The organism is Streptococcus oralis (assembly GCF_016127915.1).
Taxonomy (GTDB): Bacteria; Bacillota; Bacilli; order Lactobacillales; family Streptococcaceae; genus Streptococcus; species Streptococcus oralis_BO.
Map to the genome: position 1 here is coordinate 1,296,029 of NZ_CP066059.1, position 115,343 is coordinate 1,411,371.

At 41.5% G+C, this 115,343-nt stretch carries 106 protein-coding genes and 1 pseudogene (2 of these 107 running past the window's edge); 89 read left to right on the top strand and 18 right to left on the bottom strand.

Features of this window, described 5'->3' with window-relative positions; genetic code table 11:
- The 5 genes from I6H78_RS06330 to I6H78_RS06350 form a co-directional block, all read left to right on the top strand.
- Positions 1–315: the 3' portion of a DNA-directed RNA polymerase subunit alpha gene (locus I6H78_RS06330; RefSeq protein WP_000568993.1), read on the top strand. Its footprint begins 621 nt before the window's first position; only the last 315 of its 936 coding nucleotides appear in the window; its start codon lies off the left edge, out of view; it ends in the stop codon at positions 313–315.
- Between the two features lie 11 nt (positions 316–326).
- On the top strand, positions 327–713 hold the full coding sequence (gene rplQ, locus I6H78_RS06335) for a 50S ribosomal protein L17 (protein ID WP_000331493.1): 387 nt from the start codon (positions 327–329) through the stop codon (positions 711–713).
- A gap of 264 nt (positions 714–977) precedes the next feature.
- Positions 978–1,244: an ACT domain-containing protein gene (locus tag I6H78_RS06340; RefSeq protein ID WP_000644111.1), complete on the top strand. Its 267-nt coding sequence runs from the start codon at positions 978–980 to the stop codon at positions 1,242–1,244.
- A 9-nt stretch (positions 1,245–1,253) separates the two neighbouring features.
- Positions 1,254–2,591: a PFL family protein gene (locus I6H78_RS06345; RefSeq protein WP_198459138.1), complete on the top strand. Its 1,338-nt coding sequence runs from the start codon at positions 1,254–1,256 to the stop codon at positions 2,589–2,591.
- 236 nt (positions 2,592–2,827) lie between these two features.
- On the top strand, positions 2,828–3,520 hold the full coding sequence (locus tag I6H78_RS06350; RefSeq protein ID WP_198459139.1) for a histidine phosphatase family protein: 693 nt from the start codon (positions 2,828–2,830) through the stop codon (positions 3,518–3,520).
- Positions 3,521–3,799: 279 nt separating this feature from the next.
- On the opposite strand, the gene I6H78_RS06355 is transcribed toward I6H78_RS06350, so the two are convergent.
- Positions 3,800–4,363, bottom strand: a complete 564-nt coding sequence (locus I6H78_RS06355; RefSeq protein WP_198459140.1) for a methyltransferase family protein — start codon at positions 4,361–4,363, stop codon at positions 3,800–3,802.
- A gap of 168 nt (positions 4,364–4,531) precedes the next feature.
- Between I6H78_RS06355 and leuS the strand changes: the two genes are divergently transcribed.
- The 11 genes from leuS to I6H78_RS06410 all read left to right on the top strand — a co-directional run bounded on the left by leuS (position 4,532) and on the right by I6H78_RS06410 (position 15,497).
- Positions 4,532–7,033, top strand: a complete 2,502-nt coding sequence (gene leuS / locus I6H78_RS06360; RefSeq protein WP_198459141.1) for a leucine--tRNA ligase — start codon at positions 4,532–4,534, stop codon at positions 7,031–7,033.
- 261 nt (positions 7,034–7,294) lie between these two features.
- Positions 7,295–7,750, top strand: coding sequence for a MarR family winged helix-turn-helix transcriptional regulator (locus tag I6H78_RS06365; RefSeq protein ID WP_198459142.1), 456 nt, complete (start codon positions 7,295–7,297; stop codon positions 7,748–7,750).
- A gap of 55 nt (positions 7,751–7,805) precedes the next feature.
- Positions 7,806–9,038 carry an acyl-CoA thioesterase/BAAT N-terminal domain-containing protein gene (locus I6H78_RS06370; RefSeq protein WP_198459143.1) on the top strand — a complete coding sequence of 411 codons (1,233 nt, stop codon included), beginning with the start codon at positions 7,806–7,808 and terminating at the stop codon, positions 9,036–9,038.
- Between the two features lie 139 nt (positions 9,039–9,177).
- The gene (locus I6H78_RS06375) at positions 9,178–9,591 is read left to right on the top strand and encodes a YjdF family protein (protein ID WP_198459144.1); all 414 of its coding nucleotides are present in this window, start codon (positions 9,178–9,180) and stop codon (positions 9,589–9,591) included.
- Positions 9,592–10,083: 492 nt separating this feature from the next.
- Positions 10,084–10,950 carry an ABC transporter ATP-binding protein gene (locus tag I6H78_RS06380; RefSeq protein WP_198459145.1) on the top strand — a complete coding sequence of 289 codons (867 nt, stop codon included), beginning with the start codon at positions 10,084–10,086 and terminating at the stop codon, positions 10,948–10,950.
- Entirely contained in the window at positions 10,950–11,792 is an 843-nt protein-coding gene (locus I6H78_RS06385) for an ABC transporter permease (protein ID WP_198459146.1), read from the top strand. The genes I6H78_RS06380 and I6H78_RS06385 overlap by 1 nt, the downstream gene beginning before the upstream one ends.
- An 18-nt stretch (positions 11,793–11,810) precedes the next feature.
- Positions 11,811–12,266, top strand: coding sequence for a LytTR family DNA-binding domain-containing protein (locus tag I6H78_RS06390; RefSeq protein ID WP_000701941.1), 456 nt, complete (start codon positions 11,811–11,813; stop codon positions 12,264–12,266).
- 9 nt (positions 12,267–12,275) lie between these two features.
- Positions 12,276–12,695 carry a DUF3021 domain-containing protein gene (locus I6H78_RS06395; RefSeq protein WP_198459147.1) on the top strand — a complete coding sequence of 140 codons (420 nt, stop codon included), beginning with the start codon at positions 12,276–12,278 and terminating at the stop codon, positions 12,693–12,695.
- A 93-nt stretch (positions 12,696–12,788) separates the two neighbouring features.
- Positions 12,789–13,484: a GNAT family N-acetyltransferase gene (locus tag I6H78_RS06400; RefSeq protein ID WP_198459148.1), complete on the top strand. Its 696-nt coding sequence runs from the start codon at positions 12,789–12,791 to the stop codon at positions 13,482–13,484.
- Between the two features lie 11 nt (positions 13,485–13,495).
- Entirely contained in the window at positions 13,496–13,912 is a 417-nt protein-coding gene (locus tag I6H78_RS06405; protein ID WP_198459149.1) for a GNAT family N-acetyltransferase, read from the top strand.
- A 688-nt stretch (positions 13,913–14,600) separates the two neighbouring features.
- Positions 14,601–15,497, top strand: a complete 897-nt coding sequence (locus I6H78_RS06410) for a DUF7916 family protein (protein WP_198459150.1) — start codon at positions 14,601–14,603, stop codon at positions 15,495–15,497.
- Between the two features lie 35 nt (positions 15,498–15,532).
- Here I6H78_RS06410 and I6H78_RS06415 read toward each other — a convergent pair whose 3' ends face one another.
- Positions 15,533–16,723, bottom strand: a complete 1,191-nt coding sequence (locus I6H78_RS06415) for an ROK family transcriptional regulator (RefSeq protein WP_198459151.1) — start codon at positions 16,721–16,723, stop codon at positions 15,533–15,535.
- Positions 16,724–16,930: 207 nt separating this feature from the next.
- Here I6H78_RS06415 and I6H78_RS06420 point away from each other — a divergent pair, with 207 nt between their 5' ends.
- From I6H78_RS06420 to I6H78_RS06475, 12 genes are all read left to right on the top strand, one after another.
- Positions 16,931–17,242: a PTS sugar transporter subunit IIB gene (locus tag I6H78_RS06420; protein WP_198459152.1), complete on the top strand. Its 312-nt coding sequence runs from the start codon at positions 16,931–16,933 to the stop codon at positions 17,240–17,242.
- Between the two features lie 8 nt (positions 17,243–17,250).
- On the top strand, positions 17,251–17,589 hold the full coding sequence (locus I6H78_RS06425) for a PTS lactose/cellobiose transporter subunit IIA (RefSeq protein ID WP_198459153.1): 339 nt from the start codon (positions 17,251–17,253) through the stop codon (positions 17,587–17,589).
- Positions 17,582–18,934: a PTS sugar transporter subunit IIC gene (locus I6H78_RS06430; protein WP_198459154.1), complete on the top strand. Its 1,353-nt coding sequence runs from the start codon at positions 17,582–17,584 to the stop codon at positions 18,932–18,934. Before I6H78_RS06425 ends, I6H78_RS06430 begins: the two co-directional genes overlap by 8 nt.
- Position 18,935: 1 nt before the next feature.
- A complete protein-coding gene (locus tag I6H78_RS06435) occupies positions 18,936–20,723 on the top strand; it encodes a glycoside hydrolase family 35 protein (protein WP_198459155.1) in 1,788 nt (595 codons plus the stop codon).
- Between the two features lie 5 nt (positions 20,724–20,728).
- Positions 20,729–21,658 carry an aldo/keto reductase gene (locus I6H78_RS06440; protein ID WP_198459156.1) on the top strand — a complete coding sequence of 310 codons (930 nt, stop codon included), beginning with the start codon at positions 20,729–20,731 and terminating at the stop codon, positions 21,656–21,658.
- 357 nt (positions 21,659–22,015) lie between these two features.
- Positions 22,016–23,014: a Holliday junction branch migration DNA helicase RuvB gene (ruvB, locus tag I6H78_RS06445; RefSeq protein ID WP_332836290.1), complete on the top strand. Its 999-nt coding sequence runs from the start codon at positions 22,016–22,018 to the stop codon at positions 23,012–23,014.
- Positions 22,995–23,579 (top strand): nucleotidyltransferase family protein, encoded by a 585-nt coding sequence (locus I6H78_RS06450; RefSeq protein WP_198459157.1) that lies wholly within the window; start codon positions 22,995–22,997, stop codon positions 23,577–23,579. The genes ruvB and I6H78_RS06450 overlap by 20 nt, the downstream gene beginning before the upstream one ends.
- 206 nt (positions 23,580–23,785) lie before the next feature.
- Entirely contained in the window at positions 23,786–24,544 is a 759-nt protein-coding gene (locus I6H78_RS06455) for an isoprenyl transferase (RefSeq protein ID WP_198459158.1), read from the top strand.
- Between the two features lie 8 nt (positions 24,545–24,552).
- Positions 24,553–25,356 (top strand): phosphatidate cytidylyltransferase, encoded by an 804-nt coding sequence (locus tag I6H78_RS06460; RefSeq protein WP_198459159.1) that lies wholly within the window; start codon positions 24,553–24,555, stop codon positions 25,354–25,356.
- Positions 25,357–25,371: 15 nt separating this feature from the next.
- On the top strand, positions 25,372–26,628 hold the full coding sequence (gene rseP / locus I6H78_RS06465) for an RIP metalloprotease RseP (RefSeq protein ID WP_198459160.1): 1,257 nt from the start codon (positions 25,372–25,374) through the stop codon (positions 26,626–26,628).
- Positions 26,629–26,644: 16 nt separating this feature from the next.
- Complete coding sequence (locus I6H78_RS06470; protein WP_198459161.1) at positions 26,645–28,498, top strand: proline--tRNA ligase; 1,854 nt, start codon at positions 26,645–26,647, stop codon at positions 28,496–28,498.
- A gap of 98 nt (positions 28,499–28,596) precedes the next feature.
- Entirely contained in the window at positions 28,597–29,976 is a 1,380-nt protein-coding gene (locus I6H78_RS06475) for a glycoside hydrolase family 1 protein (protein ID WP_198459162.1), read from the top strand.
- Positions 29,977–30,014: 38 nt separating this feature from the next.
- Here the strand turns inward: I6H78_RS06475 and I6H78_RS06480 are convergent, their stop codons facing one another.
- A complete protein-coding gene (locus I6H78_RS06480) occupies positions 30,015–30,428 on the bottom strand; it encodes an EamA family transporter (RefSeq protein ID WP_125328275.1) in 414 nt (137 codons plus the stop codon).
- 215 nt (positions 30,429–30,643) lie between these two features.
- Here I6H78_RS06480 and glmS point away from each other — a divergent pair, with 215 nt between their 5' ends.
- Positions 30,644–32,452, top strand: a complete 1,809-nt coding sequence (glmS, locus tag I6H78_RS06485) for a glutamine--fructose-6-phosphate transaminase (isomerizing) (protein ID WP_198460236.1) — start codon at positions 30,644–30,646, stop codon at positions 32,450–32,452.
- A gap of 376 nt (positions 32,453–32,828) precedes the next feature.
- On the top strand, positions 32,829–33,614 hold the full coding sequence (locus I6H78_RS06490) for a hypothetical protein (protein ID WP_198459163.1): 786 nt from the start codon (positions 32,829–32,831) through the stop codon (positions 33,612–33,614).
- 68 nt (positions 33,615–33,682) lie between these two features.
- On the opposite strand, the gene I6H78_RS06495 is transcribed toward I6H78_RS06490, so the two are convergent.
- Positions 33,683–34,474, bottom strand: coding sequence for a hypothetical protein (locus tag I6H78_RS06495; RefSeq protein WP_198460237.1), 792 nt, complete (start codon positions 34,472–34,474; stop codon positions 33,683–33,685).
- A gap of 515 nt (positions 34,475–34,989) precedes the next feature.
- On the opposite strand from I6H78_RS06495, the gene I6H78_RS09410 reads away from it, so the two are divergent.
- The 6 genes from I6H78_RS09410 (at position 34,990) to I6H78_RS06525 (ending at position 37,743) form a co-directional block, all read left to right on the top strand.
- Positions 34,990–35,334 carry a hypothetical protein gene (locus I6H78_RS09410; RefSeq protein ID WP_232619930.1) on the top strand — a complete coding sequence of 115 codons (345 nt, stop codon included), beginning with the start codon at positions 34,990–34,992 and terminating at the stop codon, positions 35,332–35,334.
- Between the two features lie 341 nt (positions 35,335–35,675).
- A complete protein-coding gene (locus I6H78_RS06505) occupies positions 35,676–36,173 on the top strand; it encodes a hypothetical protein (RefSeq protein WP_198459164.1) in 498 nt (165 codons plus the stop codon).
- 46 nt (positions 36,174–36,219) lie between these two features.
- Positions 36,220–36,672, top strand: a complete 453-nt coding sequence (locus I6H78_RS06510) for a hypothetical protein (RefSeq protein WP_198459165.1) — start codon at positions 36,220–36,222, stop codon at positions 36,670–36,672.
- Positions 36,673–36,675: 3 nt separating this feature from the next.
- Entirely contained in the window at positions 36,676–37,299 is a 624-nt protein-coding gene (locus tag I6H78_RS06515; RefSeq protein ID WP_198459166.1) for a hypothetical protein, read from the top strand.
- A gap of 55 nt (positions 37,300–37,354) precedes the next feature.
- Positions 37,355–37,498 carry a hypothetical protein gene (locus tag I6H78_RS06520; protein WP_198459167.1) on the top strand — a complete coding sequence of 48 codons (144 nt, stop codon included), beginning with the start codon at positions 37,355–37,357 and terminating at the stop codon, positions 37,496–37,498.
- A gap of 50 nt (positions 37,499–37,548) precedes the next feature.
- On the top strand, positions 37,549–37,743 hold the full coding sequence (locus I6H78_RS06525; RefSeq protein ID WP_198459168.1) for a DUF1643 domain-containing protein: 195 nt from the start codon (positions 37,549–37,551) through the stop codon (positions 37,741–37,743).
- Here the strand turns inward: I6H78_RS06525 and I6H78_RS06530 are convergent.
- Positions 37,736–37,903 carry a hypothetical protein gene (locus I6H78_RS06530; RefSeq protein ID WP_157090878.1) on the bottom strand — a complete coding sequence of 56 codons (168 nt, stop codon included), beginning with the start codon at positions 37,901–37,903 and terminating at the stop codon, positions 37,736–37,738. The genes I6H78_RS06525 and I6H78_RS06530 overlap by 8 nt on opposite strands.
- A gap of 272 nt (positions 37,904–38,175) precedes the next feature.
- Positions 38,176–39,033 (bottom strand): 5'-nucleotidase, lipoprotein e(P4) family, encoded by an 858-nt coding sequence (locus tag I6H78_RS06535; RefSeq protein WP_038805822.1) that lies wholly within the window; start codon positions 39,031–39,033, stop codon positions 38,176–38,178.
- A gap of 367 nt (positions 39,034–39,400) precedes the next feature.
- Between I6H78_RS06535 and I6H78_RS06540 the strand changes: the two genes are divergently transcribed.
- From I6H78_RS06540 to I6H78_RS06570, 7 genes are read left to right on the top strand one after another with little or no spacing between them, the layout of a single operon-like run.
- The gene (locus tag I6H78_RS06540; RefSeq protein WP_198459169.1) at positions 39,401–40,405 is read left to right on the top strand and encodes a uroporphyrinogen decarboxylase family protein; all 1,005 of its coding nucleotides are present in this window, start codon (positions 39,401–39,403) and stop codon (positions 40,403–40,405) included.
- An 11-nt stretch (positions 40,406–40,416) separates the two neighbouring features.
- Positions 40,417–40,620, top strand: coding sequence for a hypothetical protein (locus tag I6H78_RS06545; RefSeq protein WP_000837735.1), 204 nt, complete (start codon positions 40,417–40,419; stop codon positions 40,618–40,620).
- Between the two features lie 2 nt (positions 40,621–40,622).
- Positions 40,623–41,621, top strand: coding sequence for a uroporphyrinogen decarboxylase family protein (locus I6H78_RS06550; RefSeq protein WP_198459170.1), 999 nt, complete (start codon positions 40,623–40,625; stop codon positions 41,619–41,621).
- An 11-nt stretch (positions 41,622–41,632) separates the two neighbouring features.
- A complete protein-coding gene (locus tag I6H78_RS06555) occupies positions 41,633–42,511 on the top strand; it encodes a transporter substrate-binding domain-containing protein (RefSeq protein WP_049520823.1) in 879 nt (292 codons plus the stop codon).
- Between the two features lie 32 nt (positions 42,512–42,543).
- On the top strand, positions 42,544–43,236 hold the full coding sequence (locus tag I6H78_RS06560) for an amino acid ABC transporter permease (RefSeq protein WP_198459171.1): 693 nt from the start codon (positions 42,544–42,546) through the stop codon (positions 43,234–43,236).
- A 3-nt stretch (positions 43,237–43,239) separates the two neighbouring features.
- The gene (locus I6H78_RS06565) at positions 43,240–43,962 is read left to right on the top strand and encodes an amino acid ABC transporter permease (RefSeq protein ID WP_198459172.1); all 723 of its coding nucleotides are present in this window, start codon (positions 43,240–43,242) and stop codon (positions 43,960–43,962) included.
- Between the two features lie 9 nt (positions 43,963–43,971).
- Entirely contained in the window at positions 43,972–44,736 is a 765-nt protein-coding gene (locus I6H78_RS06570) for an amino acid ABC transporter ATP-binding protein (RefSeq protein WP_198459173.1), read from the top strand.
- 84 nt (positions 44,737–44,820) lie between these two features.
- Here the strand turns inward: I6H78_RS06570 and I6H78_RS06575 are convergent, their stop codons facing one another.
- Positions 44,821–48,537, bottom strand: coding sequence for a pullulanase (locus tag I6H78_RS06575; RefSeq protein WP_198459174.1), 3,717 nt, complete (start codon positions 48,535–48,537; stop codon positions 44,821–44,823).
- Positions 48,538–48,978: 441 nt separating this feature from the next.
- On the opposite strand from I6H78_RS06575, the gene rpoB reads away from it, so the two are divergent.
- From rpoB to I6H78_RS06625, 10 genes are all read left to right on the top strand, one after another.
- Positions 48,979–52,590 carry a DNA-directed RNA polymerase subunit beta gene (rpoB, locus tag I6H78_RS06580; protein ID WP_198459175.1) on the top strand — a complete coding sequence of 1,204 codons (3,612 nt, stop codon included), beginning with the start codon at positions 48,979–48,981 and terminating at the stop codon, positions 52,588–52,590.
- Between the two features lie 32 nt (positions 52,591–52,622).
- The gene (rpoC, locus tag I6H78_RS06585) at positions 52,623–56,288 is read left to right on the top strand and encodes a DNA-directed RNA polymerase subunit beta' (RefSeq protein ID WP_198459176.1); all 3,666 of its coding nucleotides are present in this window, start codon (positions 52,623–52,625) and stop codon (positions 56,286–56,288) included.
- 110 nt (positions 56,289–56,398) lie between these two features.
- Complete coding sequence (gene ndk / locus I6H78_RS06590) at positions 56,399–56,818, top strand: nucleoside-diphosphate kinase (protein ID WP_198459177.1); 420 nt, start codon at positions 56,399–56,401, stop codon at positions 56,816–56,818.
- A 134-nt stretch (positions 56,819–56,952) separates the two neighbouring features.
- Positions 56,953–57,576, top strand: coding sequence for a hypothetical protein (locus I6H78_RS06595; RefSeq protein WP_096408900.1), 624 nt, complete (start codon positions 56,953–56,955; stop codon positions 57,574–57,576).
- Between the two features lie 83 nt (positions 57,577–57,659).
- Positions 57,660–58,103 (top strand): tRNA (adenosine(37)-N6)-threonylcarbamoyltransferase complex ATPase subunit type 1 TsaE, encoded by a 444-nt coding sequence (gene tsaE, locus I6H78_RS06600; protein WP_198459178.1) that lies wholly within the window; start codon positions 57,660–57,662, stop codon positions 58,101–58,103.
- On the top strand, positions 58,093–58,614 hold the full coding sequence (locus I6H78_RS06605; RefSeq protein WP_198459179.1) for a GNAT family N-acetyltransferase: 522 nt from the start codon (positions 58,093–58,095) through the stop codon (positions 58,612–58,614). Before tsaE ends, I6H78_RS06605 begins: the two co-directional genes overlap by 11 nt.
- Positions 58,615–58,618: 4 nt before the next feature.
- Positions 58,619–59,659, top strand: a complete 1,041-nt coding sequence (gene lytR / locus I6H78_RS06610; protein ID WP_000592174.1) for a glycopolymer--peptidoglycan transferase LytR — start codon at positions 58,619–58,621, stop codon at positions 59,657–59,659.
- A 72-nt stretch (positions 59,660–59,731) separates the two neighbouring features.
- Positions 59,732–60,988: a competence/damage-inducible protein A gene (locus I6H78_RS06615; protein ID WP_198459180.1), complete on the top strand. Its 1,257-nt coding sequence runs from the start codon at positions 59,732–59,734 to the stop codon at positions 60,986–60,988.
- A gap of 54 nt (positions 60,989–61,042) precedes the next feature.
- On the top strand, positions 61,043–62,194 hold the full coding sequence (gene recA / locus I6H78_RS06620) for a recombinase RecA (protein WP_001085520.1): 1,152 nt from the start codon (positions 61,043–61,045) through the stop codon (positions 62,192–62,194).
- A gap of 127 nt (positions 62,195–62,321) precedes the next feature.
- Positions 62,322–62,516 carry a PspC domain-containing protein gene (locus I6H78_RS06625; RefSeq protein WP_198459181.1) on the top strand — a complete coding sequence of 65 codons (195 nt, stop codon included), beginning with the start codon at positions 62,322–62,324 and terminating at the stop codon, positions 62,514–62,516.
- Between the two features lie 131 nt (positions 62,517–62,647).
- Here the strand turns inward: I6H78_RS06625 and I6H78_RS06630 are convergent, their stop codons facing one another.
- Positions 62,648–63,202 carry a GNAT family N-acetyltransferase gene (locus I6H78_RS06630; protein WP_198459182.1) on the bottom strand — a complete coding sequence of 185 codons (555 nt, stop codon included), beginning with the start codon at positions 63,200–63,202 and terminating at the stop codon, positions 62,648–62,650.
- Between the two features lie 109 nt (positions 63,203–63,311).
- On the opposite strand from I6H78_RS06630, the gene I6H78_RS06635 reads away from it, so the two are divergent.
- Both I6H78_RS06635 and I6H78_RS06640 read left to right on the top strand, forming a co-directional pair.
- A complete protein-coding gene (locus I6H78_RS06635) occupies positions 63,312–64,682 on the top strand; it encodes an MATE family efflux transporter (RefSeq protein ID WP_198459183.1) in 1,371 nt (456 codons plus the stop codon).
- 96 nt (positions 64,683–64,778) lie between these two features.
- Positions 64,779–65,495: a YebC/PmpR family DNA-binding transcriptional regulator gene (locus tag I6H78_RS06640; RefSeq protein WP_049524687.1), complete on the top strand. Its 717-nt coding sequence runs from the start codon at positions 64,779–64,781 to the stop codon at positions 65,493–65,495.
- Between the two features lie 49 nt (positions 65,496–65,544).
- On the opposite strand, the gene I6H78_RS06645 is transcribed toward I6H78_RS06640, so the two are convergent.
- On the bottom strand, positions 65,545–66,249 hold the full coding sequence (locus I6H78_RS06645) for a CD20-like domain-containing protein (protein ID WP_198459184.1): 705 nt from the start codon (positions 66,247–66,249) through the stop codon (positions 65,545–65,547).
- Positions 66,250–66,442: 193 nt separating this feature from the next.
- Here I6H78_RS06645 and I6H78_RS06650 point away from each other — a divergent pair, with 193 nt between their 5' ends.
- From I6H78_RS06650 to I6H78_RS06770, 25 genes are all read left to right on the top strand, one after another.
- Positions 66,443–66,904: a MarR family winged helix-turn-helix transcriptional regulator gene (locus tag I6H78_RS06650; RefSeq protein WP_198459185.1), complete on the top strand. Its 462-nt coding sequence runs from the start codon at positions 66,443–66,445 to the stop codon at positions 66,902–66,904.
- Positions 66,888–68,657, top strand: a complete 1,770-nt coding sequence (locus tag I6H78_RS06655) for an ABC transporter ATP-binding protein (RefSeq protein WP_198459186.1) — start codon at positions 66,888–66,890, stop codon at positions 68,655–68,657. Before I6H78_RS06650 ends, I6H78_RS06655 begins: the two co-directional genes overlap by 17 nt.
- Positions 68,647–70,407, top strand: coding sequence for an ABC transporter ATP-binding protein (locus I6H78_RS06660; RefSeq protein ID WP_198459187.1), 1,761 nt, complete (start codon positions 68,647–68,649; stop codon positions 70,405–70,407). Before I6H78_RS06655 ends, I6H78_RS06660 begins: the two co-directional genes overlap by 11 nt.
- A 96-nt stretch (positions 70,408–70,503) precedes the next feature.
- The gene (locus tag I6H78_RS06665) at positions 70,504–71,007 is read left to right on the top strand and encodes a phosphatase PAP2 family protein (RefSeq protein ID WP_198459188.1); all 504 of its coding nucleotides are present in this window, start codon (positions 70,504–70,506) and stop codon (positions 71,005–71,007) included.
- A gap of 113 nt (positions 71,008–71,120) precedes the next feature.
- Positions 71,121–71,567 (top strand): LytTR family DNA-binding domain-containing protein, encoded by a 447-nt coding sequence (locus I6H78_RS06670; protein ID WP_198459189.1) that lies wholly within the window; start codon positions 71,121–71,123, stop codon positions 71,565–71,567.
- Between the two features lie 6 nt (positions 71,568–71,573).
- Positions 71,574–72,248, top strand: a complete 675-nt coding sequence (locus tag I6H78_RS06675; protein WP_198459190.1) for a LiaF transmembrane domain-containing protein — start codon at positions 71,574–71,576, stop codon at positions 72,246–72,248.
- A 104-nt stretch (positions 72,249–72,352) separates the two neighbouring features.
- Positions 72,353–72,541 carry a 50S ribosomal protein L28 gene (rpmB, locus tag I6H78_RS06680; RefSeq protein WP_001140948.1) on the top strand — a complete coding sequence of 63 codons (189 nt, stop codon included), beginning with the start codon at positions 72,353–72,355 and terminating at the stop codon, positions 72,539–72,541.
- 258 nt (positions 72,542–72,799) lie between these two features.
- Entirely contained in the window at positions 72,800–73,165 is a 366-nt protein-coding gene (locus I6H78_RS06685; protein WP_000216434.1) for an Asp23/Gls24 family envelope stress response protein, read from the top strand.
- A 2-nt stretch (positions 73,166–73,167) separates the two neighbouring features.
- Positions 73,168–74,835: a DAK2 domain-containing protein gene (locus I6H78_RS06690; RefSeq protein ID WP_198459191.1), complete on the top strand. Its 1,668-nt coding sequence runs from the start codon at positions 73,168–73,170 to the stop codon at positions 74,833–74,835.
- A gap of 176 nt (positions 74,836–75,011) precedes the next feature.
- Complete coding sequence (locus I6H78_RS06695) at positions 75,012–81,038, top strand: YSIRK-type signal peptide-containing protein (RefSeq protein WP_198459192.1); 6,027 nt, start codon at positions 75,012–75,014, stop codon at positions 81,036–81,038.
- A 110-nt stretch (positions 81,039–81,148) separates the two neighbouring features.
- A complete protein-coding gene (locus tag I6H78_RS06700) occupies positions 81,149–81,355 on the top strand; it encodes a hypothetical protein (RefSeq protein WP_000390701.1) in 207 nt (68 codons plus the stop codon).
- Entirely contained in the window at positions 81,352–81,546 is a 195-nt protein-coding gene (locus I6H78_RS06705) for a hypothetical protein (RefSeq protein ID WP_000709167.1), read from the top strand. The genes I6H78_RS06700 and I6H78_RS06705 overlap by 4 nt, the downstream gene beginning before the upstream one ends.
- Positions 81,533–82,408: an ABC transporter ATP-binding protein gene (locus I6H78_RS06710; protein WP_000216047.1), complete on the top strand. Its 876-nt coding sequence runs from the start codon at positions 81,533–81,535 to the stop codon at positions 82,406–82,408. The genes I6H78_RS06705 and I6H78_RS06710 overlap by 14 nt, the downstream gene beginning before the upstream one ends.
- Before the next feature lie 12 nt (positions 82,409–82,420).
- Positions 82,421–83,155, top strand: a complete 735-nt coding sequence (locus I6H78_RS06715; RefSeq protein WP_045593074.1) for an ABC transporter permease — start codon at positions 82,421–82,423, stop codon at positions 83,153–83,155.
- A 4-nt stretch (positions 83,156–83,159) separates the two neighbouring features.
- Positions 83,160–84,257, top strand: coding sequence for a sensor histidine kinase (locus I6H78_RS06720; RefSeq protein ID WP_198459193.1), 1,098 nt, complete (start codon positions 83,160–83,162; stop codon positions 84,255–84,257).
- A 1-nt stretch (position 84,258) separates the two neighbouring features.
- Positions 84,259–84,858, top strand: coding sequence for a response regulator transcription factor (locus I6H78_RS06725; protein WP_198459194.1), 600 nt, complete (start codon positions 84,259–84,261; stop codon positions 84,856–84,858).
- Between the two features lie 318 nt (positions 84,859–85,176).
- Complete coding sequence (gene rpsL / locus I6H78_RS06730) at positions 85,177–85,590, top strand: 30S ribosomal protein S12 (RefSeq protein WP_001142332.1); 414 nt, start codon at positions 85,177–85,179, stop codon at positions 85,588–85,590.
- Positions 85,591–85,609: 19 nt separating this feature from the next.
- A complete protein-coding gene (gene rpsG / locus I6H78_RS06735; protein ID WP_000087873.1) occupies positions 85,610–86,080 on the top strand; it encodes a 30S ribosomal protein S7 in 471 nt (156 codons plus the stop codon).
- Between the two features lie 319 nt (positions 86,081–86,399).
- Positions 86,400–88,481 carry an elongation factor G gene (gene fusA / locus I6H78_RS06740; RefSeq protein ID WP_198459195.1) on the top strand — a complete coding sequence of 694 codons (2,082 nt, stop codon included), beginning with the start codon at positions 86,400–86,402 and terminating at the stop codon, positions 88,479–88,481.
- 322 nt (positions 88,482–88,803) lie between these two features.
- The gene (locus tag I6H78_RS06745; RefSeq protein WP_000411744.1) at positions 88,804–90,504 is read left to right on the top strand and encodes an acetolactate synthase large subunit; all 1,701 of its coding nucleotides are present in this window, start codon (positions 88,804–88,806) and stop codon (positions 90,502–90,504) included.
- Positions 90,497–90,973 (top strand): acetolactate synthase small subunit, encoded by a 477-nt coding sequence (gene ilvN / locus I6H78_RS06750; protein WP_001253813.1) that lies wholly within the window; start codon positions 90,497–90,499, stop codon positions 90,971–90,973. The genes I6H78_RS06745 and ilvN overlap by 8 nt, the downstream gene beginning before the upstream one ends.
- An 89-nt stretch (positions 90,974–91,062) precedes the next feature.
- Positions 91,063–92,085: a ketol-acid reductoisomerase gene (gene ilvC, locus I6H78_RS06755; protein WP_000290683.1), complete on the top strand. Its 1,023-nt coding sequence runs from the start codon at positions 91,063–91,065 to the stop codon at positions 92,083–92,085.
- Positions 92,086–92,164: 79 nt separating this feature from the next.
- A complete protein-coding gene (gene ilvA, locus I6H78_RS06760) occupies positions 92,165–93,415 on the top strand; it encodes a threonine ammonia-lyase IlvA (protein WP_198459196.1) in 1,251 nt (416 codons plus the stop codon).
- 82 nt (positions 93,416–93,497) lie between these two features.
- Positions 93,498–94,394: an SPFH domain-containing protein gene (locus I6H78_RS06765; protein WP_061407987.1), complete on the top strand. Its 897-nt coding sequence runs from the start codon at positions 93,498–93,500 to the stop codon at positions 94,392–94,394.
- 106 nt (positions 94,395–94,500) lie between these two features.
- Positions 94,501–94,716: a capsule biosynthesis transcriptional regulator gene (locus I6H78_RS06770; protein WP_001130031.1), complete on the top strand. Its 216-nt coding sequence runs from the start codon at positions 94,501–94,503 to the stop codon at positions 94,714–94,716.
- A 92-nt stretch (positions 94,717–94,808) separates the two neighbouring features.
- On the opposite strand, the gene I6H78_RS06775 is transcribed toward I6H78_RS06770, so the two are convergent.
- Positions 94,809–95,549 carry an amino acid ABC transporter ATP-binding protein gene (locus I6H78_RS06775; protein WP_000193352.1) on the bottom strand — a complete coding sequence of 247 codons (741 nt, stop codon included), beginning with the start codon at positions 95,547–95,549 and terminating at the stop codon, positions 94,809–94,811.
- A complete protein-coding gene (locus I6H78_RS06780) occupies positions 95,546–97,111 on the bottom strand; it encodes an ABC transporter substrate-binding protein/permease (RefSeq protein WP_049520836.1) in 1,566 nt (521 codons plus the stop codon). Before I6H78_RS06780 ends, I6H78_RS06775 begins: the two co-directional genes overlap by 4 nt.
- A 129-nt stretch (positions 97,112–97,240) precedes the next feature.
- On the opposite strand from I6H78_RS06780, the gene I6H78_RS06785 reads away from it, so the two are divergent.
- Both I6H78_RS06785 and I6H78_RS06790 read left to right on the top strand, forming a co-directional pair.
- The gene (locus I6H78_RS06785) at positions 97,241–99,136 is read left to right on the top strand and encodes a DUF2207 domain-containing protein (protein ID WP_198459197.1); all 1,896 of its coding nucleotides are present in this window, start codon (positions 97,241–97,243) and stop codon (positions 99,134–99,136) included.
- A gap of 59 nt (positions 99,137–99,195) precedes the next feature.
- A complete protein-coding gene (locus I6H78_RS06790; protein WP_000273567.1) occupies positions 99,196–100,041 on the top strand; it encodes an undecaprenyl-diphosphate phosphatase in 846 nt (281 codons plus the stop codon).
- Positions 100,042–100,193: 152 nt separating this feature from the next.
- Here the strand turns inward: I6H78_RS06790 and I6H78_RS06795 are convergent, their stop codons facing one another.
- The 5 genes and pseudogenes from I6H78_RS06795 to dinB all read right to left on the bottom strand — a co-directional run bounded on the left by I6H78_RS06795 (position 100,194) and on the right by dinB (position 104,350).
- Positions 100,194–100,826: a TetR/AcrR family transcriptional regulator gene (locus tag I6H78_RS06795; RefSeq protein WP_000079021.1), complete on the bottom strand. Its 633-nt coding sequence runs from the start codon at positions 100,824–100,826 to the stop codon at positions 100,194–100,196.
- Positions 100,827–100,901: 75 nt separating this feature from the next.
- Positions 100,902–101,657, bottom strand: coding sequence for a CPBP family intramembrane glutamic endopeptidase (locus I6H78_RS06800; protein ID WP_198459198.1), 756 nt, complete (start codon positions 101,655–101,657; stop codon positions 100,902–100,904).
- Positions 101,647–102,429, bottom strand: a pseudogene (locus tag I6H78_RS06805) (lysostaphin resistance A-like protein). Before I6H78_RS06805 ends, I6H78_RS06800 begins: the two are co-directional and overlap by 11 nt.
- A 318-nt stretch (positions 102,430–102,747) precedes the next feature.
- Positions 102,748–103,074 carry a hypothetical protein gene (locus I6H78_RS06810; protein ID WP_198459199.1) on the bottom strand — a complete coding sequence of 109 codons (327 nt, stop codon included), beginning with the start codon at positions 103,072–103,074 and terminating at the stop codon, positions 102,748–102,750.
- A 211-nt stretch (positions 103,075–103,285) separates the two neighbouring features.
- Positions 103,286–104,350 (bottom strand): DNA polymerase IV, encoded by a 1,065-nt coding sequence (gene dinB, locus I6H78_RS06815; RefSeq protein WP_198459200.1) that lies wholly within the window; start codon positions 104,348–104,350, stop codon positions 103,286–103,288.
- 232 nt (positions 104,351–104,582) lie between these two features.
- Here dinB and pflB point away from each other — a divergent pair, with 232 nt between their 5' ends.
- Both pflB and I6H78_RS06825 read left to right on the top strand, forming a co-directional pair.
- Entirely contained in the window at positions 104,583–106,898 is a 2,316-nt protein-coding gene (pflB, locus tag I6H78_RS06820) for a formate C-acetyltransferase (RefSeq protein WP_198459201.1), read from the top strand.
- Between the two features lie 418 nt (positions 106,899–107,316).
- Entirely contained in the window at positions 107,317–109,419 is a 2,103-nt protein-coding gene (locus I6H78_RS06825) for an ATP-dependent Clp protease ATP-binding subunit (protein WP_198459202.1), read from the top strand.
- A gap of 55 nt (positions 109,420–109,474) precedes the next feature.
- On the opposite strand, the gene I6H78_RS06830 is transcribed toward I6H78_RS06825, so the two are convergent.
- Positions 109,475–109,957, bottom strand: coding sequence for an S-ribosylhomocysteine lyase (locus I6H78_RS06830; RefSeq protein ID WP_000032557.1), 483 nt, complete (start codon positions 109,955–109,957; stop codon positions 109,475–109,477).
- Positions 109,958–110,234: 277 nt separating this feature from the next.
- Here I6H78_RS06830 and I6H78_RS06835 point away from each other — a divergent pair, with 277 nt between their 5' ends.
- Genes I6H78_RS06835 through I6H78_RS06855 form a run of 5 tightly spaced genes read left to right on the top strand, consistent with a single transcriptional unit; the run spans position 110,235 to position 114,163 of the window.
- Positions 110,235–110,942, top strand: a complete 708-nt coding sequence (locus I6H78_RS06835; RefSeq protein WP_198459203.1) for an ABC transporter ATP-binding protein — start codon at positions 110,235–110,237, stop codon at positions 110,940–110,942.
- 1 nt (position 110,943) lies between these two features.
- A complete protein-coding gene (locus I6H78_RS06840; RefSeq protein ID WP_198459204.1) occupies positions 110,944–111,732 on the top strand; it encodes an ABC transporter permease in 789 nt (262 codons plus the stop codon).
- Positions 111,732–112,454: a lantibiotic ABC transporter permease gene (locus I6H78_RS06845; RefSeq protein ID WP_198459205.1), complete on the top strand. Its 723-nt coding sequence runs from the start codon at positions 111,732–111,734 to the stop codon at positions 112,452–112,454. Before I6H78_RS06840 ends, I6H78_RS06845 begins: the two co-directional genes overlap by 1 nt.
- 12 nt (positions 112,455–112,466) lie before the next feature.
- Positions 112,467–113,165: a response regulator transcription factor gene (locus tag I6H78_RS06850; RefSeq protein WP_198459206.1), complete on the top strand. Its 699-nt coding sequence runs from the start codon at positions 112,467–112,469 to the stop codon at positions 113,163–113,165.
- A complete protein-coding gene (locus I6H78_RS06855) occupies positions 113,132–114,163 on the top strand; it encodes a sensor histidine kinase (protein ID WP_198459207.1) in 1,032 nt (343 codons plus the stop codon). The genes I6H78_RS06850 and I6H78_RS06855 overlap by 34 nt, the downstream gene beginning before the upstream one ends.
- A gap of 134 nt (positions 114,164–114,297) precedes the next feature.
- On the opposite strand, the gene I6H78_RS06860 is transcribed toward I6H78_RS06855, so the two are convergent.
- Positions 114,298–115,343, bottom strand: partial view of a DUF1846 domain-containing protein gene (locus tag I6H78_RS06860; RefSeq protein WP_198459208.1) — the 3' portion only. It continues 439 nt past the right edge of the window; 1,046 of the gene's 1,485 nt are visible here — the last part of the coding sequence; the start codon falls outside the window, past its right edge; it ends in the stop codon at positions 114,298–114,300.

A 115,343-nucleotide genomic window follows, 5' to 3' on the forward strand; every position in this document is an offset into this window, starting at 1 on the left:
TTAGGGCTTTCAGCACGTATCTTGACAGAACATCTTGATTTGTTTACAAATCTTACTGAGATTGCTAAGTCAACTGAAGTGATGAAAGAAGCTGATACTGAATCTGACGACCGAATTTTGGATCGTACGATTGAGGAACTGGACTTGTCTGTGCGTTCATACAACTGTTTGAAACGTGCCGGTATCAATACTGTGCATGATTTGACAGAAAAATCTGAAGCAGAGATGATGAAAGTACGAAATCTTGGACGCAAGAGTTTGGAAGAAGTGAAACTCAAACTCATTGACTTGGGTCTTGGATTAAAAGATAAATAAAGGAGGAATACATGGCTTACCGTAAACTAGGACGCACTAGCTCACAACGTAAAGCAATGCTTCGCGATTTGACAACTGACCTTTTGATCAACGAATCAATCGTGACAACTGAAGCTCGTGCTAAAGAAATCCGTAAAACTGTTGAAAAAATGATTACTCTAGGTAAACGTGGTGATTTGCATGCACGTCGTCAAGCAGCTGCTTTCGTACGTAATGAAATCGCATCTGAAAACTATGATGAAGCAACTGATAAGTACACTTCTACTACAGCACTTCAAAAATTGTTCTCAGAAATCGCACCTCGTTATGCTGAACGTAACGGTGGATACACTCGTATCCTTAAAACTGAACCACGTCGTGGTGATGCTGCGCCAATGGCGATCATCGAATTAGTATAAAATCATCAATTTTGTTGAGTGTTATGATGATGGAGTCTTGTGCTCTTAGTCTAGCTCTGGTCTACCGCTGGGACTTCGGTCCTAGCGGGAACACTCATCATCATTTGATAGGGTAGACGCTTGTTTACGAAATTGTTTTTTTGTTTAAGAACAACTTCGTAAGCAGGCGTTTTTTAGTATTTTCTATGGAAATATGCTATACTAGGAAAAAAGAAAATCAAAAACGTTCAGGTTTTCTAAAAATCGTAGAAATGGGGTATAAGGATGAAGGCTATTATTACAGTGGTTGGTAAGGACAAGGCTGGGATCGTTGCAGGCGTGTCTACTAAGATTGCAGAGTTGGGTTTGAATATTGACGATATTTCTCAGACGGTGTTGGATGAATACTTTACTATGATGGCAGTCGTTTCTAGTGACGAAAAACAGGATTTCACTTATCTGCGAAATGAGTTTGAAACTTTCGGCCAGACCTTGAATGTCAAAATCAATATTCAAAGTGCGGCGATTTTTGACGCTATGTATAATATCTAGGAGGTGGCTATGGATATTAGACAAGTTACAGAAACCATTGCCATGATCGAGGAGCAGAACTTCGATATCAGAACCATCACCATGGGGATTTCTCTTTTGGACTGTATTGATCCAGATATCAATCGTGCTGCTGAAAAGATTTACCAAAAAATCACCACTAAAGCTGCAAATCTAGTAGCTGTAGGAGATGAAATTGCTGCGGAACTAGGGATTCCTATTGTTAATAAACGGGTATCGGTGACTCCGATTTCTTTAATTGGTGCTGCGACTGATGCGACAGACTATGTTGTTTTGGCAAAAGCACTTGACAAGGCTGCCAAGGAGATTGGTGTTGACTTTATTGGTGGATTCTCAGCTTTGGTACAAAAAGGCTACCAAAAAGGAGATGAAATTCTCATCAATTCTATCCCCCGCGCTCTAGCTGAGACAGATAAGGTCTGTTCGTCCGTTAATATTGGCTCAACTAAATCAGGTATCAACATGACTGCGGTCGCTGATATGGGACGTATCATCAAGGAAACAGCTATGTTGTCAGATATGGGTGCGGCCAAGTTGGTCGTATTTGCTAATGCTGTTGAGGACAATCCTTTTATGGCAGGGGCCTTTCATGGTGTTGGCGAAGCAGATGTTATCATCAATGTCGGGGTTTCGGGTCCTGGTGTGGTCAAGCGTGCCTTGGAAAAAGTTCGTGGACAGAGCTTTGATGTAGTAGCGGAAACAGTCAAGAAAACGGCCTTCAAGATTACTCGTATCGGTCAATTAGTTGGTCAGATGGCCAGCGAGAGACTGGGTGTTGACTTTGGAATTGTCGACCTAAGCTTGGCGCCCACTCCTGCGGTTGGTGATTCTGTGGCTCGTGTCCTTGAGGAAATGGGCCTAGAAACAGTTGGTACACATGGGACGACGGCTGCCCTTGCTCTTTTGAATGACCAAGTTAAGAAGGGCGGAGTGATGGCTTGTAACCAAGTCGGTGGCTTGTCAGGTGCTTTTATCCCCGTTTCTGAAGATGAGGGGATGATTGCTGCGGTGCAAGATGGTTCTCTGAATTTAGAGAAACTAGAAGCCATGACGGCTATCTGTTCAGTTGGACTGGATATGATTGCCATTCCGGAAGATACGCCTGCTGAAACCATTGCAGCTATGATTGCGGATGAGGCGGCAATCGGTGTTATTAACATGAAAACAACGGCTGTCCGTATTATTCCAAAGGGCAAAGAAGGCGATATGATTGAGTTTGGTGGTTTGCTAGGGACAGCTCCAGTTATGAAGGTCAACGGGGCTTCGTCTGTTGATTTCATCTCTCGCGGTGGGCAAATCCCAGCTCCAATCCATAGTTTTAAAAATTAATAAAAAAGCGAGAGGATTTAAGTTGAGTTTAAGGATGACTGTGTATACTATAATCATTAAATAAAGACCTCCTAACTTTATTTAATAGAAATCCTAAACTTTTTCATAATAATCTCCTAGGGAAGCTACCATGAGGGTAGCTTTTCTTTTGGGTAATTTACAAATGTTGGCTTTGCTTTTGAAAGCCGAATATTTCTTTGATCCATGATATAATAGAAGAAAATGGAGGATAGAAAATGTCTAAAGTAAGATTGTACTTGGTCCGTCATGGGAAAACGATGTTTAACACGATTGGACGTGCTCAAGGATGGAGTGATACACCTCTGACTGTAGAAGGTGAGTTGGGAATCCATGAACTGGGAATTGGCTTGAGAGAGTCTGGCTTGCAGTTTGACCGCGCTTATTCCAGCGATTCAGGGCGTACTATTCAAACCATGGGAATTATCCTAGAAGAACTTGGCCTGCAGGGGAAAATCCCTTACCGAATGGACAAGCGCATCAGAGAGTGGTGCTTTGGTAGTTTTGATGGGGCCTATGATGGGGACCTCTTTATGGGGTTGATTCCGAGAATTTTCAATGTAGACCATGTTCATCAGTTGTCCTATGCAGAGCTAGCAGAAGGTCTAGTTGAGGTCGATACTGCAGGATGGGCTGAAGGTTGGGAAAAACTCAGTGGCCGAATCAAGGAAGGCTTTGAAGCGATTGCCAAAGAAATGGAAGAACAAGGTGGGGGCAATGCCCTCGTTGTGAGCCATGGAATGACGATTGGTACCATTGTTTATCTGATCAATGGCATGCATCCGCATGGTCTAGATAATGGTAGCGTGACGATTCTTGAATATGAGAACGGCCAGTTTACGGTCCAAGTTGTTGGTGACCGTAGCTATCGAGAGCTCGGACGTGAGAAGATGGAAGAGACAAATAGTTAATAGAAGTTAGCTCCGATTAGGAGCTAATTTTGAGTTAAAGGATATGATTTAAATCAATAGTTCCGAAAAAGTAAAAATTTTTGGGGGATGTGATGTTATGAAAGGAAGGCTAGAATCATTTTGGAGAATAATACCATAAAGGAGATATAGACAGAATGAAATTAAACTAAAAGGATTGAATCTTGCATAACGCAAAACTCAATCCTTCATTAAAAAAATATTTATCATGTTTAGCAATCAGTCAAACCTAGTTGAAAGATATGTTATATTTGAATGAAATTACCAAATATAAGGGAAAATTCGATAGCGAACCTTTTGACAGTATGTTTCATATGCTCTTCCAAAATGATTGTATAAGGCTTTTTCTTCTACTTTTAATCGAATACTGTAACCAACTACCAATAGAATGAGACAAATAATAATTGTGAGAGGATTTAATGAAACAATTGACAAGCCAAGTATGGATACGATGCTACCAGTATAGGCAGGATTTCTTACTATAGAATAGGGCCCTGCTTCTACCAACTGCTGACTATCTGTTGTTTGAACCGCAAGTGTAAAATTCTTCCCAAGATAATTAACTGCATAGATACGTAATACAAAGCCGGCTAGAGAAAGGAGAATTCCAATATAGATCAAAAAATGTGGCAATTGAGCTATAGAAGGTAGAAGTTGTTCATTCATTAATAGGAGACAACAAACAACACTACCAATAATGATGTAACGACTTCCTTTGTCTTCAGAGTTATTTTCATTGTTTGATTTTGTTTTCCTTTTAATCCACGTTTCTGTGATGATGAAAATGAGAATGAACCCATATGCAAAAATAGTTTGTAAATCCATGATTATTTCCTCCAGCTAGCATTATACAACTTTCAATTTTGGTGGTCAATTAAAAGGAAATAGTTAGAGTATGTTTTGTAATAGGTATCAATGGAAACTTCATGATTTCATCTGTAAAAATCTCTTGAAAATGGTATAATAGTAACATCATAAAATTGGAGAGAGACCATGAGTTTTTACAATCATAAGGAAATTGAGCCTAAGTGGCAGGGCTACTGGGCGAAACATCATACATTTAAGACAGGAACAGATGCCTCAAAACCGAAGTTTTATGCGCTTGACATGTTCCCTTACCCGTCTGGAGCAGGTCTGCACGTAGGACACCCAGAAGGCTACACAGCGACTGATATCCTTAGCCGTTACAAACGTGCCCAAGGTTACAATGTCCTTCACCCAATGGGGTGGGATGCCTTTGGTTTGCCAGCTGAGCAGTACGCTATGGATACGGGGAATGACCCAGCAGAATTTACAGCGGAAAATATTGCCAACTTCAAACGCCAAATCAATGCGCTTGGCTTCTCTTACGACTGGGACCGTGAAGTCAATACAACAGATCCAAACTACTACAAGTGGACTCAGTGGATTTTCACCAAGCTTTACGAAAAAGGCTTGGCCTATGAAGCCGAAGTACCAGTAAACTGGGTGGAAGAATTGGGAACGGCCATTGCCAACGAAGAAGTCCTTCCTGACGGAACTTCTGAGCGTGGAGGCTATCCAGTTGTCCGCAAACCAATGCGCCAATGGATGCTTAAAATCACGGCTTATGCAGAGCGCTTACTCAATGATTTAGATGAACTTGATTGGCCTGAGTCCATCAAGGATATGCAACGCAATTGGATTGGGAAATCAACTGGTGCCAATGTAACCTTTAAAGTAAAGGGAACAGACAAGGAATTCACTGTCTTTACCACTCGTCCGGATACCCTTTTCGGTGCGACCTTTACCGTTCTTGCACCTGAGCATGATTTGGTAGATGCTATCGTCAGTCCAGAACAAGCTGAGGCAGTAGCTGCCTACAAACACCAAGCCAGTCTCAAGTCTGACTTGGCTCGTACCGACCTTGCTAAGGAAAAAACAGGGGTTTGGACGGGTGCTTATGCCATCAACCCTGTCAATGGCAAGGAAATTCCAATCTGGATCGCTGACTATGTTCTTGCTAGTTATGGAACAGGTGCTGTCATGGCTGTGCCTGCCCATGACCAACGTGACTGGGAATTTGCCAAACAATTTGACCTTCCAATCGTAGAAGTGCTAGAAGGTGGAAATGTAGCGGAAGCTGCCTATACTGAAGATGGTCTTCATGTCAATTCAGACTTCCTAGATGGCCTTAACAAAGAAGACGCTATTGCTAAGATTGTGGCTTGGTTGGAAGAGAAAGGTTGTGGACAAGAGAAGGTTACCTACCGTCTCCGCGACTGGCTTTTTAGTCGTCAACGTTACTGGGGTGAGCCAATCCCAATCATTCATTGGGAAGATGGGACTTCAACAGCTGTTCCTGAAAATGAATTGCCACTTGTCTTGCCAGTCACCAAGGATATCCGCCCTTCAGGTACTGGGGAAAGTCCACTAGCTAACTTGACAGACTGGCTTGAAGTGACTCGTGAAGATGGTGTCAAAGGTCGTCGTGAAACCAACACCATGCCACAGTGGGCTGGTTCAAGCTGGTACTACCTCCGCTATATCGACCCACACAATACTGAGAAATTGGCTGATGAGGACCTTCTCAAACAATGGTTGCCAGTGGATATCTACGTGGGTGGTGCAGAGCATGCCGTTCTTCACTTGCTCTACGCTCGTTTCTGGCACAAATTCCTCTATGACCTCGGTGTGGTTCCAACCAAAGAACCATTCCAAAAACTCTTTAACCAAGGAATGATTTTGGGGACAAGCTACCGTGACCACCGTGGGGCTCTTGTAGCGACTGACAAGGTTGAAAAACGTGACGGTTCCTTCTTCCATGTGGAAACAGGAGAAGAGTTGGAGCAAGCACCAGCCAAGATGTCTAAATCGCTCAAAAACGTTGTCAATCCAGACGACGTAGTGGAACAATACGGTGCTGACACCCTTCGTGTCTATGAAATGTTTATGGGGCCACTTGATGCTTCAATCGCTTGGTCTGAAGAAGGTCTGGAAGGAAGCCGTAAGTTCCTTGACCGTGTTTACCGTCTGATTACAAGTAAAGAAATTGTTGCGGAAAACAATGGCGCTCTTGACAAGGTTTATAACGAAACCGTTAAATCTGTTACTGAGCAAATCGAGTCCATGAAATTCAACACAGCCATTGCTCAACTCATGGTCTTTGTCAATGCGGCTAACAAGGAAGACAAACTCTATGTGGGCTATGCCAAAGGCTTTATCCAATTGATTGCCCCATTTGCACCTCACTTGGCAGAAGAACTCTGGCAAACAGTTACAGCAACAGGTGAGTCCATCTCTTACGTGGCTTGGCCAACATGGGACGAAAGTAAATTGGTTGAAGACGAAATCGAAATCGTCGTTCAAATCAAAGGAAAAGTCCGTGCCAAACTCATGGTTGCCAAAGACCTCTCACGCGAAGAATTGCAAGAAATTGCTCTAGCGGACGAAAAAGTCAAAGCGGAGATTGACGGTAAGGAAATCATAAAAGTGATTGCGGTACCTAACAAACTCGTTAATATCGTTGTTAAATAACGAGTTTATTAGCTTTATCTGCCACCTTCAATAGTCCACTGGACTATTGAAGCCAACTAAATTGGTTAATATTGTTGTGAAATAACCAATTTAGTTACTGATTTCCAACCTCAAACAGTTCCCCAAACTGTTTGAGCCAACTAAACTCGTTAATATCGTTGTGAAATAAGATAGGAATCCTTCAGAGTAGAATCTGGAGGATTTTTTATTTGACAGGAAGTTTTTATTTTGTTAATATGATTAACAAAGAAAAGAGAGATTATGGATAAAAAAGAATTTATTACATTTAATAATCGTTTCAATAGATTTATTTTAGCGTTTGACCAGTTAAAAAAAAATCAACATAAAAGTGGTGTTGACAAATCCATTACTTTGAATGAGGTACATTTGATTGTTGTGATTGGGAAAAATCAGCCCTTAAATCTAGTAAAATTATCTGAATTATTAGAAGTTTCGAGAAGTGCAATAACTCAAAGTGTTAGGAGATTAATTCAAAAAAATTTAGTTGTTTTTGATTTTGCTCCGAATAATGGGAAAAATAAATATTTGAGATTATCTGACAAAGGCATCGAAGTTTTTAAAATCCATAAGGAGCAACAAGCATATATTGAAAAATCGGTCTTTTCAGTTTTAAACAACTATAGCGAGGAGGAGCTTCAAACAGTTGTGAAATTGATGGATGATATTGAAAAGGTATGGGAAGAATTACCGTGGTAAAAGTCACGGTAAATTTTAAATTTAGTTGTTAAGTATATTAACAAAAGGAGAAGATATGACTGTAAACATTGAACTGATTTCACAAACTGATTTAGCAGATGAATCTTTTTATATTACTATCAATGGTTTAGAACCAAGGACAAGGTATTGTGTAGAAATGTACCTGTCTGATTATTACTGTATAAATGCTCCCTTACTTTTAGATCATGATGTCGTGTGGAAATCAACCGCAATTTTTTTATCTGATCAGGGCGGTATGATTGATACCTCTCAGACAGCATCTATTTCGGGATCTTATAAAGGGGTTTCAGAAATGGGCTTATTCTTTAATGTGAAGCCGCTGAAGAATAGGAAAAGGAGATTACCCAGTTCTCTTGATAGAATTCCTTTACGAGATTGTTTTGGTGTTGAAATTAAAATCAGGCTGGGGAAAGATGTGGTCGCGGAGCAAAGTTTTGTAAGGCGTTATATGAATTTGGGAATAAGGTATCGAGATATTTATGATAAGCATTTTCAAGGTCGATTATTTTATGATGAAAAGTTAAGAAAGGCGCCAGCCGTGATTATTGTTAGTGGTAGTGAGGGAAGAATTGAAAAAGCTCAGAACATTGCCCAACTTTTATCTTCTAGAGGCTACATTTGTCTTGCGATAGCTTATTTTGGTTTAGAGGGATTACCCCAAAACTTAGAACGAATTCCGATAGAATGTCTGGAGGAAGCGAAAGATTTTCTATGTCATCATCCTCAAGTTGATAATACAAAAATAGGAATATATGGTCGTTCTAAAGGAGCAGAGCTTGTTCTGGCTGGACAAAGTATTTTGGATGATGTGCAATGTTTGGTACTCAATTCCCCCTCAAATGTAATATTTGAGGGAATAAAGGGAAAACTCAACTCTCATTCATCTTCTTGGACATATTTGCAAAAAGAACTTCCGTATCAAAAATTTCAACTAGGAAATTATTTTTTAAACAAGTTTTTTGGAAAACATATTTCTGAAGATAGTAGGGCTCAGATTGATATGAGTAAAATTGCCTCTCCTTTATTATTACTAGGAAGCGATGTCGATGAAATATGGGATGCGTCATCCGCGATAGATGATATTATTTCACATTATAAAGGGAAATCCATTTTGTTTAAAAAATATCATGAAACGGGGCATATGTTAACGGTTGCTTATCAACCGAATCATCGTTATCGAAAAGATTGGCGCTTATTAATGAAAGAAAGTGTAGACTCTTGGTTTGCTACGATAAATTTTTTTGATACGCATTTGAAAAATTTGTAGATAGTGCTGAACCGTGCTATAATAGTCCCAACTAAGATAAAAACACAGTTCTGGTTGGTAGTCCAGACGTAGGCAAACCTATCAGTAACCTTCCTCCTTGGTTGTCCATTCTTAGGGATAGATTTAAGGAGGTGCTGTCGTGGAAATCGTTTCAATTGGCTTGACAGTTTATTTTGAAGATGGATTTTGGCATGGATTGTTTGAACAAGAGTATGAGGAAACTTATCAAGTTTGTCGAGTGACATTTGGTCAGGAACCAAAAGAGGATGAAATTTTGAAACTTTTACAGACTCAGTTTGCTCGGTTATCTTTTAGTCCAGAGGCAACAGTTAAACAGCATGTGAAGATTAAGAATCCGAAGCGTCTGCAGCGAGCTGTAAAGAAACAGGTGAAGCAGAAAGTTTCTTCTAAGTCACAAGAGCTTTTACAGTTGCAGCATGAGGAACAAAAAAAGCATTCAAAACAACAGTCTAGTCTCCAAAAGCAATTGCTCAAGCAAGAGAAATTTGAACGCAAACAGCAAAAACGTAAAGAGAAGCACAAGGGGCACTAGTGATTCTCTTTCATAAAATAGAACAGCTCTTCTTGGATAACAAGAGCTGTTTTTGCTTGTATTGAAGATTTCTTTCCTATTAGATAGACTTATCGTTAATGGCCGTTTCAAATTCAGGACCATACTTGCTTACTTCAAATTCAATCCTGCCCCATTCAGCATTTTCATTTTACTAGAAGGGGGTGTGTGCCATGATTTCTGATTCATTTTTTATTGTTTGGTTTAGCGAGAACAATATTACCGACTCTTGGATTTTTCTGCCGGATGCTATAAAATGCCTCTTTTATAGCGCATGTTTAAAAATATAATGTATGGTTGTAAGTGGTTTTAAACTTCCTCTAGTGATTCGATAGGAGAAAAACGAGCCTGCTCTACTTTAATTTAACCCCCATTATTTTACCACTTAGCCTTTCATTTTAACTGCTTATCTCAAAAGTCGATTTTTCTTTCATTCTTTTTGTTAAACTAGTGTGGTTAAGAGGAGGAAAAAATATGATTTTACAAGCTAAACATTTGACTAAACGGTACGGCAATCATATGGCTGTCGATGATATTCAGTTAGAGTTTGAAAAAGGAAGTTTCAATGCTATTTTGGGACCCAATGGTGCAGGGAAATCAACCACTATTTCCATGTTAATCGGTTTGAAAAAGCCGACACAAGGTCAGATTAGATATGCGCCAAATACGAAAATCGGAGTTGTTTTTCAAGCTAGTGTACTGGATGAGATGTTGACGGTTAGGGAAAATCTCACGATTCGTGCTCAACAGTATAAGGAGATTGCGGCAAGTCGTGTGGATGATTTGATTCATCAACTGGGTTTGACGGCTTTCCAGAAACAACTCTATGGAACCTTGTCAGGTGGACAAAAACGTCGGGTTGATATTGCGCGTGCTCTTCTTTCGCGACCAGATATTCTTTTCTTGGATGAACCAACGACAGGTCTTGATATTCAGACTCGCAAATCCATCTGGGATCTACTGTATCGACTACAAAAGGATGAAGGGATGACTATTATCTTAACGACTCATTATCTGGATGAAGCAGATGAAGCGGATCAGATCTATATCGTTGATCATGGGAAAGTGATTGCGCAAGGTTCTGCGACTTCTATTAAAAGTCAGTATGCATCTAATATTCTAAAAATTCGTTTTAAGGAAATGAAGGATTTAGAAAAGCTGCTACAGACTGGAATGACAGTAGAGGAAGAAAATGAGTTGGAATATCTTTTTTATCCAAGGACGTCACAGGAAGCCATTGAATATTTGGCAAAAGTTCGAGAAGAAATTGATTCTTTTGAGTTTCGTTCGGGTACTATGGATGATGCCTTTATTGCACTTACAGGAAGAGAGGTTCGCTAATGTTAGCTTTATTGAAACGGAATTTTATCTTATATTTTCGTAATCGTTCGGGAGTATTTTTCTCTTTATTGGGGGCATTGATTTCCTTCCTCCTTTATATCATTTTTTTGCAGAAGAATTTGACGGATTCTTGGTCCCAACTCCCCAATAGTACGAACCTTTTAAATAACTGGCTGATGGGTGGGACGTTGGCTGTGACTGGGATGACAACCAGTTTTACAGCTCTTAAACAAATGGTTCAGGACCGCGAAAATCAAGTGGATCAAGATCTATACTTGACTGATTTAGGTAACTGGGGCTTACAGGCCTCCTATCTAATCAGTAGTATTGTCATTTCTTTTGTTATGCAGATGTTTATGTATGCTGTTATGAGTTTTTATTTTAAAGAGAGCCCAGTTATCAGTCATTTACCGGAAATCGCTTTGATTATGTTGTTAAGCAGTCTGCTTTCAAGTTTGGTAAATGTTCTCTTGATTTACCGTTTTCAATCTGTAGATAGCCTTGGTAAACTGGCAACGATAGTGGGAACTGCTTCTGGATTTTTAGTAGGAACTTATATCCCCATTGGAGTATTACCTGATTCTGCACAGCTTTTCATGAAATGTACCCCTGCAACTTATATTGCTTCTCTCTATCGACAAGTCTTGATGAAAGAGCGGTTAGAGACCGCATTTTCAGGAAATAGCGGTCTGTTACAGGAATTTCAAGAAAAAATGGGAATCCAAATCAACTGGCAAGAACTATTGACAAAGGAAGAAACATACTTTATAGTGGTTATTATCAGTCTCGTCGCTATTCTTCTTTGGATGTTATTTGTTAAAGTGTTTAGCAAGAGAAAATAAAGATGTATTGGAGAGAAAATGAAGATTCGTTTTGAAATGAAGACAGAGTTTTCAGAAAAAGACCCACACATTTTAATTCAGGCAGCTCAGTTAACCGATCAAGCAAGAGAAGTCATGGAGTATTTAGAACAATTTTCAACGACTAATCAGGTGGTCATTCCTATTCGAACGGATGATCATCTGGTTATGGTGAAAATTGAGGATCTTATTCTAGCAGATATCGATAAGAATTTGTTGACCATTTATACGGTAGATGGGATTTATAAAACTAAGGAAACATTGACAAACTTTCAGAATCGGGTTAACCGGCGTAATTTCATACAGATATCACGTCATTCAGTTATAAACATTGACCATTTAGAGTCATTATCGGATAGCTTTTCAGGGAACATGATGGCTAAGATGACTCGGGGTCTCAAATCGAGTGTGAGTCGGAAATACGTTAAGTCCTTAATGGATTATCTAGGTTTATAGGAGAAAATCATGAAGCGATTGATTGCTTATTTTGTATCGGGAATGCGTACGGCCTCCTTTGTTTATTTGAGTTTGGTGTTATTGGCTCAGTTTTATTCAGGTATTACCTATCCCGCACCAACGACAAAAAATATTCTAGCTTTGTTTTTGATGAGTGGAATTATGGGGGTACTGACTTTAATCCTTGAAAGACTAGAGTTTCTTGCTTATAGTATGCGTGTAGGAGTTCATTTGTTAGCGACAGCTACTATTTTAGTATTAACCTACTTATTTTTTGGCTGGGGTTCAGCATTGTTGAGTCCCTTGCTTTGGTTCTTTTTTTTGTTGATTTATGGACTGATATGGTTGTACCAGATCTGGCAAACTCACAAGCTCACCCAACGAATTAATCAAGCCTTAGAAGATAAAAGAAAGAAAAAGAATCACTAATGTAGTGTTGAGGATGAGGTTTGAGGAGAGTGCTAGTTTCCATATAGAGCAAATTATGATATAGTATTTTCAGCGTAAAACAAGGAGAAAACAATGCCAGTAAATGAATATGGTCAGATAATTGGTGAGTCAATGGAAGGTTATACATCTGGTGAATTGCCTTCTATTGATTTCTTAGAAGGGCGCTACGCTCGGATAGAGGCTCTTTCGGTGGAAAAGCATGCGGAGGATTTATTAGCTGTTTATGGTCCAGGTACTCCTCGGGAGATGTGGACCTACCTCTTTCAGGAACCAGTGGCAGATATGGAGGAACTGGTTACCGTCTTAAATCAGATGTTGGCTCGTAAGGACCGTTTTTACTACGTGATTATAGACAAGGCAACTGGTAAGGCCTTGGGAACTTTTTCTCTCATGCGCATTGACCAGAATAACCGAGTAATAGAAGTGGGTGCCGTCACTTTTTCGCCTGCTCTTAAGGGGACGAGGATAGGAACAGAAGCTCAGTATCTCTTGGCACGCTATGTTTTTGAGGAGCTTAACTATCGTCGCTATGAGTGGAAATGCGATGCTCTAAATTTTCCATCCAGACGAGCTGCGGAGCGTTTGGGCTTTGTTTATGAAGGAACCTTCCGTCAGGCAGTCGTTTATAAGGGACGTACACGGGATACGGATTGGCTCTCTATGATTGATAAGGACTGGCCTCAAGTTAAAGCTCGTTTGGAAGCATGGCTGACTCCTGAAAATTTTGATAAAAATGGACGGCAGTACAAGAGCTTAAGAGAATTCTGAGAGGTATTAGGATGATGACTATTAGAAGGCAAGAAATCGTCAAGCTAGAGGATGTTTTGCATCTCTATCAGGCAGTTGGATGGACAAATTATACACATCAACCTCAGATGTTGGAGAGAGCCTTGTCTCACTCATTAGCGATTTATCTGGCACTTGATGGCGATGCCGTGGTGGGCTTGGTCCGTTTGGTCGGAGATGGTTTCTCATCGATTTTTGTCCAGGATTTGATCGTTTTGCCTAGCTATCAGCGCCAAGGGATTGGTAGCGACTTGATGAAAGAGGCTTTAGGTGACTTCAAAGATGCCTATCAAGTCCAACTAGTGACCGAACAGACAGAAAAAACCTTGGGATTCTATCGATCTCTGGGATTTGAAACTTTATCTACTTATGACTGTGCAGGAATGATTTGGGTGGATCGAAAAAGATAAAAAAATTATTTTTTATTAAGTAAAGTTTAAGTCTCCTCGTGTATTATATAGTTATTAGATAAAGACCTCCTAATACTCTTCGAAAATCTCACCAGCCTTCGTTAGAGTAGACTTAGCTAACTATCGTTATGCTTGCGTCTATCTGCCTAGTCTGATTTCGATTTTCATTGAGTACCCTTTATTTAATGAAATCCCAAACTTTTCTTTTTCATCATAATCTCCTAAGGAAGCCACCCAATCAGGTGGCTTTTTTGTTGTTTGAGAAAAAATTCCATTTGGAGAAAATTTTTAAAAAATGATAAATCATAGAAAAAGTTAAGTTAGCTTTAAGATTCATCTTGTATCATATAATCATTAAATAAAGACCTCCTAACTTTATTTAATGAAATCCTAAACTTTTCTTTTTCATAATAATCTCCCTAAAGAAGTCACCCAATCAGGTGGCTTTTTTGTTGTTTGAGAAAGGAAATCCCATTTGGAAAAATTAACAAAAAAAAATTTTAGAAATTAGAAAAAACTTTGCTACTTCTGTATCAGCTTTTTTTAGTTTCTAAAAATAAAGCGTTTACATTTCGATATAAAAGTGTTATACTTAATTGGTAATAAAATATAAATAAAAAAGCTGTAAAATAAAAATTAAATCGCAATAATTAACAAATTATAAACAAAATCAAAAAGAGGTAGAAATATGGTCAAACGATTTATTAGCTCTAATGCATCAGAGATTTTAAGTATGACAGCTAGTGAGCTGAAACAAAGCATCAAAGCTAGCGAGGGACGGATCATCTTATCAGAAAATGTGGCTTTTAAGGAATCTTATATCGGTGATATTACGAATTCTGAGATGGCTAGAGCTTTTGGTGCAGACCTTATTTTGCTAAATGGTATTGATCTCTTCAATCCTTATGTGGATGGTTTGACTGGGAAAGGAAATTTTGTAGAGGAGCTACATCACTTAGTTGGACGTCCTATCGGAGTCAATTTAGAACCGATTGATACGCAGGCGCAAATGGCCGAAGATCGTCAAGAGATTAACGAAGGTAGGCAAGCTAGTGCTGCAACCATTCAGGCAGCAGAACAATATGGTGTTGATTTTATTTGCTTGACAGGAAATCCAGGAACAGGGGTAACCAATCAGGCAATTATCGATACGATTCGAGTAGTGAAAGAGCATTTTTCAGGTTTGCTCATTGCTGGAAAAATGCATGGTGCAGGAGTAGATGAGCCAGTAGCGGACTTGGAGGCTATCGATCAATTTATTGAAGCGGGAGCAGATATTATCCTAGCTCCAGCGGTGGGAAGTGTTCCAGGATTTGATGATGCAGATTTGAAACAAATCGTTCAGTTGGCACATAAAAAAGGGGCTCTCGTAATGAGCGCTATTGGAACGAGTCAAGAGAGTTCGGATACAGATATTGTTAAGCAAATGGCAATCCGCAATAAAATCTGTGGTGTAGACATTCAGCATATTGGAGATTCAGGATATGGTTGTCTTGCCCCAGTGGAGAACATCTTTGCAATGAGCAAAGCGCTTCGTGGCCAGCGCCATACGGTTTCGATGATTGCTCGTTCGATCAATCGTTAAAATATATATATAAAAATTGAGAACCATGTAGGTTCTCAATTTTTTTTATGAAGAAAAGCTTCGTTAATACATAGGCTGATTGCAGCTCTAGCAACATTCAAATGAGAATACGGTTTGATGGTAATCTCGGGTTGTTTTTGATGTGGGAACAGTTGTACCATGTGATGTAAGCGAGAGAGGATCTGCTCTGCAATTATAGGATAAGAGAAGATTTCGCCATCTAAGTAAATGCGTTCTGTGTCAATAAGTTGGCATAGATTGGAAATCGAAATCGTCAAATATTTACAGGCGGTATTGATTAACTCAATACTACCAAGATCTCCCAATTGGTAAGCTGTAAGAAGTGTATTGAGGCTGATATCACCAGAATCGGCCACTAAGGTTCGAAGTAAAGAGACACGGGAAGAGCGATAGAGCAAGCTTGCTTTGTCAATCAGGGCGCTCTCACTGGCATAGACTTGCAGGCAACCATTTTTACCGCAAGGACACCGTTCGCCTTCAGGATTGATGACAGTGTGTCCGACTTCTCCGATCAGGAAATTTTCTTGACTATAGATACTTCCGTTATACATATATGAACAATGAATACCTCTTGCAACATGATAAACGATGAAATTACTATCTGTAGAATGATAGTTAAAGAGTCGCTCTGCCAAGGTGAGGCAGTGAGATTTATTACCAAAGTAAACGGGAACAGCAAAAGCATCCTGTATTGTTTTTAAGTTTATATTTTCCCAAAGTGGGTTTTTAGAGATGATTTGCGGGCTTTCGTCTAATTTAACGTGTCCTGGCAATCCAATCCCAATTGCTGAAATAGAAAAATTCTTATTTTTTTGTAAAAAATGTTGGATAAGTTGAATGATTTCAATATCATTAGGACCGCCTTGATGTTCTAGATGATGTGTATGCCATTCGCTAGCCAAAATATCACCTATATTATCAGCAATCACTAAAGCAAGATACTTTTCAGAAATCTCAAACCCCAAATAAAAGTGTTGGCGAGCAGTGATGTCTAGTAAAGTTTTTTTACGTCCGACACTATCGTCTTCTAATTCTCCTAGTTCGTGCACCAATCCTTCTTTAATGAGTTCGTTGATGATATTGCCTGTCGTAGCAGGAGTGATATGTGTTTCTTTTGAAATATCGATACGAGAAATCGGGCGTTTTGCATAGAGTTGATCTAGAATTGTTGCCCTGATTTCAGCTTGTTTTCGAGTTAATGTCATAATTTTTACCTCAGCTGATATATTATCAAAAAATAATTAAAAACTCAACATGAAAGCGTTGACATTTTCAAAAATTCAGTATATAATATTTATAGAAAATTAACAATAAACTTAAATAAACAAAAAAACAGCTTTTTTATTTACATATTACAAATAATAAGTTTGTTTTAATTTTTAAAATACCAAATTATTTAGGAGGGGAAACATATGGCTACAAAAGAAATCATGCTAGTCTGTGCTGCAGGTATGAGTACAAGTCTCATGGTAACAAGAATGCAAAAAGCAGCAAAAGAAAAAGAGATGCAAGCAAACATTTTTGCAGTTCCAGTTCCAGAAGCAGAAAGCTATCTAGCCGAACACCAAGTTGATGTTGTCTTATTAGGCCCTCAGGTACGCTATCTATTGGATGATTTTAGAGAAAAGTTAGCAACTACTCCAGTAGATGTCATTCCTATGACGGATTACGGCATGATGAAGGGGGACAAAGTGCTAGAGCTAGCTGAGTCTTTGATGCAATAGGAGGATGTATGGACAGACAATCATCTATAGAAGTTGCAATGCAGTTAATTATGTATGGCGGAGAAGCAAAATCTTGTGCTTTAGAGGCCATTGCAGCAGCTAAAAATCAGAAATTTGATGATGCTACAGAAAAACTCTCCCAAGCTCAGGCGGCACTTTTAGAGGCACACCATGCTCAGACAGATATGCTGACTAGAGAGGCGCAAGGAGAAAAAAACGAAATTAATTTATTTATGATTCATGGTCAAGATCACTTAATGACGAGCATCGCTTTTGTTGACTTGGCTAAGGAAATCATTGCTCTCTATCAAAAAATAGAAAAAAAAGGAGAAGACTATTATGAGTAATTTTGTCGATAAATGGCAAGCGCGCCTGATGCCGATTGCCAATAAAATAGGAAATCAAAAGTTCCTCGTTGCTCTTCGTGATTCCTTTATTGGAACCATGCCAGTCATTATGACAGGTTCATTTGCTTTAATGCTGAATGCTTTTCTGTCTGACCTTCCAGGTCAATTTGGTTGGACTTGGATCACAAGTGCTTTCCAGTGGTTGATTGACATCAACTGGTTAGTCTTCAAGGGAAGTATTCCAATTGTTGTTCTTTTGTTCTTATTTACCTTCGGTGTAAACATTGCTCGAATCTACAAAACAGATAAGGTGTCAGCTGGACTGGTAGCGGTCGCTTCTTATGTTATTACGATTGGTGGTTCTATCACAAAGACATTTGAATTGGCTTCAAATAGCCAAGCGGTTGGTAAGGCAGTTGAGAAACTACCAGAGTTTAAATTAACTGGTAATAGCCTTGCAGTAACACTTAATAGTGTGATTCCGGGCGACCAAATTAGTGCTCGTGGCTATTTTACAGCAATTTTAATTGGTTTTGTCTCTGTTATCATTTTTTGTAAAGTCATGAATCGTAACTGGACAATCAAGCTTCCAGATTCTGTTCCACCTGCAATCATGAAGCCATTCTTGTCTATCATTCCAGCTGCGATTGCTATGTATGTCATCGGTATTGCGACTTATATCTTCAATACTGTGACTGGTGAATTAATGATTAACTGGATCTATAAAGTCCTTCAAGCACCACTTCTTAGCATGTCACAAAGTTTCTGGGCTGTTTTGTTAATTGTATTTTTGAATAAGATTTTCTGGTTCTTTGGACTTCATGGTGGTAATGTCTTAGCACCGGTCATGGCTAGTCTATTTGGTGTTACCATGCTTGCAAACTTAGAAGCTTTCCAAGCAGGGCAAGCTATTCCATATATGTGGACAGATAACTCATTTGGTGCTTTTGTTTGGTTTGATGCGATTGGTGTCGCAATTGCAATTCTTTGGCAAGCTAAAAATAAACATTATCGCGAAGTAGCAAAATTGGGTATTTACCCAATGATCTTCAATATCGGTGAGCCTGTGATGTACGGTCTGCCAATTGTACTGAATCCAATTATGTTCATTCCGTATGTAGTGACGCCACTTCTGATGGTGACTGTCTCGTACTGGGCAACTGCATGGGGACTTGTTGCACCTGTTACTCAGAACGTAACGTGGGTGATGCCTCCTGTCTTGTACGGATTCTTTGCGACAGCCTTTGACTGGAGAGCGATCGTTCTATCACTCATTAATATCGCTATCTCTACCTTTGTTTACTTGCCATTTGTCAAGATGGCTGACAAACAACAGGAGCAATAATATGATAAATTTTGAAATACGTGATGAATTTTATCTTGATGGGAAGCCTTTTAAAATTTTATCAGGAGCCATTCAATATTTTCGCCTTCATCCTGATCAATGGCGAGAAACACTCCACAACTTAAAAGCACTAGGTTACAACACTGTTGAGACTTATATTCCCTGGAGTTTGCACGAACCTCAAGAAGGGCAATTTGTAAGAGACGGCCTACTTGATTTTGAAGCTTACTTTGATCTTGTACAGGAAATGGGCCTTCATTTGATTGTTCGTCCGACCCCTTATATCTGTGCTGAGTTTGATTTTGGTGGAATGCCACCATGGTTACTCAATTATCCTGGCATGCGTTTCCGCGTAAATGATGCTTTGTTTTTAGAAAAGGTTAGTCGTTTTTATGATTGGCTCTTTCCAAAGCTCTTGCCTTATCAGTTTACAGAGGGCGGTCCTATTCTCATGATGCAAGTGGAGAATGAGTATGGTTCTTATGCGGAAGACAAGGAATATATGCGCAACATTGCGAAAATGATGCGAGATCGTGGAGTCAGTGTTCCACTCTTTACATCAGATGGAACTTGGATCGAAGCTTTGGAATCAGGTACCTTGATTGAAGATGATATCTTTGTAACAGGAAATTTTGGATCGCAAGCGAAGGAAAATACAGATAATTTACGTGCTTTTATGGAGCGCCATGGTAAAAAATGGCCGCTTATGTGTACAGAGTTCTGGGATGGTTGGTTTAGCCGTTGGGGCGAAGAAATTGTCCGCCGAGATGCTGAAGACCTCGCACAGGATGTAAAAGAAATGATGCAGATCGGTAGTATGAATCTCTTCTTGCTACGTGGAGGAACAAACTTTGGATTTATCAGTGGCTGTTCTGCTCGGAAAACAAGAGATTTACCACAAATTACATCCTATGATTTCGATGCACCGGTTACAGAATGGGGTGTGCCAACAGAGAAGTATTATGCTGTCCAACGTGTGACGCATGAACTTTTCCCAGAATTGGAACAAATGGATCCAATTATTCGTAAGGCCAGAACTTATGGAAGCTTTCCTGTTGAAGGAACTGCAGATCTTTTGGATGTAGCTCCACAGATCACAGAGGAAATTATACACGATTATCCACAGTCAATGGAGCGTATTGGGCAGAATCATGGCTACATCCTTTATCGTTCAGATATTAAGAATCAATATCACGAAGAGCGACTGAAAGCATTAGAAACTCACGATCGTTGTCATTTCTATATCAATCAAGAGCACTTAGCTACTCAGTATAGAGAAGAGCTGGGAGATGAAATGCTATTCTCTGCTGATACAGAGCGTATTCAAATTGATGTGTTGGTAGAAAATATGGGACGTGTCAACTATGGGTATAAATTGAATGCTCCTAGCCAGTCTAAAGGTGTAAAAGGTGGTATCATGATCAACCACCAATTCCGTAAAGGTTGGAAACACTATGCCTTGAAGTTTGATGAGGCCATGTTGTCTAAGCTAGAATGTACAAATCCTGTGCCAGATAAGATTGTATCACCCGTTTTTTACAAATTTAATGTAAAATTAGATGAGATAGCAGATACTTTTATCGACTGTTCGCAGTATGGTAAAGGCTGTATCAGTGTCAACGGCTTTAATCTAGGACGCTATTGGAGTCAAGGTCCGATTCAATATCTGTATATTCCGTCAGGATTTCTGAAGGAAGAAAATGAGTTTATCGTCTTTGAGACGGAAAATGTAAAAGTTGAAGAACTGTCCTTGATTGATCAGCCGGTATTTAAAGAAATGGGGTTGTAAAAACAATGAAATATATCCGTGTTGGGAATGAATTGGAACAAGCTAGTCAATTGGTCTTGGGCTGTATGCGGATGGCTGAAAAGTCTTCAGATGAGATTGTAACTGTGTTGAAGACCGCTCAGGAAATCGGTATTAACTTCTACGATCACTCCGATGTTTATGCAGGTGGCGAGTCAGAGGCTAAGTTTGCTAAAGGCTTGCAAGATGCGGGAATTTTACGTGATCAAGTGATCATTCAGTCAAAATGTGGCTTGCGAGATGTGCATACGAATTATCATTTTGATTTTTCAAAAGAATATATCATTGACTCAGTAGAAGCCAGTTTGAAACGCCTACAGACCGATTATATGGATGTCTTGCTTTTGCATCGTCCAGATGCTCTGGTCGAGCCAGATGAAGTAGCAGAAGCATTTGATCGCTTGTATCAAGCGGGGAAAGTGCGTTACTTTGGAGTTAGCAATCAAAATCCTTACCAAATCGAACTTTTGCAAAAGAGCGTCAAGCAGCCACTGATTGTCAATCAGTTGCAGTTTGGCCCAGCTCATACGCCTATGATTGATCAAGGTCTGAATGCTAATATGCACAATTCTTTTGCCATCAATCGTGATGGAGGCGTCTTGGATTATTGCCGATTGAAGGATATTACTATCCAGCCATGGTCGCCATTCCAAGTTGATTTGGCACAGGGATTGTTTATGGATCATCCTAAATATGTAGAATTGACAAAGACACTTAAACAGTTTGCAGAGCAGCATCAAGTTTCCTTTGAAGCGATTGTCCTTGCTTGGATCTTACGGCATCCAGCGAATATGCAACCAATCATCGGAAGTATGAATCCAGAGCGAATCCGCTCAAGTGCAGAAGCATTTAAAGTAGATTTGCCACGTTCTGAATGGTATAAAATTTATAAAAGCGCAGGAAATGCTTTGCCGTAAATATCTATGCCTCCCTATTTCAAGAGGTAAATTGTGAAAACAATTTGCTTCTTTTGTTAAAAAAATAATCAATCATAGAAAAAGTTAAGTTAGCTTTAAGATTCATCTTGTATTATATAATCATTAAATAAAGACCTCCTAATACTCTTCGAAAATCTCACCATACTTCGTCAGAGTCGACTTAGCTAACTACAGTTATGCTTGCGTCTATCTGCCTAGTCTGATTTCGATTTTCATTGAGTACCCTTTATTTAATGAAATCCTAAACTTTTCTTTTTCATAATAATCTCCCTAAAGAAGCCACCCAATCAGGTGGCTTTTTTTGTTTGTAGGCTGGATTTTTGCTATAATAGGAACATGAGTAGAATTTTAGATAATGAAATCATGGGTGATGAGGAGTTGGTAGAACGTACCCTCCGTCCCCAATATTTACGTGAATATATCGGTCAGGACAAGGTCAAGGATCAGCTACAAATATTTATCGAAGCCGCAAAAATGCGTGATGAGGCGCTGGATCATGTTCTTTTGTTTGGTCCTCCAGGTCTCGGGAAAACGACCATGGCCTTTGTCATTGCCAATGAATTGGGAGTCAATCTCAAGCAGACGTCTGGTCCCGTTATCGAAAAAGCAGGTGATTTGGTAGCAATTTTGAATGACTTGGAGCCAGGAGATGTTCTTTTTATTGACGAGATTCATCGCTTGCCCATGGCTGTTGAGGAAGTTTTATATAGTGCCATGGAAGATTTTTACATCGATATTATGATCGGTGCTGGTGAAACTAGTCGCAGTGTTCATCTGGACTTGCCACCTTTTACCTTGATTGGTGCGACGACCCGTGCGGGTATGCTCTCAAATCCTCTGCGAGCACGTTTCGGGATCACAGGCCATATGGAATACTATGCCCACGCTGACTTGACAGAGGTTGTTGAGCGGACGGCAGATATCTTTGAGATGGAAATCACTCATGAAGCTGCATCTGAGTTAGCTTTACGTAGTCGAGGAACTCCTCGTATTGCCAATCGTCTCCTCAAGCGCGTGCGCGACTTTGCCCAGATTATGGGGAATGGGGTTATCGATGATGTGATTACCGATAAGGCTTTGACCATGCTGGATGTAGACCGTGAAGGTTTGGACTATGTAGACCAAAAAATCCTTCGCACCATGATTGAGATGTACGGTGGTGGTCCTGTCGGTTTAGGAACTCTTTCTGTTAATATTGCCGAGGAGCGTGAGACAGTCGAAGATATGTACGAACCTTACCTCATCCAAAAAGGTTTTATCATGCGGACAAGGTCTGGACGGGTGGCGACTGCTAAGGCATATGAACATTTAGGTTATGAATACAGTGAAAAATGAGCAAGAAATTCTAGATGCTTTCAGAGAAACTCCAGATATGATGACCATTCTGACCATCATTCGTGACCTTGGTCTGAAAGATTCGTGGTTGGCGGCAGGTTCTGTCAGGAATTTCATTTGGAATCTCTTGTCTGATAAATCGCCTTTTGATCATGAAACGGACGTGGATGTGATTTTCTTTGATCCAGATATTTCTTATGAGGAAACAGTATCCCTAGAGAAAAAGCTGAGAGAAGATTTCCCTCAGTATCAGTGGGAGTTGAAAAATCAGGTCTATATGCATCTGCACAGTCCCCACACAGCGCCTTACACGAGTTCTCGTGATGCCATGAGTAAGTATCCTGAGCGCTGTACGGCGATAGGCCTTCGCTTGCATGCCGATGCAACTTTAGAGCCCTTTGCGCCCTATGGTCTAGAGGATATTTTAAAGTTTCAAGTTTCCCCAACTCCTCATTTTTTAGAGAATGAGGACCGAATGAAGCGCTATCAAGAACGCTTGTCCAAGAAAAATTGGCAAGAAAAATGGAAAAATCTCACTTTTTCAAAAAACTTAAGAAAAATTTAAGTTAGTGACGGTATACTAGGTTCATAAGTTAAGAGGAACTTAACTTAAACTCCTAAAACTTTTTCATAATAATCTCCCTATAAAATTAAGTCGCCCAATCAGGCGGCTTATTTTTTGTCTGTAAGGAGAGCTAATAACTTAGCAATAGAAGAAAATAGGGAAATATGGTATAATGAAACGATAGATTTTTGAATAGGAATAAGAACATGTTTGGATTTTTTAAGAAAGATAAAGCTATAGAAGTTGAGGTTCCAACACAGGTTCCTGCTCATATTGGCATCATCATGGATGGGAATGGTCGTTGGGCTAAAAAACGGATGCAACCGCGGGTCTTCGGACACAAGGCGGGGATGGAAGCCCTTCAAAAGGTGACCAAGGCAGCTAACAAGATGGGAGTCAAGGTCATCACGGTTTATGCCTTTTCAACGGAAAACTGGACACGCCCAGATCAAGAGGTCAAGTTTATCATGAACTTGCCAGTCGAATTTTATGATAACTATGTCCCTGAATTGCACGCAAATAACGTTAAGATTCAGATGATTGGAGAGACAGACCGTTTGCCTAAGCCGACTTTTGAAGCTTTGAAAAAAGCAGAGGAGTTGACCAAGAACAATACGGGCTTGATTCTCAATTTTGCGCTTAACTATGGTGGCCGTGCTGAAATTACGCAGGCTCTTAAGGGCTTGGCTCAAGATGTTCTAGATGCTAAAATCAACCCTGGTGACATCACAGAAGATATGATTGGGGACTATCTTTTTACGCAACACCTGCCAAAGGATTTGCGGGATCCTGATTTGATTATCCGTACGAGTGGTGAGTTGCGTTTGAGTAATTTCTTGCCATGGCAGGCAGCCTATAGTGAGCTTTACTTTACGGATACCTTGTGGCCTGATTTTGATGAAGCCGCCTTGCAGGCAGCTATTGCTGCTTTTAACCATCGCAATCGCCGTTTTGGAGGAGTTTAGGAGAAGATATGACCAAGGATTTACAAAAGAGAACATTGTTTGCGGTATTGGCCCTGGCAATTTTCCTTCCAGTCTTGTTTGTGGGAGGGCTCCTGTTGCAGATAGGGATTGGCTTGTTAGCAATGCTAGGCGTCCATGAACTCTTGCACATGAAGGGACTAAAGACTATGACCATTGAGGGCGCTTTGACTCTTTTTGCGACCTTCGCTCTCACAGTCCCTTTAGAAAATTACCTAACTTTTTTGCCTGTTGATGGGAATGTGGTTGCTTACAGTGTTTTGATTACCATAATGCTAGGGACGACCGTTTTCAGTAAAAGTTATACGATTGAAGATGCCGCTTTTCCAATTGCTGTGAGTTTTTATGTTGGTTTTGGCTTCAATGCCTTACTAGATGCTCGGGTGGCAGGTTTTGACAAGGTGCTTTTGGCCCTTTTTATCGTTTGGGCGACAGATAGCGCAGCTTACCTGACAGGGATGAATTTTGGTAGGCATAAATTGGCTCCGAGAGTTTCTCCTAATAAGAGTATTGAGGGATTTGTCGGGGGCATTCTAGGTGCGGTACTGATAACAGTGATTTTCATGTTAGTGGACAGCACAGTTGCTCTTCCTTATGGGATTTATAGAATGAGTCTCTTTGCTGCCTTCTTCAGTGTGGCAGGTCAGTTTGGTGACTTGATTGAGAGTGCCATGAAACGCCATTTCGGTGTTAAGGATTCTGGGAAATTTATCCCGGGACATGGCGGTGTGTTGGATCGCTTTGATAGCATGCTGATTGTATTTCCAATGATGCACTTATTTGGCCTGTTTTAAAGAAAGGAATATTGAATGATTGGATTGCTAACCTTTATCCTGGTTTTTGGGATTATTGTGGTGGTGCATGAGTTTGGACATTTTTATTTTGCCAAGAAATCAGGCATTCTAGTTCGTGAATTTGCCATTGGTATGGGGCCCAAGATTTTTTCCCATATCGGTAAGGATGGCACTGCTTATACCATTCGGATCCTTCCTCTAGGAGGCTATGTTCGTATGGCAGGCTGGGGTGATGATGCGACAGAGATCAAGACGGGAACTCCGGTCAGTTTAACACTTGCTGATGATGGTAAGGTCAAACGGATCAACCTCTCAGGGAAGAAACTGGATCAAACGGCTCTTCCTATGCAGGTAACTCAGTTTGACTTTGAAGACAAGCTCTTTATCAAGGGTTTGGTCCTGGAAGAAGAAAAGACTTTTGCAGTGGATCATGATGCAACGGTTGTTGAAGAAGACGGAACCGAAGTGCGCATCGCTCCTCTGGATGTACAGTATCAAAATGCTTCTATCTGGGGCAAGCTCATCACCAACTTTGCAGGTCCTATGAATAACTTTATCTTAGGTGTTGTTGTTTTTTGGATCTTGATCTTTTTGCAAGGCGGTGTTAGAGATACTCAGACCAATCTCTTTCATGTCATGCCAGAGGGAGCTTTGGCTAAGGCGGGCGTAGCTGAGACCGCTCAAATTACCAAGGTCGGCTCGCACGAGGTTAAGAATTGGCAAGACTTGACCCAGGCTGTGGAAGCAGATACCAAGGACAAGACTGCCCCGACCTTGGATGTGACTATTTCTGAAAATGGTAGCGAAAAACAAGTCACGGTGACTCCAGAAGAGAATCAAGGACGTTACATTCTCGGGGTTCAACCAGGGGTCAAGTCAGACTTTCTATCCATGTTTGTTGGTGGATTTACAACTGCTGCCGACTCAGGGCTCCGTATCCTTTCGGCTCTGAAAAACTTGATTTTCCATCCAGATTTGAACAAACTCGGTGGTCCCGTTGCTATTTTTAAGGCAAGTAGCGATGCTGCTAAAAATGGAATTGAGAACGTCCTCTACTTCCTAGCTATGATTTCTATTAATATCGGGATTTTTAACTTGATTCCTATCCCGGCTTTGGATGGTGGAAAGATTGTGCTCAATATCCTAGAGGCAATTCGCCGGAAACCCCTTAAACAAGAAATTGAAACCTATGTCACCATGGCTGGTGTAGTTATCATGGTTGTCTTGATGCTAGCTGTGACCTGGAATGACATTATGCGACTCTTCTTTTAGATAATCGAGGAATATTATGAAACAAAGTAAAATGCTAATCCCTACGCTTCGCGAAATGCCAAGCGATGCTCAAGTTATCAGCCATGCCCTTATGTTGCGTGCTGGTTATGTTCGTCAAGTTTCTGCCGGTGTCTACTCTTACCTGCCACTTGCTAACCGTGTAATCGAAAAAGCCAAGAACATCATGCGCCAAGAATTTGATAAGATTGGTGCGGTGGAGATGTTGGCTCCTGCCCTTCTCAGTGCCGATCTTTGGCGTGAATCAGGTCGTTATGAAACTTATGGTGAAGACCTTTATAAACTGAAAAACCGTGAAAAGTCAGACTTTATTCTAGGTCCGACCCACGAAGAGACTTTTACAGCTATTGTCCGTGATTCTGTTAAGTCTTACAAGCAATTGCCACTCAATCTCTACCAAATTCAACCGAAATACCGTGATGAAAAACGTCCACGTAACGGGCTTCTCCGTACGCGTGAATTTATCATGAAAGACGGCTATAGTTTCCATGCTAATTACGATAGTTTGGATGTGACTTATGACGAGTACAAAGTGGCCTATGAACGTATCTTTACTCGTAGTGGCTTGGACTTTAAAGCCATCATCGGTGACGGTGGAGCTATGGGTGGTAAGGACAGCCAAGAATTTATGGCCATCACACCAGCTCGTACAGACCTCGACCGCTGGGTTGTCTTAGATAAGTCAGTTGCCTCATTTGATGAAATTCCTGCAGAAGTGCAAGAAGAAATCAAGGCAGAATTACTTAAATGGATGGTTTCTGGTGAAGATACCATCGCCTACTCAAGTGAGTCTAGTTATGCGGCTAACTTAGAAATGGCAACAAACGAGTACAAACCAAGCAACCGTGTCGTTGCGGAAGAAGAAGTGACTCGTGTCGCAACACCAGATGTTAAATCAATTGATGAAGTGGCAGCCTTCCTAAACGTGCCAGAAGAGCAAACGATCAAAACCCTCTTCTACATGGCAGATGGAGAGCTTGTTGCAGCCCTTCTAGTTGGAAATGACCAACTCAATGAAGTCAAGTTGAAAAACCACTTGGGTGCAGATTTCTTTGATGTTGCGAGCGAAGAAGAAGTGGCAAGTGTTATCCCAGCTGGCTTTGGTTCACTTGGTCCAGTTGGTTTGCCAGAAAATGTGAAAATCATTGCAGATCGTAAGGTACAAGATGTTCGCAATGCTGTTGTGGGGGCTAACGAAGATGGCTACCACTTGACAGGTGTGAACCCAGGTCGTGATTTCACTGCAGAATACGTGGATATTCGTGAAGTTCGTGAGGGTGAAATTTCACCAGATGGACAAGGTGTTCTTAACTTTGCCCGTGGTATCGAGATTGGTCACATCTTTAAGCTCGGAACTCGTTATTCAGCAAGTATGGGTGCAGATGTTTTGGATGAAAATGGCCGTGCTGTGCCAATCATCATGGGATGTTACGGTATCGGTGTTAGCCGTCTTCTCTCCGCAGTTATGGAACAACACGCTCGCCTCTTTGTCAACAAAACGCCTAAAGGTGAATACCGTTACGCTTGGGGAGTTAACTTCCCTAAAGAATTGGCACCATTTGATGTGCACTTGATTACTGTCAATGTCAAAGACGAAGAAGCACAAACTCTGACAGAGAAACTTGAAGCGAGCTTGATGGGAGCTGGTTACGAAGTCTTGACAGACGACCGTAACGAACGTGTCGGTGTTAAATTCAGCGATAGCGACTTGATTGGATTGCCAATCCGTATCACTGTTGGGAAGAAAGCAGCCGATGGCATCGTAGAAGTTAAGATTAAGGCGACTGGTGACACCATCGAAGTTCATGCAGACAACTTGCTTGAAACGCTTGAAATCCTCAGCAAGAAATAAAAACTATAATCAGAAGAAAAACAAGGCAAAAATGTAACTAGTTTTTACCTTGTTTTTTCTATATAATGGGAAAAATGAGTAAACGAAGAGGTAAAGCTATGCTAAAATTTCCAAAGGATTTTGTTTGGGGTTCCTCCACTTCTGGACCACAAACAGAAGGACGAGTGCTTGGTGATGGTAAAGGAGATAATCTCTGGGATTATTGGTATCAGGTGGAACCCAATCGCTACTACAATGGGATTGGACCTGACAAAACATCGACTTTCTATGAAAACTGGGAAAAGGATATTGAGCTTCTGGTAGAGACTGGGCATACAGCCTTCCGAACTTCTATCCAGTGGTCTCGCATTTTCCCACAAGGCCGTGGAGAGGTCAATCCGCAAGGGGTGGCTTTCTACCGTCAGGTCTTTGAAGCCATTAAGGCCAAGGGAATTCGTCTCTTAGTTAATCTCTATCACTTTGACCTGCCATTTGCTCTACAAGAAGATGGGGATGGCTGGGAAAATAAGGCGACTGTCTCAGCCTATGAAGACTATGCTCGTTTTTGTTTTGAGACTTACGGTGACTTGGTGGACCAATGGATTACCTTTAACGAGCCCATCGTCCCTGTAGAATTTGGTTATTTTTACGATGCCCATTACCCTCACAAGGTGGATGCCAAAGCAGCGGTTAAGGTTGCCTATCATACGCAACTGGCTAGTAGTCTTGCGGTTAAGGCCTGTCATGAGATTCTGCCTGGCTCTAAGATTGGGATTGTACTTAACTTGACACCAGCCTATCCACGTAGCCAGCATCCTGCGGATGTCAAGGCTGCGCGCATTGCCGACCTCTTCCAAGCTCAATCTTTCCTAGATCCGTCTGTCTTGGGAGCTTATCCAGAGGAATTGGTGGAAATTTTAGCTGAACATGATTTGCTGCCAGAGTACACTGTTGAAGAGTTAGAACTCATTCGTGAGAATACAGTTGATTTCCTAGGAGTCAACTACTACCAACCTTTGCGCGTTATGGCGCCACGTTTTGCTAAACATCCAGACAGTCCCCTCTTGCCAGAACATTTTTACGAGCCTTATATCATGCCGGGCCGTAAAATCAATTCTCACCGCGGTTGGGAAATCTACGAGCAGGGGATTTATGATATCGCTCAGAATATCAAGAAAAACTATGGCAATATCGAGTGGATGCTGACAGAGAATGGCATGGGTGTTGAAGGTGAAGATAAATTCCGTGTGAATGGCATGATTCAGGACGACTATCGTATCGACTTTGTCAAAGGGCATCTTCGTGAACTCCATCGTGCGATTGAAGACGGAGCCAATTGTAAGGGCTACTTGATTTGGACCTTTATCGACTGTTGGTCATGGCTCAATAGCTATAAAAACCGCTATGGTTTGGTTGAATTAGACTTGGAAACACAAGAACGCCGTCTGAAGAAATCAGGGCACTGGTTCAAGGAACTCAGCGACCATAATGGATTTTAAGAATAAAAAGAGTGAGATGGCGTTCATCTCACTTTTTATTACAATATCATCACCAAGGTCCCAATCGTAATCAGGATACAGCCAATAATTGTTTTAAACGTCAGGACATCCTGTAGGAAGAAAAAGGCTAGAACGAGGGTAATGACGAGACTGAATTTATCGACAGCAGATACCTCAGTCGCATTGCCCATCTGTAGTGCCTTGTAGTAGCAGAGCCAGGAGGCGCCAGTGGCTAAGCCTGATAAGATGAGAAAGAGCCAACTTTTTCTACTGATGTTGACAATTTCGGTCTGACTATTGGTAAAGAAAACCATGGCCCAGGCCATAAGAATGACGACGACTGTACGAATAGCAGTTGCTAGATTGGATGGAACTCCCTCAATCCCAATCTTGGCTAAAATTGACGTTAAGGCTGCAAAGATAGCTGATAAAAGTGCGAAGAAAAACCACATGGCAAATACCTCCTCTTTTTATTATAAGTAATTGATGCTGACTTGTCAGGTATCAAGTGAAATCTTGATAAAATACCAGATGGAAAAACTATACCAATTTTTATTCTTGACAAGTGAGAAAAACAAGTATATACTGTTTTTGCTGATTCCGTAAAGTGAGAATTAGACTATACCAATTTAAGGAGAAAGCACAGCTGGTCTGTGTCGTATATACTATGTGTGGAATTGTTGGTGTTGTTGGAAACACAAATGCAACTGATATTTTGATTCAAGGGCTTGAAAAGCTCGAATACCGCGGTTATGATTCTGCGGGGATTTTTGTCCTAGGTGGTGCTGAAAATCACCTGGTTAAGGCTGTCGGTCGTATCGCAGAATTGTCTGCCAAGACAGCAGGTGTTGAGGGGACAACTGGTATCGGACATACTCGTTGGGCGACTCACGGGAAACCAACGGAAGACAATGCTCACCCACACCGCTCTGAGACAGGACGTTTTGTCTTGGTGCACAATGGGGTGATTGAAAACTACCTTGAAATCAAGGAAGAATACCTTGCAGGTCACCACTTCAAGGGGCAAACCGATACGGAAATCGCTGTTCACTTGATTGGGAAATTTGCAGAAGAAGAAGGTCTCTCAGTTCTTGAAGCCTTCAAAAAAGCTCTTCACATCATCCGTGGTTCTTATGCCTTTGCCTTGATTGACTCTGAAAATCCAGATGTCATCTATGTCGCTAAGAACAAATCACCGCTCTTGATTGGTCTTGGAGAAGGCTACAACATGGTCTGCTCAGATGCTATGGCTATGATTCGAGAGACCAACCAATACATGGAAATTCATGACCAAGAGTTGGTAATCGTCAAGGCTGATAGCGTCGAAGTTCAAGACTATGATGGTAACAGTCGTGAGCGTGCTAGCTATACTGCTGAGCTAGACTTGTCAGATATCGGTAAGGGGACTTACCCTTACTACATGCTCAAGGAAATCGACGAGCAACCAACGGTCATGCGCAAACTCATCCAAGCCTACACAGATGAGGCTGGTCAAGTTGTTGTAGATCCAGCTATCATCAAGGCTGTTCAAGATGCAGACCGCATTTACATCCTTGCAGCTGGAACATCGTACCACGCAGGATTTGCTTCTAAGAAGATGCTGGAAGAGTTGACGGATACACCTGTTGAACTTGGAATTTCATCTGAGTGGGGCTATGGTATGCCACTTCTCAGCAAAAAACTACTCTTCATCTTTATCAGCCAGTCTGGTGAAACAGCTGATAGCCGTCAGGTTTTGGTTAAGGCCAATGAAATGGGAATCCCAAGCTTGACAGTGACAAACGTTCCAGGCTCAACTCTTTCACGTGAAGCCAACCATACCATGCTCCTTCATGCAGGTCCTGAAATTGCCGTAGCATCAACAAAGGCTTATACTGCGCAAATCGCAGCTCTTGCCTTCCTAGCAAAAGCAGTCGGAGAAGCAAACGGTAATGCCAAAGCTCAAGCCTTTGACTTGGTTCATGAGTTGTCAATCGTAGCTCAGTCTATCGAATCAACTCTTTCTGAGAAAGAAACCATTGATGCAAAAGTTCGTGACCTTCTCGAAACAACTCGCAACGCCTTTTACATCGGACGTGGTCAAGACTACTATGTAGCCATGGAAGCCAGTCTTAAGCTAAAAGAGATTTCTTACATCCAGTGTGAAGGTTTTGCGGCAGGGGAACTCAAGCATGGAACCATTGCCTTGATTGAAGAAGGAACGCCTGTCTTGGCCCTCTTATCAGATCCAGTCCTTGCCAACCATACTCGTGGAAATATCCAAGAGGTCGCAGCCCGTGGTGCCAAGGTTCTCACTATTGCAGAAGAGAATGTTGCTAAAGAGACAGACGATATCGTCCTTACGACCGTCCACCCTTACCTCTCACCAATCTCAATGGTCGTACCAACGCAATTGGTCGCTTATTTTGCAACACTCCACCGTGGCCTTGATGTGGACAAACCACGTAACCTTGCTAAGTCAGTAACAGTAGAATAAGCAAAGAAAGTCTAGTTCATCTAGGCTTTTTTGCTCTCTCTTGGTATGCTTGAGTGGGGAGTCACTGTATTAATAACTAAGTTATTTATCCTGAAAAGAAGTAAAATAGAGGGTCATTATGTTTCAATAGAAACGAAAAAACCTTGATGTAAGGCGATTCTTGAATTTTCAAATTTCAATGTATTGCAATAAAAATCAACCGAATGACTACATTTTTGTGAAATAAATTAGATGTTCGGATATATAGAAAACGCTCTAGTGATATTGTCTAGAGCGTTTTTGTGTTGTTTAAGAGAAATAGATGGTGGTTTTAGATAACTACATATTTCAGTTTTTTAAAATAAGATTTAATCGATGATAATTAGAAAGGAGCATTATGTTTACAAAAAATAAATTTCAATATTGTATTTACAATCATGAGAGATTAGAACTTCATGATCTGCAAAAGGAATATCAAAATGATAAAGCTGGGACAAAACTTAAGTATGAAAACCAATTATTTTGTCCAGGTTGTTACAAAGTGGACTTAGTGATAAATGAGAAAAAAGGGAAAGTCTATCTATCGAGCCATCCTAAATCACCTCATGGTGACGGATGTGAATATTCTTTGGAATCTGCTTCGAAAATAGAACTGAAAGAATACTATGAGAAAATTGATGCAGACTTTGCTGAGCAACTTTTAAATCGTATTTGGGAAGAAAAGGTCACTAGAGAAAAGCTGTTAGGAAACGTCAACGCTCCGCAAGATAAGAACGAAATTTCTGATGTAAAAATTGTTTTAGAAAATAAGGATGGAATCAGAAAATATTTACCTCGCAGATCCCTTCTCCTAAATGAATTAGAAGAATCTGCCCACCTGACTATGTACTATGGAGAATGTAAGGTGTTTATAGGAAAGACTGATAAGAAGTACTACTTACGAATGTTTCGAAACAATGATCATGCGAAGTATATCTGTAATTTAGTAATTCCTGAAAGAGTGTATAGATATTTGGAGGATGAATTAAGATTTATCCCACAATCAGAAGAATTGAGTTTTAAACATTCAAGAGCCAATGCAGTTCCTGTAAAGTTGGCCTTTGTTTCTACCATGAAGAAAAAACAAGAATATTTAAATGGATACTTGAGTTTTTCAAAATTACTTAAGGTGAAGCGTATTTAGATTGTATTAACTCCTAAAATTAGCTTTTTCTATTTAACTTTTAGGATAAAGTACAAAAATCATAGTATTCATTTCCTTATGAATCGAACAACATATTCTTGTAGGTTTCTATAGTAATTTTCGCTCCAATCCCTATCATATTTATCGAGGTGAGCTGAAATCACTTTTCCGTTTCCTCGTTCAATATCATAAACATCGTAATTATCATTTACAAAAATCCCTTCTATGCCGTACCAATCAACTAAATTTTTGAAAGTTCCCAGTTTTTCTAACCATATTTTTGTCTTTGGTAATTTATATGTAGAAATTAACTTACACTGGTTTCGTTCTTCTTCCGTTTTTGCATCTAGATATAACTTAATATCATATAGTGTATAGTCAATTCTATCACCGAAAACAGAATGGCGCCTACTGTTAATTCCATTCAGTTCTCGAGGGAAAAAGAATATTGGTTTTTTACGATACATATCGTATTCTTCAACAGTTAGGTTGTCAATCCCATTTTTTTTGTATATTCTACAGATAGAAAATAGACCATCTGCTGTACATTGAATTCCATTCAGTTCTCGCAATCCCTTTGAATCTGGATCAATATAAAACGCATGAATCATTTTCCAGAATAGTTCTATATCATTGAAATCTACTTCCTTGGCAAATCCATTTAATAAATCTCGTAAAACATCAGTAGATAATCTATGTACATCTTCATAACTCATTTTACTTAGTCCGTAATATCTATGTATGGTAATCTTGCATTTAAGAGCATCTCTTAAAATAATATCAGAAAAATATGTATCTTTATATTTTTTATAAAATGAACTTGATTTATACAGACTAATCACTTCATTAACATCACTCATTGGCTCTGCCTGCACTTTCTATTTCTTATATATGTTTAATTTTGATATATTTAGCATATCATATAGAGCAAGAGTTTTCAATTAATACTTTACTGAATCTGAAATTTTGTAAATGGTTTATCATAAAAAAGAGTAAGACATACAATCTACGAATGTTTTGTAATGATGCTTCTGCAAATATTTCGTAATTTAATTATGTCATAGAATGTTTATAACTGTTTAGAGGATAAATTAAGATTTATACCTCAATCAGAAGATTTAAGTTTTAAACATTCGAGAGCCAATGCAGTTCCTGTAAAGTTGGCCTTTGTTTCAACTATGAAGAAACAACAAGAATATTATAATGGATACTTGAGTTTTTCAAAATTACTTAAGGTGAAGCGTATTTAAATTATTTTTCGTATTAAGATTTAAAGTTTAAAAGAGCCCAAAATTCTATCGTAGTACCAAGTTTGTTGCGAGGAAAAGAAAAATTATGTAAAATTTAAATATACGAATAACAAGGAGAAGAAATTATGGTATATGTTCATAGATTTTTAGGACAATGGTTAGACAAAAACAACTCTTCAGATAAAGCCTCGATTATCCAAAAAGCATTGACTATCGGTAGTGGAGTTGACGAATACTTAAAGCAGTTGGAAGTGCGTAGACGGTTCACGCTAGCAGTAGAAAAGAGCAGATATTTTTATATGATTCCTAAAGAAGTATCTATCGAAAATACAAGAGCAGATAGATATTATCGTCTGGAAATGAAATACTACGAGAATATCGCCTATAATACTGTCTTTTATGGTAATGGTACTTCTATTGTTGTTAAGGCACTATTTGAGAGTAGAGATAGTACGTATCTACGAGTATGAAACATTAGAAATGCTCATAGAGGATTTAAGAGAGGAAGTATCTATCACATTCAGTTGTATCTATAAGCCTTGCTATGTACTAGCAAGTGACTTTGAAGAGTTTAAGCCTAGACTTGATTTAGGAAAACTCTATTGCCACTATGCTCATTCGCCTCGCTATCGCAAACCAATTGCTGAAGTAGAAATTTAAAGCTCCAATATTTAATGTACCGCACTCCGAAAGTTAGATTTCTTCTGTTTAACTTTCGGGTTGCATTTTAAAGTCTAAGCCACGGTTTATTGCTAGAAAATCAGAAATTATGTAAAATAGAAATATATGAATAACAAGGAGCCAAACCAAAATGGTAGAAAACATTTATTTATTTTTAATTGACTATGCGAAATCACTATTGTTGCACCCAATAGTAAACGGACTAAATTTGACTTTTTTCATTCTGTTGTGGCAAGGAATTGGAACTTTTATGATTTTTTCATTGAGTGAGTTTACAGGACTACTACAAAGAAAGCTAAATCTAGAAGTAGATTATTTTATTTTGATTTTTGCTTGTGTAACTGGTTGCTTTGCTTCAATATGTTTTTTAGCAGGCGAGGAAAATGAAAAAGTCTATGGAAGAGTGTTTCGCTTGATTGGTATTTTTGGAATTGTCTTCCTATTCCTTATCCCTACCACAGTTATTCTAGGTGCAGGTATCATCATTCCTATATATTCTATTATAATGTGGATTATTAATGGTATTATTAGTGTCTTACCTATTCTGGCTGGACTTGCAGTGATTATGCCTATCCTATTCTTTGGAGGGATATTCTCAATCGTAGGTGCCATAGTAGGGCGATTGTAAGAAGGCACGGATTATAAGAGAAAAGAAAGGAAAGAAAAGAAAAGCTATGGACGACTATAACATTTTTGATCATCGGGACGGGGACAAGGAAATACCTAAAAGTAAGTTCGAAGGACTTTCAAATGATGAGGTTATTGAAATTCTAAAGCAAGAACTCTTAGAAAAAGAGGAAGAGGAGAAGAGAGAGGAAGAAAGAAAAAAACAAGCGTTTATCAAAGCAAAGAAAGACAAGGAGTATAAAGAATATAGTGCCAAGGTAGAATTATTATTTAAGTGGATGATTGGATTTGCTTTATTTGCAGTTATATCTGCTGGATATTGGTATTATAAAGACTATTTCTTCTTGACACTGCAAGGGGGCATCTCGATTGCTGGGCCGACCAAGGCACTTGGGAAAGCGATTGTTGAATTTATTCTTTCTATTGTACTATGTTTTCTTTCCCCTGCTCTATTAGTTTGTTTTATTGTTGATTTAAAACAAGATGACGAGGAGAAATAATTGATGTTTAAACAAAAAAGTATATTTTTAATTGCAGTTGTCCTGGCTAGCTTAGTAGTTGTTGGAAGTGTTTCTGGAGTATTTTACCTTAAATATATGAAGGCAGAAAATGAAACTGCGCAACAAATAACAGAGCAAACTATTCAACAAACAGAAACTACACAGGATAGTGTTGAACAAAAGCAACAAGAAAAAGGAAAATTAAGAGAAGAAATTACAGAAGATGATAAGAGTTATAATAAAGCATTTAAATCGCTTGAAATGGCAGGACATAAGGTAGATCTTAGTATTGAAAAAGAGGTGAAAGGTGCTTTTAAGGTTGTCATCAAGGAATGTAAGACTGCCAATATCTTAGAAATTGACTTTTCACACGAAAAACATCTTAAAATGGCAAAGCAAGATATGATTATGTCCTTTGCAGTTTCTTTTCAACAGAATGGTTATGATGTCGATGTCAACAATATAGAGGTTTACGAATCGAAATCAACAGATGTTGTTCAATTTATTGTTAAATCTACCAAGAAAGGGGAAGAAAGTATCTTCTGGACAGGTAACTATAATACACTCGCTCACCAAGTTAGTATCTCACACTACTATGGAGGGCATGTAGGAAAGGCTTTTGGATAAGAAACAACAAAAAGTCAATTGAGTCAATTCGGTTTGTATAGATTAGGAGAAATATATGTTATATGTTGTAGCAAGTGTTATTCTATTTTTTACTTTAATTGGTATTTATCAAAAAAAGTTTAAAGTTAAAGCATTAATAGTGCCGGTTATGCTTTATGTGCTGGCGATTGTCTTTAATCTTATATTCAAAGTGATATAATCCGAAGTTGAAAATGAGGAAAAATAAATTAGGAAATAAATGGGGGAAATATGGAGAAGAGTGCTATTTTATCAACTGATAGAAAGTATAGATATGTTCTCACACGAATTTGGGATGAAACAAAACCAACAGTGGTATTTATTGGGTTAAATCCTTCGATAGCTGATGAGGAGACGGATGATCAGACTATTCAAAAATGTATAGGTTACTCCAAAAGATGGAGATATGGTGAATTAATCATTTAGAACTTTTATTAACTAACCACCAACAATCTATAAAAGAATAAAGAAAAGCATTGCATACCCCACAACAAATACTTGAAATTTGGTAGCTAAATTCCTCATTTTCAATATTTGAAACAAGGTAATCTTTTCCTATTTTTTCTATAATATCAATACGTTTCATCTTGCAATTTCCCTTTCAGAAACAACAGAAAAGACCTTCTCACAAAAATGTGAAAAAGTCTGTTTTAGGGCTTGACAAAAAATACGCTTGATTACATAATCAGCGTGAGCTGTGAGCTGTGAGCTGTGAGCTGTGAGCTGTGAGCTGTGAGCTGTGAGCTGTGAGCTGTGAGCTGTGAGCTGTGAGCTGTGAGCTGTGAGCTGTGAGCTGTGAGCTGTGAGCTGTGAGCTGTGAGCTGTGATTGGTGTAAACTGGTAGATAGATCTCTTATTTTATTTATCAAAACCTTGTAAGTTTTTTTGGCGCTCTTCAGTTTGACCCTTGGCATCCAATTTATTACCATTGTAGACAGTGCTTTCCCATGATCCGTACATTGGGTTAGGGAAAATGATGAATTTCTCACCAAACTCTTTTTGTAATTCCTCTAATTTTTGGTCGCGCTCAGTTTCAGAGGTCTTTGAAAACTCTGCAAAGTCCACAAGATTGTCTCCTAGTAGCATAACTAAGTTGGTTTTTTCTTGGACTGCTTGTCTACGACCTTCTTTAGATTTGACACCTTTTTCTAAGAACATGAGATGATCGCGGCTTTGTACAGGAATTCCTTCATTTTCTAGGTTTTTGATCGTATCATCTACCTGATCTATCGTGCGGTCAGATACATAGTAAATTTGGACACCGTTTTGGTCTGCAAATTGGAGAAAGTCTTTAGCACCTGGTACAGCCTTGGCTGCGGCTTTTTTTACCCAGACATCCCAGTTTTCTGGGGTAAATGCTGTTCCATCTTTGACATTTTGCGCTTGATAAGGACTGTTGTCTAATACGGTTTCGTCTAAGTCCAAAACGATAGAGTAGGGTTTATCTGTCTGTGTTTTTAGTAGTTCTTTCAAACGATCGGTAGCAACATTGTAACCTTGTAGATAGAGTGCCTTGGTTTCAGCTGCTTTTTGATACCAAAGAGTTGACATAGTATTTTCTCTTGAACGCAACTGATCATAGGTCATGGTAACCTGATTATCAGATGTACTACTTTGTGTTGTCTGTGAATTTGCCGAATTTGTACCACAGCCAGTCAGTAAAATGACGGAAGCAAGTGTAGAAGCAATTGTAACGGTAACTTTGGATATTTTCATAATCCCATCCTCCTAATAATAGTCTATTAATATTGTAGCGTTTTTATGGGATTTGTGCAAGGAAATATCGGGAGAAAATAAATTTTTCAGTAGTAATTTGGTATTAGGATAAAATTATGTACTTAATTTGGGAATGAAGATGGATATAAAATTTTCCAATCGGCTTGATAGAAAATCTATATCAGCTCCTTTTTGAAAAATAGATGAAAATAAAGTAAATCTTTGAAAGGCTAGTAACATCAAGCTTTTCAGGGATTTTTTTCTTTATAGATATAAAAATTTCCAATCGAGTTGATAGTCAATATATATTGGGAAAAGGAGAAAAGGAGTGGTAAGATGGTTTCAATCCAAATGGAAGGAGAAAGGTATGGCAAGTAAAAGAGATCTAGTCTTTAGAGCGATTCGAGGCGATGAAGTGGAAAGAGTTCCTGTGGGATTTTGGTTTCATTTTGTAACACTCGAAGAAAAGGGACAGGGATTAAATAATCCACGTATCTTTCAAAAAAGTGTTGATGGGCATCGCAACTATGTGGAAAGGATTCGTCCTGATTTTGTCAAAATTATGAGCGACGGTTTTTTCCTTTATCCAAGTAATGTCTATAATCCTAAGATTGCAAGCATTCAGGAGCTGACTTCTATTGAGTCGATTGGTGAGGAACACCCATGGATTCAGCAACAGGTGGAAGTGGTACAAGCGATTCGAGAGACCTTTACCGAAGAGATTGCTTCTTTCTACAATATCTTTTCACCGATCTCCTACCTCAAGCGCTGGTTCCGTACAGAAACTTCTCGAGGAGATAGGGAAGTAGCTGATTTATTGCTTGAAAATACTGAGCAATTCAGAGCGATTCTAGATGTGATTGCAGGAGATATTGCTATCCTAACTCAGAAAATCATCCAGCAAGGCGGTGTTGATGGAATTTACCTCAGCACCCAGGAAATTCAAGATGAGCGCATCACACCAGCACTCTACCAAACCTATATCGAACCGAGCAATATAGCGATTTTGGAGGCAGCCAATCGGGTTGGTGGGACCAATATCCTCCATATCTGTGGTTTTGAAGGTGCGAGTAATGATGTGACGATATTTAAGGACTATCCAGCGCAAGTGGTCAACTGGGCGACCCACCATGAGGATGTTAGTTTGACACAGGGGCAAGAGCTGTTTCCAGGAAAGGCTGTTTTAGGTGGATTTGAAAATGGCAAGAAAAGTTTGCTTTATCAAGGTTCCAAGGCGGAATTGCAAAATGAAACAAGACGGTTACTGGCTGAAGCGGGTAGTAAAGGCGTTCTTCTGGGAGCTGACTGTACTGTTCCAGATGACTTTGATTTAGAGAGATTGGACTGGATTCGGCAGGCAGCGGTTCTCTAAAAGGAGGGGCTATGAAAAGTAAAAGATGGGGCATCTTCATTGCAGTTGTCGGTTTGCTGGCCTTGATCGCCATAAGTGTCGTAAAAAATGGGCACTGCAAAAATGGAGAGAGATGTCGTGGAGTTCAGGATTTTTCCAAGTCCAGTCTCCCCTTTCTACGCTCGAATGATATCGCAAGCAGTTTATTAGTTGAAAAAGTAAGAAATGGAGAATAAGAATGTCAGAAAAAAAAGAATGGGTTTTAAAAGCATTTAAAGGTGAAAAGGTTGATCGTGTGCCAGTTGGTTTTTGGCACCATTTCACATCAGAAGACGAATGGTTACAAGGATTCTCAAATCCAGTCATTATCGAGAAGAATATCGAGGGGCATAAGCGCTTTATCCGAGGAGTTCAGCCAGACTTTATCAAACTCATGAGTGATGGCTACTTTGCTTATCCAAATCCAGCGATTGCCAAAGGAAAATCACTTCAAGAATTGGCGACCATTCAACCACTCGGACCAGATCACGCTTGGATAAAAGAGCAGGTGGCCTTGGTTCAGAAAATCAAGCAAGAGTTCACAGAAGATATCGTTGCGATTTACAATATTTTTGCTCCTGTGACCTATCTCAAGTGGCTGCTTGGGGAAGTGTCTGGTGGCGATGACCTTATTGCAGACTTTCTGGTGGAAGATCCTAAAGCCCTTAAAAAGGTGTTGGATGTGATTGCAGAGGATATTGCGAGTCTCAGTCGAGCTGTCATCGAAGAGGCTGGTGCTGACGGAATCTACCTCAGCGTGCAAAGTATCCAAGATCAACGAGTGTCGGCAGCAGATTATCAAGCCGTCATTGCACCTAGCGAGATAACGGTTCTGGAAGCAGCTAGTGCTGTTGGTGGTGTCACTGTTCTTCATATCTGTGGCTACGAGGGAGCGCGAAATGATATTCACCTTTTTGCAGACTATCCAGCCCAAGTCTTTAACTGGGCTGTAGGACCAGAGGGAATCACTCTCAAGGAAGGTCGTAAGATTTTCAAGGGACGTACGGTTCTTGGAGGATTCGAAAATGGTAAGACAGGCTTGCTGTATACTGGTAGCAAGGACGCCATTCAGGCTGAGGCAAAGAAACTAGTTGCAGAAGCTGGGGAACAGGGCTTGGTACTTGGGGCAGATTGTACCATTCCAAGTGATATCGCAGTTGAACGTATCCAGTGGGTGAGAGAAGCGCTTGAAAACTAAAGGAGAAAAAGATGAGTAAAAAAGCATGGATTATCGGTGGTGTAGCAGTTGTTGCAGTAATTGGGGCAACGATTATCGGGAGAAGTTTAGCTGGCGCTCCAGCCAAGGAGGGAGAAACGGCTTCGTCTGCTGAAGTCATAACCTTGAAGGTTGCCCATACACAAAACTATGTGCCATATGATTTTGTCAATGAAAAAGGGGAATCAGATGGTTATGAAGTAGCTGTTTTGAAGGCTGTTGATGAAAAGTTGGCAAACTATCAATTTGAATATACGGGTACCAGTGATGACGACCTTTTGATTGGTCTGGAATCAGGCAAGTATGACATTGGAACCAAGGGAGCTTGGTACACAGAAGAACGAGCTAAAAAGTTTGTCATTCCATCTGAACCAGTCGGAGCGAGCATCATCGGATTTACTGTCAGAAAAGAAGATGAACAGAAATACAAAACCATTGATGACTTTGCTAAGAATAAAGGGAAATTGGTTCCTATCTCTCCACAGAATGCTCAATGGAATGTCATCACCAGCTACAATGAAAAACATCAGGACGCACCGATTGAGCTAACAGCAGCGGAATCCTTCAAAGTGGCAGATGCCTATGCCTGGGTCTTGGAAGGACGTTATGACGCCTTCTTTGATATCAAACTGTCCTTTGAAAAAGCAGTTACCGCAGAAGATGGCCCTTACCACCAATATGCGGACAAACTCAGCTGGTTCCCATACAAGGGTATTCCAACTTATCCCTTGATTCACCGTGATGAAAAGGGTGAGAAATTCGCTAAAGAATACGAAAAAGCAATCAAAGAGTTGAAAGAAGATGGTACGCTTGCTAAGCTATCTCAGCAATACTTTAAAGAAGATGTCTTTAGTTATGTAGACAAAGACTAGACCAGAAATTCCAAGACTAGAAAGGGTTTTGCATGGTTTCTTATGATTTTTCCAAGGTCTTTCAGTTTTTGCCGACCTTATGGCAGGCACTTCCTATGACCTTGTCCATTCTCTTTTTTACCACTCTTCTTGGTTCCCTTTTTGGAGGTCTCTTGGCCTGGGGGCAAGTAGGAGAAGACAAGAGTTTTGCAGCGATTTCCAAAGGCTATATCTTTACCCTTCGTTGTACACCGCCGATTGTCTTGCTTTTTCTAGTTTTTTATGGCTTGCCAGAATTTCTGAAATGGTGGCTTGGTTTGGATATCAACAACTGGTCTAAAACTATTTTTGTTCTCCTGACGATGATTCTCCTGTTTGCGGCTATTATTGCCGAGGTTTTCAAGGCGGCCTATCAAGCTATTCCAAAGGGGCAGACAGAGGCCGGGCTTAGTATTGGTTTGACTCCAAGTCAGACTTTTTGGAGAATCATTTTTCCTCAAGCTTTTCAAGTTGCTCTTCCCAACATAACGACTGCTATTCTCAATCTCATGCGGGATGCTGCCTTGGCTTATACGATTGGTTTTGTTGATGTCATGGGGGCAGGCAATCTCTTGATCAGTCGCAATTTAGGGAACTACTCGCTGGAAACCTATACTGCAGTTGCGCTTCTTTATTGGGGGATTGCCTTGGTTATTTCTAGCTTGAGTCGTTTACTTGAGAAGTCTTTGGAAACAAAAGGGAGGTAAGAAATGGATTTAGACTATATTGTAAAGACCTTTCTGGAGACCTTGAAGGGTGTGCCAATCACCTTGATTATCATGATTGTGGCTATGGTCTTAAGCTTTTTACCGGCTCTATTTTTGGCCTTGGGGCAGATTTACAAGGTTCGAGGGGTGAGGAGTTTTTCTCTGGTCTATCTGGCCTTTATCCGAGCGACTCCTCCGATTTTATTGATTCTCTTCTTTTATAGTTTGTTTCCAAGCCTGCTGAATCAATTTCTCAAAAGTATAGGAAGTGACTTTGATATTTTCAAACTTGATCCTCTCTACTATGCTTTTATCATTTATAGTTTGATGACAGTCGGGAGTTTGTCGGAGATTTTGCGTTCAGCTATCTTGACGGTGGACAAGGGACAACTAGAGGCAGCGCATGCGATTGGGCTGACTACGACCCAGGCCTATCTAAGGATTGTTTTTCCTCAAGCCTTGCGCTCAGCCTTGCCTAACTTGGCCAATCTGGTGATCAATATCGTCAAAGGGACCTCCCTGGTCTTTGTTATGACCATCAAGGACATCACCGCTATTGCTCGTGTGGAAGCGTCCTACGGTTACCAGTATTTTGAGTCTTATTTTGTGATCTTTTTGCAGTATATTTTGATCTGTGGTTTGATTCAGTGGGGCTTCTCCCTACTGGAAAAAGGCTATGTGAAAAAAGAAAAGAGTGCAAAAGCATCTAGCGCGCGTTTTGTATAGGAGGACAGGATGTTACAAGTAGAACATATCGCAAAAACATTTGGAGAGAGACAGGTCTTGGAGGATGTCAATCTCCAGGTCAACCAAGGGGATGTAGTCGTTATCTTAGGACCATCGGGTTCGGGGAAAACGACCTTTCTCCGTTGTCTCAACCACTTAGAAAAAGCTGATAGCGGCCGTTTGGCATTGGCAGGAAAGACCTATGACTTAGCCAAATTAAGCAAGAAAGACATTCTAGAAATTCGCCAAAAAACAGCCTTTGTTTTCCAACACTACAATCTCTTTGCAAATAAAACTGCTCTGGAAAATATTCTAGAAGGTCTAATCGTCGCTCGTAAAGTTCCCAAGGAAGAAGCGCTCAAACGTGCAGAATCTGCCTTGGAAAAAGTTGGTTTACTGGCCTACAAAGACTACTACCCTTCTCAGCTATCTGGAGGGCAACAACAACGAATAGGAATTGCGCGTGCCATTGCCGTTAAGCCCGAGGTCATTTTGCTAGATGAACCAACATCGGCACTAGACCCTGAGTTGGTTGGAGATGTTTTGGATGTTCTGAAACAGTTGGCGGGAGAAGGTGTGACCATGGTGGTCGTCACGCATGAGATGGGATTTGCTAGGGATGTCGCTAACCACGTTATTTTCATGGATGGAGGCCGTATCGTAGAGGAGAACAATCCCCACGATTTCTTTAGTCGTCCGCAGGAAGAACGAACCAAGCAGTTTCTAGCTCGTATCTTATCAGATGCCACCTATAGCGTAGAATATATGATTTGATAGATAAGTGTATCATAAAAAACAACACCCCATGACTAGAAGATTCTTCTAACCATGGGGTGTTTTCTCTATAGGAGGGCTAGGTTATTTCTTTTTCTTGTTTTTTATCAACCATCCAAGTCCGAGAAGGGCAAGGATGCTGAATCCAGCAAGGGCAAGGAGGGATTTGCTCTCAGTTCCTGTGTTTGGAAGGAGGTTCTGAGAGTGAGCCTCTGCAGCAGTTTCTTGAGTTTCAGGATTGGCTGCTAGGTTTTGAGCTTGACCTTGTTCTGGTTCAACTTCCAAGCTAGAAAGATCAAATTCTGGTTTTTCTTCCACAGCTGGAGCGACAATGGCACCACCTTGAGACAAGCGGAGAACAACGGCAGTGAGAGCGTTCAATTTCAAGCCTTTTTCAGTCCATTCGAGACCTTGAGGTTTAACGATTCCTACTGGTCCGGCTTGATTTTCATCTGCCAGGACTTCAGCCTTTCTCAAGTGAGCAAAGGCAGTTCCTAGAGTAAATTCACGAGCCTTATCATCCGCATTGACAAAGACAGCGTAGACATCACCGTTTGGAGCAGTGATTTGGTAGCCGATGGTCACATCTTCTTTTTCAACGCCATTTTGTCCTGGCACAGTGATGAGGTGGACGCGTTCTTTGATATCTTGTAGACTCTTGAGTCGGAAGGCGTCAGTCGATTGACGAAGGGCGATCAGACCTTTCATGTAGTCACGGCTCTTGACATTTTCGGGATATGCTTTGCCGTCAGTTGCTTTGGTCCAATCAAACTTGTTGACAGCATCACTAGAGTCGTAAGAGTCATGGATAAAGTAAGGATAGACAAATGGCTTGCCGTCCTTGTCGCGCAACAAGTGAGACTTGTTTGGAACCTTATCTTCAGGAACAGGAGTCTTATAGGCTGGATCAAGGAATTGTTTGGTACGTCCATATTCCTGCCCAGAGTGGATAAACGGAGTTCCTTGAGCAGTCAAGACCATGAGGTTTCCAAGTCGCAAACGACGATGGATCTCAGCGTAGTTTTCAGCCTTGCTTGGGTCTTTTTTGATCGACTGGGCAATGATGTCAAAGAGGGTCAAGTTATCATGGGCTGCGATATACTGGATAACATCTCCAGGGCTGTCTGCTTCAAAGTTAGTTGGTTGAGCAATCAGATTTTTAAAGATAGTGTTGATATCTCGCTTGCCACCTGTGATAAAGGCAGGTTGACCTTCGTTTGGATAGCCAGACTTGAGGTTGTTACGGATGTCGTCTGAAAAGACTGCGACAGTATCTGTTTTCTTCATCCAATCTTGGTCAGCAGGTTGTACAGGTGCATTTTCATCACCAGTATAGGTTTTCCAGCCTTCACCTAGCATGATAAGATTTGGATTGAGGGCGCGTGCAGCTTTGTACGCTTCTTCGATTGAAGCCGCATCGTGGTCACCCATCATATCAAAGCGGAAACCATCTACTTTGTAGGTTTCAACTAGATACTTGATAGAGTCTACCAAGACACGCTTAGACATGTAGTGGGTTGTTCCCAAACGACCGCCTCCGAAGCTAGTACGTGGAGTTCCGTCTGCGTCCATAAAGTGATAGTAGTTTGGCTCAATATCCTCAAAAATATCAACATTGGCAGTATGGTTGTAGACCACATCCAAGATAGCCCCCATGCCACGTTTGTGGATTTCGTTGATGAGGTTTTTGAATTCAGCGATACGTTTTTCTGGATCCTTAGGATCGCTTGAGTACATACCAGTCAAGGAGAAGTAGTTTTGAGGGTCATATCCCCAGTTGTAGTTACTGTTGCTTGAAGCATAGGCAGACAAGCGTTCTTGGTTCTTCAATTCATTGACAAAGTAGTAGGACAAGACTGGAAGGAGTTGGATGTGGGTCACACCTAAGTCTTTGAGATAGTCTAATTTTTCGATAAAGGCTTCAAAGGTACCGAATGGCTTGGTCAAGTCTTTTGCGATGGCAGGATCCGAAGTGAAGTCACGTACATGAGCTTCATAGATAACGGCATCTTCGCGTGATTTGAAGTTACGAATCTTTCCATAGGTCAAGTCTTGCGGACCTAACTTCGCTGGATCGACAAAGGCAGCCTTAGCGACCTTATGAGCGGCATCTGTTTTTGCTAGGTCACTGTTCCAAGCCGCTAATGATTTGGCATAAGGGTCAAGAACGAGGACAGTTTTACCTTGGCGCTCGATTTGGTAGTGGTAGTAGTAGCCAGTGTAGTTGCTGATACCGAGACCAGAGTTTGCATCCAGAGTTTGTTTCCAGGTTCCTTTTTCTCCTTTTTCAAGGGCGACAGTTCCAACTACTTTTTCAGGATCTTTCTTGTCATATACGACAACGGAAACCTTATCAGCGCTTGGAGACCAGAGGGTGAGGTCAACACGCTTTCCATCTTCTTTTAGAGTTGCGCCGAGTGGACCATCGTAACTGTAGGACTCATCCTTGAGGCGCCAGCTTGAACGTGTGGTAAAACGGTCTGAATTGTAGCTGACAGTGTACAGGTGTTGGGTGTCAGAGAAGTTGCCGATGTAGGTCACTTTTTTACCTGCCTCATCCACTTCCACGTCTGTGATAGCTACTTTATTCCCTTGGTAATCAGTGATGCTGGAGTGTTTGAGGATATCGTCTTTCTTAGCTCCAACGAGGGTAGAAAAACTGCTTTCGATACGAGATTTAGCCACGTGTTGGGCACCAGTCATACGGATATCGTGAACGTAGTAGGGGTTGGTGTAGATGGTTTCGTCATCATCTTTGAGGAAAATCTGACTGTGATTTTTTAGATCAGTGAATTTATAATCTTCTTTTCTGATTTTCACATCATCGCCTTTCTTGCTTTCGTCTAGTAATAAAAATCCAAATTCTCTAGCAGCTTCATTGAGTGGGATATCAATGTAGCGGCCATACTTTCCAGTTGCGGTAAAGTCAGTACCGTCAGGCCATTCTCCACTGCTTGGTTTTTTGACATCGCCCCAATACCAGAGAGATTTTTTGTCATAGTTCCCGTCGGTGCGATAGTAGTTGACACGAATAGTTCCTGCTGGCTGAGGACGGTAGTTGTATACCTTGTAGTTTTCATCTAGCCAAGCCTCATTCATTTTTGGAGAGAGGCGCTCTACCGAACGGTCCCCTGTCAGGTTATCTCCCTTGGTATTGTTGATAAGGAAGCTGACTTTCTTGGCTTGCTCATTTTTGAGTTTGACATCTAGGTAATAGCCGTAGTCATCTTGCTTGGCATCCTTGAAGGACTTGGCTCCATTGGGCCAGTTTTCAGACGGTTTTTCAACATCATCCCAAGTCCAAAGACCTTGAGAATCCTTGTTTTCTTCAGGGAGTTTTTTTACATGGATGCGGAAGTGGTTGTCTGCGATGGGTTCTTCAGAACTAGTGTCTGCTTGTGGTTTTTGATCAGAACTTGGCGTCGAAATGCTGGCATCTACTTTCTCTTCTTTGCTGTTAGCTTGGCTTGTAGTAGCATCTTCTATTTTAGGTGTTTCTGGTGCTGTAGTAGTTTCCGCAGCTGGAGCTTCCTTTTTAGAATCAAGGGAAGCGTTTGCATTCTTTTGTTCAGAAATAGGCGTTTCCTTTTGAGTTTGACTCGTTTCAGTCTCAGTAGGGGCCTTGGTCACAGCGCTGGTATTTTCCTGAGTTTGAGGCAGGTTTTCGTTGGCCGAAATAGTTGGCATTGCAGCAGAAAGCAGGACAATGCTGGCACCAATAAGGACAGAACCAGTTCCGTTCTTCAAGGAACGGATACCGTAAATCATTTTTTTCTCAGTTTGAGATGGGATCTTTTTCATCACAATTCTCCTTGTGTAGTTGTTCCCTAACAGTATAGCATGAGGTAAACATTAGTGCAAGCGTTTTCCTAATTTTTAAGAGAAAATATAATGCTTCATTTTCTTGAAATTATAAATAATATATAGGAAAAGATTGTTTAAAAAATAGTAAAAAAACCTTGAAAAATCTAGCTAAATAAGGTATAATATGAGTAATCATTTGTCGTAGGTTTTGTCTGAAATATTGTCCAGACAAGGCTCACAGCAGTTAAATCTTCTGAAAAAGTCAGATTTAGCTGCTCTTTTTGTGCTTTTTTTCAGGTTTTTGAGTGTTTGTAACAAAGATTTAAAGATTCTGAAAATTTATCAAAGGGACACGGTGATAGGGGTTTCTAAAACCATATGACGATTAGAAAAGCCTGATTGACAAGGCTTGGAATTTATTTACAAAGGAGAATCATCTTGGCAGGACATGACGTTCAATACGGGAAACATCGTACCCGTCGTAGTTTTTCAAGAATCAAAGAAGTTCTTGACTTACCAAATTTGATTGAAATTCAAACGGATTCATTCAAAGATTTCCTAGACCACGGACTTAAGGAAGTATTTGAAGATGTATTGCCAATTTCAAACTTCACAGACACAATGGAGTTGGAATTTGTTGGCTATGAAATCAAGGAACCAAAATACACGCTCGAAGAAGCTCGTATCCACGATGCTAGCTACTCAGCACCAATTTTTGTAACCTTCCGCTTGATTAATAAAGAAACAGGCGAAATCAAGACTCAAGAAGTCTTCTTTGGTGATTTCCCAATCATGACTGAGATGGGTACTTTCATCATCAATGGTGGTGAACGTATTATCGTTTCTCAGTTGGTTCGCTCACCAGGTGTTTACTTTAATGACAAAGTAGACAAGAACGGTAAAGTGGGTTACGGTTCTACTGTTATCCCTAACCGTGGAGCTTGGTTGGAACTTGAAAGCGACTCAAAAGACATCGCTTATACTCGTATCGACCGTACTCGTAAGATTCCATTTACGACCTTGGTTCGTGCGCTTGGTTTCTCAGGTGATGATGAAATCTTTGATATCTTTGGTGATAGCGAATTGGTTCGCAATACTGTTGAAAAAGATATCCACAAGAATCCAATGGACTCTCGTACAGACGAGGCCTTGAAAGAAATCTACGAACGCCTTCGTCCAGGTGAGCCTAAGACGGCTGAAAGCTCACGTAGCTTGCTTGTGGCTCGTTTCTTTGACCCACGCCGCTACGATTTGGCAGCAGTTGGTCGTTACAAGATCAATAAAAAACTCAACGTTAAAACACGCTTGCTCAACCAAACCATTGCAGAGCCATTGGTAGATCCTGAAACGGGTGAAATCTTGGTAGAAGCTGGTACCGTTATGACTCGTAGCGTGATTGAAAGCATCGAGAACCACTTGGATGGCGACTTGAACAAGATTGTTTATATTCCAAACGATGCAGCTGTTCTGACAGAACCGGTTGTCCTTCAAAAATTCAAGGTTGTTGCCCCAACGGACCCAGACCGTGTTGTAACTATCATCGGAAATGCCAATCCTGATGACAAGGTTCATGTTGTAACTCCTGCGGATATCCTTGCAGAGATGAGCTACTTCCTCAACTTGGCGGAAGGTATCGGACGTGTGGATGATATCGACCACCTTGGGAACCGTCGTATCCGTGCAGTTGGTGAATTGCTTGCAAACCAAGTACGTCTTGGACTTTCTCGTATGGAACGTAATGTCCGTGAACGTATGTCTGTTCAGGACAATGAAGTTTTAACACCACAACAAATCATCAACATCCGTCCTGTAACAGCTGCAGTTAAAGAATTCTTTGGTTCATCACAGTTGTCACAGTTCATGGACCAACACAACCCGCTTTCTGAGTTGTCTCACAAACGTCGTTTGTCAGCCTTAGGACCTGGTGGTTTGACTCGTGACCGTGCTGGATATGAAGTACGTGACGTGCATTACACTCACTACGGTCGTATGTGTCCAATCGAGACACCTGAAGGACCTAACATCGGTTTGATCAATAACTTGTCATCATACGGTCACTTGAACAAGTATGGATTTGTTCAAACACCATATCGTAAGGTTGACCGTGAAACTGGTGTAGTCACAAACGAAATCGTTTGGTTGACAGCCGATGAAGAAGATGAATTTACTGTAGCACAGGCTAACTCTCGTCTGAATGAAGATGGTACTTTTGCTGAGAAGGTTGTCATGGGACGTCACCAAGGGGTCAACCAAGAGTACCCAGCAGAAGTAGTTGACTACATGGACGTTTCACCAAAACAGGTAGTTGCCGTTGCGACTGCATGTATTCCTTTCTTGGAAAACGATGACTCCAACCGTGCCCTCATGGGTGCCAACATGCAACGTCAGGCTGTGCCATTGATTGATCCAAAAGCACCTTACGTTGGTACTGGTATGGAATACCAAGCAGCCCACGATTCAGGAGCTGCTGTGATTGCTCAGCATGCTGGTAAAGTTACCTACGCAGATGCTGACAAGGTAGAAGTACGCCGTGAAGATGGTTCATTGGACGTTTACCACATCCAAAAATTCCGTCGTTCAAACTCAGGTACTGCTTACAACCAACGCACGCTTGTTAAAGTTGGCGATGTCGTCGAAAAAGGCGACTTTATCGCTGACGGACCTTCTATGGAAAAAGGGGAAATGGCGCTTGGACAAAACCCAATCGTTGCCTACATGACTTGGGAAGGTTACAACTTCGAGGATGCCGTTATCATGAGCGAACGCTTGGTCAAAGACGATGTCTATACATCTGTCCACCTCGAGGAATACGAATCAGAAACCCGCGATACAAAGCTTGGGCCTGAAGAAATTACTCGTGAAATTCCAAACGTTGGTGAAGATGCCCTTAAGGACCTTGACGAAATGGGTATTATCCGTATCGGTGCAGAGGTTAAAGAAGGCGATATCCTTGTAGGTAAAGTCACACCTAAGGGTGAGAAAGACCTTTCAGCTGAAGAACGTCTCTTGCACGCTATCTTCGGAGACAAGTCTCGTGAAGTCCGTGATACTTCTCTTCGAGTACCTCACGGTGCCGATGGTGTCGTTCGTGATGTTAAGATCTTTACACGTGCAAATGGAGATGAGTTGCAATCAGGTGTTAACATGCTGGTTCGCGTCTACATCGCTCAAAAACGTAAGATCAAGGTCGGAGATAAGATGGCCGGACGTCACGGAAACAAAGGGGTTGTCTCTCGTATCGTTCCTGTAGAAGACATGCCTTACCTTCCAGATGGAACTCCAGTCGATATCATGTTGAACCCACTTGGGGTACCATCACGTATGAATATCGGTCAGGTTATGGAACTCCACCTTGGTATGGCAGCCCGTACTCTTGGTATCCACATCGCAACACCAGTCTTTGACGGAGCAAGTTCGGAAGACCTTTGGGACACTGTTAAAGAAGCAGGTATGGATAGCGATGCTAAGACAATCCTTTACGATGGACGTACAGGTGAACCGTTTGACAACCGTGTATCAGTTGGTGTCATGTACATGATCAAACTTCACCACATGGTTGATGATAAATTGCACGCACGTTCAGTCGGACCATACTCAACCGTTACCCAACAACCACTCGGAGGTAAAGCTCAGTTTGGTGGACAACGTTTCGGTGAGATGGAGGTTTGGGCTCTTGAAGCCTACGGTGCGTCAAATGTCCTCCAAGAAATCTTGACTTACAAGTCTGACGATATCAACGGACGTTTGAAAGCTTATGAAGCTATTACAAAAGGAAAACCAATTCCAAAACCAGGTGTTCCAGAATCCTTCCGAGTTCTTGTCAAAGAATTGCAATCTCTTGGTCTTGACATGCGTGTTCTTGACGAAGATGACCAAGAAGTGGAACTTCGCGACTTGGATGAAGGAATGGACGAAGATGTCATCCACGTAGATGACCTTGAAAAAGCCCGCGAAAAAGCAGCCCAAGAGGCTAAAGCAGCCTTTGAAGCTGAAGAAGCTGAGAAAGCAACAAAAGCGGAAGCAACAGAAGAAGCTGCTGAACAAGAATAAGCAGTTCACTTAGAATAGAAAGGGAAGAAATAGTGGTTGATGTAAATCGTTTTAAAAGTATGCAAATCACCCTAGCTTCTCCAAGCAAAGTCCGTTCATGGTCTTATGGAGAAGTCAAAAAACCTGAAACAATCAATTACCGTACGTTGAAACCAGAACGTGAAGGACTCTTTGACGAAGTTATCTTTGGCCCTACAAAGGACTGGGAATGTGCTTGTGGTAAGTACAAACGCATTCGTTACAGAGGGATTGTTTGTGACCGCTGTGGGGTTGAAGTAACGCGTACGAAAGTTCGTCGTGAGCGTATGGGGCACATCGAGTTGAAGGCTCCTGTATCTCACATCTGGTATTTCAAGGGGATTCCAAGCCGTATGGGCTTGACCCTTGATATGAGTCCTCGTGCCCTCGAGGAAGTTATCTACTTTGCGGCTTATGTGGTGATTGATCCGAAGGATACACCACTTGAGCACAAGTCTATCATGACAGAGCGCGAATACCGTGAGCGCTTGCGTGAGTACGGTTATGGATCATTCGTTGCCAAGATGGGTGCCGAAGCCATCCAAGACCTCTTGAAACAAGTAGATCTTGAAAAAGAAATTGCGGAACTCAAAGAAGAGTTGAAAACAGCTACTGGACAAAAACGTGTCAAAGCCATCCGTCGTTTGGATGTTTTGGATGCCTTTTACAAATCTGGAAACAAACCTGAATGGATGATTCTCAACATCCTTCCGGTTATTCCACCAGATCTTCGTCCAATGTTGCAGTTGGATGGTGGCCGTTTTGCCTCATCTGACTTGAATGATCTTTACCGTCGTGTTATCAACCGTAACAACCGTTTGGCTCGTTTGCTTGAGTTGAATGCACCAGGTATCATCGTTCAAAATGAGAAGCGTATGCTTCAAGAAGCGGTTGACGCTTTGATTGACAATGGTCGTCGTGGTCGCCCAATTACAGGACCAGGTAGCCGTCCACTCAAATCATTGAGCCACATGCTTAAAGGGAAACAAGGACGCTTCCGTCAAAACTTGCTCGGTAAACGTGTTGACTTCTCAGGACGTTCCGTTATCGCCGTTGGTCCAACTCTTAAGATGTACCAATGTGGTGTGCCGCGTGAAATGGCGATTGAGCTCTTTAAACCATTCGTCATGCGTGAAATCGTTGCCCGCGATATCGTGCAGAACGTCAAAGCGGCTAAACGCTTGGTGGAACGTGGAGACGAACGTATCTGGGATATTCTTGAAGAAGTAATCAAAGAACACCCAGTACTTTTGAACCGCGCACCGACCCTTCACCGTTTGGGTATCCAAGCCTTCGAGCCAGTCTTGATTGATGGTAAGGCCCTTCGCTTGCACCCACTTGTCTGTGAAGCCTACAATGCCGACTTTGACGGGGACCAAATGGCCATCCACGTACCGCTTTCAGAAGAAGCTCAAGCGGAAGCTCGTATTCTAATGCTTGCTGCTGAGCATATCTTGAACCCGAAAGATGGTAAACCAGTTGTTACTCCTTCTCAGGACATGGTTTTGGGTAACTACTACTTGACCATGGAAGAAGCTGGTCGTGAAGGTGAAGGAATGGTCTTCAAAGACCGTGACGAAGCGGTTATGGCTTACCGTAATGGTTATGTTCACCTCCACTCACGTGTTGGTATCGCGACAGATAGCCTCAACAAACCTTGGACTGAAGAGCAAAAACACAAGGTCTTGCTGACAACAGTTGGTAAAATCCTCTTCAACGACATCATGCCAGAGGGTCTGCCTTACTTGCAAGAACCAACAAATGCCAACTTAACAGAAGGTGTTCCAGCTAAATACTTCTTGCCACTAGGTGGAGATATCAAGGAAGCAATCAGCAATCTTGAACTCAACCCTCCATTCAAGAAGAAAAATCTTGGGAATATCATCGCTGAAATCTTCAAACGTTTCCGTACGACAGAAACTTCTGCCCTACTTGACCGCATGAAGAACCTCGGTTACCACCACTCAACTCTTGCAGGTTTGACAGTGGGTATTGCCGATATCCCAGTTGTTGAAGACAAGGCTGAAATCATCGAAGAATCACACAAACGTGTAGAACAAATCACCAAACAATTCCGTCGTGGTATGATCACAGACGACGAGCGCTACAACGCTGTTACAGCTGAATGGCGTGCAGCCCGTGAAAAATTAGAGAAACGTTTGGTTGCCAACCAAGATCCTAAGAACCCAATCGTTATGATGATGGACTCTGGAGCCCGTGGTAACATCTCAAACTTCTCACAGCTTGCCGGTATGCGTGGTCTGATGGCCGCTCCGAATGGACGTATCATGGAATTGCCAATCCTTTCAAACTTCCGCGAAGGTTTGTCAGTACTCGAAATGTTCTTCTCAACTCACGGTGCTCGTAAAGGTATGACCGATACGGCCCTTAAGACAGCCGACTCAGGTTACTTGACTCGTCGTTTGGTAGACGTGGCCCAAGACGTTATCATCCGTGAGGACGACTGTGGAACTGACCGTGGTCTCTTGATCCGCTCTATCGCAGAAGGAAAAGAGATGATCGAGTCTCTCGAAGAGCGTCTCAATGGTCGTTACACTAAGAAAACTGTTAAACACCCAGAAACTGGTGCAGTTATCATCGGTTCAAATGAGTTGATTACAGAAGACAAGGCGCGTGAAATTGTCAATGCTGGCGTGGAAGAAGTGACTATCCGTTCCGTATTTACATGTAACACTCGTCATGGTGTCTGCCGTCACTGTTACGGTATCAACTTGGCGACTGGTGATGCGGTTGAAGTTGGTGAAGCAGTTGGTACAATCGCTGCCCAATCTATCGGGGAACCTGGTACACAGCTTACAATGCGTACCTTCCACACGGGTGGGGTTGCCTCAAATACCGATATCACTCAGGGTCTTCCTCGTGTCCAAGAAATCTTTGAAGCCCGCAATCCTAAAGGGGAAGCGGTCATCACAGAGGTCAAAGGGCAAGTTACAGCTATCGAAGAAGACGCGTCAACTCGTACCAAGAAAGTCTTTGTTAAAGGTGAAACTGGCGAAGGTGAATACGTGGTTCCATTTACAGCACGTATGCGTGTCGAAGTTGGAGATCAAGTTTCTCGCGGTGCAGCATTGACAGAAGGTTCTATCCAACCAAAACGTCTCCTTGCTGTTCGTGATGTCTTGTCAGTTGAAACCTACCTTCTCGGTGAAGTACAAAAAGTTTACCGTAGCCAAGGGGTAGAAATCGGCGACAAGCACATCGAGGTAATGGTTCGTCAAATGATTCGTAAAGTTCGTGTCATGGATCCAGGTGACACAGATCTTCTCATGGGTACCCTCATGGATATCAACGACTTTACAGATGCCAACAAGGATGTTCTTATCGCAGGTGGAGTTCCAGCGACAGGTCGCCCAGTTCTTATGGGAATTACCAAAGCCTCACTTGAAACCAACAGTTTCTTGTCAGCGGCTTCCTTCCAGGAAACAACTCGTGTCCTTACAGATGCAGCCATCCGTGGTAAGAAAGATCATCTCCTTGGACTCAAGGAAAATGTTATCATCGGTAAGATCATCCCAGCTGGTACTGGTATGACTCGCTACCGTAACCTTGAACCACAAGCTATCAATGAAGCAGAATATCTGGCTCCAGAACAAGAAGAGGCAGAACTTGCTCCTGTAGAGGAAGTTGTGGAAATCCAAGTTGAAGAAACAGTAGAATAAAAGCAAACAAGAGAACCTTTGGGTTCTCTTTGTTTTATTTCAGAAAATTTTCCCACTTTTTCATAAAGTGTGGTAGAATAGAAGAACTAAAATGCCAAGGAGGTGTCCATATGGAACAAACATTCTTTATCATTAAGCCAGATGGTGTGAAAAGAGGGCTGGTGGGCGAAATTCTGCAAAGAATGGAGCAACGAGGTTTCAAACTCGAAAAATTAGAGTTACGTTCAGCGGTTTCAGAAGTTTTGATTGACCAGCACTATCAAGACTTGGTTGAAAAAAGTTTTTATCCTCCTATCCGTCAGTTTATGACCTCAGGACCAGTAGTGGTGGGCATTCTATCAGGTCCGAAAGTGATTGAAACTTGGCGGACCATGATGGGGGCTACTCGTCCAGAAGAAGCTCTGTCAGGAACTATCCGAGGAGATTTTGCCAAGGCTGCAGGAGACAATCAAGCCATTCAAAATGTAGTTCACGGCTCTGATTCGGAAGCTTCTGCAAAACGTGAAATTGCTCTCTGGTTTAAGGATTAGACTGGTAAAAGAACAGTTCTGTGCACAACAGAGCTGTTTTTTGGTCAGTTGAGCACAAAAAAAGAACACTTGAGGCGGTAACGATCATTTCAAACTCCTCACAAGGTATAATCCCATATAGGGAGGGAAAAGAAATGGTAAAATCAATTCGCCTATTGTTATTGATTGCAGTCATCCAGATTAGTTTTAGTAGTTGTCTATTATGGAAAGAATCCTTTTTATCTTTAAAACAGACCAATGCTTACTTTTTGATTTTGATAGTAGGATTTTCTGTTCTTTGTGCTGGGATAAATTATTTCCATACAGCAGACCAGTCTAGACATAGTATTTTACATGTTCAAAAGAAAGTGAGTCTTGTTTATTGCCTCCTTTTAGTAGTCAATCTTCTTGCAACCTGTCTGGTTCTCTCAGAAAGCATCCAAACCACTAGCAAATTGCAGCAGGAACTGGTTGACCTCTTTTTACCCTCCTTCTTTTTCTTGCTAGGAGTAGATCTATTGATTTTCTTACCTTTTGATAAAATTTTTCGCGATATAGAAAATCACCTAAATAAAAAGAAAACAGTCGTCATTTCCGTTCTAGCTACGATGGTTTTCTTGAGGAATCCCTTAGTGATTTCCTCGATTCTCCTTTACATCAGTGTCGGTTTTCTATGCGCACGTTTCCTTTTTCCAAAATGTATTCAAAGGGAAATCTCCTTTTACGGACACCTGATTCGGGATATTCTGTTTGTTTTTTCAATAGTTGTATTCTTTTAAGTGGAGGAGAATTTTTCAAAATTGTTATAGTAAGTTCATAAAGAAAATTCACACAAAAGAAAACTTTTTGGTATAATAGTAGCATGCACACAAAAAATGAAGAAGAGCTTCTAGCTCTCGGAGAAAGATTAGGTCATTTGCTTCAAAAAGACGATGTTCTAATCTTGACTGGAGAGTTGGGTGCGGGTAAAACAACCTTTACAAAAGGCCTTGCCAAGGGCTTGGATATCTGTCAGATGATTAAAAGTCCAACCTATACCATTGTCAGAGAGTACGAAGGGCGTTTGCCACTTTACCACTTGGATGTCTACCGTATCGAAGGTGATGCTGATTCTATTGACTTGGATGAGTTTCTCTTTGGTGGTGGTGTGACTGTTATTGAGTGGGGGCATCTTTTGGGTGAAGATTTACCAGATTCTTACTTGGAGTTGGAAATTTTGAAAGAAGCTGATGGTCGTTGTCTTCATTTTACGGCTCATGGCTCTCGGGCTGAACAAGTCATCAAGGAGCTTCAAGATGGAGTATGAGTTGTGTATTCGTGAGGCAGAGACTTCAGATGCTACAGCCTTGATTGCATTTTTAGATTGTGTCGGTCAAGAGACAGACTTTACTAGCCTAGATGAAAATGGCATCATGATGACAGCTTCTGAAATGGCTCTTTTTATCGAAAAACAAGCTGCATCAGAGAATCAAATTACTCTCCTCGCCTTACTGAATGATGAGATTGCAGGAGTTTTAAATATCACAGCAGACCAACATTTAAGAGTTCGACATATCGGTGATGTTTTTCTAGCAGTTCGCAAGAAATTTTGGAACCAAGGCTTGGCAACTATACTTCTAGAAGAAGGCATCGAGTGGGCTAAAGCCAGTGGTGTCTTGCGCCGCTTGCAACTTAGTGTACAAAAACGAAACGAGGCCGCTATCCACCTCTACTCAAAAATGGGATTTATCACAGAAGGCTTACAAGAAAGAGGAGCCTATTTAGCAGAAGGGATATTTTTAGATGTTTGTCTTATGGGCAAGCTGATAAATGAATAACGAGATGATTAAAAAATTAATTGGAATGGTGCTAGGTTTCCTAGCAGTAACAGTTTTAGGTGTAGCGGTTTATGGCTATACCATCTACCAACAGGGAACAGAAACCCTAAGTAAAAAGACTTACAAAAAAATCGGGGAAGAAACCAACGTTATCGAAGCGACGGAGCCTCTGACCATCCTCTTGATGGGGGTAGATACGGGAAATGTGGAACGTACAGACCCGTGGGCGGGAAATAGTGATTCCATGATTCTCTTGACGGTTAATCCCAAAACAAAGAAAACCACAATGATGAGTTTGGAACGGGATATTTTGACCAAGATTGAGACTGGAAACGGTCAAGTTCAGGAAGCTAAACTCAATGCCGCCTATGCTAATGGTGGTGCGGAACTTGCAATTTCTACTATTCAAAAGATGATGAATATCCACATTGACCGCTATGTGATGGTTAACATGCAGGGGCTTCAACAATTGGTGGATGCGGTTGGTGGAATTACCGTCAACAATACACTCGGTTTCCCAATTTCGATTGCTGACCAAGAGGAGTTTAATAAGATTTCTATCGGTGTTGGAGAACAAACCTTGAATGGTGAGGAAGCACTGGTGTATTCACGGATGCGTTACCAAGACCCAGAAGGAGACTATGGTCGTCAAAAACGTCAACGTGAAGTTATTCAAAAGATCGTTGAGAAGGTTTTGAGCCTAAACAGTGTGAGTCATTATCAAGGTATCCTCAAAGCTTTGAGTGATAACATGCAGACCAATGTAGACTTATCAGCTAAGAGCATTCCACAATTGCTCGGCTATCAAGATTCTTTCAAGAATATCGAAACGCATCAATTGCGTGGGGAAGATGCTGAGCTACAGGGAATTTCTTATCAGATTGTCACTTCAGAACATATGCTCGAAATGCAAAATCTCTTGCGTCGTTCACTAGGTAAAGAACCAGTGACAGAATTGGAAACCAATGCGGTACTGTACGAAACAGCCTTTGGTCGGACAGCACCTTCAACCAGTACTAACGCTTCAAACGAAGAAGCAGAATAGGAAAAGAATCAAATCGTGGGAAATTTCCTGCGATTTTTTCAAAAAAATTCGAATAGATAAGTAGGAGGAAACATGAAAGCAGAAATTATTGCTGTCGGAACAGAAATTTTAACAGGGCAGATTGTCAATACCAATGCTCAGTTTTTATCAGAGAAACTAGCCGAAATCGGGGTAGATGTCTACTTCCAAACTGCTGTTGGAGATAATGAAGCTCGTCTTTTGTCCTTGCTTGAAATTGCGAGTCAACGTAGTAATCTTGTGATTTTGACAGGGGGCTTGGGACCAACCGAGGATGATTTGACCAAACAAACTCTGGCAAAATTTTTAGGAAAAGCTCTAGTGTTTGACCCTCAAGCACAAGAGAAATTGGATATTTTCTTTGCTCATAGACCTGACTATGCTCGGACACCGAATAATGAGCGCCAAGCCCAAATTGTAGAAGGGGCAACTCCACTGCCAAATGAAACAGGTTTAGCAGTCGGAGGGGTGTCGGAAGTGGATGGCGTGACCTACGTGGTCCTTCCAGGACCACCAAGTGAGTTGAAACCCATGGTCTTAAATCAACTCTTACCCAAGTTAATGACTGGTACCAAGTTATACTCACGAGTGCTCCGTTTCTTTGGAATTGGGGAGAGTCAGTTGGTGACCATTTTAGCGGATTTGATTGACCATCAAACCGATCCGACTTTGGCGCCGTATGCCAAGACGGGAGAAGTTACCTTGCGCTTGTCTACAAAAGCAGTTAGTCAAGAAAAGGCTGATCAAGCACTGGACATCCTAGAAAATCAAATCTTGGATCGTCAAACTTTCGAGGGGATTTCTCTACGAGACATCTGTTATGGATATGGGGAAGAAACCAGCCTCGCAAGTGTCGTTGTAGAAGAGCTAAAGAAGAGACAGAAAAGCATTACTGCGGCAGAAAGCTTGACGGCAGGTCTCTTTCAAGCGACATTAGCAGACTTTTCGGGCGTTTCAGCTATCTTTAATGGTGGTTTTGTCACTTACAGCCTAGAAGAAAAGTCTAAGATGTTGGATATTTCCGAGCAAGAGCTAAAAGAACACGGGGTCGTTTCTGAGTTTACGGCTCGAAAAATGGCAGAGCAGGCACGGATCAAGACTCAGTCTGACTACGGAGTTAGTTTGACGGGTGTGGCAGGGCCAGATAGCCTAGAGGGGCATCCAGCTGGTACAGTTTTTATTGGACTGGCACATACAAAAGGGACAGAGGTGATCAAGGCTAATATCGCAGGACGGAGTCGAGCAGATGTTCGACAGATTGCGGTCATGCATGCCTTTAACCTAGTTCGCAAGGCTTTATTAAGTGACTAAATTTTGGTATAATAAAAGATAGGTCTAAGGACCAGTAGAATATAGGAGAACAAAATGGCGAAAAAACCAACAAAAAAATTAGATGAAATTGGGAAAAAATTTGGAGCTGACCGTGAAAAAGCATTGAACGATGCTCTTAAATTGATTGAGAAAGACTTTGGTAAAGGCTCAATCATGCGCTTGGGTGAGCGCGCGGAGCAAAAAGTTCAAGTGATGAGCTCAGGCTCATTGGCTCTTGACATTGCTCTTGGTTCAGGTGGTTATCCTAAAGGACGTATCATCGAAATCTACGGACCAGAATCATCTGGTAAGACAACGGTTGCCCTTCACGCTGTAGCGCAAGCACAGAAAGAAGGTGGTATTGCAGCCTTTATCGATGCGGAACATGCTCTTGATCCAGCCTATGCTGCAGCCCTTGGTGTGAATATTGATGAGCTGCTCTTGTCACAACCTGACTCAGGAGAGCAAGGTCTTGAAATTGCAGGAAAATTGATTGACTCAGGTGCAGTTGACCTTGTCGTTATCGACTCAGTTGCGGCCCTTGTACCTCGTGCGGAAATTGATGGGGATATTGGAGACAGCCACGTTGGTTTGCAAGCTCGTATGATGAGCCAGGCCATGCGTAAACTCGGAGCTTCTATCAATAAAACCAAAACAATTGCCATCTTTATCAACCAATTGCGTGAAAAAGTTGGGGTCATGTTTGGAAATCCAGAAACAACACCTGGTGGACGTGCTCTGAAATTCTACGCTTCAGTCCGTTTGGATGTTCGTGGAAGCACACAAATCAAGGGAACTGGTGATCAAAAAGATACCAATGTCGGTAAGGAAACCAAGATCAAGGTCGTGAAAAACAAGGTAGCTCCACCATTTAAGGAAGCCTTTGTTGAAATCATGTACGGAGAAGGAATTTCTAAGACTGGTGAGCTCTTGAAGATTGCAAGTGATCTCGATATCATCCAAAAAGCGGGAGCATGGTACTCTTACAAGGGTGAAAAAATCGGACAAGGATCTGAAAATGCTAAGAAATACTTGGCGGATCACCCAGAAATCTTTGATGCCATTGACCACCAAGTCCGTGTTCAATATGGTTTGATTGAAGATGAAGAAAGAACAACTCCTACCTCTGTTGCAGAAGATCTAGCACCTAACCAAGAAGTAACACTTGACCTAGGCGACGGACTCGAAATCGAAATTGAAGATTAAAAATAAAAGCGGAGAAGTCCTTCTCTGCTTTTTATGTTTAATTATTAAGTCTCCATAGCTTCAAAAGCGTAAAAAAGAGTATTTAATCAAAAAAATTAAATCATTCTATAAAAAGGAGACTACTATAATGGAAAAAAGCCTTGTTCGTAATGTACAAGACAAAAAGATTGCTGGTGTATGTGCTGGTATCGGTGACTACTTTAACATGGACCACACACTTGTTCGTGCACTTTGGATCATCTTCACCCTACTTGGTGGTTCTGGAATCTTAGCTTATGCTGTTCTCTACTTCCTTCTTCCAGAAGGCAATGCAGAAGCTTAAGCCATAGAGAGAATAAAAGTTTATTCTGATTAGTTGAAAATAAAAAATGCATGTAATCGTAGATTACATGCATTTTTATATGTAGCTTCTATCGAAAAAGAGAGATTCTTCACCAGATGGATAAGTCTTGTTTAATGGTCACTAAAACGACGATACTCTATATGAAAGTCAAAATAATGTTCGTTCTGTAACTTTTGGAAGATATCGCGATAGGCCTCTTCGTCAAAATGGTCGCCACGGTAGAGAATTTCAAAACTCAAACCATCGTATTCTAGAAAAGCGTTGGCTGATTTAAAGCCATTTTGGCGATAGAAATCCATGCGGGCCTTTCTTTGCTCCAAGTTATCGCATTTTTCATCCAATCGCTCGATTTCCAGTAACATGGTTCGCTGGTAAAAATCAGTCAGCTTTTCGATGATTTCTTTTCCATATCCGTGGCTTCTTAAGTGGGGCATGATGGCAAAAAAACTGATATAGAAGGCCTTTGGATTGGAGATGGCAAAAGCAAAGCCGACAAACTCTTCTTGGTTATAAAAGGCAAAAAAGTGGGCGTCTTCTCGGTCTTGATAGCGTAAAAACTCTGACAGAGGAACTCGTTCTTCCTCAGGGAATGCTTCCTTGTTTAGCTTTTCAACCTTATCCAGATCAGGAAACACATCGGTAATTAATTGACTGGTCAAACTCATAAATGACCTCCTTTTCTTGATTATAGCAAATTGTCTCTCTGTAAGCAATTGATTGCAAACTTAGTGACAGAGCCTTGTCGCTCCTTTAGAAAGCTGATATAATAGCTTTATGAATAAGAAACGATCCGTGGACTTGATACATGGTCCTATTCTTCCTGCGCTGTTAAGCTTTGCCTTTCCAATCTTGCTATCCAATATTTTTCAACAGCTCTATAACACTGCTGATGTCTTGATTGTTGGGCGTTTTCTTGGTCAAGATTCCTTGGCTGCAGTGGGAGCTACAACTGCCATTTTTGACTTGATTATAGGTTTTACGCTTGGTGTTGGAAATGGCATGGGGATTGTCATTGCCCGCTATTATGGGGCTCGTAATTTCACCAAAATCAAAGAAGCAGTAGCAGCAACTTGGATTTTAGGTGCTTTTTTGAGCATTCTGGTCATGCTGATGGGCTTTGTCGGTCTGTATCCACTCTTGCAATATTTAGATACCCCTGCAGAAATCCTTCCCCAATCCTATCAATATATTTCTATGATTGTGACCTGTGTCGGTGTCAGCTTTGCCTATAATCTCTTTGCTGGTTTGTTGCGGTCCATTGGTGATAGTCTAGCGGCTCTTGGATTTCTGATTTTTTCTGCCTTGGTCAATGTGGTTCTGGATCTCTATTTCATTACGCAACTGCATCTGGGAGTTCAATCTGCGGGGCTTGCTACTATTATTTCACAAGGGTTGTCAGCGGTTCTCTGTTTTTACTATATCCGCAAGAGTGTTCCAGAACTGCTCCCTCAACTCAAGCATTTTAAATGGAACAAGTCTCTGTACGCGGATCTCTTGGAGCAAGGTTTGGCCATGGGTTTGATGAGTTCGATTGTGTCCATTGGTAGTGTGATTTTACAGTCTTCGGTCAATACTTTTGGAGCTGTGATTATTAGCGCCCAGACAGCAGCTAGACGCATTATGGCCTTTGCTCTCCTTCCTATGACAGCTATTTCTTCTGCTATGACGACCTTTGCCTCTCAAAATCTAGGAGCCAAGCGACCAGACCGCATAGTTCAAGGTCTTGGTATTGGGAGTCGCCTAAGCATGTCCTGGGCTGGTTTTGTTTGTATTTTCCTCTTTTTTGCTAGTCCAGCCTTGGTTTCCTTCTTGGCCAGTTCAACAGATACTTACTTGGTAGAAAACGGTAGTCTCTATCTGCAAATCAGTTCAGTCTTTTATCCGATTTTGAGCCTTTTGCTGATTTATCGCAATTGCTTGCAGGGATTGGGGCAAAAAGTCCTTCCTCTCGTTTCCAGCTTTATAGAACTAATCGGGAAAATCGTTTTTGTGGTTTTAATTATCCCTTGGACAGGGTATAGGGGAGTTATCCTTTGCGAACCCCTTATCTGGGTTGCCATGACCATCCAACTGTACTTTTCACTTTTCCGCCATCCCCTGATAAAAGAAGGCAAGACAATCTTGGCAGCCAAAGGACAATCCTAGTTGGATTTGCTGAATAAAATCCATTTCCTCTAGTGAAAATCGAAAAAACTTGTGTTATAATAAGAAAGATTAAAATGTGAAAAAAGGAGATTCCTAATGGGACGTAAATGGGCCAATATCGTAGCCAAGAAAACGGCTAAAGATGGAGCTAACTCTAAAGTATATGCAAAATTTGGTGTAGAAATCTATGTAGCAGCTAAAAAAGGTGATCCAGACCCAGAATCAAACACTGCTTTGAAATTCGTTATCGACCGTGCTAAACAAGCCCAAGTGCCGAAACACGTTATCGATAAAGCGATTGATAAAGCAAAAGGAAACACAGACGAAACCTTTACAGAAGGACGTTACGAAGGTTTTGGACCAAATGGTTCTATGCTGATTGTTGATACTTTGACTTCAAACGTCAACCGTACAGCGGCTAATGTCCGTGCTGCCTTTGGTAAAAACGGCGGAAATATGGGTGCTTCAGGTTCGGTTTCTTACCTCTTCGACAACAAGGGTGTTATCGTATTTGCTGGTGAAGATGCAGATGCAGTCTTTGAGCAATTGCTTGAAGCGGATGTGGATGTGGATGATGTAGAAGCAGAAGAAGGAACAATCACTGTTTACACAGCTCCAACAGACCTTCACAAGGCTATCGTTGCCCTTCGTGAGTCAGGTGTCGAAGAATTCCAAGTGACAGAATTGGAAATGATTCCTCAGTCAGAAGTGGAATTGTCGGGAGATGACCTTGAAACCTTTGAAAAACTGTACAGTGTTCTTGAGGACGACGAAGACGTACAAAAGATCTACACAAACGTAGATGGATTCTAATAGAAAAACGAACAGTTTTACTAGCTGTTCGTTTTTTTGATATTTGAACTTAGACTCTAGTTTCAGAATCGTTTTTTTGCTTGCTTTTTTCTAGACCTAGACCGACTGCATGTTTTTGGACGAGCAAGAGTTGCCCATTGTCATCTTTTGCAAAAGTTAAGGTAACAGTTTTAATCTTGTCGCCAATGGAGATATAGGTGATTTTTCTCGTATCGTATCCCCCAATAGTGGAGTCAAACTCGGAGTCTGGTAGTCCGTGTTTTTTGATAATATCCTTGTAGTTGGTACCACCTTTTCCTTTGTTGTCAAGGTCACCTTCGATTAAGGCGTCGAACTGTTCTTGGGTCCAGGTGAAGGTATCGTCTTCTTCCTCCTCAGGGATGGAATAGGCGCTATCATCTGTCAAGTCGCTTTCTTCTCCGCGTTCCATTGAGGAACTTGCCTCTCTATAGGAACGATTAAACTCCCTGACAAACTCTTTGTAGAAATTAGCGTACAGTACCTGAGTCGTAAAGAAAAGTACAACAGAAGCAACTGCAAGAGATGTTCCGATAATGGCCATTGTTTTTTGTTTTTTGAGGTTGACGATAAGGCCGATAATCCCCAAGATAAATGCGACGATGGCGATGAAAAACGATAGATAGTTAATAAACGGGATCCAGGACCCTAAAAGTGCGATGGCCCCAAAAATGGTTGCCAAGATTCCTAAAACTCTTTGTTCTTCTGGTTTCATTTGAAAGTTTTCTCCCTTCATCGAGTGAATGGATTTCTATCCACAGTAGTTAGTGCTTATTATAGAAAAAATATTGCCTAATGTCAATTTAAACTAAAATAGTTCTCTTGGAAACTTTTTTCTTGACATCTTTTCTGAAAATGATAAAATAGTTCTCATGGAAACTCAAATGGTTCTTGTGAGAACTATTTTTAATTGTGAGAAAGGAGCAATCATGGACAAGCCGATGTTGATGTTTAAACGTTTTGGACACCAGGTTCATCTGATGGTACAGAAAGAAGCCAAGCGATGTGGCATTGAATTTATGGGTGGACCGCAAGGGCAGGTTCTGCGTTTTTTAGATCATTGTGAACAAAAAGAGGAACTGGTCTTGATTAAGGATATCGAACAGGAACTCAATATTACCAAATCTGTTGCGAGTAATTTAGTCAAGCGCATGGTACAAAATGGTTTGGTCGAGTTAGAGGCGAGCCCGAGCGATAAGCGGGCAAAATTTGTTCGCCTGACGGAGAAATCGCGTTCGCAGATGCAAAAAGTTAAGGAATTTTTTGATCGGATCGATCAGAGTCTGCTAGAGGGTGTTTCAAAGTCAGACTTGGCAATCTTTGAAAAGGTACTCGGACAATTGCAAGAAAATGTTGAGAAGATAGGAGGAGAGAATGAAGAAACTCGCTAAACGTATTACAGGAAAAGAGTGGGGGATGATTCTCCTTACGATTCTGTTCACTTGTTTCTCGGTCTATCTCGAGTTAGAGGTGCCGACTTATATTTCGCAAATTACAGAATTACTGGGAACGTCTGGAACGCAGTTGGGTGAACTCTGGTCACCAGCTGCGAAGATGATTGGTTTGTCTTTATTGGCTTTCTTTTCATCTGTTATGGTTGGTTTCTTTGCTGCTCGCGTTGCAGCATCTTATACAACCCATCTACGTAGAGATGTTTTTCATCAGGTTTTGGATTTTTCACAGACAGAAATCAAGCGCTTTTCAATCCCAAGTCTTTTGACTCGGACGACCAATGATATTACCCAGGTACAGATGCTCTTTACCATGGGCTTGCAAGTGGTTACTCGTGGGCCGATTATGGCTATCTGGGCCATTGGGAAAATCCTTGGGAAATCGGAATATTGGCTCTGGGCGGTCGTTGTGGCTGTTATTGTCAATGTCTTGATGACCACTGTTCTCATGACTCTGGCCTTTCCAAAACAATCGGTCATCCAAAAATTGACAGATAAACTCAATAGTATCACTCGTGAAAGTTTGACTGGGATTCGAGTTGTACGCGCATACAATGCCGAGGATTACCAAGATAAGAAATTTGAAGCAGCCAACGATGAGGTAACACGTCTCAATCTCTTTGTCAATCGTTTGATGGCCATTATGAATCCCATTATGATGGCGATTTCTAGTGGCTTGAGTCTAGCCATTTACTGGATCGGTGCCTATATCATCAACGACGCAAGTGTGACAGAACGTCTACCACTCTTTAGTGATATGGTGGTCTTCATGTCCTATGCTATGCAGGTCGTGATGGGCTTCCTTCTCATGGGAGCACTTTTTATCGTTCTTCCTCGTACCTTGGTTTCGGCAGGACGTATCAATCAAGTATTGGATCTGCATTCTTCTATTGAAAATCCTAGTCACGCTCAGACAGCGGATCCTTCAGTTCAAGGACAAGTGGAATTCCGTGATGTGACTTTCCGTTACTCTAAAAACTCAGAAGCAGTCGTGGAACATGTCACTTTCAAAGCAGAAGCGGGTCAAACCGTAGCCTTCATCGGATCGACTGGATCAGGTAAGTCTACGCTTGTCAACCTCTTGCCACGTTTTTACGACGTTTCAGATGGACAAATCCTAGTGGATGGTGTCAATGTGCAAGATTATGACTTGGAAGATTTGCGCAATAAGGTCGGCTATATTCCACAAAAAGCTGTACTCTTTTCCGGAGATGTCAAGGGGAACTTGGACTTTGGTAAGAGCAAAGAAACTCCTCTAAGCGAAGCTGCTATGTGGCAAGCCCTTGAATTGGCCCAGTCTAAAGCATTTATCGAGGACAAGGAAGCAGGTCTTGCATCAGAAGTAGCCCAAGGTGGAACCAACTTCTCAGGAGGACAAAGACAGCGTCTGGCCATTGCGCGTGCCTTGGCTCGTAAACCAGAGATTCTCATCTTTGATGATTCCTTCTCAGCCTTGGACTACAAGACAGATCGTGTCCTACGCCAAGAGCTAGCCGAGAAAACAAAATCCATGACCAAGCTCATCGTAGCGCAGCGCATTTCTACCATTATGGATGCAGACCTGATCTTAGTATTGGATCAAGGAAAAGTCGTGGGACAAGGCACCCACAAGGAACTTCTAGCTACCAACGAAGTCTACCAAGAAATTGCCTACTCACAACTATCGAAGGAGGAATTGGAACATGGAAAATAAAAAAGTGTCGGTCTGGAAACAGTGCAAACCTTATATGGCAGGCCTCCAACTCCCTATCCTAATAGCAGTTGTGGCTGCAGTCATTTCAAGTATCATTACCGTTTATGGTCCAACTAAGATTAAAGAAATTACTAACTTGATTTCAGATGGTTTGGCTACAGAAATCGACTTGGTAGTTGTGTCAAACATTGCTAGCTTTTTAGTGATTCTCTATGTATTTGGCGCCATTCTTAACTATACACAGGCCTATATCTTTTCAACGAGTATCCAACATTTTTCAAAACGCTTGCGGACGGCTATCGCTGAAAAGATTAATCGTTTGCCACTTGGCTATTTTGACCGTCATTCACAAGGAGATACCCTTTCGCGCGTGACCAATGATGTGGATACGGCAGCGCAATCTCTCAACCAAAGTTTAGGGACAGTTCTTTCAGCTAGTTTCTTGTTGATTGCTGTCTTGGTGACCATGTTTGGGATGAACTGGATTTTGGCTCTCGTAACAGTGGTCTCTACGCTTGTTGGTTTTGCAGCGGTTTCCGTAATCATGGCCAAGTCACAAGGATACTTTGAGGCCCAACAAAATAATCTGGCAGCCGTCAATGGTTATGTGGAAGAGATGTACTCTGGACACAATGTTGTGACCAGCTACAACGCAGTAGACACCTCCAAAGCGAGATTCGCAGGTTTAAACCAAGACTTGCATGATAGTATCTGGAAATCTCAGTTTATCTCTGGTATCATGATGCCAGCCATGTTCTTTGTTGGGAACTTTAGTTATGTCTTAGTCATCATCGTTGGGGCCGCGCTGGCGTTAGAAGGACATATCAGTATCGGGATTATCGTCGCCTTTATGGTTTACGTACGGACCTTCTCACAACCTCTGTCACAGATTGCCCAAGGTATTACGAGTTTGCAACAAGCAAGCGCAGCCATGACTCGTGTATTAGAATTTCTAGCTGAAGCAGAGATGCAGGATGAATCTCATAAGGAAAGACAATTGGCCCATATGAAAGGGGAAGTAGTCTTTGATCACGTGTCCTTTGGCTATACACCAGAGCGCACCATCATCCATGACTTTTCTGCGACAGCTCATGCAGGTCAGAAAGTCGCGATTGTTGGACCGACTGGGGCTGGGAAGACAACCATTGTCAATCTTTTGATGAAGTTCTATGAGCTAGATAAGGGAAGTATCCGCATAGATGGTGTGGATACCAAGGATATGAAGCGCTCAGAAGTACATGATGCCTTTTCAATGGTTTTGCAGGACACTTGGCTCTTTGAAGGAACGATTCGAGAGAACCTGATCTATAATCAGACAGACATCAGTGATGAACGAATGATGGAAGCCAGCAAGGCTGTGGGAATCCACCACTTTATCATGACTTTGCCAGATGGCTACGATACTGTTTTGGATGACACCGTGACCTTGTCTGTTGGACAGAAACAGCTCTTGACCATTGCTCGTGCTTTGCTGAAAGATGCACCGCTCTTGATTTTGGATGAAGCAACATCCTCAGTCGACACACGTACAGAGGAGTTGATTCAAAAAGCCATGGACCGTTTGATGGAGGGTAGAACTTCCTTTGTCATCGCCCACCGCTTGTCAACTATCCGTAATGCCGACTTGATTCTTGTCATGAAAGATGGCAATATCATCGAACAAGGCAATCATGAGGAACTAATGGCGCAAGGTGGCTTCTACGCTGACTTGTACAATAGTCAATTTACAGAAGACGAAGCAGAAGAATAAATCAAAAGAAGGCTTGACGGCCTTCTTTTTCTGCACTATACTAGAAGACAAGTGCCTCACCTAGAGGTAAAAATAAAGTGATAATGAGAAGAATACATGAAAAATTATCAAGAATGGTATAGCAACCTTAGCTCTAAACTAACTAGCCATCCCACCCTTCTATTTCTGTTACGCAGTTTTAATCGCTTGATGACAGTCGCCATGCCCCTGGTCTATCTGACCTTGCTAGTCACTACTTATCTGAAACTGGGACTGGGTCAGCAAGTTGGGGTTTATGTGCTTATTCCTGCATCAGGTTTTGTAATCTTGTCTCTTTTTCGTAAGAAAATCAATCACCCGCGACCTTACGAAACTTGGGACATCAGTCCTCTGCTTGACAAGGATAGTTCGGGACAGTCGATGCCCAGTCGCCATGTTTTTTCGGCAACTATCATCTCCCTGGCCTGTCTGTATGCTAGTCTACCTGTTGGCTTAGCATGCTTGCTCTTTTCAGCTTTGCTAGGACTGGTGAGGGTTTTAGGGGGTGTTCATTATCCCAAGGATGTCTTGGTTGGCTATGCTTGTGGTCTGATGTGGGGATTCCTTTTCTTCCTATTCTGACATGTAAGTTAAGCTAGTCCTACAACCACTTACTGCTTCAAAATGACCACTTGCTTTTTTGCCCTTGTATTCCTGACTTAGCTTTGATATAGTAGAGTCAGAAAGGAGATGTGATGAAGTTACGAATTGAGATTGACGGCAATTTAGAGGAGACTGAAATTGTCATCAAGACACCCACTTTGACAGATGAAATTGCAGATTTGCAACGACTTTTGCAAGAGTCGAAGGCTCCGAGGTTGACTTTTTACAAGGGGACAGGTGAATATTATCTAGATCTGTCAGAAATTCTCTTCTTTGAAACAGAAGGGAGCAAGATCTACGCTCATAACCAGAAGGAAGCCTATGAAGTTCGTCTCAAACTTTATGAATTGGAGTCCATCTTGCCTCGCTATTTTAGTCGAGTTTCCAAGTCAACGATCGCAAACATCCGTCAGATTTACTCAGTGGACAAGTCCTTTTCAGGAACGGGCACCATTTCCTTTTATCATACGCACAAGGAGGTTCATGTCTCACGGCATTACCAATCCCTCCTAAAAGAAAATCTAAGAAACATGAGGTAAAAAAACATGAAAAAGAAAGCATTTGGTATTGTTTTATTGGTTTTAGCAGCTTGGATCTTGTTGCAAGGGAATTTTGGAATTCCTTCTTTGGATGGCAAGATATGGCCTTTGCTAGGTATTGTTTTCTTGGCTTATAAGTCCATTGAGTCCCTCCTTAGACGCCATCTCACTTCGGCAGTTTTTACAGGGTTACTAGCGCTCATCATTGCAAATTACGCTTATGACTTGTTGCCATTTGCCAATCATTCTCTCATCTGGGCTAGCATCTTAGCGGTGCTAGGTGTTGGTTATCTGACGCATTCGAGTAAGTTCTGGAATGAAAAAAAATGGTGGTACAATGGAAAAAAAACAGTCGTCACGGATAAGGAAGTCGCTTTTGGTAGCGGGACCTTCTATAAGCAAGATCAAGATCTCGTAGATGACCAAGTGGAGGTCGCTTTTGGGGATGCTAAAATCTACTATGATAATGCAGAGATGCTAGGTGATTTTGCAACTTTAAATATTGAAGTGGCCTTCGGGAATGCAACTGTCTATGTTCCACAACACTGGCGTGTCGATTTGAAAGTAGAAACCTCCTTTGGTGCAGCTAAGGCAGATGCTCCTGTAGCACCAACAAACAAAACCTTGATTATCCGTGGAGAAGTTGCTTTTGGTAAACTTGGAGTTGTTTACGTTAAATAAAAAAATAGTTTAGGCCCTTGATAAATTCAAGAAAGTGTGATAACATAGTACGGTATGTGGTGCTAGCACATCCGCTATATTAGATCTAATAGGAGGAAAACACAATGGCTAAAGTATGTTACTTTACAGGTCGTAAGACTGTATCAGGAAACAACCGTTCACACGCGATGAACCAAACAAAACGTGCCGTAAAACCAAACCTTCAAAAAGTTACTGTTCTTATCGATGGTAAACCTAAAAAAGTTTGGGCTTCAGCTCGTGCTTTGAAATCAGGTAAAGTTGAACGCGTTTAATAAAGATGAAAAGACCGCTTAGGTCTTTTTCTTTTGCTCTAGAGATAAAACCATTTGAAAAATAGAGTAATACTCTTCGAAAATCAAATTCAAACTACGTCAGCTTCGCCTTGCCGTACTCAAGTACTGTCTGTGGCTAGCTTCCTAGTTTGCTTTTTGATTTTCATTGAGTATAAATATCCGCCGATACAGCATTCTGCTTTTACACTTGGGCTGAAATATGATAAAATAGAGTATCAACTAGTTGAGGTAAAAAAAATGACTGTAAAAATTAATACAAAAGATGGTCAAATTGAACTGACAGATGAAGTGATTGCAACCGTAGTAGGTGGTGCCGCAACTGAGATTTTTGGTGTGGTCGGTATGGCTAGTAAAAATGCCCTCAAAGACAATTTTCAAGCCCTTCTTGGTAAGGAAAATTATTCTAAGGGTGTTGTTATAAAAGCAGCCGAAGATGGTAGCATTGCAGTTGATGTTTATACCGTATTGAGCTACGGAGTAAAGATAAGCGAAGTGTCAAAAAACATTCAAGAGCGTGTTCGTTTTAGTTTAGAAAATCAACTAGGAATTACTGCTCAGACTGTGAATGTCTACATTCAAAATATCAAAGTTGTAGGAGAATAATCGTGTCAAAAATTACTACCAGTTTATTCCAAGAGATGGTGCAAGCTGCATCAACTCGTTTGAATAAGCAAGCAGAATATGTCAATTCATTGAACGTCTTTCCAGTTCCAGATGGAGATACTGGGACAAACATGGGAATGACCATTGAAAATGGTGCCAAAGAAGTAGCAGACAAGCCGGCTTCCACAGTAGGAGAAGTAGCGAGCATTCTTGCTAAGGGGCTCTTGATGGGTGCGCGTGGGAACTCAGGGGTTATCACTTCTCAGCTCTTCCGTGGCTTCTCTCAGGCTATCAAGGAAAAGGGTGAATTAACAGGTCAAGACTTGGCTCTTGCCTTCCAATCCGGTGTTGAAGTAGCTTATAAAGCGGTTATGAAACCAGTTGAAGGAACCATTTTGACTGTCTCTCGTGGTGCTGCCATTGGTGCTAAGAAAAAAGCCGAGGAGACGGATGATGCTGTTGAGGTCATGCGTGCAGCCTTGGAAGGCGCAAAAGCAGCTTTGGCTAAGACACCAGAAATGCTTCCAGTCCTTAAAGAAGTTGGTGTGGTAGACTCAGGTGGTCAAGGTTTGGTCTTCATCTACGAAGGATTCCTTTCAGCTCTTACTGGTGAATACAGTGCTTCTGAAGACTTTGTAGCGACTCCTGCAAACATGAGTGAAATGATCAATGCAGAGCACCACAAGTCTGTAGCAGGGCATGTGGCAACTGAGGATATTACCTTTGGTTACTGTACAGAGATAATGGTAGCTCTCAAACAAGGTCCAACTTATTCTAAGGACTTTGACTACGATGAATTCCGTAACTACTTGAATGAACTCGGGGACTCGCTCCTTGTTGTCAATGATGATGAAATCGTCAAAGTTCACGTCCATACAGAAGATCCAGGTCTTGTCATGCAAGAAGGTCTCAAATATGGTAGCTTGATCAAGGTAAAAGTGGACAACATGCGTAACCAACACGAGGCGCAAGTTGAAAAAGAAGCAAGTCAAGGCAACAAGCCTGTTGAAACAAAAGAGTATGCCCTTATCGCAGTAGTAGTTGGTCAAGGTTTAGCAGATATCTTCCGTGCTCAAGGTGTGGATTATGTCATCGAAGGCGGGCAGACGATGAATCCTTCAACAGAAGACTTTATCAAGGCTGTTGAACAGGTCAATGCTCGCAACATCATCTTCTTGCCAAACAACAAAAATATCTTTATGGCAGCTCAGTCTGCGACTGAAGTGCTTGAACAACCAGCTGTTGTAGTAGAAGCACGTACAATTCCTCAAGGGTTGACCAGTCTTCTTGCCTTTGATCCAAGCAAATCAATCGAAGAAAACAAAGAACGCATGACTGCAGCCCTTGGTGATGTCGTAAGCGGTAGTGTAACAACAGCCGTTCGTGATACAACTATCGATGGATTAGCAATTCATGAAAATGACAATCTTGGTATGGTAGATGGGAAAATCCTCGTGTCAAACCCTGACATGCACCAAACCTTGACTGAAACATTGAAACATATGTTGGACGAAGATAGTGAAATCGTGACTTTCTATGTCGGTGAAGACGGAAGCGAAGAACTTGCCAATGAAATTGCCCAAGAAATCGCAGAAGAATTCGAAGATGTTGAAGTAGAGATTCACCAAGGTCAACAACCCGTATATCCATATCTTTTCAGTGTGGAATAATCGTGAAAATTAAATGAAAACAACAGAAGGAAGCTGGTTTTACAGCTTCCTTTTTCTATGCAAATGGAGTTATAAAGAAATTTATGTAGAAATGAACATTCTATTGGAAATTCTATTTACTATAAGTTATAATGATAAAGCTGTTATGTTAGATTAAGTATGAATATAAAGGAGAAATGATGAAGAAAAAATTTTTTAATCAATCTTTTTCCCGCTTTTCAATTAGAAAGTTAAGTGTTGGGACCTGTTCGGTATTGCTAGGAACCTTTATGGTGATGGCTACTTCTCCGGTGCAAGCAGATGAAGCTCAAGTCAACAATAAGGAACAACAAACGCAGGCGGAAATTCAACAGAAGGAAAAAAGTACTGATAATGGGCAGGAAGTCATTTCTGAACCTCAAAAAGAAGCGACACAGAACGAAGCAGTTAAGGACCTGAAGGATAAAGCTGAGCCGTCCAAAACAGAAGTATCTGCACCAGTCGCTCAGAGCCAACCAGTTTCTCAAGTTGACAATATCAAGGAAGCGAGTCAGCCTTCTTTAGATGAGGAGAAAAAGCAATCTATAGAATCAACTCAAACTGAGCAGAAAAGCAAGGAAGAAAGTGGCTCTAGCGGGAAAACTTCTTCTAGGCGCAAGAGATCGCTAGATGAAGTCAATGCAGCATTTAAAGCTCATTCGCCAATCAAGGATATCCATGCGGTAGATAGTGTCCGTGAATCCTTGACTTTTAGTATTACTGGGCATGAATCAGACTATTCTGGTGGGTATATTAAAATTCATTTCCAAAATGGGAAGGCTATTAAATTGACCCCTTCTCCAGTCGGTGGTGTAAAGTTTAGCCAAGAAAAAGCGAATGGGGATCTTGATTTAAAGATAGAACCTGCGAATCTGAGAGGTGGGGCAAACTATAACTTCGTCTATACTTTTCAGATAGATCCTTTGACGCAGAATTGGGGAGGCGCTGTCCAAGCCCTTGGACCAGACCATAAGGTGACCGCAACTGCTAAGCTCTATGACAAAAATGGCAATGTCCTCAAAGAACTTGGAAGCATTGAACACACATGGAAAGTCTTAGAAAACGGTGTAGGTGGTCTGACACCAATGTCTAACAATCAGGTCATTGGCTATGATCGAGACAACGATGGTATCGTTGACGATGGTTCGTCGGTTGTGTCTTTCTACCTATTTAATGGTGCGAAAGATCCTAAGAATAATACGGCAAGAAATGATTATTTCAACTATGGAAATGGTGTCTTTGATGGTCGTATGATCAATGGTATGGGGATTAGTGATGTCGGGGGACATATCATTGATCCTGTCACTTCTTATACCTATAATGTAGATCTAAAAGAAGGTTATGAATTGACAGATGAAGCCAAAGCTTTGGGATGGACTGCCGATGCGACGGGTTACCATCTGACCATTAACAGAGCTGACAATCCGCTTCAAGATATCAATAACAATAAAAATAAGCTCATTCCAATTTCTTTTAAGTTAAAGAATGCCAAAGTAGCAGATATCAATAGAAAAGCGCAAAACCTAACTGTGACAGGTATCTATACAAAAGCAGATGGGACTAGTTATCAAAATACGGCCGTTCTTCCCTATACTCTCTTTGTTCAAAAAACAGATCAGCCAGAGTCTTCTCTCTTCGAATATAGACACTATAATCAGTCTGACTCGGAGATAATTCGTTCCTATGGTGAAACAGAATACCGTTCTTATGTTCGACTCTCATCGGTCGCAGAGGTTGAAAAGGATTATCTTATCAATGACTATACTGTCACTCATAAAATACAGGACCCACGAGAGTCTTATCGAGAAGTCAATGCAATCGAGGAGCGTTATTGGAATGAATTTTTCTCTTCACCGGATGCATCTGTAGAAGTATACAATAAAGCTACAGGTGAGTTGTTAGGGACTTTTAACAGTAACACTCGTAGCCTACGACTGACGGAAGAGCAAGATGTGAAGGAACTGGAGTACAAGTTTAAAAATATCAAGATGAGGAAGTCCTCAACAAATGATACATCAATGTTTGTTTTCCAGACCAAAACACGTTTTAATAATTGGGAAAGTCTCTATAAAGATTCGACAATCAGTAAGTTGGATTCTAGAACGGATTTCACATTTAACAATACTGGTAACACTGTTTCCTTATCTCAAACGGCCTCAGCTGAATTAACACGCGTTAGCCAGCAAATTTCGATGGTTGGACGCCGTCGGACAGATGTCTTTAATCGACACACAGATGCTTCTGGTTTTAAAGAAGATTTTATCACAAGGACTGCGGGTAAAGAAACTCCTACTCAGAACTTCGCAAACTTGACAGGAGTTTACCATCTGGCTTATTTGGCTGATCCACAATTAAACTTTAGTGGGAACCCTAATTTTAAGGTCTATTATAATTACAAAGATACTGGGAAAACTCTCTACTATGCCCAAGTGAAGGGGACCCCAGATTCCCCTATGCCTGCAACTCTTTTGAGGTTGGAAAACAAGACGATTCCAAACGGAACCTATACCTATAAAGCGATTGCTTTTTGGGATGAAGAACTTCCTGATGTTCAAGCTCAGAATGGTTTTGACTTAGGGGAGCTCGACGGCATGACAGTTACTTCGAAAAATTCGGTTTCTTATGACTTCGATGTGATCGTACAGGCTTCTGAAGCGAGTGGTGTCTACTCTGAAGTGAAGAGAGCTGCAGATCAACACTTTGCCTACAATACCCAAGAGCACTATCCTGGTGATGAGATTGATTTCAGAGTGACCTATAAAAACGCAGCGAAACAGCCTGTTTCAGACGTTTATGTTTTATCATCCTTGCCGATGAAAGGTGATAAACAGCTAGAATCCAGAAATCGTGGTTCTGCATTTACAGTGAGTTTGACAAAAGCTCTAACACCACCTTCTGGCTGGGAAGTTCAATATAGTCGTACTGGGGGCACTGCTGCAGAAATTAATGCTTCACAATGGCTCACAGCAGACCAAGTGTCAGATTGGTCAGAGATTCGTGCAGTTCGTTGGCATTCGACTGCTCCGGTTGCTGCTGGAAGTAGAATTCAGTTTCCTATTGATGGAGCAGTTATCGGGCAAGATACTGCCCCAGGTGCTACGGCCTATCTTTCTTCGGCACTGGCAAATGGTAGTTCCAAGTACACTGAGTCCAATAATGTTTCAATCCAAATGTCTACCAAACTGTCATCTGCAAGTTTCACTTTTGTGGATATAAACGATCCGTCTAAGGAAGTACAACTAGGACAGGTAGACACAGTTGTAGGAAAACCAAACGGACCAATTTCTTATGATCCTGCTCGTCGAATTAAGGAATTGGAAGATGCAGGATATGAACTGATCAGTAACGATTTTACAGATCATACCTTTGGTGATTCGGCTAGTCCAAAACAATTCAAGTTTCAGTTTAGACACAAGATTACAGAACTAACCGAAACTGTTCGTGGAACTCGCGAAATTGATTATGAATATCTCAAAAAAACAAACCATTCTGATTTATCACTCCTTCCTCCAAAACATGTTGAGACTCATTCGTTTACTCGCACGAAGAGAATTGACCAGGTTTTGGCGAAACGGCAACCAAATGATGCGACAGCTGGTGTGACATACTCAGCCTGGTCTGCAGACCAAACTTGGTCTCAAGTGATTTCTCCTGAAATTCCTGGCTATTATCCAAGAGAGGATATTGATGCAAACACAATGTCGGGAGAAGGAGCTCTCGATGAATATTTATTGACCGCGGATGATCCTAGAGATGAAGAGTTGGAAAAAGAATTTACCTGGTATCGGGTGGTGTATTATGTTCCGCTTCCAGTTGTACCTTCAGCAAGTGCAGCGAAATCTAAAGGCCTTCAAGGACAGAAGCAGGCAGCAACGATTCAATTTGATGCGGATAGAGCAAGCGAGAGCGAGGTCCACTTTACAAAAGGGACAACAACCATTAATGGAGCAAAGAAATTCGTTGAACTAGTCCAAAGTAGTGTCTTTCTTTATGATGAGAATGGACAAAAGGTAACTTCGCTAACCATTGCCGACCAAGGGACATACGATTTAGATCTTGTAAATAAAACAATTGTCTTTACTCCCCTGAAAACCTTCTATGGTCCGGCAACTCCAGTTCAAGTTGGAGTGGTGGATAAAAATGGAGAGTCTGCTGTAACGACCTATACCCCAGTTGTTGAGAAAGTAACACCAACTGGTTCAGGTGATAAGACAGAAGGACTTCAAGGTCAGGTCCAAGAAGGTAAAGTGACCTTCACTCCAGGCCACGACTCTGTTCCATTCCCAGCTGATTCAACACCACTATTTGACAATGGTACAGCTGTGAAGGAAGTGCCAAATGTTGGTAAGTTCGAAGTGGACGCAGACGGCAAGGTAACTTTCACCCCAGACAAACAGTTCAAGGGTGAAACACCAGAACTTGAATTGACTCGAGTGGATGCCAACGGCACTCCTGTTACCGTTAAGTACCAAGCGGTGGTGAAAGAAGTAGTTCCAACCAGCACTAACGCAACGAGCACAGGTCCTCAAGGTGTCCCTCAAACAGGCACCCCAACCTTCACAGCAGGTAATCCATTGGTTCCAATTGATGATACGAAACCAATGACTTTCGAAGATGGTCAATCAACGAAGACCGTTTCAGGTGTAGGTGAATACAGCATCAATCCAGATGGCTCTATTACCTTTACGCCAGAAAAACAATACGTTGGTACTCCAGCTCCAGTCACAGTCAAACGTGTGGATAAGAATGGTACCCCAGTCACTGCGACCTATACCCCAACAGTGACTAAGGTAACCCCAACAGGAACTAACGCAACCAGCACAGGTCCTCAGGGTGTTCCACAAACCGGCACTCCAAGCTTCCAAGGTGGTGATCCACTGGTTCCAATCGATGAAACCGTTGAACCAACCTTCGCAGATGGAAGCAAAGAGAAGTCTATTCCAGGTCAAGGAACTTACACGATTACACCAGACGGTACAGTCACCTTCACTCCAGACAAGCAGTTTGTTGGAAACCCAGATCCAGTCACAGTGAAACGTGTGGATAAGAATGGCACTCCAGTGACTGCGACTTACAGTCCAGAGTTTACGAAAGTAACCCCAACAGGAACTGGCGCAACGAGCACAGGCCCTCAGGGTGTTCCACAAACAGGAACTCCAAGTTTCCAAGGTGGAGACCCACTGGTTCCAATTGATGAAACAGTTGAGCCAACCTTCGCAGATGGAAGCAAAGAGAAGTCTATTCCAGGTCAAGGAACTTACACGATTTTGCCAGACGGAACTGTAACTTTCACTCCAGATAAACAGTTTGTCGGAAACCCAGATTCAGTCACAGTCAAACGTGTGGATAAGAATGGCACCCCAGTTACTGCAAGCTATCGTCCAACAGTTGTAGATCCATCTACTGGTCATGACACGGCTTCTACAGGAGCAAAAGGCCAACCACAAGTGGCAACACCAGTGTTTGAAGGACATATTGATTCGACTGTTCCACCAACATTTGAGAATGGTAGCACGACTATGGTTGTTCCGGGTGAAGGAAGCTATACAATTGATAAAGATGGTAAGATTACCTTTACTCCAGAACCAGACTTTGTTGGTACAGCTAAAGAATTGGTTGTGAAACGTTTGGATATGTATGGAAATGTAGTTATTGCTCACTACACACCAACTGTCCTTGGACAAACACAAGTGAGTGATGCGACATCAGAAGGTCTTAAAGGTCAAACTCAGACTGGTAAACCAAACTTTACAGGTGATGTCGATCTGACAGTTCCGCCAACCTTTGAAGATGGAACAACTGAAAAAGTCGTTCCAGGTCAAGGAACTTATGTAATCTCGCCAGATGGCACCGTCACCTTTACCCCTGAGGCAGACTTTGTAGGACAAGCTAAAGGTGTGAAAGTGATCCGTAAAGACCGCAATGGAAATATCATTTCAGGATTCTATACTCCAACAGTAGTAGAACTTCCAGAGCAAGTGAAGCCGTCTGATAAAAAAGAACTTTCAGTACCTGATTCGAAACCAGATCAATTGACTCAAAACATCTCTGTAGAAAAAAATCAACTTCCAAATACAGGAAGTCAAGAAGATGGTTTGAAAAATCTAGGAATTCTAACAGCCCTAGCAGGTGTCATGACACTTGGATTACTAGGTAAAAAGAAACGAAACGATGAATCAGACTAATCATTTTTAAGAACCGAGAAATCGGTTCTTTTTTATGACATTTGTCATATTTCCTAGTGACAGAAGCATCTAGCTCCGTTAACTTGAAAAGACTATAATTGAAGTATGAAATGGAGGAAGAAGAAATGAAAAATAAAATGATTGTCGCAGTGAGTTTAGTAGCAGCAGGAGTTATGACCTATCTCATGTTTTCAGGATTGGACGAAGGTTTCTACCATTTTCCTTGGGAGCTCTTTGCTGGCTTTGGAATGATGTCTTGGCTTGTCAGAGAAGGTTTGAAATTAGTCAGAGATGTAAAAAAGGAGTTTGAGGAATGAAAAAAGCAATCATCTATTTCTTTATCGGCCTGTCACTCTTGGTATGGTTAGTGGAAATGTTTACTGGTTGGTTTGACCAAACCGTGCTTCGCCAATTTATTCGTGGTGCTTGGGGTTTTGGGTTTATGATTTTCGTCGTTTTCCCTATGGGAATGAAGTGGTTGAAAGGAGAATCTCATGACTGTGATTAAAGTTGAGAAATTGAGTAAGAAAATAAAAGACAAGGAGATCTTGCGGAACATCTCCTTTGAAATCAACGATGGTGAATGTGTCGCCTTGATCGGACCTAACGGAGCAGGTAAGACGACCTTGATTGATTGCCTCTTGGGCGACAAGTTCGTGAGCTCAGGTCAGATAGCTATTCAAGGCTTTGCACCAACAGATCCTCGATTAAAGCAGCTTATTTCTATCTTACCTCAAGAAAATACGGTGGTTCAAGACTTGAAAGTGAAAGAACTCTTATCCTTCTTTCAATCAATCTATCCAAACAGTCTCTCCAATCAAGAAATTGATGACTTGCTGAGATTTTCGGACAAACAGAAAAATCAGCTAGCGGGCAAGTTGTCTGGTGGGCAAAAACGTTTGTTCTCTTTCGTGTTGGCACTAATAGGTCGTCCGAAAATTCTATTTTTGGACGAACCAACTGCTGCCATGGATACCTCGACACGTCAGCATTTTTGGGAAATTGTCAATCAGTTAAAGAAAAATGGTGTCACCATTGTCTACTCTTCTCACTATATCGAAGAGGTAGAACATACGGCTGACCGCATTTTGGTCCTCCACAAGGGTGAATTGATCCGGGATACGACACCTTATGCCATGCGTGGTGAAGAACAAGAAAAACATTTTACGGTACCACTAACTTATCAGGAAGTTATCAGCACTTTGGACCAGATTCAAGGGCTTGAAATCAAGCAAAATGCTCTTTCCTTCACAACCAAAGAAGCCAGCCAGGTATGGAAAGTCTTGCAAGAACAGGGCTGCATGATCGAAGAAATTGAAGTTCGCAATCGAACTCTCTTAGACAGTATCTTCGAAACGACTCAAGACTAAAGGAGATTGACGATGAAAAATATGACAAGTCTCATGAAAGTGGAAATCATTCTGATGAAACGGCAAGCAGTCTACTACTTGCTATCCATCGGACTTCCAAGTGTGTTTTACCTTATCTTTTCTGGTATGATGTCAGGGTCAGATATTCCAGAAATTGCTCTTCAAGCCTATCTTTTTGCCATGACGCTCTTTAGTATCATGTCAAGCGCCTTTTTCAGTATCCCTAGCACACTCGAATCCGACAAGACGAACAACTGGCAAAAATTGATTCAACATTCTCCTGTTTCTATGGTAGAATATTATGTATCAAAACTATTCAGCACTCTGCTAACTTTCTTGTTATCAATTATAGTTGTCTTTTCAGTAGGTCATTTTGTCCGTGGAGTGACGCTACCTTGGCTTGACTGGTTGGTAATCGGTGCTATTTTGCTGGTCGGAAGCGTGGTCTTTATCAGTATGGGTGTCTTGGTGAGCTTGCTACCCAGTGCTCAACTGATGACGGTTGTTGGAAATATTGCCTATATTGCTTTGGCTGTCCTAGGTGGACTGTGGTTCCCCTTGGATTCCTTCCCAGAATGGCTCCAATCCATTGGAAAACTGACTCCAACCTATCAACTGATGCAGGTTGTCTCTACTTATTTGGAACACCATGAATTTAATATTCTTTCTGCCTTGGTTGTGCTAGGCTATACAGTTTTCTTTGGTGTACTGGTAATCCAGCTGAAAAAACGGATTGAGGTAAAATAAATCTATGTTGGAAAAATTTAAAAACATTCATTATATGTTTCATATTTCAATTGTGTTTATCATCTTTCCTATAGCGGGTGTCATCGTTGGAGATTACCCGCTTTTAACCTTGCTATGGACTTTACTATTTGTACTTGCCTTCTATTCGGTTTTAGTCACTCAGAGTCGCACTGTGCTGTGGATGGCTTGGTGGATCATGCTTGCCTACATTTTTTATACATCGGTTTGGCTGAGTTCGGGTTTCACCTGGTTTATCTTCTATTTATCCAATCTCCTTATTTATGAGCTGGATGAGATTTCTTTTCACTCTTGGCGTTTTGTCAGTTTTATTGTCCTGCAACCATTTATTCTGACCGGAATCTATATGGTCAATCATGTTAGTCCCTGGCAGCTACTCTTTTTCTTGGTGACCTTTATCTTTTCCGATGCAATGACCTTTGGTCTTTATCGAATTCGGATAGCAGAAGAGCTAAAAGAAGAAAAGATGAAACAAAATGCCAAGCTCAATCTTTTCTTGGCTGAAAACGAACGCAGTCGTATCGGTCAGGATCTTCATGACAGTCTAGGCCATACCTTTGCCATGTTGAGTGTGAAGACGGACCTTGCCCTCCAACTTCTTCAAATGCAGGCCTATCCTCAAGTGGAAAAAGAATTAAAAGAAATTCATCAGATCAGTAAAGAATCCATGAATGAAGTTCGTACAATTATCGAAAATCTTAAAACCAGAACCCTTGCTTCCGAATTTGCGACTGTTAAAAAAATGCTGGAAATTGCAGAAATTGAAACAGAAATCGATCACCAACTAGATACGGCTAGCCTAACTCAGGAATTAGAATCAACGGCCTCCATGATTTTACTTGAGTTAGTGACCAACATCATCAAACATGCCAAAGCATCGAAAGCTTACTTGAAATTAGAACGAACTGAGAAAGAACTCGTTCTAACAGTGAGGGATGATGGATGTGGCTTTGCTTCACTAAAAGGAGATGAACTCCATACCGTTCGGGACCGTGTCCTTCCTTTTTCAGGAGAAGTAAAGGTGATCAGTCAGAAACAGCCGACTGAAGTGCAGGTTCGGCTATCTTATAAGGAGAGAAACTAAGATGAAACTACTTGTTGCAGAAGATCAAAGTATGTTGCGAGATGCTATGTGCCAGTTGCTTACCTTTCAACCAGATGTAGAGTCTGTCCTACAAGCCAAGGATGGCCAAGAAGCAATCCAACTCTTAGAAAAGGAGCCCGTAGATATCGCCATTCTTGACGTAGAAATGCCTGTTAAGACAGGCCTCGAAGTCTTGGAGTGGATACGATCAGAAAAGCCAGAAACAAAGGTGGTAGTGGTGACGACCTTCAAGCGCCCTGGCTATTTTGAACGTGCGGTCAAGGCTGGAGTGGATGCTTATGTCTTGAAAGAAAGAAGCATTGCAGACCTCATGCAAACCTTGCACACGGTTCTCGAAGGACGCAAGGAATATTCGCCTGAATTGATGGAAGTGGTGATGACGCACCCCAATCCGTTAACAGAGCAAGAAATCGCTGTTTTAAAGGGAATCTCTCAGGGCTTGTCTAATCAAGAAATCGCAGATCAGCTTTATCTATCAAATGGAACCGTCCGAAACTATGTCACCAATATTCTTTCAAAACTAGATGCTGGTAATCGAACAGAGGCAGCCAACATTGCAAAAGAATCTGGTTGGCTTTGATAAGAAGGGTTAAAAAATTCCGAAACGATAACTTGAATCGAAGGAAATTCATACTAGAAAGGAGGAGGGGAATAGCCTCCTTTTCTGGTTTAGAAAAGCGGTGAAAGCTAGTGTCAAAGAGTTAAAAGATCAGAATAAAAATGAAAAATATCTTGACAATGAAGGAAAAATTGTGTTACAATAATAGACGGTACTTTTTACTTTTGGTCTCTCAAAAGTGTACAGGGACGTGCTGACAAATGTTGCAAAAGTACACACAGATGGTAGCTGTCACCAAGTGTATCATCACCAAAAATAAAAAAACACAGGAGAATGTAGATGCCTACAATTAACCAATTGGTTCGCAAACCGCGTAAATCAAAAGTAGAAAAATCTAAATCACCAGCTTTGAACGTTGGTTACAACAGTCATAAAAAAGTTCAAACAAACGTTTCTTCACCACAAAAACGTGGTGTTGCAACTCGTGTGGGAACAATGACACCTAAAAAACCTAACTCTGCCCTTCGTAAATTCGCTCGTGTACGTTTGAGCAACCTTATCGAAGTTACTGCCTACATCCCAGGTATCGGACACAACTTGCAAGAGCACAGCGTGGTGCTTCTTCGTGGTGGACGTGTAAAAGACCTTCCAGGGGTACGTTACCATATCGTCCGTGGTGCACTTGATACTGCAGGTGTTAACGATCGTAAACAAGGCCGTTCTAAATACGGTACTAAACGTCCAAAAGCATAAGGAAAGGGGATAAAGAGAAATGAGTCGTAAAAATAGAGCTCCAAAACGTGACGTATTGCCAGATCCGCTTTACAATTCACAATTAGTTACTCGTCTTATCAACCGCGTTATGCTTGATGGTAAACGTGGTACAGCTGCTTCAATCGTTTACGGTGCTTTTGAGCAAATCAAAGAAGCTACTGGCAACGATGCACTTGAAGTATTTGAAACAGCTATGGAAAACATCATGCCTGTACTTGAAGTACGTGCACGTCGTGTTGGTGGATCTAACTACCAAGTCCCAGTTGAAGTTCGTCCAGAACGTCGTACAACACTTGGACTTCGTTGGTTGGTAACAATCGCTCGCCTTCGTGGTGAACACACAATGCAAGACCGTCTTGCAAAAGAAATCTTGGATGCTGCGAACAACACTGGTGCAGCTGTTAAGAAACGTGAAGACACTCACCGTATGGCTGAAGCTAACCGTGCCTTCGCACACTTCCGTTGGTAAGGATAAGATACTAAGGGCGTTAAAAAAGCGACTGAAAATTAGGAAGCTTGACGTAGAATCAAAGATTCTAGGAAAGCTTATCTATTTTCCGAGCTTTTAGCCCGAGTTCAATTGGGTTCAAATCAGTTAACTTAAGCTTTTAGCCCGGGTTCAATTGAGCTCGGTCAGCTCTTAGCTACAACTCAACTCACCAGCTCGTGAGTTGAAACCAACAAAAACAAGATAAACATTGAGAACGGGTGGGTCCTGCCTATCCGTTTTTATTAAAATCGTGTTATAATAGAATAGAAATTAAAAATAAATAGGAGAAACAAACCTCATGGCACGCGAATTTTCACTTGAAAAAACTCGTAATATCGGTATCATGGCTCACGTCGATGCCGGTAAAACAACAACTACTGAGCGTATTCTTTACTACACTGGTAAAATCCACAAAATCGGTGAAACTCACGAAGGTGCGTCACAAATGGACTGGATGGAGCAAGAGCAAGAACGTGGTATCACAATCACATCTGCTGCGACAACAGCTCAATGGAACAACCACCGCGTAAACATCATCGACACACCAGGACACGTGGACTTCACAATCGAAGTACAACGTTCTCTTCGTGTATTGGACGGTGCGGTTACTGTTCTTGACTCACAATCAGGTGTTGAGCCTCAAACTGAAACAGTTTGGCGTCAAGCAACTGAGTACGGAGTTCCACGTATCGTATTTGCTAACAAAATGGACAAAATCGGTGCTGACTTCCTTTACTCAGTAAGCACACTTCACGACCGTCTTCAAGCAAACGCCCACCCAATCCAATTGCCAATCGGTGCTGAAGATGACTTCCGCGGTATCATCGACTTGATCAAGATGAAAGCTGAAATCTATACTAACGACCTTGGTACAGATATCCTTGAAGAAGATATTCCAGCTGAATACCTTGACCAAGCTCAAGAATACCGTGAAAAATTGGTTGAAGCAGTTGCTGAAACTGATGAAGAATTGATGATGAAATACCTTGAAGGTGAAGAAATCACTAACGAAGAATTGAAAGCTGCTATCCGTAAAGCAACTATCAACGTTGAATTCTTCCCAGTATTGTGTGGTTCTGCCTTCAAGAATAAGGGTGTTCAATTGATGCTTGATGCGGTTATCGACTACCTTCCAAGCCCACTTGACATCCCAGCAATCAAAGGTATCAACCCAGATACAGACGAAGAAGAAACTCGTCCAGCATCTGACGAAGAGCCATTCGCAGCTCTTGCCTTCAAGATTGCAACAGACCCATTTGTAGGTCGTTTGACATTCTTCCGTGTATACTCAGGTGTTCTTCAATCAGGTTCTTACGTAATGAACACTTCTAAAGGTAAACGTGAACGTATCGGACGTCTTGTGCAATTGCATGCCAATAGTCGTCAAGAAATCGAAACTGTTTATGCTGGTGATATTGCAGCTGCTATTGGTTTGAAGGATACAACTACTGGTGATTCATTGACAGATGAAAAAGCTAAAATCATCCTTGAGTCAATCCACGTTCCAGAACCAGTTATCCAGTTGATGGTTGAGCCAAAATCTAAAGCTGACCAAGATAAGATGGGTATCGCCCTTCAAAAATTGGCTGAAGAAGATCCAACATTCCGCGTTGAGACAAACGTTGAAACTGGTGAAACAGTTATCTCAGGTATGGGTGAACTTCACCTTGACGTCCTTGTTGACCGTATGCGTCGTGAGTTTAAAGTTGAAGCGAACGTAGGTGCTCCTCAAGTATCTTACCGTGAAACATTCCGCGCTTCTACTCAAGCACGTGGATTCTTCAAACGTCAGTCTGGTGGTAAAGGTCAATTTGGTGATGTATGGATTGAGTTTAGTCCAAACGAAGAAGGTAAAGGATTCGAATTCGAAAACGCAATCGTCGGTGGTGTGGTTCCTCGTGAATTTATCCCAGCGGTTGAAAAAGGTTTGGTAGAATCTATGGCTAACGGTGTTCTTGCAGGTTACCCAATGGTTGACGTTAAAGCGAAGCTTTACGATGGTTCATACCACGATGTCGACTCATCTGAAACTGCCTTCAAGATCGCAGCTTCACTTGCCCTTAAAGAAGCTGCTAAATCAGCACAACCAGCTATCCTTGAACCAATGATGCTTGTAACAATCACTGTTCCAGAAGAAAACCTTGGTGATGTTATGGGTCACGTAACTGCTCGTCGTGGACGTGTAGATGGTATGGAAGCACACGGTAATAGCCAAATCGTTCGTGCTTACGTTCCACTTGCTGAAATGTTCGGTTACGCAACAGTTCTTCGTTCTGCATCTCAAGGACGTGGTACCTTCATGATGGTATTTGACCACTACGAAGATGTACCTAAGTCAGTACAAGAAGAAATCATTAAGAAAAACAAAGGTGAAGACTAATCAGTCCTCACTCTAGAAGGAAGTCACTTAGTGGCTTCCTTTTTTGTCTTTAACTATTCATTTTTACTGAATATAGTATACGAATTTGGTCGCTAAGTGAGAGGCTTACTACTTCTATCTAGAAAGAAAATATTCTAATTTGATAAATTAAAGTATATGAAGGTTCCGAATTCCGTAGAAAAGTTAATAAAAATGAGGGAAAGATTCATAAATACACTTTTAGATAGAAAATTCAGAAAATTGACTCTTTTGCCTTGAAAATTTTTGAAAAAATGGTATGATAGTAACAAGCTATTTTTTTAAGAGAAGAGAAAGGGGAACAATGGAGAAAATCAGTTTAGAATCTCCTAAGACGGGGTCGGACCTAGTTTTGGAAACACTTCGGGACTTAGGGATTGATACCATTTTTGGTTATCCTGGTGGTGCAGTCTTACCTTTGTATGATGCGATATACAATTTTAAAGGTATTCGCCACATCTTAGGACGCCATGAGCAAGGTTGTTTGCACGAAGCTGAAGGATATGCCAAATCAACTGGAAAGTTGGGTGTTGCCGTCGTCACGAGCGGACCGGGAGCAACAAATGCCATTACAGGGATTGCAGATGCCATGAGCGATAGCGTTCCCCTTTTGGTCTTTACAGGTCAAGTTGCAAGAGCTGGGATCGGAAAGGATGCCTTTCAGGAGGCGGACATCGTGGGTATTACCATGCCCATTACCAAATACAATTACCAAGTTCGTGAGACAGCAGATATTCCTCGTATCATTACGGAAGCTGTCCATATCGCAACGACAGGTCGACCAGGTCCAGTTGTGATTGACTTACCAAAGGATGTATCAGCTCTAGAGACAGATTTCATCTATTCACCAGAAGTAAATTTACCAAGTTACCAACCGACGCTTGATCCGAATGACATGCAAATCAAGAAAATCTTGAAGCAATTGTCAAAAGCCAAGAAACCTGTTTTGTTAGCAGGCGGTGGTATCAGCTATGCAGAAGCTTCTAAGGAGCTCAATGAATTTGCTGAACGTTACCAAATTCCAGTAGTCACTAGTCTTTTGGGGCAAGGAACCATTGCAACGAGTCATCCGCTCTTCCTAGGGATGGGAGGCATGCATGGTTCTTTCGCAGCCAACATTGCAATGACGGAAGCGGACTTTATGATTAGTATTGGTTGCCGTTTCGATGACCGCTTGACTGGGAACCCTAAGACCTTCGCGAAGAATGCTAAGGTTGCCCATATCGATGTTGACCCAGCTGAGATTGGTAAGATTATCAGTGCAGATATTCCTGTAGTGGGGGATGCTAAGAAAGCCTTGCAGATGCTACTGGCAGAACCAACTGTTCATAACAATACTGAAAAGTGGATTGAAAAAGTCACCAAGGACAAGAATCGAGTTCGTTCTTATGATAAGAAAGAACGTGTGGTTCAACCTCAGGCCGTTATTGAACGCATCGGTGAGTTGACGCATGGTGATGCCATTGTCGTAACTGACGTAGGGCAGCACCAAATGTGGACAGCTCAGTATTATCCTTACCAAAATGAGCGTCAGTTAGTCACTTCAGGTGGTTTGGGTACCATGGGATTCGGAGTTCCTGCAGCTATCGGAGCCAAGATTGCCAATCCAGAAAAAGAGGTCATCCTTTTTGTTGGTGATGGTGGCTTCCAAATGACCAACCAAGAACTAGCTATCCTAAACATCTACAAGGTGCCGATTAAGGTTGTCATGTTGAATAACCATTCACTAGGAATGGTTCGTCAGTGGCAGGAATCCTTCTATGAGGGTAGAACTTCCGAGTCAGTCTTTGATACCCTTCCTGACTTCCAGTTGATGGCACAGGCCTACGGCATCAAAAACTATAAGTTTGATAATCCAGAGACGATAGAGAAGGATCTAGAAGTCATTCTGGAGGATGTGCCCATGTTTATCGAGGTGGATATTTCTCGTAAGGAACAGGTCTTACCGATGGTACCAGCTGGTAAGAGCAATCATGAGATGTTGGGGGTGAAGTTCCATGCGTAGAATGTTAACAGCTAGATTGCAAAACCGTTCAGGAGTTTTGAATCGTTTTACAGGTGTCCTTTCTCGTCGTCAAGTCAATATTGAGAGTATCTCAGTTGGTGCGACAGAGAACCCCAATGTATCTCGCATCACCATCATTATTGATGTGGCTTCTCATGATGAAGTAGAGCAAATCATTAAACAACTCAATCGTCAGATTGATGTGATTCGCATTCGTGATATCACAGATAAACCGCACTTGGAAAGAGAAGTTATCTTGGTAAAAGTATCTGCTCCCGCTGAAAAGCGTGCAGAAATCTTGGCCATTATCCAACCTTTCCGTGCAACGGTAGTAGATGTGGCTCCAAGCTCAATCACCATCCAGATGACGGGAAATGCTGAAAAGAGTGAAGCTTTATTGCGAGTGATTCGACCATACGGCATTAAAAATATCGCTCGTACGGGTGCAACTGGATTTACCCGCGACTAATACTCTTAGATTTTCAATGAGTATAAAATCCAGCATAAATTTGTTTAACCAGCCTATAAGGCAATAAAAATAGAAAAGAGAGAAAAACTATGGCAGTTCAAATGGAATACGAAAAAGATGTTAAAGTAGCAGCGCTTGACGGTAAAAAAATCGCCGTAATCGGTTATGGTTCACAAGGACATGCGCATGCGCAAAACTTGCGTGATTCAGGTCGTGATGTCATCATCGGTGTGCGTCCAGGTAAATCTTTTGACAAAGCAAAAGAAGACGGATTTGACACATACACAGTAGCAGAAGCAACTAAATTGGCTGACGTTATCATGATCTTGGCACCAGACGAGATCCAACAAGAATTGTACGAAGCAGAAATCGCTCCAAACTTGGAAGCTGGAAATGCAGTTGGATTTGCTCACGGTTTCAATATCCACTTTGAATTTATCAAAGTTCCTGCAGATGTAGATGTCTTCATGTGTGCTCCTAAAGGACCAGGACACTTGGTACGTCGTACTTACGAAGAAGGATTTGGTGTTCCAGCTCTTTACGCAGTTTACCAAGATGCAACAGGGAATGCTAAAAATATTGCTATGGACTGGTGTAAAGGTGTTGGGGCAGCTCGTGTTGGTTTGCTTGAAACAACTTACAAAGAAGAAACTGAAGAAGATCTCTTTGGTGAACAAGCTGTACTTTGTGGTGGTTTGACTGCCCTTATCGAAGCAGGTTTTGAAGTCTTGACAGAAGCAGGCTATGCCCCAGAATTGGCTTACTTTGAAGTTCTTCACGAAATGAAATTGATCGTTGACTTGATTTATGAAGGTGGATTCAAGAAAATGCGTCAATCTATTTCAAACACTGCTGAATACGGTGACTATGTATCAGGTCCACGTGTGATTACTGAGCAAGTTAAAGAAAACATGAAAGCTGTTTTGGCAGATATCCAAAATGGTAAATTTGCAAATGACTTTGTGAATGACTACAAGGCTGGTCGTCCAAAATTAACTGCTTACCGTGAACAAGCAGCTAACCTTGAAATTGAAAAAGTTGGTGCAGAATTGCGTAAAGCAATGCCTTTCGTTGGTAAAAACGACGACGACGCATTCAAAATCTACAATTAATTCTTGTAAAGAGAGACAGAAGGCGAGTTGGGGGTACCTAACTCGTTTTTTATCTTGAACAGTATTTGAGGAGGAGACAATGCTAAGTGCAAAAGATGTGGTGAAAGCCCACAAAGTTTTGAGTGGTGTAGTAGTTGATACACCACTAGAATATGATCATTATTTATCAGAAAAATACCAAGCAAAGATTTATCTCAAAAAGGAGAATGCGCAACGAGTTCGCTCTTTTAAAATTCGTGGAGCCTATTATGCCATTTCTCAACTGTCAAAAGAAGAACGCGGGCGTGGTGTAGTCTGTGCCTCTGCGGGAAATCACGCCCAAGGTGTCGCCTATACTTGTAATGAGATGAAGATTCCTGCAACAATTTTTATGCCTATTACAACACCGCAACAAAAGATTGGGCAGGTTCGCTTTTTCGGTGGAGAGTTTGTGACAATCAAGTTGGTTGGGGATACCTTTGATGCTTCTGCTAAGGCAGCACAAGAATTTACATTAACAGAAAACCGCACCTTCATCGATCCTTTTGATGATGCGCATGTTCAGGCTGGTCAAGGGACTGTAGCTTATGAGATTCTTGAAGAAGCCCGTAAAGAGTCTATTGATTTTGATACAGTACTTGTACCAGTAGGTGGTGGCGGATTGATTGCCGGCGTTTCTACATATATTAAGGAAACCAACCCGACTATTGAAGTGATTGGGGTAGAAGCTAATGGTGCCCGCTCTATGAAAGCTGCCTTTGAGGCTGGGGGTCCAGTTAAACTCAAAGAAATTGATAAATTCGCTGATGGGATAGCTGTACAGAAGGTTGGACAATTAACCTATGAAGCGACTCGAAAGAATGTTGAAACGCTGATTGGGGTGGACGAGGGATTGATTTCTGAAACCTTGATTGATCTTTATTCCAAGCAAGGAATTGTAGCGGAACCAGCAGGGGCTGCTAGTGTTGCAGCCTTGGAAGTTTTATCAGACTATATCAAAGGTGAGACGATTTGTTGTATCATTTCTGGAGGAAATAACGATATCAACCGTATGCCGGAGATGGAAGAACGTGCCTTGATTTACGATGGAATCAAGCATTACTTTGTAGTGAATTTTCCACAACGTCCTGGAGCTCTCCGAGAGTTTGTAAATGATATTTTAGGGCCAAATGATGATATCACTCGTTTTGAATATATCAAACGAGCAAGCAAGGGGACAGGTCCTGTATTGATTGGGGTAGCTCTTGCCAATAAGCATGATTATGCTGGCTTGATTCATCGAATGGAAAAGTTTGATCCATCTTATATTAATTTGAATGGGAACGAAACGTTGTATAATATGCTGGTTTAAGCTAAAATAAAATTCTTATCATATTATTTGCGTAATAATGATGATGGTGCTATAATGAGGGTGACGAAAGGGGGAGATTCCCATGGTTTTACAAATTTTACTTGTTTTATTATTATTAGTGGTGATTGCATCAGTGATTATGGTTAGTTCTGTGTATGTGGTTCGACAACAATCTGTCGCTATCATAGAACGCTTTGGTAAATACCAAAAGTTGAGCAATAGTGGCATTCATTTACGAGCTCCTTTTGGGATTGATAGGATTGCGGCAAGAGTTCAACTACGCTTGTTGCAAAGTGAAATTGTTGTAGAGACAAAGACGCAAGATAATGTATTTGTAACGATGAATGTGGCAACTCAGTATCGAGTGAATGAAAACAATGTCACAGATGCTTATTATAAATTGATGCGTCCAGAAGCCCAGATTAAATCCTATATTGAAGATGCTTTGCGTTCATCTGTACCAAAGCTAACCCTAGATGAGTTGTTTGAGAAGAAGGATGAAATCGCCTTAGAAGTTCAAAAACAAGTGGCTGAAGAAATGTCTACATATGGGTATATCATTGTCAAAACGCTGATTACTAAGGTTGAACCTGATGCTGAAGTAAAACAATCAATGAATGAAATTAACGCGGCTCAACGTAAGAGAGTTGCGGCGCAAGAGCTTGCTGAAGCAGATAAGATTAAAATCGTGACCGCAGCAGAAGCTGAAGCAGAAAAAGATCGCCTACATGGTGTAGGGATTGCAGAGCAGCGTAAAGCAATTGTTGACGGACTAGCTGATTCTATCCAAGAGTTAAAGGGAGCCAATGTTGAGCTAACTGAAGAACAAATCATGTCTATCCTATTAACGAACCAGTATTTAGATACGTTGAATAATTTTGCAGATAAAGAGGGTAATAATACAATCTTTCTACCAGCAAATCCTAATGGAGTTGAGGACATAAGAACTCATATATTATCGGCTTTAAAAGCCAAATAAAAATATGCAGAATAATATAGTTACGACGTATATATGTTTTTTTATTGACAAATGAAATAAAAACGTATACAATTAAGTATTGTAAAGAATAATTTAGGAGAAGAACATGGCTAAGTCGAACTTTGAAAAAGTAGAAGCAGTTGTTGGCTGGGTTCGTGATAAGAAAATCACAGGCTACCGTATCTCTAAAGAAACGAATGCGCGTGAAATGTCTATCATTGCTCTAGCACAAGGACGCGCAAAAGTTAAAAATATTTCATTTGAAACAGCTCTTGGTTTAATCGATTTCTATGAAAAAAATCATGAAAAATTTGAAGATTAAACTGTGGTCACAGGCAGATTCCTGAATCGAGTCTGCCTTTTCTTTACAATTACAAATTAAAAAGACTGCATTCTTTATGCAGTCTTTGTTTATTAGCTGAGATAGCGTTGAAGAAATTCTTTTGTCCGTTCTTCTTTAGGGTTCGTGAAGAGTTCCTCTGGTTTACCTTCTTCAGCAATGACGCCCTTATCCATAAAGATGACACGGTGAGAGACATCGCGAGCGAATTCCATTTCGTGGGTTACAACGATCATGGTCAAGCCTTCTTGAGCCAAATCCTGCATAATTTTGAGGACTTCTCCGACCATTTCAGGGTCAAGAGCAGATGTTGGTTCGTCGAAGAGAATGGCATCAGGATTCATGGAGAGAGCGCGGGCGATAGCCACACGTTGTTTCTGACCACCTGATAGTTGCTTCGGTTTGGCTTGCCAGTAACGTTCTCCCATACCAACTTTTTCGAGATTCTCTTTGGCAATTTTTTCAGCTTCAGAGTGGTCACGTTTGAGTACAGTTGTTTGGGCAACGATCGTATTTTCAAGGACATTCAGATTTTCAAAGAGATTGAAAGATTGGAAAACCATACCGAGCTTTTCACGATAATGGGTGAGGTTATAGCCTTTTTCTAAGACATTTTCTCCTCGATAGAGAATCTCACCCTCTGTAGGTGTTTCTAGTAAATTAATCGAACGAAGGAAGGTTGATTTTCCACTTCCTGAGCTCCCGATGATGGAAATAACCTCTCCTTTATGGACGGTGAGAGAAATGTCTTTTAGCACTTCGTTTTGCCCATAGGATTTTTTGAGGTGTTTGATTTCAAGAATTGGTTGTGTCATTTTTTCAAATCCTCCGTTTGCATTTGGTTAGCACCTGTAGTGTAAGTATCCATGTCCATACGACGTTCGATGAAGCGTAGGATACGGGTCACAGTAAAGGTGAGGACAAAGTAAATCACGGCGATGATGGTAAAGGTCTGGAAGTATTGATAGGTTTGTGTTGCTACAGTATTTCCTGAGAAATAAAGCTCAACAACTGAAATAACGTTCAATACAGAGGTATCTTTGATATTGATGACAAACTCATTACCAGTAGCAGGTAGAATATTACGGACAACCTGAGGTAGGACAATCTTACGCATGGTTTGATTGTGGGTCATACCAAGAGCGGTTGCGGCTTCAAATTGTCCCTTGTCAACTGCCAGTATACCACCACGGACGATTTCTGTCATGTAGGCACCCGTATTGATTGAGACGATGAAGATAGCAGCTAGTGTCCGGTCAAGGTTAATACCAAAAGCTTGAGCAGTTCCATAGTAGATAACCATGGATTGAACAATCATCGGTGTACCACGGAAGATTTCAATATAGACATTGAGAATCCAACCGACTAGTTTCTGTAGGGCGTACATTGCCTTATTCTCAGATAGTGGAGCAGTACGGAAGACCCCGATTGCAAGTCCGATAAGGAGACCTATGATGGTTCCGATAATGGAGATTAAGAGTGTGATACCAGCACCACGCAAGAGTTGTTGCCAGTTTTCAGAAAGGATCTTAGCGACTTGGCTAAAGAAACTACTTTCTTCCTCTGTTGTTGTAGACTCCACAGGTTGCTCTTTGATCATACGATCCATGAGGGCTACTTGCTCATCCTTTGAGATGGTTTCGATGCTCGCATTGATTTGGTTGATACGGCTGTCATCTTTACGAAGTCCAATGGCAATAGCTGTATCTTCTTCGCCAGTTTTGAAACCTGGTTGAGGTTGGATCATTTTGAACTTAGCGTTAGCAGACTCAGCGGTCATTGCTTCAGGTCGTTCAGAAACATAGGCATCAATAACACCAGCCTCCAGAGCTTGACGCATTTGGGCGAAGTCACCCATAGCTGTTTCTTTTTTGGCACCTGGAATTTGGGAAATCAGGTCATAAAGATAAACACCTTGTTGAGACGTGATTTTTGCTCCACTAAAGTCTTCCAAAGATTTGGCATTCGCATAGGCAGAGTCCTTTTTTACCAATAGAACCGGTTCGCTAGTATAGTAACTGCTTGAAAAAGCAATTTCTTGTTTGCGTTCAGCGGTTGGGCTCATACCGGCAATGATCATATCGATTTTGCCAGAAGTAAGTGCTGGAACAAGTCCTTCCCATTTGGTTTTCACGACCAAAGGTTCCTTGCCTAAGTCTTTGGCAATCTTTTTTGCGATTTGAACATCGTAGCCGTTGGCATATTGGTTGGTACCGTCGATTTTGACGGCGCCGTTACTATCGTCGTCTTGAGTCCAGTTGAAGGGAGCGTAAGCAGCCTCCATCCCGATGCGTAAATATTCGTCGGCTTGGACTTGGCTAACTAGTCCTAAGGTAAGGGCTAGGCTAGCAAGGATAGATAAGCATAATTTTTTCATGTTTTCTCCTATTTCTAGTCTAAAAATGACTCTCTCTATTGTATCTAAAAATAGTGAGATTTTCAATACAAGTAAGCCTTTACTTATAAAAAATGATATAATGGTAAAAAGATTGAAAGGGAACCGATCATGAAAAAAAGATGGCTGTTGGCTTTGGTATTTACTTATTTATTATTTATCCCGAGCTTGGTTTTTGCAGTAGACTTTGATATCTTATCCTATCAGGGGGATTTGAATATTCATGCAGATAATACTGCAATTTTTAAGGAAACAATTACCTACCGCTTTGGAGACGATTATAATGGTCAGTTGGTTGGACTAGGGAAAGCTGGGAAAATGCCGGAAGGATTTGACATTGATCCCGACCCGACTGTTCAGGTCTCTAAAAATGGAAGAATTGTTCAAAATGTTTCCTTCTATACTATGGAGGAAGAGGACGGCTACAAGGTAAAAATTTACAATGCTGGATATGCTGGAGATACTGTTCGTGTAACGGTTACCTGGAAACTAACAAACCTTCTCTTCTTATATAAGGATATCGCAGAGCTAAATTGGCAACCCTTGACAGATAGTACTGGAGACATCAAAGAGATTGAGTTCAAGGTCAGCTCAGATACTCCAGCAGAGAAACTCTATTTTCATGCAGGCCAACTCCTAAGGGACTCTAGTGTTGAAAAAGTAAATAATCTCTATCATGTCAAAATGAAAGACCTTCCGAGAAAGCGACAAATCGAATTACATGCTTACTGGCCGAGAAGTGCTTTTGCAGAAGCTCCAGATCAAGGATTAGAGGAAGAACGTTTAACCGATTTTAACCGGATTGAAAGCAATATAGCGACAGAAAAAGCGCAAAGTGAGATGTTGATGAAATGGGTATTTCCCGTCATTTTTATGAGTCTCTTACTTCTAGTTCCTCTCTTCTATAGGAAGTTTCGTCAGAGTACAAGCATTAAAAAGGTCTTTCCAAAAGATCATCGACTCTACGAACCACCGATGGATTTGCCTCCAATGGTTTTAGCAGAAGCAGTGTATTCAACCTCCTTAGAGGAAGTCAATCCCCTAAACAAATCAGGGTTTGGTAAATTTACTTTTGAACGTTTGATTCAGGCAACCTTGTTGGATTTAGTAGATCGAGGCCATTTATCTATTTTCCAAGGGGATGAGGAACCTTATGTGCGCATTATCAGTGAAAAGGGTTTGTCCAATTTTGAGAAGGAATGCCTGCGCATGACTTTGTCAAATAAGAAAGAATTGGCTATTTCAGAGCTCTTCCCTGATTACCAAGTTTCATCTTCCCTTTACCGTGGTGCCAAAGAGTCAGATGAAAAACATATCCGAGAAACAGGCTCGCGTCTTAAACGCTCCTTTGAAGGAAGACTTCAACGCATTCAGTCTTGTGTCAAGGATAAGGTCCATGTACTTCGTATCCCAAGCTACTATCGTTCCTTGACAAGCGAGGAACGCCGCCTTGCTCTCGGGATGCGAGTTTGTTCAGCCATAACAGCTCTAGGTGGACTGCTATTCTTTTACTATAGCTGGCAAACACATGGTTTCTTTTCGATCCCATTTCTACTCTTAGGATTGACAGGATTAGGGGCTAGTTTCTGGGTTTACCTTGCCACGCGAGGAGCCTATCGCGATGGAGTTCTAACAGAGGAAGGAGCGGAAATCTTCTATCTCTGGACGAGTTTTGAAAATATGCTTCGGGACATCGCTCATCTGGATCAGGCCGAGCTAGAGAGCATCGTCCTTTGGAACCGTCTACTGGTCTATGCGACTCTCTTTGGTTATGCCAAGAAGGTGAGCAAGTTAATGAAAGTCCGTCATATTCAGCTTGAAAATCCAGATTTGAATCTTTATGTAGCCTATGGTTGGCACTCACAGTTCTACACCTCAACTGCACAAATCAAGCAATATACTGCTGTCGCAAATACAGCTAGCAATTACTCTGTATCTTCTGGAAGTGGTTCTTCAGGTGGAGGATTCTCAGGAGGAGGTGGCGGTGGAAGCATCGGCGCCTTCTAAAAAATCTATCGCAACATCCGAAATTATGCTATAATAGAGGACAGAAAAAGGAGTAATGTATGTATTTTATTGAAATTTTGAAGTCAATCTTTTTTGGGATTGTTGAAGGAATTACAGAATGGTTGCCGATTTCAAGTACTGGCCACTTGATCTTGGTTGAAGAATTTGTCCAATACAAGGACCAGAATGAAGCCTTCATGTCCATGTTTAATGTTGTCATCCAGCTTGGTGCCATTTTAGCAGTTATGGTCATTTACTTTAACAAGCTTAATCCTTTCAAACCTGGTAAAACTAAGGTAGAAGTTCGTAGAACTTGGCAGTTGTGGTCAAAAGTCTTTGTTGCGACCTTGCCTTTGCTATTGGTTTTTAAACTAGATGATTGGTTTGATGCTAACTTCCATAACATGGTTTCAGTTGCGATTATGTTGATTATCTATGGTGTTGCCTTTATCTACCTTGAAAAACGAAATAAGGCGCAAGCCATTGAACCAACAGTAACAGAGCTAGACAAGTTACCTTATAAAACAGCCCTTTACATTGGGCTCTTCCAAGTCCTCGCCCTCTTTCCAGGAACGAGCCGTTCAGGTGCGACGATTGTTGGTGGTTTGTTGAATGGAACAAGCCGCTCAGTCGTAACAGAGTTTACCTTCTATCTCGGAATTCCTGTTATGTTCGGAGCCAGTGCTTTAAAGATTTTCAAATTTATTAAAGCAGGTCAACTCTTGAGTTTTGGACAACTGTTCTTGCTCTTGGTAGCTATGGGTGTTGCCTTTGCGGTCAGCATGGTTGCTATTCGTTTCTTGACTAGCTATGTGAAGAAGCACGACTTTACACTCTTTGGTAAATACCGTATCGTACTCGGCAGTGTCTTGTTGCTCTATAGTTTTGTGCGTTTGTTTGTATAAGTTGAAAATAGAATAAAATAGGATAGTTCTCCAAAAAAACATTTGGGGAACTATCCTATTTTTTTAATTGTTTAGCTTATTTTTTATTACCTTATTATGTCACTTTGTCCTACGTTTATCCAAGGCTTTAAAAGTAAACGAAAAGATTGTATTTAATTTGATTGGCTTAAAATTTCTTGGATCAAAGATTCATCAAAAATATCTAAGCCGATGGATTGAAGCATAAATTGTAAAAAATAGATACGATCAACTATTTTTTCGGAAGAATTTTCAAAAATACTTCCTTCTACCCAAAAGTTAGTCAAAAGCAAGATTGTCTCGGCCACTTCATTAGGGAAGGGGATGGGTTGAATGGACTGATCTTCTATTCCTTTTTTTATAATATCTGCAATAAGGGGAGTTCCTATACGCAGATTGTAACGGATAGTAGTCAGCATGAACTCTGCATCAAGAGGCGCGTGATTCAACATTTCGTAGTTAGTTTTCTGACTTTTTAAACTAAACTGAAAGATTTCTTTGAGCTGTTCTCTTCCAGTTAAATGACTGGTGGATTCAAGCCAGTCTAGCAATTCCTTTTCCATCAATTGATAACGCTGTTTTAAAACTGCAAAAAGAATTTCATCTTTTGATTGAAAATGGTGATAAATGGCTCCTTTTGAAATACTAGCTGTTTGCGCTATGTTTTGTACACTTGTTTTTTCATAGCCGTTGTGAATAAAAAGCTGGGTTGCTGTATTTAAAATTTTTTCTCTCATGGCCTGGGATTTGTCTTTTCGCTGCGCCATTCTGTTCCCCTTTGTTTCTAATATAGCTTTATTCTACCAAAAAAGCCGGAGAAATACAAAATCATAAAAATATCTTTAAGCCTTGTCTTGCTGATCCCTTTGATACCAAAGATAGATACTGTAAGCCGCCATCAAGATATAGCCTAGGAAAAAGAGGGGATTTTCCGTTCCCTTGCCTACAAAGATGGCTTCGCCAATAGTATTAATGAGCCCATGAAAGAGGACACAATAGAGGACAGACTGACTGACCTTGTAAAGAGCTGCCAGCCAGAAACGGCTGAGCAGGCAAGCGGCTGTAAAGACCAGAAAGGAGGTCCCCGCCTGACTGCTGCCGGGCATAAAGAAGAGGGGCAGATGCCAGACAGCCCAGATTAACCCAGTTGCTACAGTTGCCAAAGGGAAGGGCAGGATCTTCTCCAGACTTGGCTGCAGGAAGCCCTGCCAGCCAATCTCTTCATTGCCGCCTGTCAGAAGAGTCGTTACCAGAGCCAGAACCAAGACATTCAAAAGATTCAAACCTGGCAGCGGCCTGGTCACAAAGGCAATGGAAATCGTGTATAGCCCCACAAAAATCAATAGATAAGGCCAGCTTCTTTTCCTAGTAAACTTGATAAAAGCCAGCATTTCTTTCAAAGACTTACCTAAGACAAGCTTGGCACTTATAGCAGGACCAAATGTTCCCACTATCATGAGAAGCGGATAAAGCAGCGGCACTCGTTCTTTCAGAACAGCTGAGAGAATCCACGCAGACCAAGTGATACCAAAAGTCCAAAGCAGAAACATTAGAATTTGCTTGACAGATGAGGAAGCTTTATAGCTTCTAGCTTGCATCTTTCTCAGCCCCTTTCCGGTTGCCCTTCCAATACCACCAGCCGACCAGCAGGGCGGTCATGACCAGATTAGCAGCCTGGAAGCTGAGATACCTTCCGCCATTTGTAGCACTGCCGACAATCGTCGCCTGAGCAAAGTTAATGCAGCCGTGAAAGACCATGCAGGCAAATACAGAGGCCGTCTGCTTATAGAGAGCCGCCTGACAGAAACAGAGCAAGATACCAAAGGAGAGATAGAAGGGCAAAGAAATCTGACTTTGACTCGTTCCCGGAATCAGCCAGAGGGGCAGATGCCAGGCCACCCAGACCAGAGCCGTGATGACAGTTGCCAGAGGGAAGGAGAATTTTTTCTCCAAAGCCGGCTGCAGGAGGCCCCGCCAGCCCAGCTCTTCGTTCCCGCCTCCAGCAAAGGTGACAAAGGTCCAGCCCAGAGGAAACATCAGAACGGCATTGAGCGGCGGTAATACAGGATTGGCGATAAAAAGGGTCAAAACCCGAACCAGACAGAAGACCAGCATGTAAATCCACCAGCCTTTGGCATGGGAGAAGATAAAGTCCAGCATCTTCTTAGGATGAGAAATTTTGAGGCTGATAAAAGTTCCCAAGGCCGGTCCGAAGCCCCCGATGAAATTGAGAGCAAGGCCCAAAGGCTCAGCCCCGCTGGTCAGCTAAATATACTGAAGCAGCCAGGCTCCCCAGGTAATGCCAAAAGTCCAGGCCAGAAAGGGCAGGATATGCCTTGTCTCTGGCTCTACATGTGTTTGTTTGTTCATACGATAACTCCTTATCAAATGTAGAATAGTGAAAAGTCATCCGAAAACTGGTCAAAAGCATCCTTTACTTTCAGTCTTTCAGATGATTGCCTGTTTTGAAACGCAGATTTTTAAAATCCGATCATTCGGTTTGTTTTGTTATAAAAAATAAAGACCTGCGCCAAATAGAAAACATAGTCTTTTAGTCCTTGCCTAAAATAAAAAGCAAAGATAGACTAAATAATCCTAAAAGCTATATCAGCACCGTTTAGCTACTGCCTGCTGCTTTTAGTTTCTAAGTTGTCCTGACTCTGATGCTTAAGACAGGCCATTTCTCTGCTACTTGCTCCTTTCTTGATTTTGCAATCGCCGAATTTGCCAGAGATTGGAGGCAATGCTCAGACTGCCTACTGCCATAATACCCAGTCCTCGCCATGGGCTAAAGACAGAAGTCAGCAAGCCACCAGCAAGGACAGCATATCCAGCTTTGACTCCCCACTTAGAATAGCGTATGAGATTCTCACCCTGTGTTATCTTTTCTAGCCACACCTTACGTTTTTCTGCCTGCTGCTGCAAAAACTCTTTCTGACCTTCCCGCTGCCGATCCAGCTCCTGATTAAACTTGAGGATGTGATCGCTTGTTTTTTCTACTACAGATTTCTTCATTTCTGCTCCTTTCTTTTTAAAAACCGACCAGGCGGTTTTTATTTTATAAACTCAGTATAACAGACACAGAAAACTTTGTCCAGTATTTTTTCAAAAAAGATTATTTTTAGTTAATGAAAATCATCAGCCAACTTAGAAACTCGTCACAAGCAACTATCTCATACTAAAAACTATATCTAAAAAAGCCCGGTAACGAACCAAGCTTTTATCTTTATTCAAACCCCGTCACTGTCAGTCCTAGCAGTCGGATACCTCGTGGTTGTTCTTCCAAGCTATCGTATATCTCATGCGCAGTTCGCTCGATTTGCTCCTTGTCTTGAGTAGCTAAGGCCAAACTTTTCCTTTTAGTCAAGGTGGAGAAATCGGCATAGCGGATTTTCAGAACGATGGTTCGCCCTTTCTTATCATGCTTAGTCAAGCTATTTTCTACCTTCTGTGCCAACAGGGTCAGCTCTTTTTTGATGTCTTCTTCTACTTGTAGGATTTTTCCGTAGGTTTTTTCCTTGCCAATGGACTTACGAATGCGATCAGACCTGACCGGTGAGTTATGAATGCCCCTGGCCTTTCGATAAAGGTCAAAACCGAGTCTGCCGAACCGATCGATTAAAGTGACTTCTGAGAGATCCAATAAGTCTGCACCAGTATAAATGCCCATTTCATGAAGACGTTCAACTGTTTTTTTGCCCACACCATGGAATTTAGCAATGTCCATTTGTTTGAGAAAGTCTTGGGACTGATCTGGGAGGATAACTGTTAAACCATGCGGTTTTCGATAGTCACTAGCCATTTTAGCTAAGAATTTGTTATAAGAAACGCCTGCAGAAGCAGTCAGGTGTAGTTCCTGCCAGATATCCTGTTGGATGAGACGAGCTATTTTGACGGCTGACTTGATACCGAGTTTATTTTCCGTCACATCTAAGTATGCCTCGTCGATACTCATAGGTTCAATCAAATCAGTGTAGCGTTTAAAAATAGCTCGAATCTCAAGTCCCACAGTCTTATACTTTTCATAATTTCCAGAGATAAAGACAGCTTGGGGACAGCGCTCATAAGCTTCTTTAGAACTCATGGCTGAATGAACACCAAAAGCTCGTGCCTCATAGCTACAGGTAGAAACGACACCACGCCCACCAGTTTGTCTGGGGTCGCTTCCGATAATGACAGGTTTGCCCTTTAACTTAGGATTATCTCTAATTTCCACCGCAGCAAAAAAGGCATCCATGTCGATATGGATGATTTTTCTGGACAGATCATTTATCAATGGAAATATGAGCATTTCAATCCCTTTCTAGAGCCATTTTCTATTTATTATACCCTTTTTTCTGAAAAAATGGGAAAGTTCAACCTGACTTTCAAAAATATAATACAGATAAGAACAAAAAAGGGACTGTATTATAAAAGAAAGCGTCTAAAATGCCGGGTTTCTCTTGTTGAAATCGGTTACTGTATGGTATACTTGTCTTAAGAATGTAACAGATGACTGTTACTAGAAAAAAGAGGACATTAACATGGTTGTTAAGACAGTTGTTGAAGCACAAGATATTTTTGATAAAGCTTGGGAAGGCTTCAAAGGCGTAGATTGGAAAGAAAAAGCAAGTATTTCTCGCTTCGTTCAAGCTAACTACACACCTTATGATGGAGATGAAAGTTTCCTTGCTGGACCAACAGAACGTTCACTTCACATCAAAAAAATCGTAGAAGAAACAAAAGCACACTACGAAGAAACTCGTTTCCCAATGGACACTCGTCCAACATCTATTGCTGATATTCCAGCAGGATTTATCGATAAAGAAAACGAATTGATCTTCGGTATCCAAAACGATGAACTCTTCAAATTGAACTTCATGCCAAAAGGTGGTATCCGTATGGCTGAAACTACTTTGAAAGAAAATGGATACGAACCAGATCCAGCTGTTCACGAAATCTTTACTAAATACGTAACAACAGTTAACGACGGTATCTTCCGTGCCTACACTTCAAACATTCGTCGCGCTCGTCACGCTCACACTGTAACTGGTCTTCCAGATGCCTACTCACGTGGACGTATCATCGGTGTTTACGCACGTCTTGCTCTTTACGGTGCAGACTACTTGATGCAAGAAAAAGTAAACGACTGGAATGCAATCAAAGAAATCGATGAAGAAACAATTCGTCTTCGTGAAGAAGTAAACCTTCAATACCAAGCATTGCAACAAGTTGTTCGCTTGGGTGACCTTTACGGAGTTGATGTCCGCAAACCAGCGATGAACACGAAAGAAGCTATCCAATGGGTTAACATCGCCTTCATGGCTGTCTGCCGTGTTATCAATGGTGCTGCTACATCTCTAGGACGTGTGCCAATCGTATTGGATATCTTTGCAGAACGTGACCTTGCTCGCGGTACATTTACTGAATCAGAAATCCAAGAGTTCGTTGATGATTTCGTTATGAAACTTCGTACAGTTAAATTTGCTCGTACAAAAGCTTATGACCAATTGTACTCAGGTGACCCAACCTTCATCACAACTTCTATGGCTGGTATGGGTAACGACGGTCGTCACCGTGTTACTAAGATGGACTACCGTTTCTTGAACACTCTTGACAACATCGGTAACTCTCCAGAGCCAAACTTGACAGTTCTTTGGACTGACAAATTGCCATACAACTTCCGTCGCTACTGTATGCATATGAGCCACAAACACTCTTCTATCCAATACGAAGGTGTAACAACAATGGCTAAAGACGGATACGGAGAAATGAGCTGTATCTCATGCTGTGTGTCACCACTTGACCCAGAAAACGAAGATCAACGCCACAACATCCAGTACTTCGGTGCTCGTGTAAACGTTCTTAAAGCCCTTCTTACTGGTTTGAACGGTGGTTACGACGATGTTCACAAAGACTACAAAGTATTTGACATCGATCCTATCCGTGACGAAGTTCTCGAATTTGAATCAGTTAAAGAGAACTTTGAAAAATCTCTTGACTGGTTGACGGACACTTATGTAGATGCTTTGAACATCATCCACTACATGACTGACAAGTACAACTACGAAGCTGTTCAAATGGCCTTCTTGCCAACTAAACAACGTGCCAACATGGGATTCGGTATCTGTGGATTTGCTAACACTGTTGATACATTGTCAGCTATTAAATACGCTACAGTTAAACCAATCCGTGATGAAAATGGCTACATCTACGATTACGAAACAATCGGTGAATACCCACGTTGGGGTGAAGATGACCCACGTTCAAACGAATTGGCAGAATGGTTGATTGAAGCTTACACAACTCGTCTACGTAGCCACAAACTTTACAAAGACGCAGAAGCTACAGTATCACTATTGACAATCACATCTAACGTTGCTTACTCTAAACAAACTGGTAACTCACCAGTCCACAAAGGTGTATACCTCAACGAAGATGGTTCTGTGAACTTGTCTAAACTTGAATTCTTCTCACCAGGTGCTAACCCATCTAACAAAGCTAAAGGTGGATGGTTGCAAAACTTGAACTCACTTGCTAGCCTAGACTTTGGTTACGCAGCTGATGGTATTTCATTGACAACTCAAGTTTCTCCACGTGCTCTTGGTAAAACTCGTGACGAACAAGTTGATAACTTGGTAACAATCCTTGATGGTTACTTCGAAAACGGTGGACAACACGTTAACTTGAACGTTATGGACTTGAACGATGTTTACGAAAAGATCATGTCAGGTGAAGACGTTATCGTCCGTATCTCTGGATACTGTGTAAACACTAAATACCTCACACCAGAACAAAAAACTGAATTGACACAACGTGTCTTCCACGAAGTTCTTTCAATGGATGATGCATTGAGCTAAGATTCAATTAGAATGAAAAGAAAGCTAGTCTATAGGACTGGCTTTTTTTGTGCCCTTATATTATCTATTCAAGACTTCAAAAATTTTTTAAAAAATAGTCAAATTTGGTCAAAAAGTTATTGACTTTTACTGACCAATGTGATATAGTAGAAACATAAGGAAAATGAATTCCTTAGAAAACTTCATTTTCAATGATTCTACTTCTTGAAAATGTACGATAGATACCCTAGAAAGGGGTGAGGCCTATGTTAAATCTAACAGAATTTGAAAAGAAAATGATAAAAGGCTTATTTAAAAAAGAAAAACCAGAAATTATACGTAGGGTAGCTAGTTAGCTAGTCTAAAATTTTTAAGACAAAGGTCAAAGATAGTCAATATCAGAGATCGCAATTAAGTAATAATAAACGAGGTAAAGAATATGAACAACAACTTTAATAACTTTAACAACATGGATGATTTATTTAACCAATTGATGGGTGGTATGCGAGGATATAGTTCTGAAAATCGTCGCTACTTGATTAATGGACGTGAAGTGACACCTGAAGAATTTGCTATTTACCGTCAAACAGGTCAACTTCCAAGCGAAGGTAGTGAACAAGCTCAGTACGTTCAAGGCAAAGCTATGAAACAAGATGGGATTCTTGCAAAACTTGGACGAAACTTAACAGCAGAAGCTCGTGAAGGTAAGTTGGATCCAGTTATTGGACGTAATAAAGAGATTCAAGAAACTTCTGAAATTCTTTCTCGCCGTACTAAGAACAATCCTGTTCTTGTTGGTGATGCTGGTGTTGGTAAAACAGCAGTAGTAGAAGGTCTTGCTCAAGCTATCGTGAATGGTGATGTTCCGGCTGCCATCAAGAATAAAGAAATTATCTCTATTGATATTTCAGGACTTGAAGCTGGTACTCAATACCGTGGTAGCTTTGAAGAAAACATTCAAAACTTGGTAAATGAGGTTAAAGAAGCTGGAAACATTATCCTCTTCTTCGATGAAATTCATCAAATCCTGGGTGCAGGTAGTACAGGTGATGGCCAAGGGTCTAAAGGTCTTGCGGATATCTTGAAACCAGCTCTTTCACGTGGTGAATTGACAGTGATTGGTGCAACAACTCAAGATGAATATCGTAACACTATTTTGAAAAATGCTGCCCTTGCTCGACGTTTCAACGAAGTCAAGGTCAATGCTCCTTCTGCTGAAGATACCTTCAAGATTCTCCAAGGGATTCGTGATCTTTATCAACAACACCACAATGTTGTCTTGCCAGATGAAGTTTTGAAAGCAGCTGTTGATTATTCTGTGCAATACATTCCACAACGCAGCTTGCCAGATAAGGCGATTGACTTGGTCGATGTAACAGCTGCTCACTTGGCAGCCCAACATCCAGTAACAGATGTGCACGCAGTGGAGCATGAAATCGAAGAAGAAAAAGCAAAACAAGAAGTTGCAGCTGCTAAAGAAGATTACGAAGCAGCTTTGAAAGCAAAAGTTCGCATCGAAGAACTTGAAAAGAAAATTGCCAACCATACTGAGGATCACAAGGTAACTGCAACAGTCAATGATGTAGCTGAGTCTGTAGAACGTATGACTGGCATTCCAGTTTCTCAAATGGGTGCAACCGATATTGAACGTTTGAAAGATATGGGGCACCGTTTGCAAACCAAAGTTATCGGTCAAGACAAGGCGGTTGAAGCAGTGGCCAAAGCGATTCGTCGGAACCGTGCAGGCTTTGACGAAGGGAACCGCCCAATCGGTAGCTTCCTCTTTGTAGGGCCTACTGGTGTTGGTAAAACTGAGTTGGCTAAACAATTGGCCCTTGATATGTTCGGAACTAAAGATGCCATCATCCGTTTGGACATGTCAGAATATAGCGACCGTACAGCCGTTTCTAAATTAATCGGTACAACTGCAGGTTATGTTGGTTACGATGACAACAACAATACTTTGACTGAACGTGTTCGTCGCAATCCATACTCTATCATTCTTTTGGACGAGATTGAAAAGGCTGATCCTCAAGTAATCACCCTTCTCCTCCAAGTCTTGGATGATGGTCGTTTGACTGATGGTCAAGGAAATACAGTGAACTTTAAGAACACGGTCATTATAGCAACATCAAATGCTGGATTTGGCTATGAAGCCAACTTGACAGAAGATGCGGACAAACCAGAATTGATGGATCGCTTGAAACCATACTTCCGTCCAGAATTCCTCAACCGCTTTAACGCAGTTATCGAGTTCTCACACTTGAATAAGGAAGACCTTTCTAAGATTGTGGACTTGATGTTGGCGGAAGTCAACCAAACTTTGGCTAAGAAAGACATTGATTTGGAAGTTAGTCAAGCAGCTAAGGACTTTATCACAGAAGAAGGTTATGACGAAGTTATGGGTGTTCGTCCTCTCCGTCGCGTGGTTGAACAACAAATTCGTGATAAGGTGACAGATTTCCACTTGGATCATCTAGATGCCAAACATCTGGAAGCAGATATGGAAGATGGCGTTTTGGTCATTCGTGAAAAAGCCTAACTCAAGATTTTGAGAATAAAAAAAGAACCAGTTATTGTAACTGGTTCTTTTGCGTTTAGATGACATGGCGCTCAAAGGCATCATCTGAGATTCCTTGTTCCAAGATGAGTTTTGCCCATTCTTTAGCAGAAAAGAGGCTGTGGTCCTTGTAGTTTCCGCAAGATTCGATGGTTGTTCCAGGGACATCTTCCCAAGTAGTAGTCTCAGCGATTTCCTTGAGCGAATCTTTGATAACAGCTGCAATCTCGGCGCTAGTATGGCGTCCCCACATAATCATGTGAAAACCTGTACGGCAGCCAAATGGCGAACAGTCAATCATACCGTCAATGCGGGTACGGATGAGTTTTGCCAAGAGGTGTTCGATAGTGTGAAGCCCAGCAGTAGGGATAGAGTCTTCATTTGGTTGCACCAAGCGAATATCAAAGTTGGAGATGACATCTCCCTTTGGTCCGGTTTCTTCCCCAATCAAGCGAACATAGGGTGCTTTAACAATGGTGTGGTCAAGTTCAAAACTTTCAACAATAACTTCTTTTGACATGGTAAATCCTTTCAGTTTTCTTCTTTCATTATATCATAAAGCCTGCTCTTGATGGAGTTTGATAAATGACTTTTTGGATAATAAAGTCTCCGTACATAAACCTCAGAATTATAAAAAAAGAATGGAGTAAAGGAAAAGAAAAACTGAGTTCTTTCTAATGAAGCTAGAGCGACTTTTGAAAAGTGGATCAACTTTTTCTGAAATTTCTGTTTAATCTCTGAACTAATTCTGAACTAGATTGGGTATACTGGAGAAAATAAAGATAAAGGAGTTCAGTATGGAACATATGGTGAAAATAGAAGGCGTCTGCAAAAAGCATGGCAGCAAGCAGATTTTAGAAGATATTTCTTTTACAGCTAGAAGCGGTCGGATTACAGCTTTTCTAGGCCCAAATGGTGCAGGGAAAAGTTCGACCTTGAGGATTCTCTTGGGGTTAGATTGGGCGACAGCAGGGACTGCAACTTTTGATGGGCAAACCTATCAATCAATGACCTATCCGCTCAGAACGGTAGGTGCAGCCTTTGATGGCATTGGCGGTCTGCCAAATCGAAAGGTCTATGACCACTTGAGGATTATTGCGGCAAGTAATGCTATTCCCAAGTCTCGGATCGATGAGGTTTTGGAGATGACTGGAATCGCTCATAAGAGGAATGACCTCTTGTCAAGCCTGTCTCTGGGGGAAGGTCAACGATTGGGCTTGGCAGCAGCTTTGCTGGGTGATCCTCAGTTTCTTATATTAGATGAGCCAACTAATGGGCTGGATCCAAGTGGGATTAAGTGGTTTAGAAAGTTTATCCGTCAGCAGGCTGATTTAGGGAAAACGGTACTTCTATCTTCCCATATCCTATCAGAGGTGCAAATGGTGACAGATGATGTAGTCTTGATTCATCATGGGCGAATTATTGAGCAAGGACGATTGGAAGAGGTGCTGCAAGATTCAGACAGTCTAGAAGATCTCTTCTTTGATTTGACAGAGGAGGCTTAAGATGAAAGAAACGATGTCCTTATTGCATTCAGAATGGTTGAAAATTCGCTCAACCAAGGCTTTCAAAGTGAGTATGGGCCTCATGCTGCTATTGGTGCCTGTCGTATCCTGGCTGGAGGGCCGACAGTATCTGTCTATCGGCTTGGATGCTACGCCTGAGACGGTTCCTAATCTGATAAACGCCTTTGATCCGCTGGAATATCTAGGTCTCAACGGGGCTTCTATGGCGGTCATGGTTTTGGTCATTTTAGCTGGAATTTTGGGAGCTATGGAATTTCAGTCTCATAGCTTGAGAACCAGTCTCTTGACCTGTAATAACCGCCTGAAGTTGCTTGTGGGGAAACTCATGACCTTTACTTGCTTTTCTCTTGCCACTAGCTTTTTATCAATCTACTTTAGTTATATGGTCATGCATCTCGCTTTAGGAAAGGAAGGACTTGATCCGATTCTGCTCAATCAGGCAGCTTGGAGTTTGATTTTGTGGAAAACCTTATCTCTAACCTTATTGGGAATCCTTTCGTTTTTGTTAGGTTTATTGGCTCGGACCATGCTAGTTCCTCTGCTTTTTCTCGTACCCCAAATCTATAATTTAGGAAACTACCTAGCTGCTCACACGAGTTGGGGAGCTTATTTGCCACAGCCAGCAGGAGAGTTGTTTGCTGCAACGCCAACTTCCCAATATGCTAACAATCCCTTGCAAGGGCTGTTGATACTTGGTGCATGGTTGCTAGTCATCGGCGGCATGGCTTCTCTGCGCTTTTTGAAGACGGATTTAGGAGGGCGATACTGATGATAAAAGCTCTGCTTAGAAGTGAATGGATTAAGTTTCGTTCTTACTATCTCGCTCTTGGTGCAGCCTTGGTGGTTCTGGTAGTCGTTCCTTTTTTCCTGATGAATCTTGACTATAGTCAGACAGCAGTTGGCCAGACGAAGGCTCTGAGCGAGGTTTTGCATGCCCTCTATCTGGCGCAGCCTGTCATCGTCATCTTCACTTCTCTCTATTTTGCCCAAGAGTTTGTCAAGTCTGGGATGCGAACGAATTTTCTAACCGTATCAAATAGAAAGGCTTGGTTGGCTGGGAAATTCCTTTTTCTGGACTTGCTGCTCTTGGTTCTCTACAGTGTCATGATAGGCAGCTGTTTCCTTGTTATGCTGGCTCGTTTTGACCTAAGCTTTAGCTGGTCCTTACTAGAGAAATTCCTCTATTACAGCTTTTTGGGTCTTCTCAGCAATCTTTTTCTGGCTTTTTTAACTGCTGGCCTCGCTTTGCTATTTCAATCTTGGGTTGTGCCGGTGTCGGTGCTCTTTCCTCTTTTGATTGGTCTCAGCCGTTTATTAGCGACTTTCATCAAAGAAGCAAAATACCTGCCCGATCTAGCTACGCTAAATCTTTTTGAGTATGAAGGGATTCAGCATTCAATAGATCTGTCAGGTCTGGGAATACAGTTGTTATGGTTAGCTTTGGTTTGGAGCTCTGCTATATTCTTAACCTTGAAACGAGATGTTCGCTAGAGGTATGCTATAATGGAAATTATGAGACAGTATCGTATTTTGGTGGTTGATGACGACTGGAGCATTTTAAAGCTGGTGAAAAACGTCCTAGAGCTCGATGCTTATGACGTGACGACGCTTGATCGGATAGAAGAGATAGAGCTGACGGATTTTGTAGGATATGATTTGATTCTGCTAGATGTGATGATGGAGCCTGTTAATGGTTTTGAGCTGTGTTCCTACATTCGTCCTCATCTTTCGTGTCCAATTATCTTTCTGACAGCTAAGGAGTTAGAGGCGGACAAGGTGGAAGGGCTCTTTCGCGGAGCAGATGACTATATTGTCAAGCCTTTTGGGACCAAAGAATTGCTGGCGCGTGTCAGAGCCCATCTTCGGCGGGAGGAAAGACGGGAGGAGCGATATTCTGAAATTGCTTCTTGTCAATTTTATCCAGAGCGCTATGAAGTTGCCTATTTTGGTAAAGTCTTGAAATTTTCAGAGCGTGAGTTTAAGTTACTGCATTTACTTGCTAGCAATCCCAAGCAGACCTTCTCAGCTGAACGCCTGCATACCTTGCTTTACCCAGAAAGCTCAGAAACACAGCTTCGCTCCATCTCAGAATACGTATATCAGATTCGCCAAAAATGTAAACAAGAAGGGCTGCAAGCAATCGCAACAGTGAGAGGAGTAGGCTATAGATGGCAATTAGAACCCGTAATTTCAAAAGCCTAGTCTGGACAACCAGTTTAAAAATCGTCTTTTTCCATGTTTTGATTTTTGTGCTTATAGGTTATGAATTTACGCAAGGAGGTGATCACGTTCTTTTCATCTTGTTCTTTTGGGCGGGGAGCTTGCTGCTGATTACTTTTTATCATATTTTGAAATTGCTCCGAAAAATCGACAGGGAAATAAAAATGCTAACGAGTAAGAAGCTTTTAGAAGAAAATCAAAGCCAGCTTTTTCGGATCGAGGAAATGCTCGAAGTCTATAGCGATTTACGGAGTAGCCACCAAGAAAATGCTCGTCTTCTAGAAAAAGAGCAGCAGCATAATCAGGAGTTGATTTTACAGCTATCAGCGACATCGCACGATTTGAAAACGCCCCTAACTGTGATTAAGGGGAATGCTGAGCTCTTGGAATTGGCGCAGTTAGGACAGCCACAGGCAGACTATGCTGCTGAGATTTTGCAGGCTAGTTACAAGATGGAAGAATATTGTGGCTCTCTTATTGATTACGCTAAGGCTTTTCAGATTGATTCTAATCAGTTCAGTCAGCTTTCCTTAGAGGACTTTTTGGCTTATCTCCAGGACGATTGGGCACTGTTCAGTAAACAGGAAAGCTATCGTTTTTATCTCCAAGAAGATTGTGATCTTAGTCTGATTTTGTCGATTCATTTGGACTATCTCAAACGGGCTTTGCTCAATATTTTACTGAATGCGCTTGAACATGCAGACCAGGATCAAAAGGAAGTCAAGCTAACGGTATCAGTGCAGCAGGACCAGTTGGTTTTTGCTATCTGGAACAACGGCCCTTCATTTTCGGAGGAGATGCTGCTGGGAGCGGAACGACTCTTTTACCAGAGTGACCAAAGCCGCAATTCAGCTAATCCCCATCATGGTATCGGCTTAGCCTTTTCTAAGCAGGTAGCTCTCTTGCACGGTGGTCGTCTGACCTTGCTCAATCCAGCCCAAGGAGGAGCCTGTGTCGAGTTGACAATTTCATTGAAATAAATGAGAATGGAAAATCATAAAAACGCATAATACCAAGTGTCCAAAAGACTTGATATTATGCGTTTGATTTTTTTATTATGTAAAGATTTACTGGATTTTTCTCTCAAATTGAGTTTTTGTCCAGCCTTGTTTATTTACTTCCGATACAAACGATCGTATTGGTAGTATGGGTCAAAGGTTACGTTGATGCCTAGTTTGCGAAGGACATTCTTGTCTTCATCGGTCAAGATGATGGTTGAGTGGGCTTCGCTTCCTTTGAGGTTGCCAAGTTCTTCCATGGCACGCGCAGCATCAGGATTTTCCATAGCTGTGATTGCAAGGGCAATCAGGATTTCATTTGAATGCAGGCGTGGATTGCGACTACCGAGATGGTTGATTTTAAGACCTTGAATTGGTTTGACGACTTCAGGCTCGATTAATTTCACTTCCTTAGCGATGTTAGCTGATTTTTTGATGGCATTGATCAAGGCAGCAGCTGTAGGGCCAAAGAGTTCAGAGTTTTTACCAGTGACAATGTCGCCAGATGGCAATTCGAGAGCTAGGGCAGGTCCGCCAGTTTCTTCCGCTTTTTGACGTGCTGCGACAGCAACCTTACGGTCTGCAGGTGTGATACCGAGGTCGTTCATGAGAAGTTCAATCTTCTTGACAGCAGTTTCTCCGACTTTTTCAGCTTTAAAATCAAGAACAGTTTGATAATAGCGACGGATGATTTCTTGTTTAGAAGCTTCGATAGCAACTTCATTATCAGTAATAGCAAAACCAACCATGTTGACACCCATGTCTGTTGGTGAAGCGTATGGAGATTCACCGAGAATGCGTTCCAACATACGTTTGAGCACTGGGAAAATTTCGATATCACGGTTGTAGTTGACAGTGGTTTCTCCGTAGGTTTGGAGATGGAAGGGGTCAATCATATTGACATCATCAAGGTCCGCAGTTGCAGCCTCGTAGGCCAAGTTGACTGGATGATGAAGGGGTAGGTTCCAAACTGGGAAGGTTTCAAACTTAGCGTAACCAGACTTGATGCCATTGAGTTGGTCGTGGTACATGTTGGACATACAAGTAGCCAATTTTCCAGAACCAGGTCCAGGAGCGGTTACGACAATCAAGTTGCGACTGGTTTTGATGTAGTCGTTTTTCCCCATACCTTCTGGGGAAATAATGTGATCCATATCCGTCG

Excerpts from the sequence above, each read along its gene's own strand:
- rplQ (WP_000331493.1), top strand. The coding sequence starts at position 327 with ATGGCTTACCGTAAACTAGGACGCACTAGCTCACAACGTAAAGCAATG.
- I6H78_RS06340 (WP_000644111.1), top strand. The coding sequence starts at position 978 with ATGAAGGCTATTATTACAGTGGTTGGTAAGGACAAGGCTGGGATCGTT.
- I6H78_RS06345 (WP_198459138.1), top strand. The coding sequence starts at position 1,254 with ATGGATATTAGACAAGTTACAGAAACCATTGCCATGATCGAGGAGCAG.
- I6H78_RS06350 (WP_198459139.1), top strand. The coding sequence starts at position 2,828 with ATGTCTAAAGTAAGATTGTACTTGGTCCGTCATGGGAAAACGATGTTT.
- I6H78_RS06355 (WP_198459140.1), bottom strand. The coding sequence starts at position 4,363 with ATGGATTTACAAACTATTTTTGCATATGGGTTCATTCTCATTTTCATC.
- leuS (WP_198459141.1), top strand. The coding sequence starts at position 4,532 with ATGAGTTTTTACAATCATAAGGAAATTGAGCCTAAGTGGCAGGGCTAC.
- I6H78_RS06365 (WP_198459142.1), top strand. The coding sequence starts at position 7,295 with ATGGATAAAAAAGAATTTATTACATTTAATAATCGTTTCAATAGATTT.
- I6H78_RS06370 (WP_198459143.1), top strand. The coding sequence starts at position 7,806 with ATGACTGTAAACATTGAACTGATTTCACAAACTGATTTAGCAGATGAA.
- I6H78_RS06380 (WP_198459145.1), top strand. The coding sequence starts at position 10,084 with ATGATTTTACAAGCTAAACATTTGACTAAACGGTACGGCAATCATATG.
- I6H78_RS06385 (WP_198459146.1), top strand. The coding sequence starts at position 10,950 with ATGTTAGCTTTATTGAAACGGAATTTTATCTTATATTTTCGTAATCGT.
- I6H78_RS06390 (WP_000701941.1), top strand. The coding sequence starts at position 11,811 with ATGAAGATTCGTTTTGAAATGAAGACAGAGTTTTCAGAAAAAGACCCA.
- I6H78_RS06395 (WP_198459147.1), top strand. The coding sequence starts at position 12,276 with ATGAAGCGATTGATTGCTTATTTTGTATCGGGAATGCGTACGGCCTCC.
- I6H78_RS06400 (WP_198459148.1), top strand. The coding sequence starts at position 12,789 with ATGCCAGTAAATGAATATGGTCAGATAATTGGTGAGTCAATGGAAGGT.
- I6H78_RS06405 (WP_198459149.1), top strand. The coding sequence starts at position 13,496 with ATGATGACTATTAGAAGGCAAGAAATCGTCAAGCTAGAGGATGTTTTG.
- I6H78_RS06410 (WP_198459150.1), top strand. The coding sequence starts at position 14,601 with ATGGTCAAACGATTTATTAGCTCTAATGCATCAGAGATTTTAAGTATG.
- I6H78_RS06415 (WP_198459151.1), bottom strand. The coding sequence starts at position 16,723 with ATGACATTAACTCGAAAACAAGCTGAAATCAGGGCAACAATTCTAGAT.
- I6H78_RS06420 (WP_198459152.1), top strand. The coding sequence starts at position 16,931 with ATGGCTACAAAAGAAATCATGCTAGTCTGTGCTGCAGGTATGAGTACA.
- I6H78_RS06425 (WP_198459153.1), top strand. The coding sequence starts at position 17,251 with ATGGACAGACAATCATCTATAGAAGTTGCAATGCAGTTAATTATGTAT.
- I6H78_RS06430 (WP_198459154.1), top strand. The coding sequence starts at position 17,582 with ATGAGTAATTTTGTCGATAAATGGCAAGCGCGCCTGATGCCGATTGCC.
- I6H78_RS06435 (WP_198459155.1), top strand. The coding sequence starts at position 18,936 with ATGATAAATTTTGAAATACGTGATGAATTTTATCTTGATGGGAAGCCT.
- I6H78_RS06440 (WP_198459156.1), top strand. The coding sequence starts at position 20,729 with ATGAAATATATCCGTGTTGGGAATGAATTGGAACAAGCTAGTCAATTG.
- ruvB (WP_332836290.1), top strand. The coding sequence starts at position 22,016 with ATGAGTAGAATTTTAGATAATGAAATCATGGGTGATGAGGAGTTGGTA.
- I6H78_RS06450 (WP_198459157.1), top strand. The coding sequence starts at position 22,995 with ATGAATACAGTGAAAAATGAGCAAGAAATTCTAGATGCTTTCAGAGAA.
- I6H78_RS06455 (WP_198459158.1), top strand. The coding sequence starts at position 23,786 with ATGTTTGGATTTTTTAAGAAAGATAAAGCTATAGAAGTTGAGGTTCCA.
- I6H78_RS06460 (WP_198459159.1), top strand. The coding sequence starts at position 24,553 with ATGACCAAGGATTTACAAAAGAGAACATTGTTTGCGGTATTGGCCCTG.
- rseP (WP_198459160.1), top strand. The coding sequence starts at position 25,372 with ATGATTGGATTGCTAACCTTTATCCTGGTTTTTGGGATTATTGTGGTG.
- I6H78_RS06470 (WP_198459161.1), top strand. The coding sequence starts at position 26,645 with ATGAAACAAAGTAAAATGCTAATCCCTACGCTTCGCGAAATGCCAAGC.
- I6H78_RS06475 (WP_198459162.1), top strand. The coding sequence starts at position 28,597 with ATGCTAAAATTTCCAAAGGATTTTGTTTGGGGTTCCTCCACTTCTGGA.
- I6H78_RS06480 (WP_125328275.1), bottom strand. The coding sequence starts at position 30,428 with ATGTGGTTTTTCTTCGCACTTTTATCAGCTATCTTTGCAGCCTTAACG.
- glmS (WP_198460236.1), top strand. The coding sequence starts at position 30,644 with ATGTGTGGAATTGTTGGTGTTGTTGGAAACACAAATGCAACTGATATT.
- I6H78_RS06490 (WP_198459163.1), top strand. The coding sequence starts at position 32,829 with ATGTTTACAAAAAATAAATTTCAATATTGTATTTACAATCATGAGAGA.
- I6H78_RS06495 (WP_198460237.1), bottom strand. The coding sequence starts at position 34,474 with ATGAGTGATGTTAATGAAGTGATTAGTCTGTATAAATCAAGTTCATTT.
- I6H78_RS09410 (WP_232619930.1), top strand. The coding sequence starts at position 34,990 with ATGGTATATGTTCATAGATTTTTAGGACAATGGTTAGACAAAAACAAC.
- I6H78_RS06505 (WP_198459164.1), top strand. The coding sequence starts at position 35,676 with ATGGTAGAAAACATTTATTTATTTTTAATTGACTATGCGAAATCACTA.
- I6H78_RS06510 (WP_198459165.1), top strand. The coding sequence starts at position 36,220 with ATGGACGACTATAACATTTTTGATCATCGGGACGGGGACAAGGAAATA.
- I6H78_RS06515 (WP_198459166.1), top strand. The coding sequence starts at position 36,676 with ATGTTTAAACAAAAAAGTATATTTTTAATTGCAGTTGTCCTGGCTAGC.
- I6H78_RS06520 (WP_198459167.1), top strand. The coding sequence starts at position 37,355 with ATGTTATATGTTGTAGCAAGTGTTATTCTATTTTTTACTTTAATTGGT.
- I6H78_RS06525 (WP_198459168.1), top strand. The coding sequence starts at position 37,549 with ATGGAGAAGAGTGCTATTTTATCAACTGATAGAAAGTATAGATATGTT.
- I6H78_RS06530 (WP_157090878.1), bottom strand. The coding sequence starts at position 37,903 with ATGAAACGTATTGATATTATAGAAAAAATAGGAAAAGATTACCTTGTT.
- I6H78_RS06535 (WP_038805822.1), bottom strand. The coding sequence starts at position 39,033 with ATGAAAATATCCAAAGTTACCGTTACAATTGCTTCTACACTTGCTTCC.
- I6H78_RS06540 (WP_198459169.1), top strand. The coding sequence starts at position 39,401 with ATGGCAAGTAAAAGAGATCTAGTCTTTAGAGCGATTCGAGGCGATGAA.
- I6H78_RS06545 (WP_000837735.1), top strand. The coding sequence starts at position 40,417 with ATGAAAAGTAAAAGATGGGGCATCTTCATTGCAGTTGTCGGTTTGCTG.
- I6H78_RS06550 (WP_198459170.1), top strand. The coding sequence starts at position 40,623 with ATGTCAGAAAAAAAAGAATGGGTTTTAAAAGCATTTAAAGGTGAAAAG.
- I6H78_RS06555 (WP_049520823.1), top strand. The coding sequence starts at position 41,633 with ATGAGTAAAAAAGCATGGATTATCGGTGGTGTAGCAGTTGTTGCAGTA.
- I6H78_RS06560 (WP_198459171.1), top strand. The coding sequence starts at position 42,544 with ATGGTTTCTTATGATTTTTCCAAGGTCTTTCAGTTTTTGCCGACCTTA.
- I6H78_RS06565 (WP_198459172.1), top strand. The coding sequence starts at position 43,240 with ATGGATTTAGACTATATTGTAAAGACCTTTCTGGAGACCTTGAAGGGT.
- I6H78_RS06570 (WP_198459173.1), top strand. The coding sequence starts at position 43,972 with ATGTTACAAGTAGAACATATCGCAAAAACATTTGGAGAGAGACAGGTC.
- I6H78_RS06575 (WP_198459174.1), bottom strand. The coding sequence starts at position 48,537 with ATGAAAAAGATCCCATCTCAAACTGAGAAAAAAATGATTTACGGTATC.
- ndk (WP_198459177.1), top strand. The coding sequence starts at position 56,399 with ATGGAACAAACATTCTTTATCATTAAGCCAGATGGTGTGAAAAGAGGG.
- I6H78_RS06595 (WP_096408900.1), top strand. The coding sequence starts at position 56,953 with ATGGTAAAATCAATTCGCCTATTGTTATTGATTGCAGTCATCCAGATT.
- tsaE (WP_198459178.1), top strand. The coding sequence starts at position 57,660 with ATGCACACAAAAAATGAAGAAGAGCTTCTAGCTCTCGGAGAAAGATTA.
- I6H78_RS06605 (WP_198459179.1), top strand. The coding sequence starts at position 58,093 with ATGGAGTATGAGTTGTGTATTCGTGAGGCAGAGACTTCAGATGCTACA.
- lytR (WP_000592174.1), top strand. The coding sequence starts at position 58,619 with ATGATTAAAAAATTAATTGGAATGGTGCTAGGTTTCCTAGCAGTAACA.
- I6H78_RS06615 (WP_198459180.1), top strand. The coding sequence starts at position 59,732 with ATGAAAGCAGAAATTATTGCTGTCGGAACAGAAATTTTAACAGGGCAG.
- recA (WP_001085520.1), top strand. The coding sequence starts at position 61,043 with ATGGCGAAAAAACCAACAAAAAAATTAGATGAAATTGGGAAAAAATTT.
- I6H78_RS06625 (WP_198459181.1), top strand. The coding sequence starts at position 62,322 with ATGGAAAAAAGCCTTGTTCGTAATGTACAAGACAAAAAGATTGCTGGT.
- I6H78_RS06630 (WP_198459182.1), bottom strand. The coding sequence starts at position 63,202 with ATGAGTTTGACCAGTCAATTAATTACCGATGTGTTTCCTGATCTGGAT.
- I6H78_RS06635 (WP_198459183.1), top strand. The coding sequence starts at position 63,312 with ATGAATAAGAAACGATCCGTGGACTTGATACATGGTCCTATTCTTCCT.
- I6H78_RS06640 (WP_049524687.1), top strand. The coding sequence starts at position 64,779 with ATGGGACGTAAATGGGCCAATATCGTAGCCAAGAAAACGGCTAAAGAT.
- I6H78_RS06645 (WP_198459184.1), bottom strand. The coding sequence starts at position 66,249 with ATGAAGGGAGAAAACTTTCAAATGAAACCAGAAGAACAAAGAGTTTTA.
- I6H78_RS06650 (WP_198459185.1), top strand. The coding sequence starts at position 66,443 with ATGGACAAGCCGATGTTGATGTTTAAACGTTTTGGACACCAGGTTCAT.
- I6H78_RS06655 (WP_198459186.1), top strand. The coding sequence starts at position 66,888 with ATGAAGAAACTCGCTAAACGTATTACAGGAAAAGAGTGGGGGATGATT.
- I6H78_RS06660 (WP_198459187.1), top strand. The coding sequence starts at position 68,647 with ATGGAAAATAAAAAAGTGTCGGTCTGGAAACAGTGCAAACCTTATATG.
- I6H78_RS06665 (WP_198459188.1), top strand. The coding sequence starts at position 70,504 with ATGAAAAATTATCAAGAATGGTATAGCAACCTTAGCTCTAAACTAACT.
- I6H78_RS06670 (WP_198459189.1), top strand. The coding sequence starts at position 71,121 with ATGAAGTTACGAATTGAGATTGACGGCAATTTAGAGGAGACTGAAATT.
- I6H78_RS06675 (WP_198459190.1), top strand. The coding sequence starts at position 71,574 with ATGAAAAAGAAAGCATTTGGTATTGTTTTATTGGTTTTAGCAGCTTGG.
- rpmB (WP_001140948.1), top strand. The coding sequence starts at position 72,353 with ATGGCTAAAGTATGTTACTTTACAGGTCGTAAGACTGTATCAGGAAAC.
- I6H78_RS06685 (WP_000216434.1), top strand. The coding sequence starts at position 72,800 with ATGACTGTAAAAATTAATACAAAAGATGGTCAAATTGAACTGACAGAT.
- I6H78_RS06695 (WP_198459192.1), top strand. The coding sequence starts at position 75,012 with ATGATGAAGAAAAAATTTTTTAATCAATCTTTTTCCCGCTTTTCAATT.
- I6H78_RS06700 (WP_000390701.1), top strand. The coding sequence starts at position 81,149 with ATGGAGGAAGAAGAAATGAAAAATAAAATGATTGTCGCAGTGAGTTTA.
- I6H78_RS06705 (WP_000709167.1), top strand. The coding sequence starts at position 81,352 with ATGAAAAAAGCAATCATCTATTTCTTTATCGGCCTGTCACTCTTGGTA.
- I6H78_RS06710 (WP_000216047.1), top strand. The coding sequence starts at position 81,533 with ATGACTGTGATTAAAGTTGAGAAATTGAGTAAGAAAATAAAAGACAAG.
- I6H78_RS06715 (WP_045593074.1), top strand. The coding sequence starts at position 82,421 with ATGAAAAATATGACAAGTCTCATGAAAGTGGAAATCATTCTGATGAAA.
- I6H78_RS06720 (WP_198459193.1), top strand. The coding sequence starts at position 83,160 with ATGTTGGAAAAATTTAAAAACATTCATTATATGTTTCATATTTCAATT.
- I6H78_RS06725 (WP_198459194.1), top strand. The coding sequence starts at position 84,259 with ATGAAACTACTTGTTGCAGAAGATCAAAGTATGTTGCGAGATGCTATG.
- rpsL (WP_001142332.1), top strand. The coding sequence starts at position 85,177 with ATGCCTACAATTAACCAATTGGTTCGCAAACCGCGTAAATCAAAAGTA.
- rpsG (WP_000087873.1), top strand. The coding sequence starts at position 85,610 with ATGAGTCGTAAAAATAGAGCTCCAAAACGTGACGTATTGCCAGATCCG.
- fusA (WP_198459195.1), top strand. The coding sequence starts at position 86,400 with ATGGCACGCGAATTTTCACTTGAAAAAACTCGTAATATCGGTATCATG.
- I6H78_RS06745 (WP_000411744.1), top strand. The coding sequence starts at position 88,804 with ATGGAGAAAATCAGTTTAGAATCTCCTAAGACGGGGTCGGACCTAGTT.
- ilvN (WP_001253813.1), top strand. The coding sequence starts at position 90,497 with ATGCGTAGAATGTTAACAGCTAGATTGCAAAACCGTTCAGGAGTTTTG.
- ilvC (WP_000290683.1), top strand. The coding sequence starts at position 91,063 with ATGGCAGTTCAAATGGAATACGAAAAAGATGTTAAAGTAGCAGCGCTT.
- ilvA (WP_198459196.1), top strand. The coding sequence starts at position 92,165 with ATGCTAAGTGCAAAAGATGTGGTGAAAGCCCACAAAGTTTTGAGTGGT.
- I6H78_RS06765 (WP_061407987.1), top strand. The coding sequence starts at position 93,498 with ATGGTTTTACAAATTTTACTTGTTTTATTATTATTAGTGGTGATTGCA.
- I6H78_RS06770 (WP_001130031.1), top strand. The coding sequence starts at position 94,501 with ATGGCTAAGTCGAACTTTGAAAAAGTAGAAGCAGTTGTTGGCTGGGTT.
- I6H78_RS06775 (WP_000193352.1), bottom strand. The coding sequence starts at position 95,549 with ATGACACAACCAATTCTTGAAATCAAACACCTCAAAAAATCCTATGGG.
- I6H78_RS06780 (WP_049520836.1), bottom strand. The coding sequence starts at position 97,111 with ATGAAAAAATTATGCTTATCTATCCTTGCTAGCCTAGCCCTTACCTTA.
- I6H78_RS06785 (WP_198459197.1), top strand. The coding sequence starts at position 97,241 with ATGAAAAAAAGATGGCTGTTGGCTTTGGTATTTACTTATTTATTATTT.
- I6H78_RS06790 (WP_000273567.1), top strand. The coding sequence starts at position 99,196 with ATGTATTTTATTGAAATTTTGAAGTCAATCTTTTTTGGGATTGTTGAA.
- I6H78_RS06795 (WP_000079021.1), bottom strand. The coding sequence starts at position 100,826 with ATGGCGCAGCGAAAAGACAAATCCCAGGCCATGAGAGAAAAAATTTTA.
- I6H78_RS06800 (WP_198459198.1), bottom strand. The coding sequence starts at position 101,657 with ATGCAAGCTAGAAGCTATAAAGCTTCCTCATCTGTCAAGCAAATTCTA.
- I6H78_RS06810 (WP_198459199.1), bottom strand. The coding sequence starts at position 103,074 with ATGAAGAAATCTGTAGTAGAAAAAACAAGCGATCACATCCTCAAGTTT.
- dinB (WP_198459200.1), bottom strand. The coding sequence starts at position 104,350 with ATGCTCATATTTCCATTGATAAATGATCTGTCCAGAAAAATCATCCAT.
- pflB (WP_198459201.1), top strand. The coding sequence starts at position 104,583 with ATGGTTGTTAAGACAGTTGTTGAAGCACAAGATATTTTTGATAAAGCT.
- I6H78_RS06825 (WP_198459202.1), top strand. The coding sequence starts at position 107,317 with ATGAACAACAACTTTAATAACTTTAACAACATGGATGATTTATTTAAC.
- I6H78_RS06830 (WP_000032557.1), bottom strand. The coding sequence starts at position 109,957 with ATGTCAAAAGAAGTTATTGTTGAAAGTTTTGAACTTGACCACACCATT.
- I6H78_RS06835 (WP_198459203.1), top strand. The coding sequence starts at position 110,235 with ATGGAACATATGGTGAAAATAGAAGGCGTCTGCAAAAAGCATGGCAGC.
- I6H78_RS06840 (WP_198459204.1), top strand. The coding sequence starts at position 110,944 with ATGAAAGAAACGATGTCCTTATTGCATTCAGAATGGTTGAAAATTCGC.
- I6H78_RS06845 (WP_198459205.1), top strand. The coding sequence starts at position 111,732 with ATGATAAAAGCTCTGCTTAGAAGTGAATGGATTAAGTTTCGTTCTTAC.
- I6H78_RS06850 (WP_198459206.1), top strand. The coding sequence starts at position 112,467 with ATGGAAATTATGAGACAGTATCGTATTTTGGTGGTTGATGACGACTGG.
- I6H78_RS06855 (WP_198459207.1), top strand. The coding sequence starts at position 113,132 with ATGGCAATTAGAACCCGTAATTTCAAAAGCCTAGTCTGGACAACCAGT.